We start from the raw sequence: 115343 nt of genomic DNA on the forward strand, positions 1-115343 counted from the left end.
ATCTCTGGTGGTCGAGGCATGGGCAATGGCGATAACTTCAAATTACTGGAGGGTGTTGCTGATAAGCTGGGCGCAGCCATTGGTGCGTCACGTGCCGCTGTTGATGCTGGTTATGTACCAAACGATTTACAAGTAGGTCAAACGGGAAAAACTGTTGCCCCAGATCTTTATATCGCGGTTGGTATTTCTGGCGCCATCCAGCATTTGGCTGGCATGAAAGATTCCAAAGTGATCGTTGCCATCAACAAAGATGAAGACGCGCCAATCTTCCAAGTGGCGGATTATGGTTTGGTTGCTGATTTGTTTGATGCTGTGCCTGAATTGGAAAAGAGTTTGTAGTCTTTTTTAGAAACTAATTTGTAACAAAACTAACTTATATACCGGGTGACGGACGCTAAAGAGCGGCTGTCATCATAATAAAAATAATTGGAGACCAGCATGATTTTCGAAGGACAAGCAGTCAAGGTTGCAGTCGATGATGCCGGCGTGGCAACCGTCACTCTGGATTTGGTCGGTGAGTCGGTCAATAAATTCAATAGTCTTACCTTGAATGAATTGGCCGAAGCCGTTACTGCGCTAAAACACATTGATGATTTACAAGGCGTTATTTTTGCCAGCGCAAAAGACGTTTTCGTTGTGGGCGCAGACATTACAGAATTTACCTCTTGGTTCAAACTTGAGGACGATGATTTAGCCGATAAATTGCGTCACGCGCACAGTATTTTCAATGACATCTCGAATCTATGTTGTCCAACGGTAGCTGCGATTAATGGGATTGCGCTTGGCGGTGGCATGGAGTTGGCGCTGGCGTGTGATTATCGAGTTATGGCGAGCACAGCGAAAATTGGTTTGCCAGAAACTCAATTGGGTATTTATCCTGGTTGGGGTGGGACGGTTCGTTTGCCTCGCCTTATTGGTGCGGATAATGCTTGTGAGTGGATTTGTGGCGGTGCTCAAAAACGCAGTGAAGATGCCTTTAAAGATGGCGTGGTCGATGCGGTTGTACCTACTGTGAAAGTGAATGAATCTGCTCGTCATCTTGTTCAGCAAGTGCTTGATGGGAAGTTGGATTATCATGCTCGTCGTGATGAGTTACGTGCGCCGATGGAATTTACACCTATCGAAAAAATGATGGTGTTTGAATCGGTTCGCGGTGTCGTTGGTGCGAAAGCCGGTAAACATTACCCTGCGCCAATGGCGGCAATTAAAACCATTGAAAAAGGGATCGGCCAAGAAATGGAAAAGGCCCTTGATACTGAAATCAAAGGCTTTATTAAGCTCGCTAAAGGCCCAGTGGCGAAATCTCTGGTTAACTTGTTCTTAAGTGATCAACAAATTAAGAAAACTGCCGGTAAATATGCGAAAAATGCGACGCCAGTTAAACAGGCTGCAGTATTGGGCGCAGGAATCATGGGCGGCGGTGTTGCTTATCAATCTGCTTCAAAAGGCACTCCTATTATCATGAAAGACATTCGTCCTGAAGCCTTAGAATTAGGTTTGAGTGAAGCGAATAAACTATTCAATGGTCAAGTGGAGCGAGGACGTTTAACAACGGAAAAAGCTTTTAAAGCCATGAATGCGATTGCTCCTGCATTGAGCTATGGTGAATTTGATCATGTTGATTTAGTTGTCGAAGCTGTAGTGGAAAACGTTAAGATCAAAAAGTCTGTGTTGAGTGAAGTAGAAACCAAAATAGCCGACGACGCTATTCTGACATCGAACACATCCACTATCTCTATTACTGAATTGGCAAAAGATCTAAAACGCCCAGAAAATTTCTGTGGCATGCATTTCTTTAATCCTGTGCATCGTATGCCGTTGGTGGAAGTTATTCGCGGCGAAAAAACCAGTGATGCAGCGATCGCCAAAACGGTTGCTTATGCCCAAGCCATGGGTAAAACACCAGTTGTGGTAAATGACTGCCCTGGTTTTCTTGTAAACCGGGTGTTGTTTCCTTACTTCGCTGGTTTCTCTTTAATGATGCAGGAAGGTGCGGATTTCCGAGTCGTTGATAAAACGATGGAGAAATTTGGCTGGCCAATGGGGCCTGCTTATTTGCTTGATGTAGTGGGTATCGACACGGCATATCATGCAGATCAGGTAATGGCAGAAGGCTTCCCTGATCGTATGAAGCATGAAGGTACCAATGCGGTTGATCGTTTATTTGAATTAGAGCGATTCGGTCAGAAAAACGGTAAAGGCTTCTATTCTTATGAGCCAGATCGTAAAGGTAAGCCGAAGAAAATCTTTAACGAAGAAATTGATGTTTTGCTTTCCTCTGTTGTGGTTTCGAAATCTGAATTGAGTGAAGACGATATTGTGGCACGCATGATGATTCCGCTTTGTATTGAGACAGTACGTTGTCTTGAAGAAAACATTGTGGCGTCGGCAGCAGAAGCTGACATGGGATTGATTTACGGTATTGGTTTCCCTCCATACCTTGGCGGTGCTTTGCACTACCTAGACCAAATGGGACTGCAGGCTTTTTGTGACCTTGCAGACAAATACAGCCACTTAGGTAAGTTGTACGAGCCAACCGCGAAAATGCGTGAAATGGCAAAGAACAACGATACTTATTACGGCGCATAATTTCCCATAGGCTAGAGGAGAATTTCTATGAAACTGAATCCAAATGATGTCGTTATTATCGACGCTGTTCGCTCACCAATGGGTAAAACAAAAAATGGCGTATTTCGTAATGTAAGAGCAGAAAATTTATCGGCAGCGCTGGTGAAAGAATTGTTCAAACGTAACCCAAATGTAGATCAAAAAGACGTTGAAGATTTGATCTGGGGGTGTGTTAACCAAACTCTTGAGCAAGGTTTTAACATGGCGCGTGCTGTGTCTTTGTTAGCTGGTTTGCCAATTACAGCCGCTGCACAAACCGTGAACCGTCTCTGCGGTTCATCTATGTCAGCCATTCATACGGCCGCTCAAGCTATTATGACAGGTCAAGGTGATGTGTTTGTTGTAGGTGGTGTCGAGCACATGGGGCACGTTGGTATGATGCACGGCGTAGATGTTAACCCTGCATTGTCTAAACATATGGCGAAAGCCTCCATGATGATGGGGGTTACAGCGGAAATGCTAGGAAAAATGCATGGTGTGAGCCGTGAAGACCAAGATGCCTTTGCGGTACGTTCACATCGTCTTGCTCATGAAGCGACTTTGCAAGGGCGTTTTGATAATGAAATCGTGTCTATTGAAGGTCATGACTCTGATGGGAATAAGATACTTGTGGAAGTGGATGAAGTCATTCGACCAGAAACCACTATGGAATCTTTGGCTGGACTAAAACCTGTGTTTATGCCGAAAGTGGGTACTGTAACGGCTGGTACGTCTTCTGCTTTGTCTGACGGCGCATCTGCTATGTTGATGATGTCTGCGCAAAAGGCTGAAGAGCTTGGCTTAACACCTATTGCTAAAGTGCGCAGCATGGCTGTAGCGGGTTGTGATCCTGCGATTATGGGTTACGGTCCAGTACCGGCAACGAAGAAAGCGCTAAAACGTGCAGGTTTGACGATTGCCGATATCGATATTGTTGAGCTAAACGAGGCGTTCGCTGCTCAATCTATACCTGTACTTAAAGATCTTGGCTTGTTAGATCTTGTCGACGATAAAGTGAACTTGAACGGCGGTGCGATTGCTCTTGGTCATCCACTTGGTTGCTCTGGTACCCGTATTTCAACGACTTTGCTAAACGTTATGCGTGAAAAAGATGCCACTGTTGGCCTGGCAACCATGTGTATTGGTATGGGGCAAGGTATAGCGACGGTATTTGAGCGCGTGTGAATACACGACTACTGTGATGGTGACCTCGTGAATAGGGTTCAATTAAGCACATGAAGTTGTGTGCCTCTTTGCTTTAGAACAGCAAATTGTAATCTCTGTCTTTAGCCCCGCTTTTGCGGGGCTTTTTTTGCTCTGGTGTTTTGTACTATCTTGGTCGATGATACGTATCATTAACCAAGCGATATCAGATAAGTAAACGAGGATTGTTTCGTGAAAATAGCAATATTAGATGACTATCAAAATAGTGTAAAAGGTCTCGCGTGCTTTGGTCTTTTACAAGACCATAATGTGCGTGTATTTAATGAGACTTTTAAAAATACCGAGGACTTAGTCGCTCACCTAAAAGATTTTGATGTGCTTGTTTTGATTCGCGAACGTACGTGTATTTCGGAAGAATTACTGGCTAACTTGCCCAATTTAAAACTGATTAGCCAAACAGGAAAAATTAGTAATCACATTGATGCCAAGCTTTGCCATAAATATGGTGTGGCTGTGGCGGAAGGTGTTGGCTCTCCTGTTGCACCTTCAGAATTGTGTTGGGGACTGATAATGGCGGCAAGTCGACATATTCCAGAGTACGTTGAGAAGTTTTCTCAAGGCCATTGGCAGCAATCAGGCTCCTTAGGATTAGGTCGAGTATTAAATGGATCTGTGTTGGGTATTTGGGGCTACGGCAAAATTGGTCAACGCATCGCGCAATACGCGAAAGCTTTTGGTATGAAAGTAATGGTTTGGGGGAGCGAGAACTCCAGAGCATTGGCACAAGATCACGGGTTTTCAGCCGCATCCTCGAAGGCAGAGTTTTTTCAAACCGCCGATATTATTACTTTGCATTTACGACTTAATGGCGCAACTAAAGCTATTGTTACGCAGGCGGACTTGAGTTCGATGAAGCCTGACTCTTTGTTAGTAAATACCAGTCGTGCTGAGCTAATTGAAAGCGATGCCTTGTACCGCGAAATGTCAGCGAATCCGACTAAACGTGCAGCCATTGATGTATTCGAAACAGAACCTGCGAATGTCAATAATGAGCCTCTGTTGTCTCTGCCAAATGTGCTTTGTACGCCGCATATTGGTTATGTTGAAAAGTCCAGCTATGAGCTTTATTTCAAGATTGCTTTTGAAAATGTGGTGGCCTTTGCTAAGGGGGAAGCGCAAAATTTAGTGGTTAATCCATAAAAAAAGAGCCGAATTAACATTTATTATTCAATGTATTAATTGATGTTACCATTTCTTGGCTAAAGCCTTTAACTAATCCGCGTAGTGACGTCTCATTACGCCAATGGATATATTTTAATCACATAGGATGTTTATTATGAAAACTCTTTTGTCTGCGTTATGTGTTGCAATACCGGCCGTACTTTCCTCTAGTTTGCTCACTGCAGAAGAAGCCACAGAGGCGCCAGTCTGCGAAATTAAAGATATAACGTCTTTTTCTTACATGGAAAACCTTCCGCCCAATAGTGACATAGATGTTGGAGCGATATATAAAGCAAAAACAGACGAGCTTATTGCTTTTGGCAAAAAGAACAATTTGGAAGATTTTCAAGTCATTAGCCAAGATGCGTCTTTTAGCCCTAACTGCTGTGGCAATTATGGTTCGCAAGTTAATATGAATTATACCGTGAGTTATAAGCCTAGCTATGATGCATTTAATGCTTTCCGTAAATTGGCGGGGATGGGAGCCGTGTCAACGTATCGTGTTGGTATGGAAAACTGTCCTATAGAGAATAAATAATTTGATGTAGTTTCAGGGGCGCGATTTAAGGCGCCGCTGAAATCCAAGGTTGAGTGATTACTTTAGATGGTTGACGTTGCATGATGATTTCGCCATGGCGTACAGACAGTAATACTTCTCCTTGCTGACGCAGTACGCTGTAGTCGTCATGTCCTTCCAGCAGAATAAAGTTCGCCGCGTTGCCCACTTCAATACCGTAGCCTTGCAAACACATGGTGCGAGCGCTGCTGTCTGTGATCATATCAAGTGCGTGGGCGTAGTCTTGATAGCCCATCATTTGGCAAATATGCATGGCGTAATCTAATGTACGTAGTAATTTGCCATTCCCGAGTGAATACCAAGGATCGAAAATAGAGTCTTGTCCTAGACAGACATTGATATTGGCCTCTCGAAGCTCTTTGACTCTCGTCACTCCGCGACGCTTAGGGTAATTGTCAAAGCGACCTTGTAAGTGAATGCTTTCCGTTGGACAAGATATAAAGTTAATGCCAGAGTTCTTCAGTAAACGAAACAGCTTCGAGCAATAGGCGTTGTCATAAGAATGCATGGCGGTGGTGTGGCTTGCAGTCACTTTAGATCCCATGTCATGAAACAAAGCTTCACAGGCAAGAAATTCTAAGAAACGAGAGTTTGGATCATCGATTTCGTCACAATGAACATCCACTAATCGGTCGTATTTTTTTGCTAGCTCTATTATTAATTTGACGGATTTTTCACCCAGTTCACGGGTGTATTCAAAGTGTGGAATTCCGCCGACCACATCAGCGCCAATTTTTAAAGCTTCTTCCATCAGTTTTAAGCCATTTGGATAAGACAGCATACCGTCTTGGGGAAAGGCAACCACTTGTAAATCGATTTTGTCTTTTAGCTCATCACGAAGCGCACAAAGGGTGCGAACGCCGATTAACGTCGGATCTGTGGTGTCTGCATGAGTTCGAATCGCTTGCACGCCGTTTTGCACCAGCAGTTCTATTGTCGATAACGCACGGCGGCGTATATCTGCTTCATTTAGCATCGGCTTGCGCTGGCTCCAGCGTTCTATGCCTTCGAATAAAGTACCGCTTTGATTCCACTCTGGTTCGCCTGCCGTTAAGGCAGCATCTAGGTGGATATGTGGCTCGACAAAAGGCGCGCAAACTAATTTGCCGTTGGCATCAATGGCATTGTCGGTTACTGCTAGCGTGCTTTCTTGTGCTTCAATTTTACTGAAACGGCCAGCGTCAATGTGGATGGAAAATAGCTCTGGACGTTGGCGTAAACGGGCGTTGATAACATGCATAATAAACCTCAATCATGTCGTAGGCAGCTCTATGATGATTTTTAATATTAGCCATTTTTTGACCTGTTGTTATGAATAATATTTACACTTCAACTATATATACATATTCGGTAACGGGATTACCTATTATGTTCTTAGTTTTTATTTATTAGTTAACCTTTTTATTTAAGGTTATAACTATAGCTAATGAAATGTTACTGAAAAATAAAGTGTTTAAGCAGCAAGCAGGAGAGATCTTTATGTCTAACGAAGGTAAGTGTCCATTTAATCATGGTGCCGCAGGTGCAAATCAATCATCTGGTCGTGGCACGTCTAACAAAGACTGGTGGCCTAATCAGTTGAATCTAAACATTCTTCATCAGCATTCACCAAAATCTAACCCAATGGGCGAAGATTTTGATTATGCCAAAGAATTTAATAGCTTGGATCTTGAAGCGCTTCGCCAAGATTTATTTGCTTTGATGACCGACTCACAAGATTGGTGGCCTGCCGATTACGGCCATTATGGTCCATTCTTTATTCGTATGGCGTGGCACAGTGCAGGTACGTATCGTACGGCTGATGGTCGTGGCGGCTCAACATCTGGTACTCAGCGTTTTGCACCTTTAAACAGTTGGCCAGATAACGTTAACTTGGACAAAGCGCGTCGTTTGCTTTGGCCTATTAAACAAAAATACGGCCGTAAGATCTCTTGGGCAGACTTGATGATCTTAGCTGGTAACTGTGCATTGGAATCAATGGGATTCAAAACTTTTGGTTTTGCGGGTGGCCGCGTTGATGTATGGCAACCAGAAGAAGATATTTACTGGGGAACGGAAAAAACGTGGCTGGATGACGAGCGTTATACTGGTGATCGTGATCTTGAAAATCCATTAGCCGCCGTACAAATGGGTCTTATTTATGTCAACCCAGAAGGCCCTGATGGTAAGCCGGATACTTTAGCCTCTGCTCGTGATATTCGTGACACCTTTGAGCGAATGGCGATGAACGATGAAGAGACCGTTGCTTTGATTGCTGGTGGCCACACTTTTGGTAAAGCACATGGTGCTGGTGATGCGGCTCAAGTCGGTGCAGATCCTGAAGCGGCAGGTCTTGCTGAGCAGGGTTTTGGTTGGAGTAATAGCATGGGCACAGGTAAGGGTGTCGATACTATTTCTAGTGGTCTGGAAGGTGCTTGGACGAAAAATCCAATAACATGGGATAACGGTTTCTTTGAAAACTTATTTGACTATGATTGGGTTCTTACTAAAAGCCCTGCAGGTGCTTGGCAATGGGTTCCAAAAGGTAGTGCGGGAAGTAATAGTGTTCCAGATGCTCATGATTCATCAAAGCGTCATGCGCCGATGATGTTTACATCGGATTTGGCATTACGCGATGATCCAATTTATGCGCCTATCTCTAGACGCTTTTATGAAAACCCAGACCAATTAGCGGATGCGTTTGCTCGTGCTTGGTACAAGTTGACCCACCGTGATATGGGGCCAGCGGCTCGTTATCTTGGGCCTTTAGTGCCACAGGAAGAGTTAGTGTGGCAAGATCCGATTCCAGCAGTGACTTATGCAACCGCTAATGAACAAGATATTATGGATCTTAAAGCGAAAATTCAGGCCTCAGGTTTGACTGTTTCTCAGCTTGTATCAACTGCTTGGGCTTCTGCGTCGACTTACCGTGGTTCAGACATGCGTGGTGGTGCAAATGGTGCTCGTATTCGTTTAGCGCCACAAAAAGACTGGGAGGTAAATCAGCCAAAACAGCTTGCTAAAGTGTTGTCTGTTTTAGAAGGTATTCAAGCTGAATTTAATGGCAAAGATTCAAGTAAACAGGTTTCTCTTGCTGACTTGATCGTTTTAGGTGGTTCTGTTGGCGTTGAACAAGCAGCAAAAGCGGCGGGCCATGAGGTGACTGTGCCATTTACCGCAGGGCGCGCTGATGCATCTCAAGAGCAAACAGACGTAGAGTCATTTGCTTTCCTTGAACCAGCAGCGGATGGTTTCCGTAACTACTTGAAAGGCAAGTACACGGTATCTGCCGAGGAAATGTTGGTGGATAAAGCGCAGTTGTTAACGCTTTCAGCACCAGAGATGACGGTATTGTTAGGTGGTCTGCGAGTATTAAATGCTAATGTTGAGCAATCTCAACAGGGTGTTCTGACAGCGCAACCGGAGACGCTAACCAATGATTTCTTTGTGAACTTATTGGATATGGGAACCAAATGGTTTGCTACTTCAGAAGAAGAGGTAGAGTTTCAGGGCCGTGATCGTTTAACAGGTAAAATCAAATGGACAGCAACACGAGCGGATTTGGTATTTGGTTCTAACTCTCAACTCCGTGCGCTTGCAGAAGTATATGCATGCTCTGATTCGCAAGAAGGTTTTGTGAAAGACTTTGTTGCTGCATGGACTAAGGTAATGGAATTAGATCGTTTTGATCTAGCGTGATTTCCTAGCGTTGCCAACAACACCAACCCCGCTTCTGAAAGGATTGCGGGGTTTTTGTTGGAATGTAAAAAACTGTATATCCAATATTTTCTGTGTTTTAAAAACGTTAAATTTACATCATATAATTATTGGAATGTATTGTGAAAAATAAATCCTCTGTAGTTAACCAGCAAATCTCACGTCGAAAAATATTAAAACTAGCAACAGGTGGCTTATTGGGCATTCCTCTTCTAGGATTAATTGGGTGTCAGTCTTTACGGTCTGGGATGCCTCCGCCTCCGCCACATGGTTTTGATGGGGCGTTTCCCAAAGGTGGACCTGGAATGCCAGCCCCTCATGGGAAAGGTGGAAAACCACCTATACGAAAGCCTGTTGTTGGTAAGGCGACAGATAAAGCTCGTTGGGCTACTGGAGGTACTCATGCAATGGATAAAACCATTTTGTATCAAAATCCACTGCTTAAAGATGATTTGGGCTCAATTTGTCAGGTGACGAATCGAACAACGGAAGGTCCATGCTATTCGTCGACTCGAGTTCGTCAAGATATTTCAGAAGGGCGTGAGGGGTTACCTGTCCGTTTGTGGTTTAAAATAGTGGATGTTAACTGTCATCCAATACAAGGTGTAAAAGTGGATATCTGGCACTGTGATCCGTTCGGCATATACAGCGGAAAAGACATGGAAATGGTGGATTTTTGTACTAATAGTGACAAAGAGTATCAGTCTAATGATTGGTTTCGAGGAATCCAAACGACTGATGAAAATGGCTTAGTTTATTTTGAAACTTGTTTTCCTGGTTGGTATGTCAGTCGAGCCGTTCATATTCACCTTTCTATTAGTAAAGGAAGTGATACGTTAACCACTCAAGTAGGGTTTGATGACGATTTAGCTGATTCCATTTTGCTCAATGAGGCGGTTTACTCTGGACATGGAAAACCGGATACGAATAATTCTTCCGATACGGTTTTCCCCAATGTTGGGTATGAAGCTTTTTTGATGCAAACAAAAGCGTTAGTAGATAATTCAATGTTGGCTTGGAAGGCTCTTTCTGTCGACTTTTAGAGTGATTTTGAATAGGTTTAGCCAATGGGTTTTGTTACTACAAAAAGCAACGGTTTAAAGCTGGTATTTTATAAGTTGGTACTATAAATTCACTGCAATTCATTTAGTTGAAATAATTAAATGTCATTTTTATAAGTGCTGGAATTTCATGGAAGCAATTAGCATTTTTTTTAGTTAGGTTTTGTAGGGGCGTTTAATCATGAAGGTATCCCATAAGGTTGTTGTATGTGCATCCATTGTTGTTGTACTAGCATTTTCAGTGTATTCCTGGTTGCAATATAGCAGCCTTAAAAGTGCATTATTTGAAAAGACGACAACCAGTACTCAAGAAAGTAGTAAGGCATTGGCCTTGCAGATTAATAATTGGCTTAAAAATAAGATGGATCTTATCGAAGTTATGTCTCAAAACCTTGATGCTGATTTTAGTTCGGACTCCATCCAAAAATCATTTGACGCGCCTATTTATAAGAATGAATTCATTTTGTTGTTTGGCGGCCTAGATACTGACGGCGCTCGAATTACTAATGATCCAAGTTGGGACCCTGATGGGTGGGATGCTCGTAAACGTCCTTGGTATTCTTTGGCGCAACAACACAAACAAACAATATTAACAGACCCTTATCCTGATTCAGTAACAGGAGAAATTTTAATATCAGCGGTCGCTGCGTTTCGTGATAAAGGCGTATTTAAAGGGGCTTTTGGGGGAGATCTTAGCCTTAAAACCGTATCAGATGCGGTGAACGCGCTCAGTTTCAATAATACGGGTTATGCATTTTTATTGGATAAATCCGGAAAAATCATCAGTCATCCCAATGCTGGTTTGAACGGTAAATCTGTCTCTAATTTATTGCAAGGTGGTGTGCCTGAACTGAGTAAAGATTTAGTTGAAAAACAACTGACTAACGGTACTCCAGTGTATGTGTCTTTTAGTCCATTACCTAATTTATATGGCTCAGATTGGTATGTTGGTGTGGTGTTGGATGAGCATAAGCTGTTCGCCAGTGTCCGAGAGTTTGGTTGGGTCGCTTTTTGGGGAACGCTAATTGCAGCCTTACTTGTTTCTCTCGTGCTGTATTTTGTTGTGACTGCTTTACTGCAACCACTTCGCGCTTTGCACGAATCATTAAAAGATATTAATGGCGGAGAAGGTGATTTAACCAAACGCCTTGCGATTACCAGTGATGATGAATTCGGTCATGTCTCGGGAGAGTTTAATAAATTTATTGACTATTTGCAGCGCTTAATTAGTGAAGTAAAAAGCCAATCTCGTCATATCCGTGAAAATACAGACAAGACGGCAGTGTCTTCTGTAGAGTCTTCTAAACAGCTGTATACGCAGCTTAATGAATTGGATCAACTGGCGACGGCTATGCACGAAATGTCGGCGACTGCGCACGATGTGGCAGACAATGCTCAAACAGCAGCAAGCCGTGCGAATCAAGCAGATGCTTCAGCAAAAGAGGGGGAAGTTATTGTTGATCGTACTACCACTTCGATTACTGAGCTTACCCATAAAATGGGTGATGTCGTAACTACCATTAATGATTTGGTGAAATACAGCGATAATATTGAATCGATTCTTACGGTTATTACAGATATAGCAGATCAAACGAACCTGTTAGCCTTGAACGCGGCGATTGAAGCGGCACGAGCTGGTGAGCAAGGTCGAGGTTTTGCGGTAGTGGCTGACGAAGTTCGAACATTAGCATCGAAAACTCAAGAATCAACTGAGCAAATCCAAAAAATGATTCAGCAGTTGCAAACAGGTGTAAGAGGAGCAGAGAAAGCGATTCTTGAAAGCAGAGAAAATGCTAATTCTACTCAAAAAATTGCTGATCAGGCTAAGTTGTCGTTAGAAGCGATTCGTACAAGTATTAACGAAATAAACGACATGACAGTGCAAATTGCGGCGGCGGCAGAAGAGCAAAGTGCGACATCAAACGAAATCAACCGCAATACCACGAATATTCGTGATATTAGCCAGTTGGTTTCTGATGCCGCACAAGGTCAGTCTGTACTTTGTGAAACCATGGTTGAGATTACCGTTGAACAAGCGAGATCTTTAGATAAATTTAAAGTGTAGTTTTTCTATGTTCTCTTTTAAGGCGAGTTGGGTGTTTGATCCTACTCGCCTTTTTTATTGGCTTTGCAAAGTGATTGGCATCATCATTTGTCATTCAATTGATGTATCTTGATTTTTTTAAGAAGTGGTGCCTATGAAGTTTGAAGGGCTAAAAGCCATTGCTGTTATTGATGGCGTAAAAGGTGTGCTAGCTTTGTGCTTGGCGCTGAGTGTCAATGCAATTGCTCAGCAAGACCTCCATCAGCTTGCTGAGCAAATTATGGAAGATTGGCTCATCTCGCCAAACAATTATTATGTAACTTTACTATTAACCTTTATTGAAAAACTGACTCAGCAAGATCCGCTGTTAGTTATTTCTATTTCCCTTATGTATGCCTGCTTTCGCTTCGTCATAGCTTATGGGCTGTGGCACAAACTGCGCTGGACGGAATGGTTCGCCTTTATCAGTGGTTCACTTTATATTCCCTTTGAACTCTATGCTATTTATCAAACTCCCAATCTACTAAATTTTTCAGTCTTGCTGTTTAATTTGGCGGTTGTTGCCTATTTGTATTGGGTGCTAAAGCGTAGTGAAAAAGCGCTAGCAATGGCCGCTAAATAGATGCGTTTTAAGTCTATGGGAGTTCGGTCATGTGATGTAAAGACAGGGATGCTGTGATCGTAGTGTGATGGGTGACGGTGACGATCGAGTGGTTAGTGTAGAAAAACGTCCAAAATTCGATGGCTAGTGCTTCCATTCTATTGGCTTGGTATTAGCCTTCAGTGTAAAAGGGTTTGTAGATTTTTGGCGCATATCCTATCTGTTTAAGATGCAAGTAACAGTTAATTGGAATGTAAATTCCATGTTTTTTTGACTGAGAACAATACCTTTAGATTAACTATCTCTTTGTTATATATGAGTTTATCTTGTTTTTTCTGTTGTTTTTGCCTTTACGAGGGAGAGATAAAAAACATTTTTTACCTATTGAAACAAATGAAATAAATATTCTATTATGTTGTTCTTGTTGGAATAAAAATATGAAGTTGGTGAGTTAATAGTTGACTCAGTTTGATGGAATTAATACGGCAGTACTCAAGGTAATGAGGATAGAGTAAATGCGTATTGAATAGGCCGACTAAGGCCACAGTGAAAGCGCATACGATTACCTACTGAAATGCGATGAAGGTTTTATCTATTCCATTGAGCCAACTGCATTAAGAGGTGTTAGCAGAGACAGCGCTTTAACAAGTAGAAATAAAAGTATTGGAATTAGGCTTCAATTGTTCTGGAGGCGATTGGTAGCGCTGAGCTAAGGCTTGCAAAAGCAGTTTAGGGTAATGGAAGTGTTGAACTATTTAGCTTCTCAAATTATAGGTTTTACGACTTATTTGGTTACCCCCATCAGGTTACTGTGGTCCGATCTTAAAGGGTTCATCATCAGCGCTCTTTAATCAAATTCTAATATTAATGTTGAATGAGTTGAAAATGACGACCAAGCCCATAGGCTGGTGCGCTACTGCTAATAGCCAAGGAAGGTGTTAGGAGGTGTGTATCATATTGAAGAAAATGTGTTGTTATTTGAAATAACGGATCTATGAAGGCAATCCATAAATCCAAGGTTTTAAACGTATTTTGGTGGAGCCTACACATACTGCTTATCAAGCATTATATGTGTGTTATTAGGTCTTAGCTTGATTTTCAATTATATGAAAACGGTTGAGATTCTAGACAGCGTAGTGGAATTCAATAAAAACGAAAATAGATCAAGGTAGAGCAATATGGTGCCAGTCGATATCGCTTTAGTAGACTGGAAATATGCTCGATAAAATAATAATGATTGAGGTTTGTATGTCACATTTATTAAGTAAGAAACTCCAGCGTAATGGCACAACAGTTACGCAAGATGTCACACCAGAAAGTGCTAATTGGAAGTATGTTGGCTTTGAGGCGCATCAACTCAAAGAGGGCGAATCAGTAGTGGTTCAAACTGGAACAGATGAAGTGTGTGCGGTGATTTTGTCGGGTAAAGCGAACGCAAATACCAAATGCGAAGCATGGGACAATATTGGTGACCGCATGAGTGTGTTTGATCAAAAAGCACCATATGCGGTGTATTCTCCAGCACAAGATGAAATTCGTATTGAAGCCATTACCGATGTGGAAGTGGCATTTTGTAAGGCACCAGGCAAAGGTGGATTTCAAGCAAAACTGATAACGCCTGAGCAATGTCAATATGAGACGCGCGGTGTTACCAGTAATACTCGTCATGTGTGTAATATCTTATTTGGCAACGAACCCGCCGACAGTTTGTTGGTCTGTGAAGTCATTACACCAAGCGGTGGCTGGTCAAGCTATCCACCGCATAAGCATGATACCGATGCGGCACCTGCGGAAACACAGTTGGAAGAAACGTATTATCACAAAATTGATCCTCCACAAGGCTTTGCTTTTCAGCGAGTCTATACGGATGACAGAAGTATTGATGAGACCATGGCTGTTGAAGATGGCGATCTAGTCATGGTGCCAGAGGGTTACCATCCGGTAGGCGTCCCACATGGATATCAATCTTATTATTTGAATGTCATGGCGGGGCCGAGTCGGAATTGGATTTTTCATAATGACCCAGATCATGAATGGATTATTGAACGAGACAAAAAAATGTAAAAGTTTTAGTTTTTGGGCGACAACTGTGCTCGTAATATCGCTTGCCTGAAACTTGTTTTGATTTGCCTAACAATATTTACAAGTGCTGTCGTCGCCTTGTATAAAAACAATAAAATCAAGGATAAAAAATGTTGAACTTTGCTTTGTTTGGCGCTGGCCGAATTGGAAAAATGCACGCTCAAAATATTCAGGCGTTTGGTCAATCTAACCTTAAATATGTGTTTGATGTCTATGCGCCAGCGGCAGAAGCCGTAGCGGAAGCAACAGGTGCGAAAGTCGTTGCTAGTGTAGATGAAGCCTTAGCAGACCCTGAAGTGGATGCGGTTTTAATTGCCACTAGTACGGACACGCATGTTGATCTCATCATTAAAGCGGCTAAAGCAGGCAAAGCAATTTTGTGCGAGAAGCCAATTGATTTAGATACAGCAACGGTGAACGCGTGTTTAGAAGAAATTCAAGGTTGCAATGTACCGATTCAAATTGGTTTTAACCGCCGTTATGACCCAAGTCACGCCGCGGTTGCAAAAGCAGCACAAGATGGCAGCATTGGTAAACTTGAACAAATCATTATTACCAGTCGTGATCCTGGCATGGCGCCAGTAGAATACCTTAAATCGTCTGGTGGTATTTTTCGTGACATGGTTATTCATGACTTCGACATGGCGCGTTTTGTTCTGAATGAAGAAGTTGTCGAGCTGCAAGCTTTTGGCGGCGCTATGGTAGATGAAAAAATTACTGAAATTGGCGATGTAGACAGTGTGATGCTGATTATGAAAAGCCAGTCTGGTCGCTTGATTCATATTAATGGATCACGCCGCGCGATTTACGGATACGACCAACGAGTAGAAGCCTTTGGTTCAGAGGGCATGGTGATTTCAAACAACCAAACACCAACCTCGGTAACACGTTTTACTAAAGAAACGACACAAGTGCAAGATCCACTTTATAACTTCTTTATTGATCGTTATGTGGAGGCTTACAACTTGCAGTTAACTTCTTTCATTGAAAATGTTTTAGCTAAGAAGCCTGTATCACCAAGTTTCGAAGACGGACGTCGTGCGCAAATGCTCGCAGATGCCGCACAGAAATCTCTGGAAACAGGGCAAAAAGTGACATTGAGCTGGTAACAGATTTGGTTTAGGCTAATGCAATAAAAAAAAGGGCGAAAGCCTTTTTTTTATTGCATAAATTTTATGGCGTATCATCACTGTTCGTTTTTACTTTTAAGCCCTTCGAACTTATTATCGAACGCTTCGATAAACGCATTTTTTAAAGCTTCTAAAATAGCATCAAATGCACTTATTTCAGGGTCTTTTAGTGAACCTGTAATTTCGATTATTGTGGCGGCTTTGTCTGTATCGCTGTTGGTAAATAGTCCTGTTAGCCCGCCGCTCAACCCTTCCCAGGACAATTGAAAGAGTCCATCATCATCTTCTACTGCATCTTGTTGCCAATCTAAAATATCGACTTTTTTGAATAAGGGTTTTATGTAACCGTTTAACTCGCCATCCGCGGCCTTTAGTTCGCTGATAACTTCGCCAGTACCCGCTCGAAAATCAAACCCAGCATAGGCTTGTGCAAAATCATTGAGTAAAGGCAGTGAAACAGATTCTGTTTTTAAGGCAATGCTAAAATCGTTAGAGACAAAAGGATCGAATTCAGCGTTCATTTCCAAGGAAGCTGAATTAAGAAGCTTTGCATCTAAGTTTAAACTTGCGACGCGCTTGCCATCTTGTCCTGCAATGTTTGTGAGGTTGACCACGTCAGCGCGAAGCTCGGTGAGTTGTACATTAACTGGCGGCTTTGACTCAAAATTACGAAAGGCAATACTGCCGTTGTTTGCACTGATTTTACTGATGGTAATGGGAATAAGTCCTTCGACGACCCCTTGCCAGTCGCCACCTTTACCTGATTGCGCATTATCTGCTTTATCACTGTCGACGAAGTTGACTTGAGGGGAATCAAGAGAAATGTCCGCAAGTATCTGGCCTTTAAATAAAGCTCGCCAGCTTAATGCGATATCTATGTTATCAGCGCGAATAAAGGGCACCTTGTGTGTGCCTTTTATCTTTGAAACGGATAATTCCTGAAGTTGATATGCCCCTCGATAAAGGTCAATGTCGACATCCTCTATATGTCCCGAATAATCCCCCATATTGGATAGTTTTTGATTCACTGTATAAAGCGCCCAATTAGGGAGGTATAGCCTTAATATGATGAGAATACTTAACACCATCAATAGAAAGATAATGATATTTTTGAGTGGTACCGCCTTCATGCTCATTCCTCCTTGTTTGCATTTAGATTAGAGTGCCAGGCGATTTTTCTCAATGGAAATCAAGATTTTCCATAATCCATACACGCTGTTGCCATGTTACATACATTTTGCTCAGACAAAGAGAATGACGAATAAATAATTATTCAAAGGTAGCGATAGACAGCTCAACTCTTTGTCTGAAATCGTTCGGGAAGGGGATGGCGGATTTTGCCGCTTTGGAGAAGCATACATAGGTGACATCGGCTTCAACAACTATGTCATTGGTTTGTACATTAATAATGGTTTGTTTCATGGTGATACTGCGGTTGCCGATCTTTGCATAGCGGGTTTGCACTTCGAGAAGGTCACCGAAATTGGCTTCGGACTTGAAATTGATATTAATGTTGACCACGGGCCAGACAAGGTCTTGCTGCATCCAGTCGTCTTTATCGAAGAATTCATCAAAGAATGCCCAACGGCCTTCTTCAATAAACTCTAAATAACGGGCGTTGTTAACGTGTTGAAAGAGATCTAAATGATAACCGCGTACTTTTATTTGTGTTTTATTGAGCATGTTGCCTCCTTTTTGAAATATAACGCAAAAGGTTACGACGCTTTCATTAGGAAGCAAATAACAAAATCGCTCAAGTTAACTAACAGAGAGTTTAAGTAATTATGGGTCACTTGGGCGTACGGAGTGTCGCCATACTGGCGGCGCATGAAATGTTAGATGCTGTTTTTTGCATTCTTTGTCAGAAGCGTTTTCCAGTAATGTTGAAATAGCATCGGCCATTGCGCCAAGGGGTTGTGCAAATGTGGTGAGTTGATAGCCGAGCCAGCTGGCTTGTTCTATGTCATCGAATCCGACAATACAAAGATCTTCTGGAATACGTAAACCAAATTCATTTTTTGCCACATCCATAAAACCACAAGCAATTAGGTCAGTGACGCAAAAAACACCATCCGGCCTGTCACGTGAGGCCAATAAACGTCGCGCTGCGTCTACACCGGTTTGGTAGCTAGTTGGGCCTATTCGCACTAAGGTACAAGTTTGCTTGGCGTCTTCGGCGGCTTGAATAAACAGGGTTTCACGAGTCAATATACTTGGGGATTGAATCGTTGACGAGACAATCGCAAGCTTCTGACAGCCCGCTCGAAGCAGCATGTGGTGGGCATCGGCCATGGCGGATTGGTAATCAATGCTGATGTGATCTGTGCCTTCAAATTGTCCGGCACGGTTCACAAGGATGACTTGTTGTCCACTTTGTACGCAAGTTTCAATTAAGGTGGTTTGCGGAGTCCCTGATAATACAATAGTGGCCGAGGCGCGATAATTTAATGTTTGGCGTAACGCCGCATCGGCACTGGCTTCGCCTCCAGACGTGTTGATCACCATCACGGCTCGACCAGCCAATTGCAGGCGCTGTGTTAGAGCGTCGAGCAAGCTGGCTTGGTAAGGTGCATTAAGATTAGCGCCTAATATACAAACAGGTCGGCTTTTTTCACTGGATAAACCACGGGCAAGGTGATTAACGTGGTAATTCAGTTCTGCAGCCGCCGCCAATACTCGCTCTCGAGTGTCTTTGGAAACGCTTGCTCCTTGGGTAAAGGTTCGAGAAACAGCAGACCGCGAAACGCCAGCGAGTCTGGCTACTTCTGCGGCGCTGGCAATATTTTTTGCTCTTTGCTGCGTCATGTCTTTTTCATGTCCTTGCCAAAGCCCGCTTCTCGCAACATTTTTTCCATACTCGCTGCGCGCTCTGCTAAGTGAATCAAAGCTGGTTTTGGGGTTTCAAACCATTCATCTGGATGAAGTTCGCGGGTTTGGCGAATATGTGCGATGGCAGAATCAAGTGTTGGGTAGCGGTCAGGAAATTCAAGGTGAAGAAACAAGGCGACAATTGTTACTGAGCGGCTACGTCCACCGCGGCAATTCACTAGGATGTTGCCTTTTTCACGAACCTTATAAGACGCTTTTTCAGGAAGCTCTTGGTCTAGTGCTGAACGCATTAAATGGTAACCTGCCAATACCATAGATTCTGGATTACCTGGGCCATCAATAAGACCAATTTTATAATAGCGAACACAAGCTGAGCCGTGCTTTAGTAAGTGTTTAGGTAAATTAGGTTCTTCAGAATGCACAAGGTCAATGTCTAAGTTCACGGCGCAGTTAAGTACTACCTTGATATTATGCCTTTCGAGTAGTTCAGCGTCCGCCATGCCAGTGGAGCCGCCAATATAGATGTCGACGCCCCAGCCTGGAATGTTGCTTTCTATTAAGCTAATCGGTGGACGTGGATAATGCTTTATTACTTTTTCAGATGTCATGATGTTCTGTTCTCTTTTTTGCTCTTGTCTTGAGTAAAGTTCAAACGAGTCGAAATGTTAGACAGTAAGTTCAAGTTTTGTTGCGCTTTGGTTGTTCGTTTCTTTTTGATCATTATCTTTAGCTGCAAGCAATATCATGGTGTCATTAGAAAACTGTTCGGCTACACCGGGTGCAACAGCGAGAATCGGTCCACCGTGCGCTATTTCTTGGTGAGTGTTAGGGTAAACCCCCGTTCGTCCACCGGCCTCTCGAACCATGAGCAACCCTGCTAAGCAATCCCATGCATTCATATGCGATTCAGCATAGCCATCGGTTCGGCCTTCTGCCACCCAGGCTAATGCCAAAGCGCCAGAAGCACCGCGTCGAATATTAGTGCCGCTTACCAATAGAGAAGAAACGGTTGCCAAGTAGGTTTCTTGGGAAACTCGTGTAGACCATCCTAATTCAAAGGATGAACTATGGGTATCTGTTATATTGGAAACACGCAATGCTTGACCATTTTTGGTGACGTATTGGCCTTTTCGTGCCAAATACATTTCATTCGTTGCTGGGTTATAAATAGCGCCGAGCAATGTTTCACCTTGATAAACAAAGGCAATAGCAATACAGAAATGGTCTATGCCACGAGCAAAATTGGCCGTGCCGTCAATCGGGTCAACTACCCAAAGTGAGGTGCTAGATATAGACCCTCCGGTTTCTTCCCCAAGTAATCCATCTTCTGGGAAGCGGTTATTAATAGCATGACGAATGTGTTTTTCGACCAGTGTATCGGCTTCAGTTAAAAAGTCTTGCTGGCCTTTCATGGTAAAATCGCCGGGTTGTCTAGCACGATAGCTTTCTAGTGCTAATGCGCCTGCTGTTAACGTAATAGAGTGCAGGGCAGCTTCGCGTTTTTCTAATTCGCTTGTTTTGATGTTGTTGGGTGTCAAGGATTGATCCTTTTCTAAAATGTTGGATTGAGATCAGTTAGATATTGTTTTGTCCTAACTGATCTCCTTCTTGTTGTTACTGACGCTATATTTAGCTTATTTTTTAAAGCTTAGGCTCCATAAATCTTGCCAATCTTGACGGCTCTCCCAGTCTGATTTTGCTGTGGACGCCTCATACCCCATTATTTGGTCACGGACTTTATCTATGCCAGCGGGTTCGTTAGCAGGTAATTTTACGGTTTGGTTGGTGGACATTTTTCCGTCAGCACCCTGTGGTGCAATGCCTTCGGCTGTCATCATGTAACGAATAAAGAGTTTGGCTGCGTTAGGGCTTTTGCTTCCTGTGGTAATGAACCCTAAACCAGGGTAACTCCAACCACTAAATGGCACCATGTCGGCACAAAGGCCTAATTTCATACCATTTTTATTGTTACGAAACTTTGCCGCGCTGACCATACCAACAAAACTGTCTTTCACATCTGGTGCACCAACGGCGTTGGCTGCTTCTGTGTCTGAGCTAGTGACTAATGGATGGTTTTCAGCGAGCGCTTTTATAAAAGCGGCGGTGGCGCTGCTTTCACTGGTTTTCAGTGGTTTGCCAAATTCGGCTTGATAAGCATCTGCCATGGCTTTGTCATGATGGGTTGCTAATTGGTTAAACCAATCCGTATAAGATGGTTTTCCTAGAGGGTCCTGCATAGCGACTTTACCACGCCATTTCGATTCGGTAAGTTGCCAAATATTAGTGACAGGGCAGGTGTCATAAAGACCTGTATTGTAGGCCCAAATGTTAGGCGCCAATACTACAGTAAGTGGGCTTTGGTATGTTGCTGGAATGTACTCTGCTAAATCGGTTGGCACCCAGCTGCTTACGTAATCTTTTGACAATAGTTGTTCCATTCCAGCTGGTGCATCAGCAAGAATGACAACATCGGCTTTTACATTACCCGCTCTGGCTTCGCGGCTCACAATCTCTAGAATTTGTGACGCTTTGGCTTTGATGCCTGTTGCTTGAACACCGTATTTTTTACTAAATGATTCTGCTTGTTTGACGATTTTTCCTGTGGAATCGTAAACCGTCAACGGCGCTTCTTGTTTAGCCGCAGCAATTAAGGCTTGGAGATCAAACGAGTCTGCTGCTGAAGCAGAAATGGAGCCAAGAGTCGTCAGGCTAACACTCAGTGCAAGAAGGCTTTTTTTCATCGGGAAGTTCATAAAGGTTTCCTTTTTAAGATTAGCTTATGCTTGTTTAGCGTAGGGTTGATTGGTGTGTTTTTGGTTGGCGTATTTATGGCTAGGTAGTGCTGAGCTGAGCAGTAAATTGTCGAGTTCTTTATCGTTATCAGTGAGAGCAAGCCTGTTGCCGTCGTGATCAAAAAAATGCAGTGATGGTGTCGGCAAATTCGCATTTATTTGATCGCCTTCACGCCATTTCGGACGAGACTGTGTTGAGTGAAACAATCGGTCTTCACCGAAACTCAGTTCAATTACCCAGCTACCACCAGTAGGCATGATGTTTTCAATGGTCATGGGTAAGGTATGAGAGGTAGCGTTGTCAGTCAGAATGATTTCTTCAGGTCGAATGGCGCATACTTCGGCGAGCCTGCTTTCTGCTTGTGACTGTCTGGCTAAAATATGGCTGGCAACATTGATGGGTTTATCATTGGATTCTTTTAGCTTGATCAAATTGATTTTTGGATTGCCAATAAATTCTGCCACAAAGCGATTACTTGGTTCGGCATAAATTTCATCAGGTGTGCCGATTTGTTGCAGCTGTCCTTTGTTCATGACAGCAATGGTATTGGCAAGGGTCATGGCTTCCCATTGATCGTGGCTGACAAAAATAATGGTCGTGCCAAAGGTTTGGTGTAGGCGGCGTAATTCGGCACGCATTTCAAGGCGAAGAGTCGCATCAAGGTTTGATAAGGGTTCGTCTAATAGCAAAACACCAGGGTTAACCGCCAGCATACGCGCTAAGGCAACGCGTTGTTGTTGGCCGCCAGATAACTGAGATGGATAACGGTCTGCGTATTCAAGAATACGTAGCTTACCCATTACATCTAAGCAACGTTCTTTGCGCTCCTGAGCAGGGACTTTCTGTAGGCGCAAGCCAAAATCTACATTACGCTCCACCGTCATGTGTGGCCACAGAGCGTAGTTCTGAAACACCAATCCAATACGGCGTTGTTCTGGTGGAATAAAGCAGGATTGATGGACCGAATCGACGACTAGGTTGTCCACGGCAATTTCCCCGCTGGTGGAATGTTCGATACCAGCAATCATGCGCAGAATGGTGGTTTTTCCGCAGCCAGATGGACCAAGCAAACACATAAATTCGCCATCTTCCACCGTCAGAGAGACCTGATTGACGGAAGGCTCTGTATTACCGTCGTAGCATTTTGTGAGGTTAGTTAATGTGATAGTAGGCATATTAATTCTCCAGACCTTGAGCCAAACCTGTACCAGAGATCTTTTGGATCAATACGGTGCCAAGCCAAGCGATAAGCGCAATCATTAAGACCACCGCATTGGCGGCTTGGTCATAGTTATAATCGAGTAAACGCAGTGAATAGGTGGTGAGAACATCCGTAGATGGAATCGCCAAGATAATGAACAGGCTGACGCCTTTAATACCGGAAATAAAAGGCAAAAGAATACCTGTTGCCAACGGCCCTGCTTGAATGGGAATAACAATTTTTCCCATACGGCTAAACCAATTTGCGCCGGCAATACGCGCCGCTTCCTCGGGTTCTTTGCCAAGTTGCGTCATGGCTGCGATACCAGACCGGCTTGCAAAGGGCATTTTTTCTGCGACAAGGGCAATGATGAGAATAAAAGGGGTTCCGTATAAGGCTGGAATCGGGCCGCGAGCCACAGCGAATAAAGATAAAAACGCCGCCGCAAAGGCAATGCCGGGAACCAAATAAGGCAAGAAGGTAATTTGGCGTAAGAATGAACCCACGCCTTTGAATGAGCAGCGTAATACGGCATAACCGACCAGTAAACCTAGCACACCAGAAATCATTGAAGACGAGCCGACAATCACAATGGTGTTCCACGCGGCTTGCCAAAATTCTGGTGTCAGCAAGATTCCCTTGCTAAGGGCAACCGTGTCTAAATTGCTGCCGATCCAATAGTCAAAGGTGAAGTTTTCCAGTGTAAATCGACCAGGCAAAATCATGATGGTGGATAAGAACAGTGTCAGTAATGGCAGCACCACTCCAATCAACACGAAGGCACCGACAAATCCAGAAGCAGGTAAGCGCATACGGCCCAGTTTGCGAAGCCTGTCCATGTTGCCTTTGCCGCCAACGGTGACAAAGCGTCGAGCTTCTTTCATCATTCGCACATCAATTAGCAAGGTAATCACACCAATGATCATAATCACGGCAGCAATGACGGCCGCGACACCATTTTGACGAGTGTCTAAGGCTCGGTATAAACCTGTTGCTAATGTATCGTATCGCACTGGTAAGCCTAAAATATAAGGTACTGCGAATTCGCCAATACAATCGGCAAATATTAATAAAGCGGCAGACATCAAGGCTGGGCGAATTAACGGCAACACAATAGAGAAGGCGATGGTTCGAGATGGCGCACCGAGTACTCGGGCGCTGTCTTCCATTTGTGTATCAAGGCGACGTAATGCATTGCCCACAATCAGAATGACCAATGGCGTATAATGTAAAACCAAGATAAACACGATAGGAAAATAACCGTAAGCCACACTATTTGAAGTGGTGATGCCTAAGGATTCTAGCCAGCCAGGTTGTCCGCCAACCGTGCGGTTTTTAAAAATCGTTGTCCAAGCGAGGGCGAAGGTCCACGTCGGTAACATAAAGGGCACGATAAGCGCTGTGGCGAACCAAGCGCGTCCCGCCATGTTGGTACGATTCACTAACCATGCCAGTACCACGCCGATACTCATTGAAAATACCACGGTGCCAGCGGCAATGGCTAAGGTGTTGTACAGTGGTTGCCATAATAAGATTTCAGAAATGCGTGAATACAGAGTGCGAACAATATAGTAAAGAGTAAAACTGCCTTCGTCTTGATGGGTTCTTGCTTCGTCTCCAGATTGCACAATAAAGGAATCCACTAGAATGGAGAGCACAGGTGCAAGAATCAAATAGGCAAAGAAAATAGCCAGAACCAGACCGATTAAATTGGCAGGTTCGTGTCGGGCAACAGCAAATAAATGCCTTGCGCGTTGCCAAAGGGTTGGCTTCTTTTGCTCTGCTGCGGTGAGCATAAATGGTTCCTCTCAAATACATCGAATTTTCTACACAATAATCTTCCTCTATGACAAAGCGATGACACTTTGCACGTATGTGCAAAAAAAATTGTATTCATGATGAGATTAAATAGCATGATTCGATTGAGCACTCTGACATCTCTTGTTACCTTAGTTTTTCTAGTGACGGGAGAATGTAATGGAACATGTATTGCCGAGCGATGAGGCTTTTTATGGCAAGACTTTTATGGATTTGTCCATGGAGCAGGGCAAGGTAAGCCGTAAGCTATTTGAGTCTTGTGTGTTTGAGTCGTGTGATTTCACCGAGGCATTTTTTGATGCCTGTACCTTTAAAGGTTGCCAGTTCCGTAAGTGCAAATTAACGGCGGTAAATGTCAGAAACAGTAAATTCTCTGATGTGCAGTTTTATGAATCAAAAATTTTGGGCGTGGATTGGACAAAGGCCTATTGGCGAGGCTTGGAGCTAGGTGCACCGTTATTTTTTAAAGAATGTCTGCTCAATGCGTCGTCGTTTTATGATTTAAAAGTATCAGGTATCGTGTTTGAAGATTGCCGAGCACATGATGTGGATTTTAGGGAGGCGACGCTTTCCCGCGCACGTTTTACTGGAACGGATTTAAGCAATAGCCTGTTTGTGAATACTAATCTAACGGGCGCCGATTTTAATGGCGCGACCAACTACGAGATTGATGTGAAGAAAAACATCATTAACAATGCCACCTTTTGTCGATATGAAGCGGTGAGTTTACTGACGTCTTTAGGTATTAAATTGGTTTAGAGTGGCTAAGAAAAATAATGAGGGATGGATATGCTAAGAAAAGACCAAACTGGTTTGGTGGTGATCGATGTTCAAGGAAAGCTGGCTACTATTGTTCATGATAGCGAGGCCTTTATCTCGAATCTCGTCAAGTTGGTCAAAGCCGCAAAATTATTGGGCTTGCCGATTCTTTGGCTAGAGCAAAACCCAGAGAAGTTGGGTGAAACCGTACCAGAACTACAAGAAGCGTTGGATATGGTTGAGCCGATTACGAAGTATTCGTTTAGTGCCTGCGGTGAACCAACTTTTGTTGATGCGGTTAAAAACACCAAGGTGAAGACTTGGCTTATTAGTGGCATTGAAGCGCATATTTGTGTGTATCAAACAGCGTTGGGTTTACTGGATTTAGGTTATGAAGTGGAACTAGTGAGCGATTGTGTGTCGTCACGCGCTATACAGAATAAAGAAATGGCATTTGCCAAGTTAGTTCGCAAAGGGACAGAAGTGACTAGCCTTGAAATGTGCTTGTTTGAATTGATTGGGGACTGTCGAGCGGATGAGTTTAGAGAGGCGCTTAGTTTAATTAAATGATTCACCCATCCAACCTCCCCTTTGGCAGGTAGGAGCTTAGAGCTTTTTATTCCCTCCTCTTATGTCTTCCAAGGGGGCTAGGGTGAGGTTATTTTGTGTTTAATTTCCCTTGATTAGTCTGCTTTGTGGTTTAATTCAGCAATAGTTTTTTATTGGAATTCTCTTTTTCTCTAGGCAGGCAGCATGAACATAGATAAATCAAAAAAACGTATCGCGAAAAAAGTAAAAATGGGTTTCAAAGGCTATCCGCAACTGTCCATTGCTTACTTTGGTGATACAAAAGACATCGCTACAGAAGTGATTGTAACTTTTACCGCAGAAGAAGGCGCTGAGCCACAAAATCAGCGTTTTGCTAGTCAAAGTGATGTACGAGAAGATGAAGTAATTCAATCTGCTTTAGTGAAAATTATGGAACGCACCGACGCCAAAACGGTATTAGAGGTAGAAGGTGTTGCAATTAAGAGCTAAGGCTCATTTTTATTTCTAAATACTAGGAAGAGCATGCTTGACCTTGGACAGTACTCCAAGGTCTATACTCCTGTTTAAGCATTTACACAGGAGGTTTTATGAATAATCCCAACCCACAGCGTACTCCGCTTCAAGATTGCTGTTCCGCAACAAGTAATACCTCAAAAAGTAAAACCTCAACGAGTTGCACTAGCAACGCGAATCAAGACCAAAGCGATCAGAATACAGGACAGTGTTGCGCTTCTGATGAGATCGCTACTCATTCCTCTTCCATAGGGCTGCAATTTAGCTGGCGCGTTAGCGGTATGGATTGCGCCAGTTGTGCGCGGTCGATCGAAAAGGCGGTTTCTTCTGTGGATGGCGTGATGAGCGCTAATGTGGTTTTTTCTACTGAAAAACTACGAGTGTCTGCAAATATTGATGTATCTGACAAAATCCAAGACGCCGTAAAAGGGATTGGTTTTGATTTGCAGCCTTTGACCGCGACAATAGATTCTTCTTCATCAACCTTGTCTCTTTATAACTGGCGAGAATACGTGTCGATTGTCGGCTTGGCGTTATTGATGCTAATTAGCTGGGGAATAGCACAATTTAATCCATTATTTGGGCAAACAGCTTTCGTTGTAACTACCTTGGTTGGTTTAGTGCCTATCATGAAAAAATCGTGGCGTATGATGTGCAGCGGTTCCCCATTTTCTATAGAAACCTTGATGAGCGTTGCGGCGATAGGTGCGCTTTTTATTGGCGCTACTGCAGAAGCCGCCATGGTGCTGTTGCTCTTCATGCTTGGTGAATGTTTGGAATCCTTTGCGGCGAATCGAGCGCGCAAAGGGGTGAGTGCGTTGATGGCTTTGTTGCCAGAAGAGGCCTTGATCATTAAAAACGGCGTGCGTCAAAAAATCGCCATCGCCGATTTGCGTCCAGGGGATGAAATTGAAGTCTCACCAGGCGAACGTTTGCCTGCCGATGCAGAGCTTATATCCGAGATGGCCAGTTTCGATGAAAGTGCATTAACAGGAGAGTCGGTTCCGGTTGAACGGTTACGTGATGATAAAGTGGCTGCTGGGAGCTTATTAGCCGATCGAGTGGTGCGACTTAAAGTCGTGTCGAAACCGGGAAATAATGCCATTGATCGAATTTTACAGCTCATCGAAGAAGCGGAAGAACGCCGAGCACCACTTGAGCGTTTCCTAGATAAATTCAGTCGTGTTTATACACCAGTGATTATGCTGATGTCTGTCTTGGTGATATTGATTCCACCTTTGGCCTTTGCTCAGCCTTGGGATATGTGGATTTATCGCGGTTTGACCTTGTTATTGATTGGTTGTCCTTGTGCCTTGGTTATTTCAACACCTGCAGCTATCACTTCAGGCTTGGCTGCGGCGACTCGTCGAGGTGCATTAATTAAAGGCGGATTAGCGTTAGAGCAACTTGGTCGGGTGAAAACCATCGCCTTTGATAAAACAGGCACGCTGACAGAAGGCAAACCAAGCGTGACAAATGTAGTTACTTTTAATGGCTCTGAGGTTGATGATTTATTGGCTGCTGCCGCGTCCGTTGAAATGGGCTCCCATCATCCGTTGGCGAAAGCCATTGTCGATTACACCGAACAGCAAGGTATTGCCTTAGAGCATGCTAGTAATCGCAAAACGTTGGTGGGTGTTGGTGTGGAAGGAAATTTCGCGGGTAAGAAAATCAGCATAAGCGCGCCAAGTAAGCTTATACGAACTTTAGACAATTCTATTCAGCAGCAGGTGACGGTTCTTGAGCAAGAAGGTAAAACCGTCGTTGTTGTGTTAGAAGACGGTGAATCTTCGGGTCTTATTGCATTACGAGATAAGCTGCGTGACGATGCTAAAGTAGCACTTAAAGATTTAGCGGCTTTGGGAATTAATAGCGTGATGCTAACTGGTGATAATGCTCGTGCTGCTGGGGTAATTGCGGCCGAATTGAACATAGATTATAGAGCAAGTTTGTTACCGGAAGATAAGGTCTCTGCTGTTGTTGAATTGAATCAACAGCAAGCCACGGCTATGGTGGGCGATGGCATCAATGACACGCCAGCGATGAAAGCATCCACTATTGGAATTGCTATGGGAAGTGGCACCGACGTTGCGTTAGAAACCGCAGATGCGGCACTGACACATAATCGCTTAATAGGTTTGGTTGAGATGGTTCGCTTATCTCGTGCGACTAATGCCAATATTCGTCAGAATATCACTATTGCCTTAGGTTTAAAGGCTGTGTTTTTGGTAACTACCTTGTTGGGCCTAACTGGGCTTTGGCTTGCTGTATTGGCGGATTCTGGTGCGACCGCGTTGGTGACGGCGAATGCTTTGCGACTACTTTCGAAGAGGTCTTGAGCAAAAAAGGTGTTGCTAAAAAGTGAACCGTCAGTCATGAATATTTCATTTATGTTAATGAAATGGGTAAGAAAAGAATAATCCACTTGTAAAGCGCTAAGTTTTATTCTGCAAGCGCATTTTTATAGAAAGTTGGTGGTAGGATCTCGCACCTTGTGTTTGATGTTGGTCGTAGAAAGGACGATTTTGGTGGTTCTAAATTACCCAAAATAATGTCTAAACTGTGGTTAGCCTATATCAATGTCTGATGGTGGTGAGATGCTTTTAAGCTGTCTTTTTAAGGACAGCGAGCATGTCCTATCATCCAACTATAAAATAAATAGATGTTGCTTGCTTTATGAAAAATCAAAATACAGCTCCTGAAAAATCCTTATCCGCTCCGTTCGTTTATCCGAACATGAAAATCGCGTTTATCTTATTGATTACCTGTTTTGCGGCATGGGGCGTCGCCGCCAACATGACCGATCCCTTGGTAAAAGTGTTTAGTAAAATTTTCACCATGAGTACGTTAGAATCAGCCTTAGTGCAGTTTGCGTATTATGGTGCGTATTTCTGTTTGGCGATTCCTGCCGCTTTTATCAATGCTCGTTATTCTTATAAAGCGGGCGTGTTAACGGGATTAGGTTTGGCTATTTTAGGTGCCTTGGCTTTTTATCCTGCTAGTGTGTCGATGACGTATGGTTTCTTTCTGGCTGCTTTGTTTATTTTGGCGGCTGGCTTGTCTATTTTGGAAACCTCAGCAAATCCTTTTGTGATGACCATGGGGCCAGAAGGTAGCGCAGCGCGTCGCTTGAATTTAGCTCAGGCGTTTAATCCAGTGGGTACTAACATCGGCGTATTTCTTGCGGCGACATTGATCCTTCCAAATTTAAACACCGCATCAGCTGAAGAAAGAGCCAGCATGGCACCAGAAATGCTGCTTAGCATTCGAGCTGATGAATTAAACAGCGTAATGACGCCTTATGTCGGCATGGCATTTGTTTTGATGATTATCTGGATTTTGATTTATTTAATGCGTGTGCCTAAATCAGCTAACAAGGTTAACGTTGATGAAGTTCAAACGATCGACTTTATGGCAACACTGGGCCGATTGTTCGCTAGAAAACAATACCGTTGGGGTGTCGTTGCGCAGTTTTTTAATGTTGCTGCGCAAACTTGTACTTGGACCTTTACTATTCAATATGTACAAGAAACACTGGGTGGTACCGAAGCCAGTGCGTCTGATTACTTGCAGTACAGTCTGATTATTTTCTTGGTGTCACGTTTTGTTATGACTTGGTTGATGGGTTTTTTCCGTCCTGCTGTCTTGCTAAGCATCTTGGCTCTAGTTGGTACTGTTTTATGCCTCTATGCTGTGATGGTGCCAGGTATAACTGGTGTTTGGGCGATCGTGTCTATTTCAGCTTGTTTATCTTTGATGTTCCCAACGATTTACAGTATCGCATTGGATGGTCTTGGAAGCGATACGAAATTCGGCTCTGCGGGTTTGGTAATGGCTATTTTAGGTGGTGCGGTAATGCCATTGATTCAAGGTGCGACCATTGATGAATATGGCGCTATTATTTCTTACTTTGTGCCTGCTGCGTGTTTTCTTGTTGTAGCCGGTTATGGTTTATTTGCCATAAAGCGTACTTAATCATTTATGGATTGAATCGAAGCCTCGCAGTAGCGGGGCTTTTTTCGTTGTGACATTTGTTAATAACTTGCTTATGATTCTTGGCAGAAGAGTGATGTCGTAAATTAGGAAATTAACCTTGCCATGTATTTGTCTAATCGAGCAGAGATATTGGAGCAAGATGCCCGCATTTTTGCCCATAGTGTGACCCAATGTGAGCTACATCATCATGATGCTCATGAATGTTTATGGGTGGTGAAAGGGCGTATTCGGGTTCAAGTGATGGATGAAATACTGCTTTTGCAGGAAGGCGACGTCTTATTTATCAACAAAGGATTACCTCATGCCACTCAAGCCACTGAAGAAGATAATTTAGTCCTTTGCCTACAGCATAACTTTGTTGGAGTCGCTTTAGATACGTGCCCAATGAAAACATGGAGTGCAGTCCAGAAAAATACATTGCCAACGATTAAGCGACTGATGGCGCATCTGTGGTGGGAGCAATACTATAAAGCGGATTATTGGCAACAGGCTCAAACCAGTTTACTTTCTCAACTAGGGGTGCTGTTTGCTCGTTATTTTCCTTCGATCAAAACTATGAAAGCAGACTCTCTGGAATCTACTTTATTGATGAATGATTTATTAAGTCAGATCACATTGCGCTATCAAGAGCATCTTTCTTTGTCCATGTTAGCTGAGGAGCGAGGGCTATCGGAAGCCTATTTGAGCCGATATTTTAAAGCCAAAGTAGGTGAGACTTTTTTACGCTATTTGACTCTTTATCGATTAGAAAAAAGTTTGTCAGACTTGGCGCAGAAACCTAAGAAATCTGTATCAGACATCGCCTTTGATCATGGTTTTCCTTCTGTAAAAGCCTTTAATATGGCGTTTCGTCGAGAGTATGACAGCACGCCAACGGAGTTTCGTCTTAAGCGGGAGTCTATAAGTTTGGTGAGTGTGGGCCAAGCTTATGCCGGTGTAGATTTAGTGCTTTTAAAGCAGCGGATTATGCCGTGGCTGGATAGACAATTTTTGTACCTTTAAAGGTCTTTCGGATGAAAACTTAGTTTGAGATAATTTTTCAGGTCAAAAAATGGCTAATGAGTAGGTCAAAAATCGGATAGCGCAATTGAGATTAATTCCCATAATGAAGCGAAACAATAAATAAAAGAAAAGGTTTCATTATGAAAAAATTGTCTTTTTTCGATAAAGTTAGTTATGGCTTTGGCGACTTAGCCAGTAATGTGGTGTTTACTGCGGTTGGCACCTATTTGATGTTTTTCTATACTGATGTTTTTGGTATTTCTGCAGCTCTCGTTGGTACATTGTTTTTTGTTACTCGAATGTGGGATGCCATTTCAGATCCAATTATGGGGATGATCGGAGATAGAACTCAAACTCGATTCGGTAAGTTTCGCCCCTATTTGCTTTATGTTCCTATTCCTCTGGCGATTGTTGCTGTGCTCACTTTTACTACGCCTGATATGGATGATTCCGGTAAGATCATTTGGGCATTTGTGACCTACATTTTATTGATGACACTTTACACTGCTATCAATATTCCTTATTCCTCTCTACCAGCAACCATATCGGATAGCCCAGTTGAGCGTGGCCAGATGGCTTCATTTCGTATGGTGTTGGCGTTTACTGGTGCATTATTGGTAAATGCAAGTACGTTACCACTGGTTGAGTTTTTTGGTGGTGGCAACAAGCAGCAAGGCTTTCAATACACCATGATGTTGCTAAGTGTCATTATGATAGTGATGTTTTGGCTATGTTTTTCTCGCGTCAAAGAGCGTGTCCCCATGATCAAACAGCGCACTTCGCTGAAAGACGATTTTACCGTGGTGATCAACAATCGTGCATGGTGGATCACCATCTTAATGGGCATTCCTCTGTTTACTTTTACTATCATGCCATTTGCTGTGGGTATGTATTATTTTACTTATATCGTGGGCGACGCTAGTAAAGCGGGTGTGTTTTTTACCATGGCCAGCCTGGGTATGATCGTAGGTTCAGCTCTGATGTCTCAGTTAGTTAAACGTTATTCAAAGCGAAACCTAGTGATAGTGGGGGCGCTGTTGAGTATGTGTTTGATTAGTAATTTGTACTGGGTTGATCCATCTGACGTTTATGTGATCTACGCCATTATCTTTTTTAATCAGTTGTCGAAAGGGATTGCTGCTTCTTCATTGTGGGGATTGGTTGCTGATACTGCAGATTATGTCGAGTGGAAGTCTGGTCGTCGTGTGGTGGGGTTGTCTACCAGTTCAGCGACCTTCTCCCATAAATTTGGTATGGGCTTAAGCGGCGCTTTAGTGGGTATTGGACTGAGTATTGCTGGTTATCAAGCTGGCGTTGAGCAGACTGCTGAGTCAGCTCAGATGATTTTACTTTTCATGAGTTTGATCCCTGCTTTTGGTGCAGGCTGTATTGCTGTTATCGCTTACTTTTATCCTATTACGCAAGAAATTGAAGATACCATGCAATCTGAATTGCGTGTGACCCGTGCAGCAAACCGAGCTAACTAAGGAATACTGAGGTTTTATTATGAATGAGTTATTCCGGAACGCACCGTTTTTTCTAGGTGATGATGAGCTTGATTGGGTGGATGAAACATATTCAAAGCTAACGTTAGAGCAAAAAGTAGGGCAGCTGTTTAATCTTATTGTGAGAGCAAATTCTGCGGAAGAGTTGTCTCTTATTGATACGATTCAACCTGGCGCGGTAACCAAGTTTGTTGGGCAAGACCTTGATGCTGAGGTGGGTATGATGAATCAGCTACGCAGCCATTCTGTTATTCCACTTTTAGTTAGTGGTGATCTTGAGGGTGGCGGTATGAGTTTTCCGTTTGGCGCTCAAGTCCCAAATCAGCTTGGTCTTGCAGGGTTAAAAGATGAGCGTGCGGTGACGTATTGTACTCAAGTGATTGCGCAAGAAGCGGCCTTGCTTGGCATTAATTGGTCATTCACTCCGGTTGTCGACATTAATACTAAGTTTCGCAGTGCAGTGGTAGGAACTCGATCTTATGGTAGTGATGTTGATGTTATCGAAAGTATGAGTAAGTCAAATATTACTGCATTTCAAAATTACGGTATTGCAGCAACGGCAAAGCATTGGCCGGGAGAAGGTTTCGACGACCGAGACCAGCACTTAGTGACAACGGTAAATCCATTAAATATGACCGAATGGGAAGAGGGCTACGGGCGACTTTATCGTAGTGCCATTGACGGCAATGTGATGTCGATCATGTCGGCTCACATCGCTCTGCCTGAATATTCCAAAGCTCATGAAAATAATCCAGAAGAGTGGTGGCGTCCAGCCAGTGTGAGTAAGTTGCTCAACGAGAAACTTTTGCGTGGTGAACTGGGTTTTAATGGCTTAATTGTCTCAGATGCTACGGTTATGGCCGGGCTAAGCAGTTGGGCGAAACGGGAAGATGTTGTTGCCCAGATCATTGAAAACGGTTGCGATATGTTGCTGTTTTGCAAGGATCCAGTCGAAGATTACGCTTACATGTTCAAAGCTGTGCGGGAAGGTCGAGTATCTGAGTTGCGCTTAGAACAATCCGTGCGGCGTATTTTGGCAATGAAAGCGGCTTTGGGATTGCATAAAGTGCAAGATGACATTAGCGCTAATAAATTTAAGGATCTATTGGCCTCAGACTACGCGGAACGAATCCCTGAGCTGAATCGTCGTACGGTTCACTTAGTAAAAAATCGTGATAACATTTTGCCAATTAGTTTAGAGCGTCATCAGCGTGTACTTATTATATCTACTGGAATTCGGCATGTTTTTAGCCCTGAGCCTGCGCCATTAAATGTGGCTAATATGCTCAGAAATGAAGGCTTTGAAGTGACAGAGTTTCAAGCAGGTATGGCCTTAAATATGAAGGATTATGATTTGTTGCTTTATCTTAATGCTGATGAATCTATGTTGGTGAAGTCACATATTTATATTGATTGGATGGCATTACACGATGGTTTTGGTAATGCGATGTATCGTCCTTGGGTCGATATTCCGACTGTGATGGTCTCATTTGGCCACCCATATCTTTTGTATGATGCACCTAAAGTACCTGTTTATATTAATGCTTATAGCCCTTTATTGGAGGTCCAAAAGGCTGTCGTGGATGGTTTGTTGGGACGAATGAGTTTTAATACGGATGCTGCGATTGATCCGTTCTGTGGATTAGAGCAACTGCATTATTGATCTATGATTGATTTGATAAGGGGAGCTTGTGTGCTTGATGCATACAGGCTCTTTTTTTGTTTACTGACTTTGCTCTTTGACTCGATTATGATGATCTATTGTGGTGCAAAACCACCACTCTAATTGGAAAGAACGAGTGTTATAAAACAAGGAAGGTTTCTTGCCAGAGCCAATTTTCCTTCCATTATGCTGTTTAAACACACTAGAAAATTTTTGAATTAAGTCGTAGGTAACACGTTTACTTACGGCTTTTTTCTGTTTCAAGTAATAGGTTAGACCAAGAGAAAAAGGTAGATTATGATGCAAAGACCACAAATAACCATTTCATCATTAGATGCTGTGAGACTTGAGAAGATACTGGATTCATTAAGTTATTCCCAATTCCCCAACAAGGATGATTTACAGGAGGAGATTAATCGTGCCGACATTGTTGAGCCAAGAGAGATGCCAGACAATATTGTGACGATGAATTCGACGGTGAGATTTAAAGTCTTGTCTTCAGGAAAAGAGTTTTCGAAAACCTTGGTTTATCCAAAAGATGCCAATGGTGCTGAAGATACTGTTTCAGTTTTAGCGCCTGTTGGTAGTGCCTTACTTGGCCTTCAAGAAGGTGATCAAATTGATTGGCCTAAGCCAAATGGTGATGTGTTGTCTGTGACTATTATTCAAGTGGATTATCAGCCTGAACGCGCAGGCGAGTTTCAACTTTAAATGATCTTTAACTACAGACGGTTTTTAACTGCGGAGGCGCTGCTTTAGTCGCTGCTTTTGTTTTGAAAAATAACCCCTTGCACCACTGCTCGGGGTTATTTTTACACGATATTTTCAGTCTTCTAAGGCCGTATTCTGGTTTTTTAAATGACTGGTCACTTGAAGAAAAAGTAGTAGGCCTGAGAGCATGCCAAAGCTGGCTAAACCAAACCAGACCCAGCTGTGAGACAGGTTGGTAGAACTAAGTAGCCAGCCTGTTGAAATGTTTCCAATAAAGGCATAAATACCGCCAATACAGGAATATAGCCCATAATGACTGCCCAATTCTTTTGCCTGACAAAAGGTTGGCACATGCGCTCCGAGTAATGGAAAAACCAGCATAGAGCCCAAACTAAAAAACAGGGCGCAGATTATGAAGGGAAGCGCTGGGACAGCTGAAATGGTTAAGTTGAGCCATAAATAGCTGGCACCCATGATGGTCATGCCAAGCCCCATGCCTGTCGCCGTTCCAAGATGCTTTGCTACGAAGCGACTCACGGGCATTTGCATGAGAACTCCGGTAATGGATGAGGTGGCGAATACCCAAGTAATGATGGTAACGTCCTGAGTGACTACGCGAACTTCATGAGGGGTTGCAATATACAGCTGGTGGAACAATAAGTGATAGACCGAGGAGCAGAGGACAAACAGCATAAAGGCTTTATGAGTCAGCATGCTGCCCCATTGTTGCCAAAAAACTGGCCGGTTTTTAGCCGTTTTTTGCTGTGATTCAAGCTCTGGTAAATAGCGCCATTGAATGATGAGGAGTACGCTGAATAAGCTAGCGGATAGAATGCCCACAAGCGAAAAATCTAAGCTTAGTAACGCCAACCCAAGCAATGGACCGAGTAGCATGCCTGCTTCTGATGTCAGGTTCTGTAAGGCAAAGACTTTTTGTCTTTGATTTTGATGAGGGTATTCAGAGGCCAAATAAGCTTGGCTGCTAGGGGTAAATAATGCCCCAGCAAAGCCAGAGCAAAATGCCCCCAACAACAGAGCAGGCAAACTTTGTCCTAATCCTAATAGTGCAAAGCCTAAGATCCGAACGGCGCACCCCATTAAAATTAAGCGTTTATAGCCAAATCGGTCACCTAGTGTGCCACCGACCAAAAACAGACCTTGTTGACTCAGTACTCGTAAGCCAATAATGGCGCCTACATACCAACCAGTTAGGCCGATATCTTGTTCAAGATGATCTGCCAAATAAGGCAGTAGCATATAAAAGCCAAGATTGAAGGTGAAACCATTAATGACCAACACGCGACCTGCTGGAGACAGCAAGTGAAAATCGTTAATAAAGTGCTTAAATAGCATGTGGCTCTTATAAAATTAAGGTACTTGAATGTTGGCTAGTAGGGCATCGATGCGTTCGGGCTTTAACGCCATTTTGGCTCGTAATCTAGGCGCTTTTTTCTCAACTAGACTCAGGTTTTTGGCTTCGCCAACTTGAATGACTCCGACCATCCCCATCATTAAATGAGGCGGGCAATAATAAAGATGGATGCCTTCTTGATCAAGCGCCACAGTGTACTCTTTATCCAAGGGTGTTTTCCATTGTTTCGCGTCTTTTGGCACCACATAGGACTGCGCATTGTGTCCCGAGTGAGTTGGTATAAAGGTGACGGTATCACCTAAACTGGCATGAATGTAGGCAGGTTGGAAAATCATCCCACCGTCCTTACCTGATCCATAATTTAACATCTGTACCTGCCAATTTTTTGCTAATGAAGTACTGCTTAACATGATCAAAAATATGGAAAAAAGACATTTAGAGAGCACGTTCAACTCCTTTGGACGAATTGGAAGAGGTGTGTTGTTGGCTTTCGGCTGATAGGGGCTGCGCTTGTTTGCCTTGTCGAATCGTGCGAACAAATGGAATGCCTTGTGAATCCTTTGATATCTCCGCTTTTACACCGTACACCTGCTCGACAAGTTGCGGGGTAAGAATGTCGCTAGGGTGGCCACTTTCAACCACATGACCCTCTTTTAGAACCAATAAGTTATCGGCATATTGGGCGGCTAGGTTTAGGTCATGGAGTACCATTAAGGTGACCCAGCCTTGTTGTTTAGTCTGCTGATCCAAATGATCTAAAAGTACATGTTGGAAATGCAAATCTAAGGCGCTTACTGGCTCATCTAACATGAGAATTTTAGGGTTCCTCATCAGAGCTTGTGCAAATAAGATCATCTGACATTGTCCACCACTGAGCTTATTGACGGAGCGATTTGCTAAATGCAATAGCCCAATGGTTTCCAACGCGCTAAGCGCTTGTTCGATGAGTGAGTCGTCCAGTCGCAAACTCAAGGCATCCAATTGCCCAAGTAAGACCACCTCCAACACACTTAACTCAACATCAAGGCGAATGTCTTGAGGCATGTAGCCAAATTGCTTACGCCAATGGGACAGTTGCTTTGGATGAAGTGTTTCATCAAAAAACGAGATGTCACCAGACTTGGCTTGAATATCGCCAAACAGGGTTTTCAAGAGCGTACTTTTTCCTGTGCCATTCGGACCAATAATCACATTAACTTTGCCCGGTTGGAGAGAGAACGACATGTTCTTGGCGAGTATCAAGGTGTCCAAAGACACATTGAGATTGTTCACTTGCAGCATAATTTAGCGCCTTTTTCCTAAAATTAGCCAAAAGAAGAAAGGCACACCTATGATCGCGGTGACGATCCCGATCGGGAATAAAGCGCCAGGGACAATGACCTTAGAAAGAACGGATGCACTGGATAATAAAAAAGCACCGATTAAAAAAGATAGAGGCAGAAAGAAGCGTTGGTCTTCGCCTACCAGAATTTTGGCGATGTTGGGGGCGACAATACCAATAAAGCCGATGATACCCACAAAACTGGTCACAGTAGCGGTCATCAAAGCCACAATGAAAAGCGTTTTTAACCTTAAGCGACTGACGTTTACGCCTAGGCTTTTTGCTCGTTCCTCGCCCAATCTTAGGGCGGTTAGCTGCCAAGCATCTCTCATTAGAAACACCATGCACACGAATGTGATGCTGCCGACAATGGCGAGGTTGCTCCATGACGCTTTTGATAAACTGCCGAACAACCAAAATAAAATTTGCTGGCTGAGTTCGGGAGAAGAGATGAATTGCACTAATGACAGCAATGACTGGAATAGGAAAAGTAAGGCAATCCCGGCCAAGATCAGTTGTCCCGAACTAATGTGTCGCATAGTGGCGAGAGCAAATAGGAAGGCCGCAGCCAACATACAGCAAATAAAAGCACCAAGCGGTACGGCCACATTGGCATTTAATCCCAGTGAACCGACATAAAGCGTTAATGCTGCGCCAAAACCTGCAGCCGCGGCCATTCCTAAGGTATACGGGCTGGCCATAGGATTGTTTAACAGAGTTTGCATCTCGGCACCGCCAACCCCTAATACACCACCGACAATGACCGCCATGATTGCAATGGGTAATCTGAGGTTGGTAACGATGACCTTGGTGGTTGGGTCTACTTCTGTATTAAAGCCAATTAAGTGAAGCAGGGCATTTGCAACGTCTTTGACGTTTAAAAGAGATGGGCCAGTGGCCACATCCAAAATGAAAGAGGTCAATAAAACCACGGATAGGATACTAATAACAAACCAGCGACGTTGCTCAGAACGTCGCTGGTTTGAAATAGCATCAGAAAGTAAACCTGATGACTGCATAGTTAGAATACCGACTTTAACTGTGTAAGCGGTATATTACTCCGAAATTTGAACGGTAAAAGTACCTGTTGGGGTAACTGGTAAGTATTTTTTATAGAAATCCAAGTACGCTTGTTCTGGATTGATGTCCTTAAAGACGCTGGGGTACATGGCTTTGGCCATAAACTGAGCCATAGATGCGTCTAGGATAGTACGTGATGCACCTTGATAGATGCCGTACACTTGGCCTTTTTCAACGGCTGGCATTTGTGCCCAACCTGGACGATTGGTAAAGCCTTTTAGGCGTTCCTCTGCAAGAGTGCGTTTAATGCCTTGTCCCATTGGCATAGCGTCGCCTTTGACACCGGATTCAGTACCTGCAATGAACACAACCTGCGGCTTAGATGCCAGCACCTGTTCTGGATTCATCGGTCCCCACCATTCAACAAAGGGTGCGGCGATGTTATCTCCTTGCAGCATGGTGACCATTGCGCCCCACATGTTTTTACCGTAAGTGAAACTGTACTGACTCGGCCCTTTATTGCCAAATTCGACGTAAGTACGAGGCTGCGGAAGGTTCGCAGCTTGAATGCGAGATAACGTTGCTTCAATGGTCGCTTGGTATTCATTCGCAATTTGATTCGCACGTTCTTCTTGGCCGGTTAAAGTGCCGATGATATGCGTGCTTTTTAAATGACGTTGTAAGGTCTGCGCATTGTAATCCACAACCACAATAGGAATGCCGGCGTCTTCTAGACGGTCAACGTCCATGCCTAAACCTTTGTATTGCCAATCTGAAAGTAGGACCACGCTCGGTTTAAGGCTCAGTACTTTTTCAATGGAAAAGGTTTGAGCTTCAACTTCTCCTACATCGGGAATGTCTTTTAGAGAGGGGCGGTATTGAGTGTATAGGTTCCAGCTTGCAGGGCGCCAGCCTTCCCATGTATCACGGGATAAGCCAACGACATGGTCAAAGGCTTTCTCCGTGCCTATCGCCATATAATCTTCGGCATAAAATCCGAGAACAACACGTTTAGCCGGCACGTCGACTTCGACTTGTCGCCCTAATACGTCATCTATAACGGTTACTTTTGCTTGGACTGCACCAGTTAATATGGACATTCCAAGAGCCATGGCAAGAAGGGAACCTAGCTTCATCAATGCGATCCTTTTTTGAGAATGATTTTCGTTTGCGAATCTTACGGATCGAGAGGGATTAATCAAGCGTTTTATTAAGATTTAAGGTGTATTTGAGAGTTATTTTTATATGAAATAAGAGAGAAAGCTTTATTTTTTAAAAAGGAGCTCCTACGAAGTTAAGAAACTTCAACAGAGTGCTTACGGATAATTTACAAGTAAGTATTTTTCATTTTAATTGAAAATAATTCTCATTAAGTCTATATTGTTTTTTGATAATGGTTATCATTACATGGAGTTTGTTATGGACGCTACCCTTCCAAAATATACTGATGCTTTAGCATTAGATAGATCTCAAAATGATGTGTTTTTATTCAATTCAAACTTTAATCTTGTGCGCACTAATGGTATTCGTCAACGTATTACTGTTCCTCTGCTTAGTGGTGCTTTTCATCAAGAAGTCCAAACGGTATTTAAAAAAGAGAAAATTCAAGGACGGTGTAATCCTATTTTAGTTGGGGCCATTCCATTTGATATGAATCAGCCCGCTCAACTGGTGATACCGGAGTGGTATGAAAGGGCGAAACCTTTCAGCTGTACTTTTTCACCATTCATCGATAAAGACTTTATTCATCATGCAAGTCAGCATAGCTTTACTCCAAACTATGTAGATTTTATAGACATGATAGAACAAGCGCTGTCAATTCTTAAGAATAGTTCTCTGAAAAAAGTGGTGTTATCTAAAATACTTAAATTAACTTTAGATAGAAACGTTGATATACCTCGTTTATTGGCCAATATAATGGCGCAAAACCCAAGTGCTTATCATTTTAGTGTGCCGCTTGAAAATAGTGTTTTAATTGGTGCTAGTCCTGAATTACTTGTCAGAAAACAAGGCAATAACATATTCTCCAATCCACTAGCGGGGTCTGCTAAACGTTTTAGAGATGTTGATGCTGATCGAGAGGCTGCACAAACTCTATCTAATTCCGTTAAAGACCAATATGAACACCGACTTGTTGTTGATGCGATTCATGCGGCTTTATTACCTCTTGTTGAAAGCTTTAGAGCGCAAGAGAAGCCTCGTTTGATTTCAACACCCACGATGTGGCATTTATCAACCGATATTGAGGCGACACTTCCAACCATTAATACGCCTTCAATTTTTGATCTTATAAAGCATATCCATCCTACACCCGCAATGTGCGGTACTCCGACAGTGCAAGCACAGCATCGTATTGAAGCACTAGAACCTCATCAACGGGGTTTTTTCAGCGGCTTAGTTGGTTGGTGTGACGCAGAAGGTAATGGCGAGTGGGCTATTGCAATACGTTGTGCAGAAGTATCAGACAATAAAGTGACCTTATTCGCTGGAGCTGGAATCGTGCCAGATTCAAATCCCGAGAGTGAATGGTTAGAAACCAGTGCAAAAATGCGCACTATGCTGAATGCATTTGGAATAAAGGAAGATGTAATATGAGCATTACTTATACGCCATGGCCTGGATCGTTTGCCAAGAAATACCGAGAAAGGGGCTATTGGACCGATCGTCCATTGCTGGATTTAATTGAGAATGCGCCACAAGAAAATATTGCTGTTATTTGTGGTGAAAGATCGCTGAGCTATCAAAATTTGTGCTCTCAATCTAAGCGGTTAGCGGTTTACTTTCAGGACCTTGGTTTATGTACTGGAGATACAGCATTAGTTCAGCTTCCTAATGTCGCTGAGTTTTATGTGGTGTTCTTTGCGCTTATACGTCTGGGTGTCGCACCTGTTAATGCACTGTTTAGTCATAATAAAAATGAATTAACCGCTTATGCTAAACAAATCGAACCTAAGATTATCATAGCCAGTAATGAGCATGCCTTATTTCATGATAGTGCCTTTTTCAGCACGCTGAGTGTATCGTCAAAAGAATTGCCGCATGTTTTGCTTGTAGGTAAATCAGAATGGGCTGAATCTCTTGAAAATGTGCTTAGTTCATCGACGAGTACGTTATTAACTGCATTACCAAGTAAGGCGCATGATGTGGCGTTTTTTCAGCTTTCTGGTGGCAGTACCGGTACACCAAAACTTATCCCAAGAACGCATAATGATTACTTTTTTAGTGTGCGTCGTAGTACAGAAATTTGTCATTTTACGGCAGCTACAAAGTATTTATGTGCCTTACCTTGCGCACATAATTTTCCAATGAGCTCTCCTGGTGCTTTCGGTGTTTTTCATGTTGGTGGCTGTGTGGTTATGTCGCCAAGCCCTGATCCGAATACGTGTTTTGAGTTAATTGAACGTTATCGAGTTACGGTTGCTGCGTTGGTTCCTCCTGCTTTGACTTTATGGCTACAAGCGGCGCAGTTGAATAAAGCTGCTTTGTCTTCATTGCAGCTAATGCAGGTTGGTGGGGCGAAATTGAGTGAAAGTCTTGCTCGACAAGTTCCAATTGTATTGGGTTGTCAGTTGCAACAGATTCTTGGTATGGCTGAAGGCTTGGTGAATTACACTAGGTTGGATGATGATTTTGAGACAATAGTTACAACGCAAGGCCGTCCTATGTGTTCGCTTGATGAAGTGAAAATCATTAATAATGCTGGTGAAGACGTTGCAGCAGGAGAAATTGGTGAATTAATAACTCGAGGCCCTTATACCATCCGTGGTTATTATAAGGCACCAGATCATAACGCTAAAGTATTTGATTCTGAGGGGTTTTATCATTCGGGCGATTTAGTGCGTCGTAATGATAATGGCTATTTAACGGTTGTTGGGCGGGATAAAGATCAAATAAATCGTGGCGGTGAAAAGATTGCTGCAGAAGAAATAGAAAACCTCCTATTGAAGCATGAGCAGATTATGCACAGTGCGCTCGTCTCTATGCCAGATAGTATGATGGGAGAAAAGAGCTGTGCTTTTATTGTCCCTAAAGCTGCTGGTCATGGAATGAAAAGTATCATGTTGCGTAAATATTTAAGGGGGCTTGGTGTGGCGGATTATAAAGTGCCTGATAGATTTGAATTTATTGACTCTCTTCCCCTTACGCCAGTTGGTAAGCCTAATAAAGTTGTATTGCGCGAAGAGATACGCCAACGCTTACAGTCTAATTCTGAATTAGACAAAACGCTATAAAAAAAGGACTATTATGAGCATCCCAACAATACCTTCTTACCCTATGCCAACACCTGATACTTTTCCTAACCAAAAAGTGAATTGGGTATTGGAACCGAAGCGTGCCGTGTTTTTGATTCATGATATGCAGGCGTATTTTTTACGTTTTTACAGTCCTGAATCTGAGTTAATTAAAACCCTAAAACAAAATCTGGCTGCGATCAAAGCGTACTGTCGAGCGAATGGTATTCCTATTGTTTATACCGCACAGCCCAATGATCAAAAGCCCGAAGATAGGGCTTTGCTTAATGATATGTGGGGGAGTGGGTTGAATAATTTCCCTGAGTTGCAAAACATTGTCGAAGAACTGGCCCCGGATGAAAAAGATACTGTGTTGGTGAAGTGGCGCTATAGCGCTTATCATCGCTCTAATTTACAAGAGCTTATGCAGGGCTGGGGGCGTGATCAATTATTAATTGGTGGTGTTTATGCTCACATTGGCTGCATGATTACTGCCGTAGATGCCTTTATGCGCGATATTCAACCGTTTTTGATCGGAGATGCTTTGGCAGACTTTAGTGAGGAAGAGCATCGTCAAGCTCTAGCATTTACTGGAGGGCGAACAGGGCGTGTCGTATCAACCAAAGAGGTGCTTATCGCAACAGATGTTGCTGGTGTGGCTTTTCATTATGAGCAACTGAAAGCGCAGATTTTTGCATGCCTTGACGACGATATTCAAGAATTTAGTGCCGATAAGGATCTTATAGAATATGGGCTTGATGCGATTCAAGTTATGTCGTTGGTGGCAAAATGGAAGGTTAAGGGAATTGAGGTTTCTTTTCAGGAATTAGCGGCTGCCGCAACGCTTAATGGCTGGTGGAGCCTTATTCAAAGTAAAAGAGAGTGTGCAGTATGATCAATTCTCTCGATTTCTCTGGGAAAACTGTATGGGTGACTGGCGCCGGAAGAGGAATAGGATTAGAAGTGGCTAATCAATTTACTGAGCTGGGCGCGAACGTTATTGGTTTTGATCTGTCATTTGATAATGAGTTTTACGGTTTTAATTGTGTAGTGCTGGATATTAGCGATGAAGATGCTGTCTCTCATGCTGTGCAAAAAGTACTGAGTGGTTTTCCACGATTAGATGTCTTGGTTAATGGTGCAGGTATATTACGCCTAGGAAGTGTAGAGGAAACAGGCTTTGATGATTTCAAACGCTGCTTTAATGTCAATGCTGGTGGTGCTTTTTTAATGGTTAAGCATACGATTCCAACCTTTAAGCGTCAGAGGGGTGGGGCGATTGTCACGATTAGCTCGAACGCGGCAAAGGTTCCACGTCAAAATATGGCTGCTTACTGTGCTTCCAAAGCTGCTTTGAGTTCGCTTAGTCATACGGCTGGATTAGAGTTGGCACCTTATGGTGTGCGTTGTAACTTGGTGTGCCCTGGCTCAACAGATACACCAATGCAGCGAATGTTGTGGACAAATAATGAAGCAGAGCAGAGCACTATCAAAGGCTTTCCAGAACAATATAAACTCGGTATACCTTTAGGGAAAATTGCCCAACCGAACGATGTTGCCCAAGTGGTCTTGTTCTTTGCTTCCGCAATGTCGAACCATATCACTATGCAAGATGTAGTGGTGGACGGTGGTGCAACCTTGAATGCTTAATGAGTTTCTTTTGAAACAGATTGAATGCTCAATATAGTTGTTATGTTGGGCATTTTTTATTAGCTGTAACTAAATGGTATGTGTCTTAACTTGATTTTTAAAATGGCGAGTGTTCGTTTGTTTATTGAAAATGGAATTTTGGATGAAGTGCTTTACCCTATTGCAATAATAAAAGACAGTGCATAAAAAAAGACGAACCATTGCTGATTCGTCTTTTTTTCTTCAGCGCTTAGTGAACTACATGCGGTAAGTCGCGCTTAGACCGATAGTTCGAGTTTGGCCAACGGAGGCACGAGTCCCTCTGTTAATCAGGTAAACAACGTCTTCATTGGTCAGGTTTTTAATGTAACCATCTATCATGAGGTCGCCCATTTCATATTTAACTCTAGCGTTTGTGGTAATATAGTCGCCTGCTTTGTAGTCTTCGGTATTGGCTAAGTCTGAGTAATACTCTCCAACGTAAGTGGCATCCGCTCCAAATGACCAGTTATCGCCGATATACTGAGTAAAGCCTAGCCCTAAGTTCAAGTCAGGAGAATAGGTGATTTCGTTACCATTCCAAGAAGATGTGTCAGCATCGGTAGAGTCGACTTTCGTTTGAAGTGTACCGATAGAGCCACGTATTTCTAAATTCTCATTAATAAATGTGACAGCCTCAAGTTCGGCGCCATATGTATGTGCAGATTTTACATTTTCCAAACGATCTGATGTGTAAGCTTGGTAATCACTGTAATCATTGAAAAATACACTTGCATTGATATTGAAGTCTTGGAATTGGCTTTTGCTGCTGAATTCGTAAGCGGTTACTTCTTCTTTATCATAAGTGTAGTAACTGTAGTCGCTCCAATCCAATGCTGCGCCGCCGCCATTGTATCCACGGCTTACAGAAGCACCTAACGTAGTGCTTTGGTTTAATGCATAAGTTGCTGATAGTTTTGGAAGAAATACTGTTGTATTTTCATCCTGATTAAGAGTTTGAGTGCTCCATCTAACTAGTGTGCGATCTTGGTTTTCATTTTCAAGTCTACCGCCAATATTTAAGGTGGTCTTATCCGAAAGTGAATATGCAGTATCGCCGTATAAGGCTAAGGTTGTTTTTGTGCCATCGGCCACATAGAAATTATTAGCGAAAGTGGTGAAGTCAACATCCAGTGTTGTATCTGCCTGAGATGCATACGCCCCAATAAATCCAGAGAGGTTAGAGTCGCTTGGAGAATAAATAATACGGTTTTCGACCGTTATACTTTTTTCCGTTTTCTTGGCAATGGTATCACCTGGATATTCATCAAAATAAGCGGTGTAATCATTGTAACTAACCTGTAGGATATTTTTTGTTTGATTGGAAATATCATAACTAATTTCAGTTGAAATTGTGTCAACTGTGGAGTCTTGAAGTCGAGTATTTTCATTGTTATTCGAATCAAGAGTCATGGTTTGGTTTGAAAAGTTGTTATCTGAATCGTTGGCCCATGACAAATATTCCCCAGTATTTTTTCTATGAACAAGAGTAAGTTTTGCTTCTAACCCATTAATGTTTTTAGGCTTCCATAAGAGTTTGCCTCGGAAGTTTTGTGATTCAGAATCGTTCACATCGGGACCATCATTTAACTCTGAATTCTCTTGTTCGTAGTTTAGAAACCCCTCGCCCTTAGTGCCATCGAATGTTATACGGTAGGCTAATTCATCTTCTACTAGTACGCCATTATTCATGATGGCTAAATTGTAATTAAGGTTGTTATTTTCATATTGCTCTAAGCCAATACGAACAGCACTTTCAGAGGTAAAAGCTGGATCATTAGTGTTAATGATGACAGCGCCACCGATGGCGTTTGTTCCTTGAGTTGTAGATTGTGGGCCTCTTAAAACTTCTACTTGTTGCGTGTCCCATAACTGCGCAGGAGTGAAGTTATATCCGCCCCAAGATTCTGTTACGCCATCAACAGATGTCGAAATTCTTGGGCGTCCACCAGTCATGAATGCATTACCACCGACAGCAGCACCGGCACCATTGACCCCACGAATATTAATTGTACCAAAACCCGCTGATGTCACATTTGGAGCGACTGTCACTACATCGTTCACTTCTTTTGATTCACCGCTGTCATAGGTCTCTTCGCGAATCACCGTAACGGCAGTGGTAGTTTCCTTGATGTTCTTATCAATTTTCTCACCCGTTACTACCAATGTTGGTATTGAATTGACCTCTTCCGCGAATGCAGTTGAGGAAACACTCACGGCATTTATGCTGATAACGGCAAGAGCAACAGCAGATAGATTGCTTGGGAACTGAACCGATGAGTTGTTTTTTAAGAGCGACATATTCTTCCTTTTTAAATGAACATTGTTTATAAAGTATTGTAAATTTTATTGATAATGAAAATAATTCGCAATAGCATTCGATTGTTTTTTTATATCCCTACAAAAATAGATAGGAGTGAAATAAGTTTATGTTCGCTAAGAAACAGTTATTTGTCAGTATGTTAGCCGCGGCTCCCATGATGGCATTCGCAGTAAGTGATGATAATGAAATTAGTTTGTCTGAAGACACAGAGCAGTTAGATACCTTAGTTGTGACAGCAACTATGGAAGCTAAGAAAATTGAAGATATTCCTGCTTTTGCGACCGTGGTGACGAAGGATGATATTGCTAAATCAACAGTGAGTAGTGTATCGGACCTACTTCGTGAAACGGTTGGAGTTAATAATCTTAGTGATGCAACGGGTCGTGATGAGATTCAAATTCGCGGTTTAGATGGAGAATATACAGTCATACTTGTTAATGGTAAGCGTGTTTCAGCGGGGAGTGCATTTGATAAAGGCAGTGACACAGACTTAAACAGTGTGCCATTGAACTCTATCGAGCGCGTTGAAATTATTCGTGGGCCTATGTCTGTGCTTTACGGTGCGGATGCTATCGGTGGAGTGGTAAATATTATCACGAAAAAACCACAAGCTGACGCTGGTTGGACGGGAACTGCTAATGCTGAAGTGCGTAAAATTGAGTCTGGAGAAGGTGGTGACCAGTATCGTTTAGGCGTATCTGGCATGGGAGCAATCAATGACAAGCTTGCACTATCTGTCAGTGTTGAGGATTTAAGTCAAAAAGCTTGGTATGCGGATGATGATGCCGTCGGCCCTTTGCGCGAAAAGAAAAATGCTCAGAACTTGACTTCTACTTTGACTTGGCAAGCCGCTGAAAATCAGGAAGTGGAAGTTGATTTCGGCTACAACCATGATGAGCGTCCTTATCAAGCTTATAGTGACACAGCTTATCGAGAGCAAGAAATAACAAGAACCGATTTGGCTATTACCCACAAGGGAGAATGGGATTGGGCGAATACCACTGCCTACATTAAACGTGAGGAAAGTGATGTTTATGATTACAACTCACAATATGATGAACCAAAGGCCCACTCTAACCTAGAGGCAAACAATACCTACGCTAAAGGCTACGCTAATAAAGTAGTAGGAATGCATGCGCTGCTGGCAGGTGCTGATTATAAAAATGAGCAATTAAAAAACAGCTACACACTGCTAGATACAGGTGAATACAATGTAGATCAATATGGTGTTTTTGCCCAAGATGAAATGTCATTAACAGATAAACTTGTTTTTACCTTGGGTGGACGTGTTGATAACCATGAAATATATGGCAATAATTTCTCTCCTAAAGCTTACCTTGTTTATAACGCTACAAATGCATTAACTTTTAAAGGTGGTGTTACCAAAGCCTTTAAGGCGCCAGAGGTCAGTAAGTTAAGCGAAGAATATCGTACGGTAAGTTGTGGTAGCGCTTGTACATTGTCGGGTAACCCTGATTTGGAAGCGGAAACCAGCGTGAGTTATGAGTTTGGTATGGATTATCATACTAAAGGTCTGAGTGCGACAGCGGCTGTTTTTCGTAATGATATTGATAATTTGATAGAGCGTGAAGTTGGTTATGATAATAGCGGCAATGCTAATTCTGCAAAGTGGATTAACGTTGCGACGGCGATGACGCAAGGTTTTGAGTTTAGTGCTTCAACACCTTTAACCGATGACCTTTTATTGAAAGCAAATTACACTTATTTAGACACGGAAGCAGAAGACTCAGATGGAGTGAAAACTGTTTTAACTGGGCGCCCAGAACATCAGGCAAGCGTATCATTTGATTACCAAGCGACAGATATTGTGGCAACTTACCTGTCTGTTAATTATATATCAGGTATGCAGTATTCAAGTTGGGTGAGTGGTGTAGGGTCAGTGTATAGCACTTTACCTTCTTATTACCGTACTGATATAGGTATGACTGCCGATGTTACCGAAAATTTAACACTTCGAGCTGGCGTTAAAAATATTGGTGATGTGCGCCTAGACGAAGAAGATACTGGTTATACAACGTATGAATTAGGTCGTAATTACTTTGTAAGCGCAGCTTATAATTTTTAAAGTATGATTAGCTGATTGAAAGAGCGTACATTTTTCACATGTACGCTCTTTTTTAATTAGAGGGCTTAGGAGTATTAAGGCGATAATACTATTTAATTTTTTCGGTTAGGTTGGGATTGTTTAATGGGCTGTTTCTTAATGTTTTCAAGCACGCTAATAAGGTTAATCCTATGCTCATGGCAACGGCGCCAAAGACAAAAACACTTGCCAGAGAAGACAGTAGTTTGCCTAGAAGACCGATTGAAAGTGTCCCCAGCGAGTCGCCTGACGCATCTTGTGCTGTCCATATGCCGTTAATGCGTCCCAAATAATGGTCAGGTGTATGGCCTTGTACGAAGCTGTATTGAAGCAATGATGCAATAGAGACAAGGTAACCAAACCCTACAAGAAGAATGAGGGTAATGGGAAAAAACGTTGTTGATCCAATACCCATTAAACAGAGAAATGCCGCAAGGCTGCTTAGCATCATAGCCAATCCAGGCTTTTCAACATGATTTGCCCAACCGCTAACGATCGCCCCCAATGTGGCTCCTAAAGGGACGGCGGAATACATCAATCCCACCACCCAAGCACCGCCACCGTATACGGTGTCAGCAAGCGCCGGAAATAACACGCGAATGGCCGTTGTTAAGGTGACTAAGGTACCCATGATGACAACGCCTGCTAAAATTTTATTGGTGAAAATATACGCAAATCCATCCCATAATGAGGACAGGGGGTTATGGGCTTTTACTTCTTTTGGTCGCATGTTTGGTAAAGAGAGCAGCGCAAGTAAGGTGATGCCAGTTCCAATGGCGGCAATCAGGTAATTCCAAGCGACATCGGAGGCGGCAATAATGATGCCTCCGATGGCTGGCGAGATGACAGTTGCTAAGCGTACACTTACCATGCTGATTGCTCGGGCTTGCATGAGATTTTCTCGACCTACTAGAAAAGGCATGCAAGCCATTAAGGCTGTGATGCCTAGTGCGCCAAAAAAACCATCCCAAATGGACAACAGATAAATGGCCCATAATGAGGGATCAGGTAACCAAGCGTTAATCGCCATGGCAAGAAAGCCCAATCCACAAGTGGAACGTGCAAACAGAATGATGCGTTTTCGCTCATACATATCCGCTAGAACCCCTCCTAGCAGCAGACCAATAAATAGCCCTATCCCTTCTAATGCCATGACAATGCCAACTTGCAAGCTATCACTGGTTAAAGCATAGACCTGAACTGGTATCGATACCGAAAGCATCCCCAGACCAAGTATTGATATGGTGCGCGCAATAAAAACAGTGCGAAAATTTTTGTGTGTTGCTAATAAGTTGAAATCCACAAGCATGGATTTTTTCTTGGTGTCACTCACGTTTTACTCTCTTTTAATTGGTAAGGGTTAGTTCTGACGAAAGGTTTGATTATTTTTTTGGCCATCGATTCTTGTGATGTCTGATGAATAAGTTGATCAAATAAAGGTCCTATTGTTTTATAGCAATAGCAAAAATATCACTTGGGCTTATGGCCTGAATGTGAAGAGTATGTGTGAAAGCTTGAGGTTGTTGGTATATTTCTCGATAGTTTTGATGCAGCGCCTCAGAAAAACATAAAGTATTTGGGGCTTGGCTAGGTTTGATTGTTTTTTCTATTTTTTTAATGCTTCTACTTCACATATCATCATCGCCCCACGGTTTTCGATCAGAAAGGCGATTTTGTCATCAGGAGTGATTCGTAATTAGGCCACAAGCTGTATTGCCCCTGATCATTTTTAAGTACGAGAAAGCGATGAAATTCATTATCAAATGGATTTAGGTATTGGGAGTTATCCATGCTATATGGTCCTTATATTGTCTTAGATAGAGTAAATTCAGTATTAAATGCTTTAATCAAGCTTCGAATAAGACTTTGTTGCCAGCACAACCAGTCATGCCCCCCTCTAAATTCATTGAACTGAACATAGTGGCCATTCGCTTGCAGTGCTTTTGCCATGAGCTGGCTGACTTTGAGCATATCCTTTTCATAGCAACCGGCTTCCATAACAACCTTTAACGGCGTTGAGGCAATGGGGGCATGCTTAACGCTCTGAATGAACTCGCCTTCGCCAGGCATTGAGTCCACATCAGGCCACCAGAAAGAACCAGATAGACTGATGGCTGTTGCAAAATATTCTGGCCAATTTAAGGCACTATAAATGGCACTAAGGCCACCCAAGCTTTGCCCTGCCACAATGTTTTGATAAGGGGGCGTCAGAGCATATTGCTCTTGAATCCTAGGGATTAACTCTTGTTGTATGGCGTTCCAAAAGTCAGGGTTACAGGCGAGCTCAGTATTGCGATGTGAGGCATCGATGGAATCTATGAAAACATATAGGGCTTCAGGCAAATGTCCAGTTAACGTTAGCTCGTCTAGTTGATGGTAAATAGGAAGGTTGTTTGCCCAATGTTGTCCATCCAATAACAAAATAACAGGTCGTTTTTGATTGGTGTTGTTACCTGTCTGGTATAGCCAGATGTTGCGTTCGTTCTTAAGCTTTTCACTGGTCCATGTGGTTGTGTGTAATTGTCCGTGTTGGGGCGTGTTTTGATTTTTGAATATAAAAAGACTGCTTTTATCAAGGCAAACACGAGACAGCTTAATGCCGCTGCCATGACTGTGTGGTGCGATTAGGTTGAGTGGATCGTGTTGCGCGTTACTTTGCATCAGCTGGATCCACCAACGTCGCATCGTCGCTCGATCATTTTTAACGGGTGGTTTTTGGTTATGAGTTGCTGGCATCAGAAAGTAACTGCCAAGCCAATCACTGGGTAGCTCGGTTTCCCAGAACCAAACATCGCTATTGTCGATGCAAGCAAATCGAGTGAGTTCTTGTGTTGGGTGAGGGGTTTTCGAATACAAGTCAATATACACCGCCTCAATATCCGAGTTCGCTTCTTTCTCATCCCGCCAAATAAAACTAACGAGCGTTTTGTCTGTATTAAGGGGTAGTGTTAGCGGGGTTCCCATCGCTTGAATCCGGTCCCACCAATCAAGGGAGCCAACATTTTCACGACATAATTCGGGGTGGATTGGGGCTACTTTTGTCACGCCGTTTACCTGAAAAATAGATCATTCTTATTTTGGTCGTTTTAACCATTAAGCTGTTTTAAAGCTTGGTTGCTTGTATTGACCTTCAGTATGTAGAGCAATGTACTAAACATTGCCTGAGTCATTTATTGATTGCTGCTCAACCTATCTGGCGATGTTGTAAATAAAGTTTCGAGCCGTTTGATCATGTTGCTTGAACTAAAATAGTCGAGTCGAAATGTGTCATTACCCACACTGTAGATAGAGTCGTTTAGCACTGCTGGTATGGCGGCCAGATAGGAATTGGCTTTTACGGCTTCTTCTTGTGGCGGTTCTGTTGCAAATAAAAGTAGAGTGTTCCCTGTTAATGCGTCAGGAAAGCGTTCTCCACTGGCGATGACAATGTCATTTCGTTTCCCCATGCTTAAGTCACCACGAACTGAATCTGGGATATCGGATAAAGTAAAACCAAGTTGAGTGAGCAGTTGTCCTTGCGCTGACTCAGGTGTCCAGACATTGCCACCAGTGCCGTCTTGGTAATAGACCAAGGCCGTCGTTGGTTGCGGAGGGAGTGAGGTGGTATTTTTGAATTCCGTTATTTGCTGATTGAATGAGTCAATTAGATTGGCTGCATTGTTTTCTAATCCGAGAAACTCACCTAAAACCTGAGCAAGTTGCATCCAGCTTTTGTTGCTGTAATTAATCACAACGGTTGGAGCGATGTCTTTTAATTGGTCATATAGCTTAAGAGCAGAGTCACCGCCGGTTTGAGAAATGATAATGAGGTCTGGATTGGCTTTAACAACCGCTTCTGCATTGTGTTCGGTTTGATACAAAGCTTTGAGTTTCTTTTTAGTCGCGAGTTCGCTCCATTGAGTGAAAAAGCCACGATCATCTGAGATGTTTGTGTTTGGAATGGTGGCGCCAGAGCCGATAATTGGAGCGTCTATGGCCAGCAAGGTTCCTGTTATTGTGATGCTGGTTGAGACAATGCGTTTTGGAGGGTGGGTTAGTGTCACTTCGCCATAGCTTGTCATAATGGTTCTTGGCCATCCGGAATTGTCTTTCATTACCTGATCTATTTTAAGGTTTAAGGCGCTTTGCTCGGAAGTGTCTTGGCAGGCCGTGATGAGTAAGCATAATACGCTTGATAGAATGAGTTGAGAGAGGAGTTTTGCCTTCTGCATTATGCCTTACTTCCATTGATCAATGAGTTACCTAGATACAATAACACATATGATAATCGTTATCATATGTGTTATTGTTAATCTGATATCTGATTTACCTTGTTGGAACGATCTATTTTTTAGGGTGTGTTTTTCAGAACGTATATTTGTAGAGTGTATTAAGGGTACTGATTTGATAAACGCAATGGATTTGAATACAAAGCTGGAGTTTTTGGGTTGTCATGGAGAGGTTGGCAGTAGCCTTTGGTGGAGCCTGTTAAAAGCAGAGAGAGCCCCTTTCGTAAAGAATCAATCTTGTGTTCAGTTTATTTGGCGAGATCCTCAAGGCGATAAACATTCATCTGACATTGCTTGTGTAATATTGGACGTTAACTCGATAACGGATCACCATACATGGACCCCTAAGTGCTTACAACGAGTAGATGGTACAGATGTTTGGTTTGCTGAGTTAGACATCAATCCGCAATGGCGAGGCAGTTATTCCTTTATTCCATTAACAGCAGATCAGTTGCCTGAGGTTGTTAAACAACAAGGCGATGGTTCCGTGTCAGCGCAGAGAGCTTGGTGGATCTCTATCGCTGCTCAACAAACTGCCGATCCTTTAAATCCTCTGCCTGTATTGCATTCTGGCTGGGGGGTGTCGTCAGCCTTGCATATGCCTAACGCTCCGAAAGAGATCGGTTGGGAAGCATGGGATAAGGGGGATTTGCCGAGTATTGCGCATGACGTCATCAAGACATTTCACTGGGTGTCGGAAAGCTTGGTAAATAAGCGCCATTGTCAGCTGTATTCAACAGCAAAGGGAGAGGCGCCTTTCGTTATTTTACTCGATGGGCAGAAGTGGGGTGTAGAAAGTGGTTGTTTGTCTGTGTTGGATTTTTTGACTGATCAAAAACAGTTACCACCGGCTCATTACCTTTTGGTGCCATCTATTGATTCGAAAAGCCGTTGGCAAGAATTAAGTTGTCATCGTCCTTTTTGGGACGCGATACACAATGAATTATTGCCAGACGTGGCACAGTATCTCAATCATATTGCTTGCTCCCCATCTGAGTATCTTGTTGCCGGACAAAGTTTGGGGGGGTTGTCCTCTTTGTATGCAGGCTTAACCTTTCCAGAGCAATATCGAAAAATCATTAGTTTATCAGGCTCATATTGGTGGCCTGAAGTAAATCGTATGCATGCTTCTCATCTTGAAGAGGCTCCGTCGAATTGTCCTCCCAAAGGTGGCTTAACGGAAGGGTTAGAAAACAAAACATTGGATGCTGCACACCTATCCGTTTATCAAGCTGTTGGGTCCGGCGAAGCCGACATGTGTTTTTATAACGATCAAATGCTGAATGCTTTAGACAATAGTGGAGCGGATGTGTGTTATCACGTTTTTTGTGGTGGGCATGACTGGTTATCTTGGCGATCAGGCTTGGTGGATGGGTTAAGGTATTTACTGCTAAGTGAAGTCGATTAGTTAGGAAAGATGATGTTGAAGTCTACAGTGTTATTGGATTTTAGTTTACTGAAAACCAACGCCAACTTCCGCGCTATCTTCATTGCTCGTTTGATGTCTGTATTGGGCATTGGCATGTTAAACGTGGCAGTACCAGTGCAAATATACGAATTAACCGGGTCCAGCTTACAAGTCGGTTTTGCAGTGGCGCTAGATGGAATAGGCATGTTTATCGGTCTGATGTTGGGCGGGGTTTTGGCCGACAGGATGGATCGTAAGTGGCTAATATTGTTTTCTCGTTCTATTTGTGGTGTGGGCTTTGTGTTGCTCGCGGCAAACGCTTATTTGTCTGAACCAAGCTTGTGGGCAGTGTATGCGATCTCCCTTTGGGACGGTTTTTTTAGTGCGATTGGTATGACTGCATTAATGGCGTCGATACCGTATTTGGTAGGGCGAGAAAATCTGCCTACGGCCGGTGCACTAAGTATGTTGGTTGTTCGTATCGGTTTGGTGATTTCCCCTGCGGTAGCAGGCGTGGTGATTGTGTCGTTTGGGGTGACGTGGAACTACACTTTGGCTGCAATCGGTACCTTTTGCACCTTGATTACCTTAATCACTTTACCAAACATGAAACCGCAAGAAGGCGCGCCTGAAGAACATCCTATCCGTTCCTTGTTGGATGGCTTTCAATTTGTGTTCACTCATAAAATCATTCGCGCCGTGGTGGCGTTAGGCACACTGGAAGCGGTCACTAAATCCATCCGCATTTTATTTCCAGCATTGGCAGCAACGGCATTTGGCGGGGGGGCGTTTGAAGTTGGCCTGATGTATGCGGCGATGCCGGTCGGGTCGACATTAGGCGCGCTGACCAGTGGTTGGGTTCGACATGCAACACGGCCGGGAGTGGTGATGTTGGTCACGGCGTTCTTGTCATTTCTCTGTGTTGCCGCATTAGGTTTTATGGGGCATCTAGTCTTGATGTTGCTAGCGTTAGCGATATTTGGCTACCTCGGTTCGATCGGAGGTTTATTGCAATATACGATTGTTCAAGGGCATACCCCAGATCATATGTTAGGTCGTATTGGTAGTTTTTGGACCGCACAAGATGTGGTTGGCGATTCGGCTGGTGCGTTAGGTATTGGTGTCATTGTAAAAGTGTTATCGCCGGTAATGGGATTAGCGGCGCTGGGTTTAGGCTGTGCTGCGGCCACCCTTTTGTTAGGGGCGGGTGTTCGTTCGTTGCGAAACACGGCATTAATTGATACCAACTTATTTCCGACAGAAGACTCGACAGCGAACTCGTCAAAGAGTGTGGCTGCGTAATCTATCTTGGGACTAAGTTAGCGAAAAGTGGCGAGTTTGTTTGACCTCGCCACGTTACCGATCTGTTTTAACCTTGACGGCCTTTTGGGATCACCAAAGGTGTACCAGAAATAGGGTCTTCTATAATCAGGCAAGGTAAACCAAATACCGATTCAATTAAGTCTTCAGTGACAATGTCGGAAGGTTTGCCCGTAGCAACGACATGACCATCCTTCATTGCAATGAGGTTATCGGCGTAACGGCAGGCGTGGTTCAGATCATGTAATACGGCCACCATGGTATGACCATTCTTTTGGTTAAGATCCTGAAACAAATCCAGCAACTCAATTTGATGAGCGATGTCTAGGTAGGTCGTGGGTTCGTCTAACAAGAGTACAGGCGTTTGTTGTGCTAAGGCCATGGCTACCCAAACACGTTGTCTTTGTCCACCGGAGAGTTGGTCTACATGCTGATGGGCGAAGTCGGTAATGTGAGTCGCTGCCATGGCCTTGTCGACCGCATCTTGGTCTTCTTCACGCCAAGGTTGGAACCATTTTTGATGAGGGAAGCGACCGCGCGAGACCAAATCCATCACTTTAATACCGTCAGGGGCAATCGCACTTTGTGGCAATAGCCCTAATTGCTTGGCAACGTCTTTTGTCGTTTGTTCGTGGATGTTTCTGCCGTTTAGTAGTACTTTTCCAGATTCTGGTACCAACAGACGACTCATGGCACGCAGCAGAGTGGATTTGCCGCAGCCATTGGGTCCAACAATCACACTGAATTTCTCTGGTGGAATTTGCACCGATAAATTTTTTGCGATGACGGTTTGATCGTAACTAAGGGTGACGGACTCGGCCGCTAATAAAGAGGGTGAATTCGAGTTCATAATCTGCCTTCTCGTACAATTAAATAAACCAAATAGAGGCCGCCTAAACTGATGGTAACGAGACCAACAGGAAGGGTGATGCCTTGCCATGCGTGTTGCGCTAAGAAGTCCGCGGCCAGTAATAACATAGCGCCAACCAATGCCGAGGCCGTGAGTGAAATGGACGCATTGTTTTCTAAACGTCTGGCAATTTGTGGTGCGGCCAGAGAGATGAACGCAATAGGGCCGGTGATGGCGGTCGCCACAGCGGTTAATGACACACCGACAAACATCAGTGCCAAGCGGCTTTTGTTGACTGAAACCCCGAGAGCTGCGGCTGTATCATCGCCCATTTCAAGTAACTTCATACGACTGTTCATTGCTAAGGCGATGAGCATCAGCAATATCAGTAATATGGCGGCGGGCAAGACTTTTGACCAGGTCATGCCATTTAGAGAGCCTGCACTCCAAAGTGCCGCAGTCATGGCGGTTTCAAGGGATACGGATAAAGATAACCATTGATTAAAAGCGGTTAGGGTAGCGCTAATGGCAATCCCAACAATGATTAGACGAAAGCCAGAATGTCCCTCACGATAAGCAAACAGGTAGACTAAAAGAGCGGCACAGAGTCCGCCCAGAATGGCCCCCAATACGCTCATCCAATACAGATTTCCAAACCAAGCAATGGAAAGTAGAACGCCGGTAAACGCACCAACATTGAAGCCCGTAATATCAGGACTGCCCAATGGGTTTCGGACTAATGATTGGAAGACGGCACCGCTGACGCCTAGACCAGCGCCAATGATTAAAGCCCCCAATGCTCGGGAAGCACGCCATTGCCAGACGACAATAGATTGGTATTGGCTGGCGTCTCCCGTGAGTAATTGCCAGATGCCTTTCGTGCCTTGAGCAACTTGTTGCCCTGTAAACAGCGTTGCGAATAGAACCACAAGAGTCAAAATAAAGGCGATTAGGACGAGGGAAGGGTTGCGCGGGCGTGATGTCATAATGAGTAGGCTCCTTTTCGTCTTACCAGATAGATGAGAATAGGCGCGCCAATAAAAGCCGTGACGATAGAGACTCTCAGTTCACCGACAATCAAAACTCGGCCGACGATATCCGCAAAGAGCAGTAAACATGGGGTTAAAATAATGCAAAATGGCATGATCCAGCGTTGATCTGGGCCAACCATCCAACGGGCAATGTGAGGAATCATTAAACTCACGAAGCCAATCGGGCCGGCTGCTGCCGTTGCAGCACCACACAATAAGGTGATGGCGATCAGTGCAAAAACTTGTGCCCGTGCCGGTTGACTACCCAGCGCCGTCGCGAGTGAATCGCCCAGACCGAAAGCATTCAGCGCTGGCGTAATTGCAAGAGCAATAACACAGCCTAATATAACGACGGGGGCAATAAACAACGGCACAGCCAGATTACGAATGTCTAAGCTACCGACCGACCAAAAGCGGATTTGATCAAAGGCGCTAGGGTTAAAAAGCGTTAGTGCTGAGCTTAAACCGCCAAATACGGCACCAATGGCTACACCAGCAAGGGTCAGTTTTAGCGGATCAACTCGACCTCCACCTAAGCGGCCGACATAGTAAACCAGCAGGCTGGCCAGTAAGGCACCTATGGCCGCGTAGAAGAAAAATTCACTGAGTTGTGTTGCGCCAAGAAAGACAATGCTGATAGCGATGGCCAAGCTGGCGCCTAGGTTCACCCCTAAAATACCTGGGTCAGCCAACGGGTTGCGGGTAATGGCTTGAATCAGTGCCCCCGAGGTGCCTAATGCCATACCAACAAACAATCCATTGAGTGTTCTAGGCAATCGCCCTTCGTAAATAATGGTTTTCGCCAGCCCAGTTTCCTCGCCAGATGCGATCTGCCAAAGTTGATGGATGGGGATGGCCTTGGCACCAAAACATAAGCTAGCCAGCATAATAACGCATAACGTCATGAGCGCGATGGTTAACCAAATGAGCCTTTGCTTAGTTTGCATGGTTTGGGTGTCCAAAAAGCGTTTGTAAACGGTGTAAAAGGTTGGTGGCGCTGTAGTAGTCTAACCGAAAGGTGTCATTGCCGACGGCGTAAACTTGGCGGTTTTTAACCGCTTGTGTGGTTTGTAGATAAGGGGTGTGAATGAAATCGTTTTCTCTTTCACTGGCCGCCGCGAAAAGCAAAACGCTTTGACCCGTAATGGCATCCGGAAAGCGTTCCCCTGTGGCAATGATGATGTCATTACGTTGGCCCATACTGTTATCGCCTTTGACAGAGTCTGGCACCTTAGCGAGTTGAAAGCCTAACTCAGAGAGCAGTCGACCTTGAGCCGATTCATGGGTCCAGATATTTCCACCTGTGTTGTCTTGGTAGTACACCATGGCCGTTGTTGGCTGTGGAGGTAATTGGATCATTTGCTTGGTGTTTTGGACTTCTTGTTCAAACTGGGAAATAACGGCTTGGGCACGCTCTTCTAATCCTAGAAATTGGCCAAAGATGTTCGCTAGTTGCATCCAACTTTTGTCGTCGTATCCAATAATAAGCGTCGGGGCGATGTCTTTTAACTGTGCATACAATTTGCGGGCAGAATCACCGCCAGTCGCGGAGATAATAATCAGGTCAGGTCTGGCTGCCACAATGGCTTCTGCATTGGCTTCTGTCTGATAAAGAGATACTAGGTTTCGCTGTTTAGCGACGGTTTCCCATTGGCGCATGAAGCCGTCTTCCCCTGCAACACCGGTATTTGCCATGGTGCCACCAGAAGCGACAATGGGAGCATTAATGGCGAGCAGCGTGCCGGTTAATGTGACACTGGTGGAGACGATTCGCTTAGGGGGGTGCGTTAATGTCAGTAGACCTTGCTCAGTTTGAATGCTTCTTGGCCAGCCACTTTTTGCTTGAGAAACCTGCCAAAGAGCTAGGTGAGGTTCGGCGTCACGATTCTGCTCGCAGCCTGTGACGATGGTAAGAAAAACAGCCGATAGCAGCATACAACGAACCAATCCAGTTATACCGACCATGATAAACCTCTTCCATTAAGACAAAGGCGGCATTATAACGAGGTAGGTTGGGATTTTATAGTATTGATAATTGTTTTTATTTGCGTTTGTGGCCTAAACCGTAAAACATCAGAAATTAATGCTGTAAGGGCTGATTAAATTGGTCTTTAACATTTCTGAAAAGTCTTCTATGTTTTTGGCTTGGCCATTTCTGAGTTTATATATCATTTAGATCTTCCTTGTAGTGAGTGTGTTTGACGTGATTTAAGGATAGTTTTTTTTAGGGTAGGACCCCTCCCTTAGGTAGTGGAATATCTAGCTAATTACCATGTATAAAAAAGGCCAATATGAATCTCATATTGGCCAAATGAAAGTCGCCAGTACCTTTGATGACGACACAGTTATTGCATTTTAGGGGAGAATGATTTGTTTACATTAAAAATCCATGCTTGCTGACAGTGTCAATGAGCGACCTTCAACAAGGCCTAGGTCATTGTAGCTTGCAGTTGTCCAAGCATCTTTATCCATTAGGTTGTTGATATTGGCCCTGATCGTGAGAGGTCGTTGATTAACCGAAGTCACGTAGCGTGCCCCTAATCCAAATATAGTGTAACCAGGAATAGAGCGTTCATTATCATTTTCAAGATACTGTTTGGATAAGCTGTTGGCATTAACTATTAATGTTAGATTTTCTACAAACGGGGTGTCCCATTCAGCTCCCAATTTGGCTTGCCACTTTGGAACGCCTGCAGACTGATTGTCGTCGTTATCTCCGTCTTCTGTAGATGTTAAGTCTGCCTCAACATGTGCTAGACCACCCATTAAGCGTATATTTTCAACAGGTGTGCCAAAAAAGCTCCATTCAACACCTCGGTTACGCTGTTCACCATAGTAACCAAAAATGTTGGTGTCAGCATCGGTATAGCTGCTAGGCTTTTCAATTTCATAAATACTAACAGTGTGTGTGAAGGTGCCTCTATCAAGTTTTAGACCCACTTCTTTTTGCTTGGTTTTATAAGGAGAAAATATTTCTCCGCTGTTATCTGCAGTGGTTGGGGCTGTGTCGCCCTCGCTTAACCCTTCTATGTAATTAGTATAGACAGAGAGGTTATCGGTCAATTTAACCAGTAGAGCTGCAGATGGCGTGATGGCACTCTTGTCGTACTTATCGTTTACGAGTAGAGTTCTTGAGCCTCGCGACATATAGCCAGTACTTTTTGTTTTCACCTGTTGATACCGTGCTCCTAAAGTAAGCTGATACTTATCCTCGGCAAACGACAACGTATCTGCAAGCCCATAACTTGATAAGGTGGTTTTTGTTGTTGTCTCTGAAATGGCAGTGACAGCTTGGGCGTCAAAATCAGGCCTTGACCCCCACACTGTGTTATAGATATTTGTACTATATGTACCTGAGAGCCTTTTTGCGTGAAGATTATACTCTTCTTCATAACGAGTAATATTTGTAGCTATTTGATGGTTCACGGTGCCTGTTTGGAAGTGGCCATTTAAACCCATTTCTAGGGATGTTCTTTGGTTGTCATCATCAACACCACCAAGTGTTGTATCTATGTCTCCAGCAGAGTTGGTTACTTCAGCCTTGTCTGCACTGATACCAATGTAATTCCATTTGGTTATACCAGCCGCGGCGTAAGCTGTCACCTGGTCATTAATATCAAATTCGCCACGCACCATGGCTCCCTTAGTTTCGTTTTCATAAAAATTCCAGCTAGGGTTTAGTAGGGTGTCGTTAGAAGGCGGACTTGGGATATCCAGCCCAGTCGCAATGGTTATCCCCCTTGTTGGAGCATCAACATTTTCTTTAGTGTGATAAATGTCAGCGGATAAGCGAACTCTATCTGAGCGCCAATCTAACGCAATAGCGCCTAATTGAGTCTCGTTTTCTTGGTTGTCGATTGTACCATCACCGGATAAATATGCTCCGTTCACTCGAACGCCAAATTGTTTGTCTTGACCATAGCGACGACTTATATCGACACTACCGCCTACTTGAGAATCGGATACGTATTTGGTTGTTAATCGAGTTAGAGGTTCTTCCCCTGCACGTTTGGTGACTAAATTTACGGACCCACTTATTGATCCACTAGGAGACATTCCATTAAGCATTGCAGAGGGACCTTTTTGCACATCAACACTTTCATACATCTCAGTCGCGCTGCGATAGTACGGTGCCATCCCTACTAAGCCGTTAACCGTTGCATCATTACTATTAAAACTGAATCCTCGGATAGAATAGCTTTCTCTGCTTTCTCCACTTGTGTTAGTGCTATTGACTGAAGGGTCTGTTGCGCTGATAACATCAGAAATATCACTCGATTGTTGGTCCTGAATGTATTTGTCTGTATAGCTGATGGCGCTAAATGGGTTGTCTAGGGTGTCTTTGTCCCCCAAGAAACCTGCATGGTTTGTTTCGAGAACTTGTCCATCACTGCCAGAATAGACAGGTTTTTTTTCACGAGAATCTTCTACCGTAATTTCTGGAAGAGCAACCGTTGAAACTGTGCTGTTGTCTTCTGTCTCTGTATTGGTTTCTGCATACATGGACGGGCTATATAAGAATACCGTTCCTGCAGTTATACCAGCATAGATTGCATTCTTTGCTGCGTGTCGAGTAAAGAATAACTTATCCTGACCGTTTTTTTCAGCCTTCCTTTCATTGCTTAAATATAGAGAGGAGCACATATAAACATCCTATTGTTTTGATTAAAAACCCAATCCAAATTTAATAATATCAAAATTGATATTATTAATGCAAATGATAATCGATATTATTTAAAAATAATAAAACTGTTCTAATTTTCTTTATAGCCCTTGGCTATATCATTAAGCATGATATTTATTGCGGTAGGGCTTGCTGCCGCAATATACCAAGCGTCGGCATCGACAAAAATCACATGCCCATTTTTCCAAGCTTTGGTTTGACGAAGTAGCGGATTGCTGATGTTGTCAGCTGTTATTATTGCACGACGTTCCATAACCGCTGTGCGGTCTACTATATAGATGATGTCTGGATCTGCTTGTTTAATGAACTCGCTAGAAATAGGCTGACCGTGAAGTCCTGTCTCTTCGGTGCTATTTGCTGGCTGAACACCTAACTCATTAAAGATGAAACCATAGCGTGACTGCTTTCCAAAGCTACTAAAAGAGCCATTGTTGTGTAGGACAACAAGTGCTTTTTCTGGTCGGTTTCGTGTTAGTTGTCGCAGTTCTTTGACTTTGCTGTCTAGCTCTGCAGACTTTTCTTTCGCTAATTTTTCTTTGCCGAAAATTTTTCCTAAAGTTAGCAAATGGTCTTTTATTTTTGATATGTGGTTATTGGCGGTTGTGTTGAAATATATTGTTGGAGCAAACCCTGATAGCTCCTGATAATTCTTTGCATGCAGAGGTGTCATCAAAATTAAATCAGGCTTTAGGCCATGTACGCGCTCCATATTGGGTTGAACGATAGCACCTAAATCTTCTATCTTTGAATCGCTTTTATATGCGGCAAGATAATGAGGTATAAAATCTTTTGCCATTCCTGCGACAGGAATATTAAGTTGATCCAAAAAATCGACTTCATTCATATCGAGAGCAGCAACTCGTTTCGGACGATGATCTATAACCGCGGTGCCAAGTTCGTGTTTAATGGTTATTGGTGGAGTTAGTTTGTGCGACACTTCTGTCACTTCAGCTGTTTTTTCTTCACATCCCTGTAATGAAATAACCAGCAATGCGCTAAGTCCTAAAATCCATTTTCTATTTTTCATTTTCATATTTATCTCCTTAGAGGTTGAAATAGTTGCAAAGGCAACCGTGCTTACTTCGAATGATCTCAAAATCAAGTTCGTACAAACTTTTGAGATTAGTTTCTGTTATTACTTGTTCTGAGGTTCCGTTAAATTTAAGAGTGCCATTTTTTAAAGCAATAATATGGTCAGAGTAATTTGCGGCAAAATTGATATCGTGTATGACAAGTAATACAGTTCGGCCTTGTTCATCACATAGGCGACGTAGAGCTTGCATTATTTGCACGGCGTGCCTCATGTCTAGATTGTTTAAAGGTTCATCGAGCAACAAAACGTCTGTTTTCTGGGCTATAGTCATGGCTAAAAAGGCCATTTGTCGCTGTCCGCCACTTAACTCATCTAAATAAGAGTTTCTTAGATGTTGTAGGTCTAAAAACTCGATCGATTCTTCGATAATTTTTTTGTCGTCTTGAGTTAGGTGTCCCCTGCTGTAGGGGAAGCGGCCAAATGAAATTAGTTCTTCTACGGTTAAGCGTAAGTTGAAGCCTGGTGATTGGCGTAGGGTAGCAACTCGGTGAGCGTACTCTGCCGTCTTTATGTCGCTGATTTGGCGGCTATTAAAGGAAACGTGGCCGCTGCTTGGTTCCAGCAGTTTCGCTATTATCATTAGAAGAGTCGACTTTCCTGCTCCATTTGGCCCAATCAACGAGGTGATGCCCGCCGTCGGGAATGTTAGGCTAATGTCTGTTAGTACTGATTTTGTCCCATATACTTTATTAAGGTTCTGAACAGTGATCATGCGGTGCCTCTGGTGCGAACAATTAGTGCAAGAAAGTAGATGCCACATACAAGGTTGACAAGAATACTGACGCTGGTTTTATAGTTGAATATGTGCTCAACGAAGAGCTGGGCGACTAAAAATATAATAAGAGAAACCGCAAAAGCGATGGGGATGACAGCTTTGTGTTTGTTACTTCCAGCAAGGGCGTAAGCTATATTTGCAATGAATATGCCCATGAAGCCAGTGGGGCCTATTAGGCTTGTTGATACTGCAACGAGAACAGCAATTAAAGCTAAATACAATCGGATGTATTTAGGATGATCGACTCCAAGAGACATGGATTGTTCTCGACCAAGCGACATCACATCTAACACTGGCAATGTTTTTCTTCCCATCCATAAACAAATGGTTACTACTACCCCCCCAGAGATAAGCGTTTCAGGTTTAGAGCGGTTAAATGAGGTGTAGCTTAAGCCCTGAAATATAGAAAATTCACCTGGGCTAATGCTGAGCTGAATGAATTGCGTGAAGGTTGCTAATACGGTTGTTAATACTAGACCGAATAGTAACAACATATAGATATTATTTTTACATCTAGGTAAAAGCCAATAATGCAGAGCCCATGAATATATCAGCATAATGGCAATCGATATGATGAAGTTTCCGCTAATATTCAATATTGTCAGTCCATGGGCGCCTAGCATAAATAGTAAGAGTGCTTGCCACAGTAAATAAACGGACTCATAACCCATTATAGATGGAGATAAAATACGATTACCTACAATAGTTTGGAATAATATGGCTGATACTGCTAAGCAAATACTTCCAAGGATAATGGTCGAGAGGCGTAGTAAACGGTTAGGAATTAGATAATCAAAGTCGAAGCTTGAGCCTATAAAAGTAAAAAAGCACATCAGCAAAAGGATGAATATAAAAGAGCCCCATATTTTCATAGTTGTACTCATTTAATTCCCCTTAATATTAATATAAGGAACATTACGCCACCTACGCCACCTGCGGTTAGGCCAATAGGTACTTCAAATGGGTAAATAACTAAGCGCCCTAAAATATCGCAAAGGATAAGCAGGCAAGCGCCTCCTAAGGCAACAATGGGTAACGTTCTCGATAAATTTTCTCCATATTTTAGGGCGACTAAATTTGGAATGACCAGACCTACAAATGGAATCGTTCCAACCGTGATTACTGATGCTGAGACAGTTATCGCGACAAGTATTAGGCCTATGGCTGCTGTGCTGGCATACCCCAGTCCTAAGCTAGAGGACATCTCTTCCCCCATCCCTAGTACAGTAAAGCGGTGGGCGTAAAGGTAGGCCAAAATGATGACGGGTAAGATGATATAAATAAGCTCGTAATGCTCTTGGACTACTCTTGAAAAGTCTCCTAGTAACCATCCTTGCATGCTTTGTAGAATATTATTCTTATAAGCATAAAACTCAGCTATTGAACTTAATACACTTCCGTACATTAGCCCTAATACGGGGATAAGTACGGTGTTTTTGAACTCAATGCGATTAATGATGGCAATAAAAATGAGACTGGCAGCCAAGCAAAAAAGCATAGCAAATATCATTTTAGTACTGGTGTTAGCTTCAGGTAGCATGGTCAGTGAAATTAATAGCCCAAGTTTTGCTGCATCCAACCCCCCTGAAGTAGCTGGCTCAACAAACTTATTGCGCACAATATGCTGTAAAATAACACCACTAATAGATAGTCCTATGCCTGTCAGTATAAGGGCAATTAACCTTGGTATACGACTTGCCGTGAGAGTGAGCCAAGCATCTTTTGAGCCATCTAATAAATCAGACCACGCCAGTTGTTGTACTCCAATGGTAAGCGATGCTATGCAAAGCACCATAAATAAAATGGATAACCGTAATATCATTTGAAATATGCTTTATTTGAAAGTGGAGTTATTGAGCATAATTATGAAACCACTTTATTATGACAAAGTGGTCCACCTAATTTAGTTTTTGATTAAGTGATCTTCATACGTAAGTTTAGATTTTATGAGTCAAGGATTGCTCCTTCAGGGATTCCATATTGCTGAAATGACGTGTTTTTTTGAAGGCGATATATTTCCCGTTTAGCTAATTGGTTAATAATTGCTCCGTTGCGGGAAGCTCCAACACCGAGATCTGGAGAAGCAACGCTTTGCTGGAAAATTTCTGCGTTTTGTATGAAAATTTTACCTAAACCTTTGTCGCATCGTTGGGCGGTAAAGTCTTTTTGAACAATAAAGTCATTGTTGCTATCGACCGCTAGAACGGAGCCTTTCAACTGTTCTAGCCACTTTGGCCATTTGTGAACATATCCGACGGCGGCAATGACAGCATTGGTTTCTATTGTAAAATTTTGATCCAGCTGAGTATGCCTACATTTTATGTTCAATTTACTAGATTGACTGGTGTCTTCAATCGAATTGACTTGGCAGTTGGGGTTTAAATAAAGTCCTGAATGTCGCCCACCAATAGAGCGTTCGTATAGAAGGTCATAAATATCAGCGATTGTAGAGCAACTGATGCCTTTAAATAGCAAACCTTGCCCTGCTGCAATTTTACGTCGTTGTTCTCTTGATAGGTCTTGGAAGTAACTCATGTAGGAAGGAGTAAAACACTCTTGCCCAAGTTTTGAATATTCCATTGGGTGGTAGCCTGCAGATTGCGTTATCCAGCGGATAGATGCCCCGTTTTCTACTTGTTCAGGAGTCAGCAGCCTAAATAAGGCTAATACACACTCGGCAGCACTTTGTCCTGACCCAATAATAGTCACATTTTGGCATTGAGTTAGTTTTTCTTGCAGTTGAGCAAATTCTGAAGCATGTTTAACCAAAGGGTGGTGGCAACTCTCCAGCCATTTAGGAATATTTGGTGTAGTGCCTATGCCAATAGCAATGTTGGGGCTGGTGTATTGTTTTATTTGCCCCGACGCAAGCTCGCTATGGATATTAAAGGAGTCCTTTTCTTCATCATAAATGACCTGAGTAACGTTCTCTCCAAAATGGCAGTTTTGTAACTGATTAGCCGCCCATCGACAGTAATGGTTGTATTCTATTCGCGGAATTTGGAAGTCTTCATAATAGTAAAACTGATATAAACGATTATGTTGATGCAAGTAACTTAAATAGCTCAGTTTATGACTAGGGTCGGCCATAGTGACTAAATCGGCAAAGAATGGCACTTGCAGAGTTGTGCCGGGCAGCAAAAGGCCATGGTGCCAGTGGAATTCAGGTTTTTTCTCTAAGAAAACTGACTGTATGTCTCTCACTGTTGAAAGTAAGGCAGCTAAACCTAAGTTGAAAGGTCCAATACCAATACCAATAATGTTTGTTTTCCCTGCCATGTTAAATAAACCTCCAATGTAAAATATATATCGTTAAATAGAATGAACTGGCTGTGTTTTTTGATCAGCTGCTTTATCTGCCACCTTGGTTGCTTTTAATAACTTTTCTACGTTCTCTATGTTGCGACATTGAAAAACGTCATTAGCTGATAGTGAGGTTGAAAAATCTGCATTCAGACGCTTTAAGATGGTCTTAAGGTGGTGAGGCCTAAGTCCCATATTGATAAAGCTTGTTTCTTTAGGTGGGGCGTCTTTTGGGGCTATGCCAATCACTTCAGTGTAAATAGAAAATAATTGCGCTTGAAGGGAGAGACTGGCGCTGTTTGTGTAGAAGTTACAATTTTTATTACGAAAATCCTGATTTTGGGGAAAGCATTGCTTAGCAACAAAAGAGAACTCGTTTAAATGGATTATTTGACTTAAAGCTGTGTCAATGGCAGTAAGAAGATTGTCTATTGCGGTGACGTCTATAGCGTCACAAGCGTAATCAATGCTGAATACCAACGCTCCATCTTGCTGCGTTGTAAAGCGAATATCCATTGCGACTTGCGGTGTTTGTGTTAGACCAGATTTTAGATGCATTGGGTGTGCATCAGATAGTGAAGGCCAAGATAGTCCGTTGGTTATTACGATAGGGAGTACTGGTCCTGAACCGCACTTTTCAAACAAGGTACGAGCCAAGTCTACCCCCGAAAATGAAAGGTGTTGCAGGCCCTCTAGAATATCAGATTGAAGCTTTTTAGCTTGCGAGCTTACATTATTCACATTGGCTTGCCATGCAAGGGCAATGAACGTTGAATGATTAGACAAAGCCCCAGAATACATAGGTAACACTGGTATCGCTACGTGTATTGAGCGATTTTCGGACCAATAGGCCAATAGTTCTAAGACGACAGACATTATGGATGAGTTTTTGAACAGGCCTTGTTTGGCTCCAATCTTAATGAGTTGGCGATATTCGATAGGATTGATGATTACACTTTTTCGGGCAAATTTTGAAACTCCAACAGTGTCTAATGGCACCATCCAAGGAATTTGAGGTGTTGTGTCAATCGAAGAAAGTTTATTTGTCCAATATGTTATGTCGGATTTACGCTGTGCCGAGTCGTGATCGTTTAAGGGCTCAAGTGTTTGTTTCTTGTCAGGGGTTGGTGGTTCAATAGGTCCTGTTTCAAATAATTCGACCATTAGAGCAGCGATAGACCGACCATCTAAAATCAATGCGTCGAAGCGAGTAAACACTGTCAATAGTTGGTCTGTTAAGTAAAAAATAGTGACATTCCAAGGTGAAAAATTAAGATCAAATAGGCTGTGACTATAAATGTTTCGGTAGTTTTCGATATAAGTTGTAGCTGCTTGAGATGATTGTTGGCTTAAGTCAATCTCTTTTAGGTTGATTGTCACGTTGTCAGTGACTACTTGCATTAATTTGTTGGTGTCAATATAAGTGCGAAGGCTTTTGTGACGTTGAACCATGGAGGCAAGTCGTTTTTTAAGTACTGTTGCGTCAAAGTGGCCGTGGTATTCGCGAAACTCCTGCATGGCAACACCGCCTAAAGGAAGTTGTGTTGTGCGGCCTAATAAGTATGCTTTTTGTATGGCAGATAAGGGAGTTGCTGTATGGGCTTCAGAGTCAAGGGAGTTGTAAGCTATTTTGCTTTCAGGCTCATTGTTGTTTGATGTGAAAGCTCCTAAGCGATCAAAGCTTTTATTTAATAGCTCAGGTGTTGTGCATAGTTTTTTCAGTAGTTTGGTAAAGTTTTCAAAAATCGTGTTAACCCAATCTAAAGGCAGTGCATCTAATCGAATATCCCAATTTATTAATAGGCCCCCATCGAGACGAACGGCTTGGGCATCAAGTGCCACTTGCGGGCCTTGTGACACACTCCAGTTCATTGCTCCAAAAGTGTTATGTACAGATTCTGAAAATAACTCGCCCTCTGCCATATCCAATGCCGCAGTAAAAACGATGGGGGCATTTTGTGCTGTGCCATGATAGCGAGAGAGGTCTCTCATAACATTGACCCCAGGGTAGTGAGAGTGCTCTAGCAACTCGATCATTTGCGTTGCAATACTGCGAACTAGTGACGATAGATTTTTGTGCTGAGTAATATTTACGTTGAGCAATACAAAATTGGCAAAATCACCAACACATCGATTCGTCTCTGGTAATAAGGGTTCTCGCCAAAAAGTGGGGATATTAAGTCTAAAGCATTTATCGTTTGTTGCTTTACTTAAGCTGAATGCAAAAATCCCTAATAGAAGATTTGATAGTGTGACCTTATTGTGTCGTCCGAGTCGCTGTAGGTGCTTTAATTCTTCAGGTGCGATTATGGCGCGTAAGCAATGACTTTTAATTTGCTGTGAGTTTATGTTGCTTATTGGCAGTGATGGAGTTGGGGCAATATATGGAAGACGAGATTGCCACCATTTTCGATCTCTGCTGTTTAATTTTTTAAGGTCCGTATTAGATCTTATGGTGTTATGCCACTCAAAGAAGGAAGGGGCTGGAGTAAAAATTGCCTTGCTGTCTAGATAGAATAGTGTGAGGTCCTCCATTACACGGCGAAAACTGGAAGGGTCTATCGCAATCATATCTGTATCAATGTGTAGGCGGAAATTATTATCGCCAAGTAGGCTTACAGAAAATCTTGCTGTCTGTCCGTTACTTAGATCTAGTTGTTGGTGTGTCCATTGCTCTCTTTTGTGTAACAGATATTTCTGCTGCTCCTCGGAAGATAAGTGAGTCAGATCATCGACTTCTAAAAGAGAATGGGTTGAGTGTGTTTTTATCTCCGCAATACCGTCTAAACTCAAAGAGAGTCTTAATATAGGGTGTTCTAGATAGACTCGCTGAAGCGCTGACTCTAGATTGCTTGGGTGAATTCTTTGACCATCAAATTCCGTATAAAGGTGAGCTGCTACACCGCCTAAATAATCTGAGTCGGTTATGCGTCCAAACCAGCATGCTGCTTGCATAGGGGTTAATTCATTCATTATGCGCTTACTCGGTTGACAAAATAAAACAGATACGTAATCTTACATTCAAATGATAATGATTCCTAGTAAGTTTTTGATAATTGTTATTATTTGTTGTGTTTTGTTAATTTTGAGTGTCTAAGGGTATTTGTAAGATCTACGCTTGGGTTGCTTAACTGATGTTTCAGAGGATTGAAATATATGGCCAAAAAACTTATTGGATACCATTGTTGGCCTGAAAGTAAGTCTCATCAATGCTGTGAAAAGGATTACTGGATTGGCCTTTCCTTGATTCGTATCTTATCTAGGCAATCTGAATTCATTCTTCTGTTCTGCGTCCTTTCGTTAGTCCATATCTTTATGTTGAGTTTTCAAGGTGTTCTTGGTGTTCCTGAAAGTGATGTAGGAATTATCTTTCGCGCAGCTCTTGTTGTCATCGACGACACTCCTCTTAGGAAAAACTGATAGAAAAGTATTACTTAGCCTATAAATACGTTAAATAAATTAAAATTTTAAGTGAGTAGATGTGACTATTAAACAGATCTCTGATTACCCGATGCCTAGTATTTCAAACTATCCAACCAATAAGGTTGACTGGCAAATTGACGCAGAGCGGGCAGTTTTGCTTATTCATGATATGCAAGCGTACTTTTTAAGCTTCTATGATCCAAAAGGACCGTTAATAGCGACAGTAATACAAAACTTGAAGCGATTACGTGAATGGGCCTATGCGAATAATGTACCTGTAGTCTATACCGCTCAACCTTATGAGCAGTCAGATGAAGATCGTGCTCTCCTTAATGCAATGTGGGGGCAGGGGTTGTCAGCATCTACCGCTGATCAGCAGCTTATTATTGATCAATTAACGCCAAATGAAAATGATGTCATTTTGACTAAATGGAGATACAGCGCGTTTTCTCGCTCTGACTTGCGTGAACGTATGCAGGGGTGGAATCGTGATCAGCTTATTGTTGGAGGGGTGTATGCTCATATTGGGTGTATGATTACATCTGTAGATGCCTTTATGAATGATATACAGCCTTTTCTAGTTGGCGATGCTGTGGCAGATTTTTCTGAAGAAGAACATCATATGGCTTTAAAGTACGTTTCATCTCGTTGTGGCAAAGTAGTTGACGTTGATTCTTTGGTTCATGCTGACGATCAGGGAATTACTCAAGAATGGCTATATGCGAAGGTCCAGCAACTGATTGAGGAGGATGAGGAGCTGGATCCGGATGAAAGCCTTATTGTGTATGGTTTGGACTCGCTGAAAATTATGCAGTTTGCTTCAGACCTTAAGGCTAACGGTATTGCGATCAGCTTTGAAGAGATTGCTCGTAATCCGACCTTATCAAATTGGTGGGCTATGGTTCAGGATCGTCAAATAAACACTTCTGCTGCAAAAGAGGCGCCAGTTTCTGTGCTGGATTTATAGTGCTTACGCCTTGGTCGTGTTGATGGGTGTGCTGAAAATATATTTGGAGTCAAGGATATGAGAGAGGCAGGGCAAGAGATTGCAGGATGCAAGTATAATAAAGATGACCTAATAAAGGACTTTCTTTATCAAATTAGGAGTAACTTATTCATAGACTGCCCTAATAAAAATGCGCTGGTGTTTGATAAAAAAAATATTAGTTATCAATGTGTTGGTAATAATGTAGCAAAAATCATAGCGGCGTTTAGGCAAGAAGGTTTGGGGCCTGGTTCTGTTGTAGCAATTTGTTTGCGAAAGGGGCCTGAATATGTTTATAGCGTATTGGCGTGTGCGCTGACAGGTGTCATTTGGCTTCCCATAGACTCAGATTCACCGCCAATAAGACAGAGCTATTTATTGTCTAATAGTCATGTAGATAAAACTTTGAGTGATGGGTTTGGGTCGCTAGAATCCCCCCTAAATATTTATAACATTCTTGAAGAGTGCGGTGACTTAGAAATTGGTGAGGATTGTTTCAAGTATACGCTTGATAGTTCACCTGCTTATTACCTGTATACCTCGGGAAGTACTGGGACGCCTAAGTGTGTAGTGCTGAATAATAAAGCCACAGCTAATGTCTTATTACAAACCATAGAGCGTTGGAATATTAGTGCTGGCGACTCTTTCATGGCAATTACTCCTTTTCATCATGACATGTCTGTTTTTGACATTTTTGCTGCTATGTCTGTTGGGGCTACGCTTGTGATACCAACTTATGAGCAGCAGAAGAATGCTTTAGATTGGGCTAAGTTAGTGGCTGACAATGCCATTACTGTCTGGGTGAGTGTGCCGGCTATTGTTGATATGTTATTTATGGTGGGAAAAACAGAGCAATTGACATCTTTGCGTTTAATCGCACAAGGAGGGGATTATATTAAGCCCTCGCTAATAGCTCGACTTAAGAGGCTGTTGCCTGATGCAGACTTATTCTCGCTAGGAGGGCCTACAGAAACAACCATTTGGAGTATTTGGCACGAGATTAGCGACCGTGATCAAGATGTTATTCCATATGGTCAGCCGTTGGAAAATAATCAATATTATATTCTAAATGAGCAGCATCAGGCATGTGCGGTTGGTGAAGTTGGCAGAATGTATATGTCAGGGACTAACCTATCGAATGGTTACTTACTGGATGGAAAAATCATACAAAAAGATTTTATTCAGATTCAGACCGCAGCGAATGAGGTGGAAAAAGCTTTTCAGATGAGTGATTTGGGATACTTTAGAGAAGATCAGGTCATTATATTTACCGGACGAGAAGAGGGATATTTAAAAGTTAAGGGTGTCAGAATTTCGGCAGCTGAGGTTGAGAATGTTCTGTCTCAGCATCCGCTAGTCCATGATGTAGTCGTAGTTTGTTGTACGCATCTTGAGGCTGATGTGACAGAGCTGGTTGCTATTTATACGCAGGGTGCTAAAGAGCAGGTTAAGCCGTTAAGTATTACTGAATTAAGATGTTACTTGCAGCGTTATTTACCAAGCTCGCATATTCCCTCTAGGTACTTGTTGATTGAGGCGCTACCGTTAACAGTAAATGGTAAAGTCGACCGTAAAGTCCTATTAAATATGGCTCAAAAGCAGCTTTATAGTCGGTTGGTCACCTGCTCTCCTAAATTGTCGGAAGATGCCGGTGAGACTGAGGGAAGGCATATTCAGAGGTTAGTTTTTGAGGCTTTTGAGCATGTAGCTGTAGACGATGAAATGCAGATGGCTACAGTGAGTACTCAGCTATCCTCACTTCATTTACGACCAAAAAAATTAATGATTGTTGTTAAATATTTAGCGAAGCACGGCGGAGTAGAATTAGATTTTTATGCATTAGCTAGATGTCGAACTATGGGAGATGTAATTAGCCTTATGCAGCAGTCCTTAAGTGCTGCCTAGGCTCCAAAGTGAGGACTTTGTTAAATGAAAAAAGCAGAGAGATTAAGTTCTCCCTGCTTTTTTGCTAGGGCTAGCGTTAGCTATCACAACTTAGCTGTTTGATAAGTCTATTGTCTGGCTTGGGTGCCAAGGTGTGGCGTCCCTATGTGTGACAAAAATAACTGTTGAAGCAAGATAGTTAAGGGTTGTAATAATATCTTGCTCAGTTTTTTCGTCTAAGGCTGATGTAGCCTCATCTAAGATTAAAATGGGTGCCTTTTTCATTAGTGCTCGAGCGATAGTGACTCGTTGGCGCTCACCACCGGATAAAGCGTTACCTTGCTGGCCGACTGATTGATGTATGCCTTCAGGAGATCGATCAATGATAGTGTCCAGTGCCGCTTGTCTCGCCGCTGCCTCTATGTCTTGATCGCTGGCCTCTGGGTCGCCTATGCGTATGTTGTCTGCGAGAGATCCTGTAAAGATGATTGGGTCCTGAGGGACATAGGCAATCAGGGATGCAAGTGTCTCATAGGGCATGTCACTGAGTTTAACGTCGCCAATCGAAATTACCCCGACTTCGGGGTCATCAAAGCGCATCAATAACTCTAGTAATGTGCTCTTTCCGCTTCCGCTAGGGCCTGAAATATTAACTCTGCTACCGGCCGGTATAGTTGCTTTAATATTTTCTAATACGGGTGTTTGGCTGACTTGATTAATGAAAATGTCATACTCTGTTGGTGCTGCTTTAGGTTGAGTGGGTTCGGCTAACTGTGGTGTATTTGTTACTTGCTGGAAATTGTCTAAAGACGCTTTTATATCATTAATCCCAAGACCTGCCGTTGCCAATTCACTTAGTGGTGCAGCCGCGCGACCGGTTAATACCAGTACCGCCAGTAGCGTGGGAATGTGGTCGCTTTCTGATAGGATCATAAATACAGCGATCCCTGTCATGGGTAAGACACTTGCAAGCGTTGAGATGAAAATAGCTAAAGCGGAGGCTAAATTGGTTTTTGTCAGTGCTTGCTCTTGCGTTTCCCAGCGCTGTTCAAGACGTTCTATTGCTCGCACCGGGCCAGCGGCGGTGCGTAAGAGTTCGATGTGGTCAACGAATTCAAGGGTGGCGGCAGAGGTATTGCTTTGGGCGGTATGACGTTGAGCGTCAGCCCGTTTCAGTGCTCGTTGTGATAGAAATTGTACCACCAAAGATATGGCTAGTAACACACAGGCTATTAGGGCAACATTTAGTCCAGCGACTGCGCCTATGCCAATGACTAAGCACAGCGGTAGGCAAGGTGCGTGGAGAAAACTTTGCAGCTGATGGGCCGGGATGCTCATAAATCCAGGGATACCTTGACCGGCCATGCTGGCTATTTTTGAGCGATGATCATTAGTAAACCATGACAGTTTCGTTTGCGCTAAAGCATGGCCTAATGCTGTGTATAAATCCCCCGCGAGTCGCACACCTGTTAGGTATCCCGATCGATTAACTAAAACCGTGGCTAAAATGGCTAGACTGGCGCTGGTTAAAACCCATAGAGGGGGCCAATGATTGGCAATTCCAAGTGCGAGTACGGTATAGGCAAAGGCTTCTAATCCAGCCACAAGAATCCAACCTAAACTAACATTGAGCAAGCGATGGCGGGCGGAAGCGGGTAGGGCTAAGAGTGGCGAATTGTTTACATGATCCATGTTGTGTTTCATAACCGATCCTCCGTTGTAGTCGGTCGTGTTAATTTTAGCTGTGTTGCGGCATTTGAGGCTAAGGTTTTATCATGGGTCACCATGACGATGGTTTTTTCCTGCTCACGAGCTAAGCGCTCTAATTCGGTGATTAATCGTGTTGTCTTCTCTGCATCTAAAGCGCTGGTGGGTTCATCGAGCAGTATAACGCTAGCGCTGGACAAGAATGCCCTTGCGATGCTTAGGCGTTGACGTTCACCACCAGAGAGTGTCTTAGCTTGAGCATCTAGATCAACGTTTAATTGAGCAGATAGAAGAGCAGTTGTAAGCTGTGCTGTACTGGCTTCTGGAGCGATTAGATGTAGATTTTCCGCTACAGTCGCAGATAGCACATCTCCGCCTTGAGGTATGAGTAGTACCGATTGATAGCGTGTTAGTTCGCTTAGCTGGGTGATGTCCGTTTGCGCTAAAAGCACTTGCCCAGCTTGCAATCGTTCCAATCCTGCTAAAGTTCGAAGCACAGTTGTTTTTCCTATGCCACTTGGTCCCGTTATGGCATGTAATGCGCTAGGCTGGAATGTATAATTCAATTCATTCAGCAGTTGCGCACCGTCGATGGCAATATGGGCGTTGTTAAGTGCTAGAGTGGGTGTATCTTGTTGTCGCGTGATTGTCCCAGTAGGTAATGTGGGCTGCTGTAACAATGTGATAATCCTCCCCAGTGCGGCTCGCCCAGTACTTACATAATCAAGACCATGACCGAGTCGTAGAGCTGGTGTTACAATAGCAAGACTAAAAAATAAGGTGGCAGCGAGTGTTGTTGTGCTGGTGTCATAAGCAACCAGATAAGCAATGGCAAAGGTTGCTACAGCTTGCAGTAAAGCAACGGCCATGCCAGCTAAAGTAGCTACTTTGCCAACCCACATAACCATGCTGCTGGTAAAGCGTTGAGTGGAGTCATCATAAGCTGCTAGCGCACCGGATTGTCGACCATATATCCTATTGACTCGAATGCCGCGAGCGTAATCATCGACTGCGGATATGACTTCTCCCATGACTTTCATGCGTGCCTCGCCATCCCGTGCATTGATGCGCGGCACAATGATTAAATAGTACAAAGAAGCGAAAATACCGGGCAATAATACCCACAAGGCTGAAAGGCCGACCATATTGACTAATAGCAAGATGGAGGTGATGGGTAAGACGACAAAGTTTGTGATTTCTGATGGGAGATGAGCCACCATGTGATGTAGTTTTTCGATGTCGCTGGAGACTAGGCTTCGTAAGCTCTGATCGCTTTGTTGTGCGAGGGTGGTTGCAGGTAGTCGCACTAAATGATTGGCGACTTTACGTCGTAACCTAGCAGAAAAAGCGGCCTCGCCATCGTGAGCTAGCCACGAAGCGGACGCTGAGAATGTTGCGCCTAATATCCAGAATAGGACGGCTGAAAGTACCCAGCTGGACGAAAGGTCATCAAGTAATTGAATTAGGCACCACAGCGCGGCAAGCATGGCTAAGCCAGACAGTGATGAGCAGAGTGCTCCTGCAGTAAGTTTGGGGAGTGCTGGTCGTAAAGCGTTGGCAGTATCGTGGTTTGTTACAAGGCTGCGTAAAGTGGGCCTATTCATATGGCGAACCTCCATTGTCCATAATTTAAACTGTTCATGTAATTTCCAATTTTTATGTTGTGATTAATAGGTCGATAATTCGAGAAGTTCTTTCTGGTCTATGATGACGGCCTCGATAAGTTCATCAATTTTCTGAGTGGTTTTGTGATGGGGCATTGTTATTAAATGCGCCAAGGACCCAGATACTGCTAAGTGGTAACGTCTCCAAACTTCTTCTGATGGGCGGGGGAAAACGACTGTAATTGAATTAGGGTTCCGCCAAGCGCTAATTCCAGCCCTCTGGAGTTTGTCTACAGCGTATTGCGCCATTTTTAAACAGGTCTGTATACGCTGTTGCCACTCGCTATGTGAATATGAGTGAATTGCGCACCACATCATTAATACTGAGTGAGCGTTGCGTGAACCACTAATCGTTTGGTCTCTGGCTGAAATATAGTCCACATCGACAGAAATACGATCGACATTTTCACATCTAGCAACAACGATCCCGCAAGGAATAGGGCTTCCTATCATTTTGTGGCCTGACACGCTGATAGAATCAATACCATCAGCAAAGGTGAAGGGTTGAGGAGTATCGACAAAGGGGAGAATCATGCCACTTAATGCTGCATCAGCATGTAAGTAGTAATTGTGCCGCTTGATATTCATCTGCCTGAGGCGTAATTGAATATCAGATATATTATCTACTGCTCCAGACATGGTTGTGCCGACATTAGCAAATATAATTGGCTGCTTATCTTTGTTGGATATAATTTTTAGTATCAAGTCGTCAGTATTGATTTCACCGTTATCCAAAGAATCGACGATGCAAGATTTCATGCGAAGTAATTTAGCTATTTTAGTGACTGAATAGTGCGTTTCTTTGGAGTAATACAGAGTCGAGTTTGGGAAGAGTTCTCTTGCTAGGTAGCAGCCAAACATGTTGCCTTCAGTGCCGCCATTCGTTACATAGCCCCAGCTATCTTGAAAGGGAATCTTAAATAAATTGGAAAAATAATGCATGACGTCTTCTTCAAACTCAAAAGAGTTTAAGGCGTAATTGCTCAATTCTCGCCAGTCGCCGCAATTATTCAAAGAAAAATTAAAAAAACGATATAAAGAAGAGTAGTCAAAATCTGCAGACTCTGGATAGCCAATATTAAAATGCTGGTGCTGTAAGCAATAGCTCCAAAAGGAATTTAGACGTTCTTTATTTGCAATAGATAGGTTCATAATCAGCTCCATTTATTTGATTGGCAATACTTGGCCTATGAAAACCTGTAGTTACTAGATTTGCTGTCCGTTAAGTCCTTAACTTTTTGTAGTATAAGATTTTTAATTCATTTTGGCTTTAATGAAGACTTTCGTAAACAGCTCGATACTTGACAACAGATTTTATGGTATCGATAATGAGAATGATAATCAACAGTGTGTATTGTAAGGTTTTTCTATTCCATTAACTGCAGTAAGTTGATTGAGGGGAAATCAAGGGCTAAAACGTTTCAGCACTTTGGTAAGCACTTTTAGTTGATTTGGCAAACCGTAAAAAGAAGGGTGGGAGAGGCTGTGCAAGCGGTTATTTGATGGCGCTCGTAAAAACGAAAGTTGCTGTCGTTTTATTTATTTTTATTAGGTTTCGAACAGGGAGTACTATGTTTACACAGGTTTCTAATTTCAGCGATACAGGTATGTTTCAGGTTAGTGATTACGAAGAAAACATTTGGATGTTACAGTTACAGCAACCTGAACAAGTTCCTAGAAATATTCATGCTTGGAAGTTAAATAGTCATGCCGATCTTGTATTGCTGAGACAAGCCATACTAGATGTGATCAAAGAGAACCCAAATTTAAATGCCAGATACAGCTTTAGTGATGACGGAGAGGTCGTTAAATATCACTCACAAGACTACGGCGCGTGCCTTACTGACGTTACGCTGCAAGGCGATGTCTTTAGCTACCTAGAAGCGCGTCAAGGTTTAGCTTGGGACGCTGCCAATACTCCTCCTTTTAGTGCCGTTGTGGTGCATGCCCAGCCAGAGGATATTCTTGTTGTAGATATTCACCCTATGCTTGATCAAAGTTATAAATTTGAAGAGTTAATAGCTTGTATACAGCATAATTACCAGCAACTCTCATTATCTGGACCTGCTCTCTTATTAACTCCCCTTGACTCGTGTTCAATTCAGCGACGAAATAATGCTAAGCAGATAATCGAACCCAGTAAGTCACAGCTTACTAAAGGGCAGGTAGCGAACATTATTCTTAATGAATTTCGTGTAGCGCTAGTTGAACCAGATATGACGCTAGAAGATGATTTTTTTGATCATGGAGGGCATTCGTTATTGGCCACTCGTGTTATTGGTAAGCTTTTGCAGTCTCATGGTATTGAGGTTAACTTTAATGACTTTTTTAAATCCTCTACAGCGCTAACGCTCGCCGAACGGGCAATCACTAATGGGCAAGCGTATCAACAAGATGCTTCTGAAAGCCCGTCGAAAGAATGCACAGCGCCGCTTACCCTAGCACAAAATTTTTTGTGGCAAGCTTATTCTGCTTACGATTTTAGTCCGATTTATAATTTACCATTTGTTATATCGTTTGAGGACAGGGTTGATGAAGCGGTATTATCTAGGGCGTTTAACGATGTTTTAGTACGTCATGCTAGCTTGCGAACAATGTTTAATTCGCAAAATGGGCAGGTCACTCAGCATATCATTCCCACTTCAGAATTAGATCAATATAAATGGTTTTGGAGAAGTGATGAAAGTAAAGGTATTACGCCTTCTGATGAGGCCAGCTATCAGTTTGATTTGACTTGTGAGCTTCCGTTAAGAGTGCGTTGTATACATGATTCTGTAAGCGAACCGCAAATTCTATCTTTGTTAGTTCATCATATGGTGATTGATGAATGGTCTTTGAATACGATGATGGCTGATTTATCTTACGCGTATATGGCTCGTGCAAATACCCATGAACCGATTTGGGAGCAGCCTGCGCGTACTATTAATGATTTTGCTTTACTGCAATCAAAGCAAGGATTAAATCGACAACATGTTGATTACTGGGTTCATAGATTGCATGGAGCCACAAAAGGCTTAAGTTTTTCTGAGTCGAACTATCAAGCTGATGTGACGGGAGATATGTCTACTAAAGCCCAATGGACGGAGCTCGATCTTGGTAAAGATGCATTTCAAAAATTGTCTACTTTTGCTAGACAGCATGAATCGTCTCTTTTTAGTGTTTTGTATACAGCGATTGCATTATCCCTGCATATAGAAGGAAAGTTGGAAGAAGTTGTAATAGGAACTTCTGCATCAGGTAGAACAGATCCTGACTTTTTTGATACGGTCGGTTACTTCACTACTATGGTTGCCCATCGTGTGCAGTTTGATCATCACGAGCTTATCAATGGGCTACTTGCAAGTATTACTGAGCAGATAAATGAGTCGATGAGTTATGCAGATATTCCGATAAATTTGATTCAGCAAGAATTGGGTATGCCAATTGATGATGGGCTGCTGTTTGATGTTTATATACATATACATTCGAATAATGCGCTAAATGGTTCATTACAATCGCCGACAGGAGATATCTTTTATCAGCAAGTTCCTCCAGAGAAGAAGGATTCCATGTTTGGTTTACATTTTGAAGTCATGGATGATGTTTTAGCTGGTGGACTGCATGCTTTACGTATCGTCACTACATTCCAAGAAGCTCGTTTTTCTAAGGTTCAAGTCGACAGTATTCTGAAAAAAGTGAGTGAAATATTAACAATGTTTTGTTCTGCTACTGACTGCAGTAAACCAATCGATCAAATTCAATTGTAACACCTTAGTATGTCTATTTAGTTGTCTAGGAGGTTCTAGTAATTCATTTTTAATAGCTTCTCATTACTGAAATACGATAGATAGTGGGAGGCTTATTTTTTGGACTATTTTAGGGGGGGATTAGATACTTTCATACCTTAAAACACCAAAAATTAATGCTATAAGGGCTGACAATATTGAGTTTAGAAAGCTTGGGAAAGTCACTGAGTTTAACTTTGCCATTTTTAAATTTGGGTTTGAGGCCGTTGATACGGATTTTTTTGGAGGTTAAGGAGTCCGCGGTAATTTCAAAGCGTTTCTTTTTCGATCCAAAGCCGTTGCAATGAAGGATTTTGGGGCTGGCTGACATATTGATAATAAGCAGAGTACATTTTCCTTCTTGTTTCGCGCTATGGCAATAAATCTGTACATAGGGGTCGTTGCTTTGCACGTCAAAAACGTACTTTCCCATTAGCTTTTTCCATAGCCAACTCACCCAATAATCTGGGTTGGGTTTCAGTGTTTGTTGATTAATAAGGGCATAATCTCCGCCGATTAAGCTTTGTCTTATCATCACTTTTTGACCAATTTTCGCACCTCGACCGAGTTGATCTGCCCACCAAAAGCATGACACAAAGCGGTCAGAGAGTCGGGCTTGTCCGCCGCATTGCGCTGATCCAGTCTCTCCTGTCCAAAGTTGAGCGTTGGGCTGATATAGGTCGCGAAACTTTTTTAGTTGCTTTGAATATTTTTCGTAATCCATCAGAGAGCTTGGCGAAAGGATATTTTTGATCGTTGCCGCGCGGGTTTTTATTGGTGAGCGGCTGCTTTGAAATGGGTAATAATGCCAATCAACAATATCGAGAGGCTCTTCTAAACAGTTTAAAAATGACGCTGAAATATTGCTCAGTGGTTTGACGGCTTCGCCGATTTTGGGCCAAAAAGCACTGCCAGGTCCTGCAATTTTGCTTTTGGGGCTGTATTGACGAACACAGCGAATGAAAGTGTCATAATCTTTGGCTAAGTTTTTCGCGCTGGGTTGAGAGGTTAAACCATGAAAGGCCCAGTAGGCGTTGAGTTCATTGCCCAGTTCACAAATATCGATAATTTGGCTATGAGCTTGGCAATACTCCAACAAGCTTTTAACGTCAGTTGCTTGCCACGCGCCTTGTTGGCGTCGATCAAATAGGCCGTATTTCATGGTGAACATAAGAGCTAATTGATTACGCTGACAAAATTCATGAAGCTGATGCCACATGTTTTGAGTGATAAGAAGAGCATCAGAATGGCCACTAGTCGGTGCGTTAGTGCACGTAAAGTAGCGGACGTTATCAGCTTCTGATCCCCCGACGCGAACATAAGCGGGGCCAAGTGCTTGAACTAACAAGTCGAGTTGTTCTTGTTGTAAATTCAGGGGTTTAACTCGCTCTGTACCAAGTCCTCGCTGTGTTCCTTTGCTGCCTTCCCACCAGAAACCACCAGCGAGTACTGAAATATCAATCGAGAAAGATAAATATTTAGGGTCTATGGTTGTAACAGGTGTCGTGCTGTTAAGATTAACGACAAGCGATTTATTTTGGCGAATGTTGTGTCGTCTTTGATTCCATGGACGTATTAGTCTAGTGCTAAACAAGAGGCATCTTCCCTCACAATAGTTTTTACTAGACTGCAATAAAAGTGTGACATTTGTATGATGCTTTGAATGCATTGGTTTTTTTATAAAGGACACTAAAATGAAAATAACGAATGGGATAAAGGCGATTTTTCTTGCAGGCTGCGCTTTATTAATGGGTTGTACCAGTGCCCCTAAAAATATTGATCCTGTGACCGAGTTCCAAGTTAAGCGTTATTTGGGGACTTGGTATGAAATCGTCCGCCAAGATCATGCTTTTGAAGAAGGTTTGTCAGAGGTGACGGCGACTTACTCTATGCGTGACGATGGCGGTGTGGCTGTGGTGAATCGTGGTTATTCTGCAGAAGATAAAAAATGGCGGGAAGCCGAAGGCCGTGCTTATTTTGTAAACTCTTCAGATGTCGGTCACCTAAAAGTATCGTTTTTCGGACCATTTTATGGTGCTTATGTGATTTTCGAATTGGATAAAAAAGATTACCAATATGCCATGATATCTGGGCCGAGTCGTGATTACTTCTGGTTACTGTCTCGTACACCAAGAATGCCAGAAGAGGTTAAACGTCGATTATTAGCAAAAGCGAAAGCCCTAGGTTTCCCGATGGATAAGCTAGTTAACGTAGTGCAAAGTAGTAAAGTGCCTGCAAGTTAGTTTTTCTTTTCTTTATATAAATGATTAGAACAGGGTGCAAGTTATGGACTCTTTTGCTGTTGGGTTTGAGCAAACCTCAGCGTAAGCCGTTGGATTTCTCACCAACGAGTAGTGTGTATTTGAGTCTCGGCATAAGGCTAGAAAATCGTCATAGTGTTGATTGAAGTTTGCTCTTGTTATTTCGTAATTAATGCTTGCGTCATTATCACCAAAATTGTTATCTATAGCTTCTGTTTTGACTCGCTGAATTAGATAGGTTAACTCGTTGTATCTGCGTCTAACTTGATGGCAATAAGCACTATTAGGTGTAGTGTTGATGCATTCTGTCATTTCTGTTTCTAAATCTGCTAGTTCTGTTTGATAGCGCTCTAAATAGTTTATCGCTTGGCTATTTTTCCTGTGCGTCCTTTCTGACCGAAGCGATAACTCTTCTAATCTAGTCTCAGCTTTCTTTAAGAGCTCTTCCTTTACCAAGCAACTTTTTCCAAAAGCGATTAAGTCGTTGCCATGTACTAAGCTGATAAAAGTACATCCTAATATAAAAATGCTGGATTTAGTGGTCGAAATACTCATAAAGTTATTAACCCTGCTGTTTTTTTTGGCACGTTCATTGTATATGTCGTCAAGTATACACTGTGTTTTTCTGGAGGAAGTATGGATAAGTCGTTATCGGTAAAAAATGAAAAAAAAGGGATTGTTATTTCTCTTGATCGGGGGCCTTATCAGAATAATGGTGCATCACCTTGGTATGCGTATGTTGGACTTGGTACGACTGCACAAGCGTTAAAGTTTTCCTTTGATACTGGCAGCAATTTTATTTGGGTGACTTCTAGTTTATGTGGATCGGATACTTGTCATCATTATGGAGATACAGAGTTTGTTTATGACAAATCAACGAGCTTTTCATGGATAAGTACGAAGCCAATTAATGTCGATTTTGGTCCATGGGGAAGTATGCAGGTACAAACGGGTAAGGATATTTTCACCTTAACGCCAGAGGCACTAGAAAAAATGGAGAATGGCTTAGTGTCTGTGTCTTCGGATGTATATTTAGCACAATCTTATGAAGGTTCTCAGTTCAGGGAGCTTGATTGGGATGGCGGTATTGGTATTCCAAGCACAATGGATTTACCCGATTTCTCTTCCGTTTATCGATCTTACCGAGGTTTGACTCCGGGAAAAGAGCCAGAAACGACGTCATTTCATTTCTTTCAAAGTTTAGTTGATCAAGGGGTGGTCAATGCGAAAGATCCTTATGTCACTTTTCTAACTGATAACGATCGCAAGGTCGGTCAAGCCGCATTTGGGCAGCTGAATCAAGATTACCGAGAGAGTAGGGAGTATTTGTTTTTGCCTTGGGAACCTTATTCCATTGCGTCCGTGGCTTATATTTGGACAAGTCCACTAACTAGTTTTTCTGTGGGTGATGAGCAACTAATCAAAAAAGGTGACTCTTCAGTACCTACTTGTTTCTTCTCCTTAGACTCTGGTTCCTCTCAATTTAAAGGAGACCCGGCGTTAATGGATGACGCTTTTAAACTGACTTCTTTATATGGTAAAGATGTAACGATTGAGCTTGGAGAAACAGATAAAAATGAGACGGGTAAATTAGTTATTCCGTCTTCAATTTACGATGTTTTTATTGAGGAGGGTGAGGGCAAAGGTAAAACTATTTCTCAATTTGCTCCTTTGGATGGAATGAACAATCTCGTTTTAGTCGGTTCCGTGCTCATGGACTATTTATATACTGTATATGAATACAAAATTGTTTCCGATGGTTCTCAACGTTTTATAACACCTGTTGGGATGTGGATTTTTAATAAGCTTGATGGGGTAAAAGTTATTACAACTGAACAAGATTCGGTAGCACGTATTTTTCACTCATAAATAGGAGGGGTTATGTCTCAGAATTTAAATGGTTCTTGGGTGAATAGTTATGGCTCAAAAATGGATCTTCTCGTTGTCGAGGGTGGTGCCATCGTCGGTCAATACTCCTCGACAACAGGTTCTACAGGAATTTATAGCGTTATCGGACAATGTTCACCAAAGACACCACAAGAAGGTAAAGGCCTGGCCGTAGTTTTATCAATTTATTGGCACCCTATAAATGCAGAAACACCTGATGAAAGCTGGCACTGGGTATCCACTTATTGTGGTCAGCTTTTAGGTGCTGGTGAGCTGAGTGTTACTAATTCACTTGTTGCTACATGTGACTTTAATGGCTTTTCGTCGGGGGATTACATTGATAAGTTGGCTTTCCAAAAAGTGTCAAACGTATCTGATACATTCGTATCTTTGGTGCACTTTGAGTCCGAAGGCGTTGTGTTTGATAACCCTATTAATGGTGAATGGGTCGGCGTTAACCCTGAAGTTCAATTAAGCTTAACAGTAACAAATAATCATTATGGTTTGGTGCAAGGTGTTGCTAAGTATCAGGATACGATGATTACCTTGAAAGGGTTTACGGATACAGGGGTTAATGATTTAGGTCGTCAAAGTATTAGTGTTTGTGGATATATGCGCGGTAGGAATGTCCCTGTTTCATTAAGCGGATGGTTAGACATAAGTAACAATTCTTTACAGCTATCTAGGTGGATTGCTAACGCCACAAGCCCTGAAAATGTTTACTATCAGTCTGATGTTGAAAGTTGGCTACTCAGAAAAAGTAACCGCAAGGATTATTAAATTGATGGAGCATAGTAGTATGAATTTGATTAATACATTTGATCAAACCGAACATGATCAAATAATTATTGATTGCTTTTTGAAACTGTGGAGCTACTCTGCAGACCTAATGTTTATTATGTCCGTAGAGTCTAACGGCGAGTTTACTTTGTTTGATAATAATCCCGCATCAAGAGAAATAATGGGGTTATCAAGAGAAGCGAAAATTCATCGCATGAATATTAGGGATACATGGGGCGATGATATTGTAGAGGGTCTTTATAGTTCTTATCGGAAAGCTATCGCGGCACGAGAACCTATTTCAGTTGCCCAATACGCTACTTATGATGGTAAAGATGTCTATGTTGATACTTTGCTTGTGCCTATTTTTGATGCATCGGGTAACCCCATTTTTGTTTGTGGCGTAAGCCGTGATATTACAAAAATAAAAGAAGCTGAAATTGTTGCATTAAAAGCTAATGAAAAGCTGCTTGAGTACAGCGCAGCACTCGAAACGATCAATCAAGACCTGGATCACAAGGTACAAGAGCGAACCAAAGAGTTAGAAAGTGCAAAATGTACGGTAGAAGAAGCATTGGAAGCGAAATCTTCATTTGTTGCCAAGATGAGTCATGAAATACGCACGCCCATTAATGCTGTGATTGGATTAAGCCATTTAAGTTTAAAAACCGCTTTAAGTATTGAACAGAAAGATTACATCAATACTATTTTATCTTCAGGGGAGACCCTACTTAGCCTTGTAAATGATGTACTCGATTTTTCGAAGATCGAGGCAGGTAAAATGAGTATAGAGGCGGTGCCTTTTTCGCCCAGATTAATTGTTCAGCATGCGATCAATATGAACGCAATTAAAGCCGAAGAAAAAAAACTAGCGGTAACGGCTGACATTTCTCCATCACTCCCTCCCATGCTTTTGGGTGACCCACTACGTATACAGCAAGTATTGATTAACCTTGTGACGAATGCTGTTAAATTTACCGAGTGCGGTGGTATATGTGTACGCATGTATACAGATGAAAAAAACGATAAAGATGTTTTGTTGAGATGCGACGTCATTGATACTGGCATAGGTATCTCGAAAACATATATAGATCAACTATTTCAATCTTTTCAGCAAGCTGATGACAGTATTACTCGTCAGTTTGGTGGGACTGGTTTAGGCTTAACTATTTCGCGTCAACTTTGTGAGCTGATGGGGGGGGAGATTTGGGTTCATAGTGAATTAGGGCAAGGTTCTACGTTTAGTTTTACTCTACCTCTTAATATCGCATCGCATGCATCTGTATATACAGAGGACATGTCTAGCAATGAAATGGTTGACCTAGCCACGGTTAATGAAAAGGTGGAAGGGGCTTTTAGTGATAAGTTACTTTATGAGGATGGGGACGTTCCGGACTTTTCGCAATATCATGTCTTATTGGCGGAAGATAACTTAATAAATCAGAAGGTCATTTTAGGCTATTTGGGCGATACCTCTATCAATGTGGATGTGGCTGGTAATGGTGAAGAAGCTATTTATAAACTAAATAGTAAAAAATATGATTTGGTATTGATGGATATTCAAATGCCCATTATGGATGGTCTGGCAGCGGCTAGATACATTAGACGGTCTTCGGTATATGGTAATATTCCTATCATTGCTATGACAGCTCATGTCTCTGATGAGGCAAAAGAGCAGTCTGCACAAGCTGGTATGAATGCACATTTAGATAAACCAATTCAAAAATCAGAGTTATACAAAACATTACAAAAACATTTTGAAGTAAAAGATACTCATAAGTCTATACAAAAGCATGATTTTTTTGCTCCTAGTCATGATTCTTCCTACGATGAACTATTGTTTCAGCTCTCATCAATAGATACATTATCTGTTGATGATGCTATTGAGCATCTGAACGGGAAGAAAAGCTTATATCTTGATATTGCCACGGCTTTTTATAATAAATACAAGGTATTTTCGTTGCATGGATTTTTAGGTGATGATTTGGCGATTGTTCTTCATTCATTGAAATCAAATTCAGCGTATATAGGTGCATTTGAATTGTCATCTTATTGTGCTGAGCTAGAAAGTAATATTAAGGAAGATGTACCAGATTTACATTTGTTAAGTCGTCTTGAAATGATGGTGAGCGATCTTAATGACTCACTTGAAAAGATATTAACGCCTTACTCTTCTCTGCTTGAATATAGTGAAGAAGCTAAGAGTTTTAATGAAAAGGATTTGCTGATTAAGCTGCAAGCTATTGTTCCATTATTAAAAAAATCAGATTTTTTTGTAGAAAACTACTTTAGTTTATTGCGCAAAACGGTCAGGGGAACAAGGTATACATTGGACGTCGAAAATATCATTTTCGATATAAAAAATATTGAGTTTGAGACGGCAACTGTAAAAGCATCTCAACTTATTTTGGCGCTTCGAGGCGATAAAAGACGATGACAGAAGAACAAAGTGTTTTAGTCATTGACGACGAAAAAATCAACCTGAAAATAATCAGTGATATGCTTAACGATGAAGTTGTCGTTATGCTTGCAAAAAGTGGTGAGCAAGGCATTAGAAAAGCCATGGAATATAAGCCAGATTTGATTTTATTGGATGTGGTGATGCCTGAAATGGATGGCTTTGAAACCATGTCCCTTCTTCGTCATGATGTGCGTACAAGTGCTATCCCTGTTATTTTTATTACTGCATTAAATGATTCGAGCCATGAAGAAAAAGCGTTATTAATGGGGGCTAGTGATTACATTCAAAAGCCATTGCATACGAACATTGTTCAGGCTCGTGTACGTCTTCATTTACAGCTTGTAAAACAACGCAAGATGCTAGAGAAGTTGGCCAATATTGACCCTTTAACATCACTTGCCAACCGTCGTAAATACCAAAACGTTATTGAACAAGAATGGCAAAACGCAATCGCCAACCAAGCGAGTCTTTCTTTATTGGTAATTGATATCGACAACTTCAAACAATATAACGATTGCTATGGACACGCCACAGGCGATAAGGTTCTACAGCAAGTGGCCACCGTATTGGCCAAGCAAGTATTAGACAAAGGACTTGTCGCAAGATATGGTGGTGAAGAGTTCGTCATTTTATTGCCTAGTCACTCTCAAGAAGAGTCAATTGAAGTGGCTCGTCGCTGTATGCAAGGTGTTGGATCGTTGAACTTAGCTTACACTCATCAAAACTGTAGCGGCAAAGTAACAGTGAGTGTTGGTGGTGCTACAAAGTCTCCTAGTCCACATTGTCGCAGTGAAGACTTTTTTAATGCGGCTGATGGCATGCTTGGGCTTGCTAAAAAGAGTGGTAAAAATAAAATATTATGGCACTCACCGAGTAACCTACACGCAGTTGTAGAGTGATATTTTCTAAATCACTCTAATAGAAGGTTTGACAGATAACACAATGAATCAGGTTAATAACTCATACGGATTAAAGACGCACCCATTACGAGATGCATTGTATGCAGAGTTGCATTCACGTCCATTTCAGGTTTTGCCCAGTCCAGCTAGAATCAGTTACCTCGCTGTTATTGTTGGGGCAGATCAAAAGCAAGCAGAATTTGAACATTTCTGTTCACTGTACAATCATTTTAACGGTACACCTCCAGAAAATGACAGTGTGTGTTTTGAAGTAGATTTTGGCTCTTTTAAGCTGCGTCGGGATAAGCACCTTGAGTTTATTTCTTACATGATAATCCACACTCAAGTTGATACAGGGTTAGGTGTTTTTGCTCAAAACGCCTTGTCTTATTTGCCGCTTGAGTGGTTGTCAAATATGCCAGGTAATACTATTGCTGCCTTTCATGTAGCCGTTGAGGATGCTCGAACCATTCCTGAACCAGACTTAGCCCTCGTTAAGAGTCATTTTGAAGGAATGCGTTTAGTTGGCAGCCGCCCTCAAAATGGTGATGCTCAGGTCTGGACAACTTTTCAGCTGCACAGCGATGGTTGTGGCCGCTTTCTTATTTACAATAAGCGAATGAGCGATAGTCAATTGGGTCGTATGGTCCAGCGCGTAGTCGAAATAGAAACCTACCGTTTGATGGCCTTATTAGCACTACCCATGGCGCGTAAATACAACGCAGAATTGGTTGCCATGGACGAAGAGTTAGCGCAAACCACGGCTAATTTGTCTGACGCGACAGCAGCACTTGATGAGCAGGCTTTATTGAGTGAACTAATTGATATGGCTGCTTGGGTCGAAGCGACTCGGTCAAAAACCTCATTTCGGTTCAGTGCCACAAGGGCATATCACGAGTTGGTTTTAAAGCGTTTAAATGAGTTAAAAGAAGACGAAGTATCAGGCCATTTAACCATTACCGAATTTATGACTCGTCGATTAACACCAGCAGTACGAACCTGTAATACAGCGGGTAATCATTTAGAAAGCCTTTCTACGCGTATCGACAGGGTATCAGATATGATGCGTACCCAAGTAGAAATGTCGATTCAATCTCAGAACCAACAACTGCTCACCTCTATGGATCGGCGCTCGAAAATTCAACTTGCCATGCAACACACAGTTGAGGGCCTGTCGGTAGCTGCAATCAGTTATTACAGTGTGGGACTGTTGAAGTTCTTGATCGAAGCGGTTTATGACAAAGGTGTCCATTTTGATAAAAGCCTAGTGATAGGTTTGTCGGTGCCTCTTGTGGTTGGTGGTGTGTGGTTAGCGACGCGAAAAATCCATAAGAGGTTTTTGTTGTTAGCTAAAGCAAAAGAAGAGAAATAGTGATGATCCTTTTGTTTCGTTTCTCTGCTCTATCTAATTTCAAATTATAAAGAATAAAGCTATCTATCTAACATATATCTCTATATTATGGCGGCACAAGCTAGAAAGAAGTCTAAAATTATTAACTCTGCAATACGTTGTTTTATTCATAAAATCCTCGTCCTGAAAGTTTTTAAGTACAAGTCTATTTTTTTGCAAAATCGGCCCCTAAAGGGCTATTTAAAACTCAGGTGATTATTTATGTCTAATACAGTGAAAGGAACCGTTAAGTGGTTCAACGAAACGAAAGGTTTTGGTTTTATTGAGCAAGAGTCTGGTCCAGATGTGTTCGCACATTTCAGCGCAATTGTAAGCGATGGCTTCAAAACATTGGCTGAAGGTCAACAAGTAGAATTCGTTGTTACTGCTGGCCAAAAAGGTCCTCAAGCAGAAAATATTACAGTAGTTTAATTCGCTACTCAGAATATTTAAGAAAGGGTAAGTTCTTCGGAACTTACCCTTTTTTTTGCGTTTTAAAAAATCAAACCTTTTTGCAGAAGGACTAGTGCCACCTAGTTGGGCTTCTCATTGCGCTTTTTACCTAGCAAATTGAAACTTTATTTTAGGTTTTTACGTACTTATTGGTATCTATTGCGTTTTGACTATAAAGCAACAGCCTAATTCTAATAAGGAGAAATACTATGAATCGTCGGAATTTTCTCGTAACAACCGCTTGTGTTATTGGTGGTTCTCATTCGTTTAGTACACCTGTTATGGCTATCTCTTCCACCTCTGGTGAAAATTTTGAGGTGGTTCGAAGTAAGAAACAATGGCAAGCAAAGTTAAGTGATTTTGAATACCAAGTAATGAGAGAAGAGAAAACAGAGCGTCCAGGTAGTAGTCCTTTGCTGAATGAAAAGCGAGAGGGCACTTATTTCTGTAAAGGTTGCGATCTTCCTCTATATCCTAGTAATACGAAATATGAAAGTGGCACAGGTTGGCCAATACCTGATGCCGTTGGTACGAAAGAAGATAATGGCTTCTTTATGAAGCGCACAGAAGTTCATTGTCGTCGATGTGGTAGTCACTTGGGGCATATTTTTGATGATGGCCCGCAACCAACAGGATTGCGCCATTGTTTAAATGGGATTTCTTTGGTTTTTAAGCCTGCTTAGAAATTTTTTAAAGTTATTTTGGAAAAGCTTGAAACCTTTTTTAATTCGCAGCGTATTTCTTAATAACCATGGCGAATTGTTATGGAAAAACAAACTGGAGAATAACAATGAAATTACTAAGTCTTGTTTCTGCTGCAACAATTTTAACACTTGCTGGCTGTTCTGCTGGTGGTATGAAAACTACTGATGATAATGCAAATCCAATGGTGGGTGGCGCTCCAATGTATGCGAGCAAAAACATCATTGAAAATGCGGTCAACTCTAAAGACCATACGACATTAGTGGCTGCCGTTAAAGCAGCTGGTTTAGTTGAAACATTACAAGGACCTGGCCCATTTACTGTATTTGCGCCAACCAATGCGGCGTTTGATAAATTACCAGAGGGGGCGGTAGCTGGTTTGTTGAAACCAGAAAACAAAGCCGCTTTAACTAAAGTGTTAGCTTGTCATGTGGTAAAAGCCGATGCCTTGTCTGGCGCGATTAAAACCATGATCGATGATGACATGGGCAAACACCCAGTACCTACCATTGGTGGCTGTACATTAATGGCTACTTATATGGGCGATAAAATCATGCTTGAAGATGAAAATGGTCGTGTTGCTCACGTAACTATTGCTGATGTTAAGCAATCTAACGGTGTGATTCATGTAATCGATACTGTGCTTTTGCCTAAGCAATAAGCGAGTACTAAAAAACAGATCTAGCCCAAAAACCTGTATCTAACTAATAAGGTTGGCAGGCTAAACGAAGAAGTCAGTATCTTACCCCTTTAGATACTGGCTTCTTCGTTTCTTAAGGTCAGTACTTCATAACCCGTTTCTGTGACCAAGATGGTGTGCTCCCATTGCGCCGATAATTTTTTATCAGAAGTTACAACCGTCCAGCCGTCTTTTTTTGTCTTAGTTTTTGATTTTCCTTGGTTGATCATGGGTTCGATGGTGAAAGTCATGCCTGCTGCCAATGTCATGCCTGTTCCCGCTTTTCCGTAATGCAGTACTTGCGGTTCTTCGTGCATTTCTCGACCAATACCATGGCCGCAGTATTCTTTTACAACAGAATAACCTTTACTTTCCGCTAGGGTTTGGATGGCTGCGCCAATATCACCTAAGGTTGCACCAGGCTTTACTTTTTTGATCCCAGCCCACATTGCCTCGTAGGTAGTTTTTACTAAGCGTTTGGCAATAGGGTTGGCGTCACTCATGACATACATTTTGCTGGAATCGGCGATAAAACCATTCTTTTCTAGGGTGATGTCTAAGTTGATGATGTCTTTTGTTTTGAGTTTTTGATTATCACTTGGCACGCCGTGGCAGACTACTTCGTTGATAGAGGAGTTTAGGACAAATTCATAGTCGTATTGTCCTAAGCTTGCTGGTCTTGCGTTCAGTTCATTGCGAATGAAGTCTTCAACTCTATTGTTGATTTCTAAAGTCGACACGCCTTCTTTGACGAAGTCATCGAGCATATGAAATACGCTGGCCAGTAATTTGCCAGACTCACGCATGAAGTCAATTTCTGCGGGTGTTTTAATATGAACTTGCATGCTACTTCACCGCTTTGAGTGGTGTTTCAGCATTTGCACTGGCCAGTTCGTTGGCAATCAACTCGGAAAAGGTGAGGCTGGGGTTGAGCTCGGCTAAGCGTCCCATTTTCATCCAGAATTCGGCTTGTGCATTGATAGAGCGCGACATGACATGGCAGCTTTTGCGGATGTCGTCGTGAAGGTCGTCGGAGATTTTAATAATACCCATGAGATATGATCCATATATAAAATGTATATGGATCATATATTCACGGTTTGATCTTTTCAAGTGCTATTTATAGAATGATCTTTAGCAAAGTAGGTCTTCTGAATAAGTAAAAAAGGTAGTATAGGGTTAGTTCAAAAGTTCATTTGAGTAGCCATAGGATGACATTCTTCTAACTCCGGTTTCTGTAACCAGAACTTGCTCTTCTAGCTTCACACCTTCTTCACCGTACTCACGGCCAATGTATGACTCAACGCATAGTGTCATGCCGGGTTGAATGATGCCGTCATAACCTACTTCATCCCAGTCCATATTGTGGGAAATGATTGGCCATTCTCCTGTCATTCCACAGCCATGCACCACCGCCAGATATCGGTTTTTTTGATATTCTTTTGGAATTCTCCATGCTTTTTGTGAGTACTCTTTAAAACTCATTCCTGGTTTCATTAGCGCAATATTAGTTTCTAGTTCTTCACAAGATAACTGATACAGTGCCTTTTGAGTCGGCGTGGCTTCTTTACCAGGAATGACGAATGTCCGCGAAAAGTCAGTATAGTAGCCAAAAATACCAACTGTATCGGTATCAAAAGCAACCAGTTCACCCGCGTTCATTATTTTATCTGAACACTCTTGGAACCATGGATTAGTGCGGTTACCTGAGGAAAATAATCGAGTTTCTGCATACTCGCCACCTGTAGCGAGGACTTCTTTGTTAAATACGGCCCATGCTTCGTTTTCTGTAATGCCAGGCTTAAGGTAACCCTCCAGAACAGACATGGCTCTCTCTGTTAAGGTAACAGAGCGAGCGATAAGTGTAAGTTCATCTAAGCTTTTGACGGACTTAGCCACTTCAATAGGGCGAGAAGCATCTATCACGTCAAATCCAGCTTTAATAGTATCGGCTAATAATTCTGTTGGTGCTGATTCAATACCAATGCGACCGAAGTTCTGTGTAGATCGGCTAAGAATATCTTTCAACGAGGTAATAAAGCTTTGTACATGGCGATGAGAATGATCTCCGCTGTGAAGTGGCATGATAGGGCTGGCTGGATGAACCTCGTCCAGTGTCACAACACCTTCTGTTAAATGGGCGCATGAGCGATACTCAAAAAGAGCAACTGGGCCTTCTGCAGGTACAATTAAGTATCGAGCTGGGTTGCGTTGAGAATAAACCTGCATGTTGCGAACACCACAAGCATAGCGAATATTAATTGGTTCAAATAACACCACGGCATCGAGTTTAAAGTTAATGATTTGTTCTCTTAGTCGATTCAGCCTGTATATAGCGACACGGTCTTCTAAGTCTTTATCGATTACTTGATTGAAAAAATCAAAAGTTGAATAGTTCATTTTTTAGGTATGCCTTTTGAATTACAGTAGTTTAAAGTATTACCCGTCTTGTATTAGGCTGAATTTAGCCTGCTAAACCGTCTTCCCTTGTTTCTTGTTCAGCCTTGATATGAGCCTCAGTCACCCGTCCATAAACGTCTTTCGTCCGTTTAATTTTTCCTATCATTCCTGGCTTTTCGGCATAGCCAAAGAGGGCGCATAATCTAGTGCCTTTGCATGATGCAACGCGGTGCATAGAGAAGCGGCCTTTAAACATTTGTAGGTCGCCTGTGTTAAGTGTTAGTGATTTCACTTTTGTAAGATCACCATCGAGAATGTTTTGCACTTCAGAATAGTTTTCGTTACCAGGCTGACGAAGCCCAGGAGAATACTGAAATTCGCCGCCTTCTTCTGGACGTCTAGTCATCAAGCTGACAATAAATTCATTCGTATCATAGTGCCAAGGAAGTGATGTATTCTCTGGCATTGCATTAATCACTAGGCCTGCGATGGGATCTGCATATTCATAAATCTTATCCTTCCCTAAACATTCAGCAATGAACTCTTGGAAAATAGTATTCCTATAGAGTTGTTTGATAATCATCTGTTCTGGCAGTAGATCTTTTGCAACAAAGCCATTGCTAAACTGTTGGTATCGGTTAACCGGATGGTTTTCGCCTAATTCAGGGTTGCCTTCGGTGGCATAAGGTGTCACTTTATTCTCGTGATAGTGAGCCAAATGGGAGACATTTTCGCTCTGCTCTCTAATTAATTCGATTTTATCTTCACGAATAAAGTTGGGTAAGTGAGCACAGCCATCACTTTCAAGCTGCTTCTGACAAGCAAGTACTGCTTGTTTATAGGCCGCCGACTCTTTTTTATTTAAAGGGTAGTCAGACATATTTATCATCAGAGCAAGGCTGTCTAATTCAGATAGCATATTCAGATTTTGATTGTTTGTGAGGTTCATAATGAAAAATCCTTCAATTTCATTTAGATGCCATTTTAAATGGCATCTTATTCATGTGGTCTTAGTCAAATAGTTGTGAATATTTAAGGAAAAACTTATTTGTATTTTCCTTAAATCGTCACTTTGTTTTTTTCCCGTTTTAGAAAACACAAACGTAATAAGAAAATTTGCGCACACATGGCAATAATCATGCCCAAGAAACCACCGATGGTTGATACCAATTTCAGACCATCCAAGCCGCTATTGATTGTCATAATGCAGGCTAATAAAGCAATGATTCCGCCCCATACTAATTTAATAAATAGTGGTGATTTGGGTTCTTCGTCCTGTTCATGAAAAGACTCAACACATGTCCCAGCGATGGCATCAATAGCCGAATCTGATGCGGTTACATAAGACATGAAAGACATAATTAGGAAAAATGCAATGAAGAAAATAGAACCTGGAAGATCTTGCATTAGCTCCCAAATGATTGCACCAGGACCTTTTTGGCTTAGCGTATCAGACAATACATTATTGGCTGTTAGCTCAAGGTAAATAGAGTAGCCTCCAAAAATAGAACACCAGAACAGCACAAAAATGGAAGGCATTGCGACATTGAAAATTAGGAATTCTTTGACTGTATAGCCGCGTGAAATTTTACCCAGAAAAATCGCGACTATTGGTGCCCATGCGTACCAAGCAGCCCAGAAAAAGACAGTCCAATCTTTTGGCCAAGAATCTTCTACGACAACGCCTGTATCTAGGCTCCAGTTAACAAAGTTGGAAAGGTACATGGAAAGGCTATCTAGCCCTGCATGAGCGATGAAGCTAGTAGGACCAAAAATTAAAACGAGTAATGAGAAAGCGATAAATGCTTTTGCATTCCAACTGGATAAGAAGGCAATCCCTTTGTGTAGGCCAGATGCAGCAGACAAAGCGGAAGCCACCATAACTAAAGCGGCAATCAGAGCGAGTGCTGTCGTACCGATTTCAGTGGTAAAAAGAGCATTGATACCGCCTTCAAGCATTAAAATACTTGACCCTAAAGAGGTGATCATCCCCGCCACTAAGGCAATAAGGGCGAAAGCATCAATCAACTGTTTTGTTGTCGATTTTAATTCAATATTACTGCCAACAAACATGGCTGAAGAAATACTGAAGTCGCGTTTAAAATTATAATAAGCAAGTGCGAATGCCAAAGCTGGAATGCTATAGAGAGCGTATGTGGTTAGCGACCAATGCATGAATACGGCGGCTAAACCAAAGACGGCGGATTCTCTTGAAAGTGGTTCTGCTCCTAAAAACTTAGGAGGATATGCCATATCGATAATAGGTTCGGATGAGGCAAAAAAGAGTAACCCGATAGCAACAGAGCTACATAACGTAATGGAGGCCCACTGCCACTTTGTTAAAAGCGGTTTTGCCTCTTTCCCTCCTATTCTCATATTACCTATTGGCGAAAAGAAAACCACAAAGCAAGTTATGACCAATGAAAAAGCGGAAAGTAGATACATCCAGCCAAAATTATCTAACAACCAGTGATGTATTTGTGACGTTATGGCTAAAAAATTTTCATTATCAAAAAGTGCTAAGTAACTGAGTATCCCTAAGATAGTAAGTGAGGGATAAAATGTATAAGGTCTAATTCTTAAATTTTTTCTCATCGCAATCGTCTCTGGTATTTATTGTGTTCTATTAGCCTAAATAATAAATAGAGGAAAAAAAAATAAAGTTATGATCGAGTAAGTCATCATTTTTTTATATATAAAAACATTGGCCTCTAAAATAAGCTGTAAAAAACCATATTTATCATTGGTTTATGTTTTTTTTTGGGTGTGTTTGTAAAATTTTTTTGATGAGAATTTTTGCTTTTTATGTCGTAATTAGATTATATATTTTCCTATAACGGTTTTTTATGGACAAAAAAGTGTGCCATAACTTGTGATAAACCTAGAAATAACCGTCATATAAAGACGGATGAACTGTTTTATTTCGATCATTTTATTGAGGTTTCTAATGCTAGATATAAAACACTATGAGCTGATATGTGCAATTGATGAACACCGCTCACTAAAAGACGCAGCCTCGGCGCTTGGGTTGACTCAGCCGGCAGCGACTTATCGTTTGCGTGAAATAGAAAAGCGATTAACAGTAAATATCTATGATAAAAGAGGGCGCAAGCTAGTCCTTTCTCCTTCAGGTGAGAGGTTGTTAAAGGCAGGTAAGTTGTTACTGCCGTTTGTACGTAAGGCAGAAGCGGAAGCGGTAATGTTGGGGCGATCAGATAGCTATATTAGATGGGGAGTTAGCGCTTACGATACCTTTGATACTATTCTACAATACCTTCCTGAAGCCTCTTTTGATAAGCTGGATATCAACAGGTACAACACATCCAATCTTGTGAATGCGCTTTTCGAGAGAGAAGTAGATTTTATTATTAATACGACACCGGTAAATACGAAAGACTTCCATTGCGAAAAAATCTTTGATGATGAGCTGTTACTGACTCTGAATCATAAACATCCGCTAAATACTGCCAAAAATTTTAGTATCGAAAAAATTACAGAATACCCATACCTTACCTACAGTCGAGCCTATCAGCCGGATATGGAATTCGACACAATTTTCAGACCTAATAATTGCAGTCCTAATACCATCAGAGAGGCTGACTCTGTTTCATTGATATTAAGAATTCTATCTATGAATAAACAATATGTAACGTTTCTATCTGCCTGGGTAGTCAGAAATTCACCTTTTGAAAATATAACAACCTTAAAAAAGGCCGCATACTCAGTCCCATGCACTTGGTACATTATTTATCATCAATCAGTAGAGAGCCGACCTGAAATAAGAGAGGTTATAAGAGCATTACAAACGATTGCTGAAATTAGATAGCCAAGTCTTCGGGAGTATAAAAGCGTGTCCCCTTCTTGTAAGGTAAGAGGGGAAGCGCTTTTGGTATTTTGAGATTTTTTCTCTAATGTTGAAACAAGTCTTTTATCAGTTTAACACCTGCTTCTTGGCCACCTTTGTTGTACGCATCTAGGAGCGCAGAACCAAGAATCGCGATGTCGGCTTTGCCAATCAGTTGCTCTATTTGAGCTCGTTCACGCAGGCCAAAACCGACGCCCATTGGTGCGCTGGCGTGTTGTTTTATTTGCGTCAAATAGTCATCAAGTGATGTCTGCTTGGTTTTACGTTCATGGCTTTTGTTTTCATGAACAGAGTGACCCGTTACACCAGAGCGAGCCACACAATATAGGAAACCACTAGCTTGACTGGCTAGCATGGCTAGACGATCTGGTGGCGTTACTGGTGTCACTAACCACACTGGATCAATGTTGTTGGCTTTACAAGCGGCTTGGTAGGTCGTGGCTTGTTCAATTGGTAGATCTGGTAAGATCAAGCCTAGAATATTTTCCTCAGCCGCACGCTTGGCGAGCTTGTCTAATCCAAAGCGATACATTGGGTTGAGATAACTCATTAACACAATGCGGCTGTTAGGGAAGTTCTTAGCTAATTTGCCAAGCTGAGACAAACAGGTTTCTACGTCTAACTTTTGCTCTAATGCCTTATGGCAGGCTGCAACAATGCTTGGGCCGTCGGCAACAGGATCGGAAAAAGGAAATTGCACCTCGATAAAATCGACGCCTTCCTGCATTAATCTTTCCATCCAGCTCAAGCTTTGTTCAACACTCGGATAGCCATAAACCACATGGGTCATCGATAAAATCGGCTTTTGCTGACGTTTTTCTGCAATAAAGGTGGCTAACTGGCTCATGCGTTTTCCTCCTCATTGTCGGCGTGATTGGTTGGATATGCCGCAAGGTAATCGGTTAAGAATTGTGGGAAGGTTTCGTCTTGCACCGCTTTCGCTACATTAAAGATGTCCTTGTCGCCACGACCAGACAGGTTGATGACGATCTTAGAATCTTTAGGCAAATTCGGTGCGTCTTTAAAGGCACCCGCTAAAGCATGGGAAGATTCTAGTGCAGGGATTATGCCTTCTTTTTTCAGTAATAACGTACACGCCGCAATCACATCATCGTCCATGGCGTAGGTCATGTTAATACGCCCCGTTTCGGCCAAATGGGCAATGATTGGCGATACGCCAACATAGTCTAAACCGGCTGCAATGGAATGAGTTTCTTGCAGTTGTCCTGCGTCATCTTGTAAAAACATAGTCGCAAAGCCTTGGGCGATACCAGGTTGTCCAAGATTGTGAGACAAACGAATAGAATGCTCGCCAAGTTCCAAACCTTTACCGCCCGCTTCGACACCCACCATTTCCACTTCTATGTCATCAAGGAAAGGTAGGAACAAACCACAAGCGTTCGAACCACCGCCAACACAAGCGTATAAACGATCTGGAAATTGACCGAATTGCGCCACACTTTGTTCACGTACTTCATTGCCAATCACTGATTGAAAGTAGGCCACCATTTCAGGGAAGGGTGCGCAACCACAAGAGGTGCCAATCAGATAATGACTTTCTTCGTGGCTAGAAGACCAGTCACGTAGGGCCTCGTCTAAGGCATCACGTAAAGTTTGTGCGCCAGTGGTAACAGGCACAACGGTTGCGCCAAGCTGTTTCATCCAGAAAACATTTGGGTATTGGCGCTCAATGTCTTTCGCACCCATGTAAATGGTGCATTCTAGCCCTAAACGCGCTGCAACAAGCGCCGTGGCAATACCGTGCTGACCCGCACCTGTTTCGGCAATAACGCGTTTTTTGCCCATACGTTTGACCAATAACCCTTGGCCAATTACGTTGTTCATCTTATGTGCGCCACTGTGATTTAAGTCTTCACGCTTCAGATAAATTTGTGCGCCACCAAAATGCTCAGTCAAGTTCGCACAAAACGTAAGAGGAGTAGGGCGGCCAGAAAACTGCTGCCATTGTTGATTCAGCTCAGCAAGAAACTCAGGGTCGTTTTTGACTTCTTCGAACGCCTGTAAAATTTGCTGTTGGCTCGAATAAAGAATTTCAGGAATATAGCTACCGCCGTATTGCCCGTAGAAACCGTTCTCGCTTTGCATGACTTGCTCCTAAAATTACTTTTGCGCTCTATTAAATTAACTATACCGTTTAGTTAATTTAATAGCGTTTTGATGTCTCGTCAAGTGTATTTTTTGATTTAAAATGCTGATTGACGATTACGCTGGAGAAATATTAAAAAGTCATTTTTCAGAAGGGTCTAGAGCAATAGCACGAGATGTTTTTTGTGCGCTCAAGTAAGCACTTAATTTACACATATTTATTTTACTTAGCTTTACCCGCTATTTTCTTGTTGGTCTCTTCTTCCCTCCTATAGAATTCTGACCACGTTAACTTTAGATGTTTAAAGAGCCATATATGAATCAGTTTGTTTTTAAAAGTGCGCTTGTGTTAATGGTCGGCGCAAGTGTGTTCGCAAGTAAAAGTTACGCACATCACGGTGTAAATGGTCAGTTTGATGAATCTACGACGATTAAAGTGGAAGGCATCGTGACTAAAAGTCGTTTGGTTAATCCTCACGCTTATATCTACTTTAATGTTTTAGATAAAGCCGGACAGACTAATGAATGGCGCTGTGAATTGGGAACTGGAAGTGCGCTGAAGCGTGCCGGATGGACATCGGGGACTTTTGCAAAAGGCACGCAAATTAAGGTAGTAGGTTCTCCGGCTCGCAGTGAAGATAATGCTTGTTATGTCCATACAATTACTTTTGATAGCGGTGTAACTGTAGACCGTGACTCTGTTTTTGATAAAGCAGGTCAATTGGTAAAACAACCACGACAAACGACGCTAGTAGATGGTACGCCAAACATTGGCGGGACTTGGGTGGCCGAACGTCCAGAGCATGATAGAAAGCCTCCCAAAGGGGTTAATGGTGATAGGCCGCCAATGCCACCAGAAGGTATGCCGGAGTTAGCAGAGGGTGAGCATCGCCCGCCTCGTGGTGATCACCCTCCAATGGATGAAGGTCGTCCACAGTTTAAGTTAACCGAAGAAGGTAAAGCCGCCGTAGCGGATTATGCATTTGCTAAGTCACCGCGTATGCATTGTGAGGCCACAAATATTATTGATGATTGGACCTTTGATCAGCTGGTAAACAAGATAGAGCAAACCCAAGACGATATTGTGATTTCTTATGGCTTTATGGATATTGCTCGCACCATTCACCTTGATTTGGACAAGCACCCTGAAAATATTGAAGCTAGCCGAGCAGGGCATTCGATTGGCCACTGGGATGGCAAAGTATTGGTTGTGGATACTGTTGGTTTCAACCCTGGATATCTCCATGCGCCGCCAATGAAACAAGGCGCTGCAATGAACAGTAATCAACTGCATATGGTTGAGCGCTTTTATTTAAGCGAAGATGGTTTAACGCTTTATCGTGAATATGAAGGAGAAGACGCCTTGTATTTGGAGAATAGCTTTTCAGGTAAAGATGAAGTGAAGCTAACCGAGGGGCATTACGAACCTTACAACTGTGCTGATTTAACCAATGAAGTTCGGTAAATAAGGGTGTCGCGTGGACTTTTTGAATTGGGCTGAAATGTCACCTCTTGGTGAGTGGGTATCTACCTCTCTTTGGGGATATCCGATTGCCTTAACTTTACACACAATCGGTATGGGGACCTTGGTTGGGCTTGCCTTAATGATTTGTTTTAGGGTGTTAGGGGTTGGTCGAGGAATACAGACTAGTCGCTTACCTGTTTATTGGAAGCTGGCACTTATTGGCTTTGCCATTAACCTTTTTTCCGGTGTGGCGCTGTTTTTTGGCAGCGCCACTGTCCTCTGGGAGAGTTGGCCTTTTCGAATCAAGATAGTCTTTATTTTGGCAGGTTTGGTGGGGACTCACTTTTTAGTTAGAAGCTGTGCGGTAACGCGTCGTGTTATTTCGGCGAAAAATGTGTCATTGGGGCTTGTTGCACTAGGGCGGATTTCGGCAGGGGGAAGCACTGTAAGGCAAAAAGTACTCGCATTTGCTGTGATCCTAATCTGGATGACGGCCTTAGTGGCTGGACGCTTAATCGCGTATATTTTCTAAGGGATGTTAAATATGCAAATTCAGTCTATTGTTCAATGGATGAGTGAGTCCAACCTTAACCACTACATTATTACTCATAGTTATGTTTGGCCGACGTTAGAAAGCTTGCATTTTATTGGTTTATGCTTGTTGTTTGGGTCCTTGTTGTTTATTGATTTAAGAGCACTAGGCCTTGCTCGGATGATCCCATTTCCAGCCGTTGAGCCATTTATTTTAGTTTCGCTAATAGGTTTTTTCATTAACTTGGCAACTGGCGTAGCTTTTTTGTTCGGCGACCCTAGTCGCTACTTTATAAATCCGTCTTTTCAATTGAAAATGCTATGTATTATTTTGGCATTATTAAATGCTTTATATTTTTCTCTGAGAATGAAAAAACGCCGCAACGCAGACGCTATTGAACAAGGGGGAAATGAAGTGGTAATGCCTTTGGATATGAAACTGGCAGCGGGTGTGTCGCTCGCTTTGTGGATTGCGGTGATTGTCTTTGGTCGCCTTATTCCTTATGTCGAGTGATAGTCGTTTAGCCTATCGTCAATTGTTATTTCTGTTATGGGGCTTGCTCAAGGGTTAGAATAGCCTTTATAGCAGAAAATAGGCATAGAGGTAGAAATGGCAAGAGGAAGACCCAGTAAAAAAGCCCACATAGTTGAGGCGGCGGGTGGTTTATTTACCAAGCAAGGTTATCAAAGCACCAGTATTGATCAGGTAGTGGTGACGGCGGGCGTGTCTAAACCGACGGTTTACAGTAATTTTCCAACTAAGCTGGTGTTATGGGAAATGGTGTTAACTTCGTTAACAGAATTGGCTCAGGATGAAATGCAAAAGACTTTGGTGCGTTTGCAATCGAAAAAAGAACTATCGCTGATTGCGGGTTGGATCTTGCTTTGGGAAGCTTGGGTTAATAAAACTGAACGCCTTGCAGTGTATCGTATTCTGCTTGGTGAACAGCATAAAATGCTGCCGTCGACATTTGCCTTATTTGCCGAGTTTGAAGCCGTTTTAGAATCTGCTTTATTAGCGTGGGCTGCTGAATTTTCAGTATCGCCCATGAATTTTTTTGCCTTAAAAGCAGTTAGTAAAGAGGCACTTTTAACGCCAGCTTTGATGAATCAGGCGATGATGGAAGCGTCTGAACTAGAGAATCAGCTTGATACGCTGTTACTTACTTCCACTGATAACAAACAAGCCAAATAGTTTTGCTATTTGGTTTGTTTGTTTTCTTTTTGGTGTTGTTGAGCAGATAGATTAAACAGCGCTGTGCTCTTCAACGACTTCTTCAACCCGCCCTTTCTCAGCCCAGTACATAATACACACGGCTAGTGAGCCCATAATTATAAAGCCACCGGAAATGGGTAATAAGGTATTGTTGTACATTTGGCCTATCACGGTGCCAATACTCATCGACATGATAGAGGACGCTGAGCCAATAACCGCAGAAGCAATACCTGCAACGTGTCCCATGGGCTCCATTGCTAGGGCGTTGAGATTACCGAATAACAAACCAAAGCAGAAGAACAGCACGGCAGCATAGACCAAGAACATCCATAAGCTGATGGCCACGAAAGCATGTAAAGCAAAAAAGGCAATTGATGCGATAACAACCAGGCAAATGGCGCGGAAAGCGATATATTTCGCGCCATGTTTTTCAACAATACGTGAGTTAATCAACGAAGAGAAACCTAATACTAAAGCTAATAAACCAAAGTAGAGTGCGAAGAGGTTACCGGTATTAAATTGCACCTGGAATATTTGTTGTGAAGAGTTCAAATAACCAATAAAGCTGCCGAAAAACAACCCTATGCAGATGGTATAACTCGCGGTAATTCTATTCGTTACGACTTCTCTAAAGCCGTCTAAAAAGCCTTTTTTAGAGAAAGGAATGCGGTTTGATTTTGGTAGCGTTTCTTTTAGACGGAAACCAATCCAAACAATTAGTAAAACGGCATAAGCTAGATAAAGTTCAAAAATACCTCGCCAGTCTGAAACAAGCATGATGGCTTGACCCAATGTTGGGGCAATGGCTGGAACCAAGACGAAAATCATCATGACCAAAGACATTATGCGTGCCATTTGGGCGCCGTGATACAGATCGCGAACAAGAGAAATGGCGGAAATGTATGGCCCTGCAACGCCTAAGCCTTGAATAAAACGACCCAGCATGAGTATTTCTAAACTGTCTGCCCGATAACAGACAATCGTACCAACCAAGTAGAGAGCAAAGCCGCCAAATAAAATTGGGCGACGACCTAGCGCATCTGATAACGGCCCGCAAATTAACTGTCCCATCGCCAAACCGAGAAATAACATACTAATAAGTAGTTGTGGTTGGTTTGCTGTTACTGCGCCCAATTCGTTACCGATAATACCAAGCGCTGGCAGTAATGCATCAATCGAAATGGCTGTTATCGACATGAGCAGAGCGACTAAAAGTGTGAACTCCTTCGCTCCCATACCGGAAGAAGAGGTGTTGTTGTGAGCATTTTCCATATGTCATCCAAAGAAAATATGAAGTTGTTAAGGGTGCGAACAAACTCGAATCCTAATAATAGTCGAGTATTATACTCAGGCTTTCTAAAGCCCTGTTTGCTAGTTTGTGCATTAAAAAAGGAAGTGGTTGATTCGGGAAATTGAATGCTAAATTTATGTTTCTTGGTGAGTTTAGTCGCATTGCCTGGATGTAGTTTTTGTAGTTTTGCAGTGATTGGTTTGCTTTTTTATTGCACTTTTTTGGTTATTTTTATACGATAACTACATATTTGATAGCAATCGAAATCAAAAATTTTGATACAGGCGATACTAAATTGCACTTGCATGGAATGCGTTTACCAATAATGTTCTTAGCTCCCCTTCGTCTATTTGAAGATGCTTTTAATAGCAGCCAATTTTGTCTTCCTGCTTACCTTCATTTCCCAGTGTTTTCATACTCTCTATGAGGTTTTTTATGGCTTTTTGCCCATTTTTTATCCGGTCTCTAGTTGTCACTTCTTTTGTGGTGCTTAGTTATGGGTGTTCAAGTGTTACATCTGACAATATAAATCTAGACTGTAACGACCGTTATACTCGATGCGCTTCAAAAGTTGATGCTGTTGATATGAAACAGTTTAAAGAGCCGCAAGCCGTTAGTAAGGCGCCAAAAGTGAGCTCGGGAGCTTCCGAGAGTTCGCAAGCTAAGATAGCGGTAAGCCCTGTATTGTTTGGATTTGATGAAGGTGCCGCTGTTGGACTTGACCTTAATGATGTTGTTGTGTTTCTGAACTCATTCCCCAATGCCTCACTAACCTTACATGGTTACACAGACCCTATCGGCAGTGATGACTACAATATGGCCCTTTCGTATAGGCGTGCTGATTATATCCGTGAGCGTTTGCTTATGTCAGGCGTATCAAAACAGCAAATATTTGTGAAACCACATGGTGAAAATAATCTTTTGGTCTCTGCCCCAGAGGAGCCGTTAGCGTCCAGAGATTCGTTGAAAAGTATGTATGCGCGAAATCGACGCGTGGAATTTGAGTTCAAGGTTTCAAACGCCAGTACTCTGTCCAACTAAATTTATTATTCTGTAAAGCGCTTATTCTAAGGAGATGACATGGCGATCTACCCAGTGTTCGGTAAAACCATGCTTGCAATGCTTGTTGCCACTACAATAGTGGGGTGTTCTGTTAGTCCTGTTCGTTTAAGTGACAATGATGTCATGGCGAATGCAAGTGACAACAGTGCGTTGTTAGAAAAAAACGTTGCGCCTATAACAGGGCCAATTGACTTAAATGAAGCCTTTGCCAGGACGATTAAATACAACCGTGATGCGCGACTAAAAGCGTTTGAAGCGGTCGTTTCACAGGGGCAGTTGGCCGTTGATAAATTTGACATGTTACCTGAGTTAGCGGCTAAGGCAGGTTATAACCAACGTAGTAATTATGCGGCTTCAGCATCCGTGACTTTCTCTGGAGATGAGCCTTCTAGCCTAGGCAGTAATCCAAGTTATTCTGTTTCTTCTGATAAAAGTACGGTCAATGCGAGTATTGGAGCAACTTGGGATGTGCTTGATTTTGGGTTGTCCTATTACCGCGCAAAACAACAAGCAGATCGTTTTCTGATTTCCAAAGAGCGTGAGCGTAAAGTGGTTCACTCTATTATGGAGCAATCTCGTAATGCCTATTATCGTGCTGTTTCTGCTGAGCGCCTGCTGTCTAAAATTAATCCCTTAATCATTAAGGCCCGTGCTGCGTTAGTTGACTCCGCCAAGATAGAAAAGCTCCGCGCTCAGTCCCCAATGGAAGCGCTAACCTATCAACGTGCCTTGCTGGAATCTTTAAGAACACTTCAGGATATTCGTAAGGATCTGATGCCTGCCAAAACTGAATTGGCTGTTTTAATGGGATTAAATCCATCAGTGGATTTTGAATTGGCGGATGTTAATAACCCAAATAGTGATATCCCCGTTCTTAATATCGATATGAGTGATATGGAGCGTACTGCGCTAGTGCTTCGCCCAGAGCTTCGTGAGGCGCAATACCAAGAACGTATTACTCAAGAAGAAGTGCATTCTGCCTTTCTGTCTCTTTTCCCAAGTTTAAGCCTGAGTGCAGGCCTGAATTACAACGATTCCGACTACCTTCGTTATAACGATTGGACATCGGCTGGCGTCGGCTTAAATTGGAATCTAATGAACGTGTTTCGATATGGCAAGTTGGATAAGTTAAATGACTTGAAAATCGCGGCAGGCAAGCAGCGTTCTTTAGCAACGTCTATGGCGGTTATTTCTCAGGTTCATATTGCTGATATTCAATTCAAAGAATCGAATGATACCTATGATCTTGCTACTCAATATTATGACGTGGCACAGCGTATTAAAGCCCAAGTGGATTCTAGCCGTACAGCGCAAAGTGTTGGTGATTTAACCGTGATTCGTGAGGATCTTAATGCTTTGTTGGCCGAATTGCGTCGTGATGTGGCTTATGCGGATCTGCAAAATAACTTCGGTAAAGTGCTCGTATCTATGGGGCTTGATCCATTGCCGGAAGGTTTCGGCAGCATGAGCTTGGAGGAATTATCGACAGCCTTCAACAACATGTTCGCTCGTTGGGAGCAAGGTGATATTGAAGTGATTTCAGCAGAAGAAATGCAATCTGCATTAGCGGCAAAAAGCGTGGCTGAGAAGTAAATATTGATGACGTTAACACAGAAAATTGTGGCATGTCTGTTCTCTTGTTCAATCGCGGTGCCTGCGATTGCGCAAGAGACCTTTAAAGCGCGCGGTATATTAACCGCGACCAATAAGGCGACCTTGTCCACTGAGTTATCGGCTAGAGTGATTGCTGTGCCAAAAAAGATGGGGGAATCCTTTGAGCAAGGGGATTCTCTTATTCGTTTAGACTGTCGATTATTTGAAGCTCAGTTGGAAAAAGTGGATGCCGAGACGAAAGTTGCGCAAGCGAGGCTGGATAATACACAACAGCTCAATCGTTTGAACTCTATCGGTACACTGGAAGTAACCATTGCAGATGCTGAATTACAAAAGGTGCAAGCAGAGCGCACAATGGCGCAATTAAATGTGGAGCGTTGTGATATTAAGGCGCCATTTGATGGCGTGGTGGAGCAGCTAGATAGCCATACATTTGAAGTGGTGCAACAGCAGCAAGCCTTGATGAAAATCGTCGGATTGAATCGTTTAGAAGCCGACATTATCGTTCCAGCCCAATGGATGGCATGGCTGACGATAAATAAAGCAATCACATTGCAGGTTGAAGAAACACAACAAACATTACAGGCAGTGGTTAGCCATATCGGGCCAAGCGTTGACCCAACCAGTCAAACAGTACAAATACGTGCCACGATAAAGACTGTGCCAGCAAAGGTTTTGCCGGGCATGAGTGTGGTGGCAGTGTTCCGGTAGATATGGCTCTTAAAAGAAGCATATTGAGCAAATAAGAAAATGTCTGGCAAAAAGCAATTGTGCAGCATTTGAAAAATAGATTGGATGAATTTTAGTGACAAATAATAAGTTACTAAAAATATACCCCTAAGAGGTGGCGATTATGAAAAAGCAGTATTCCAACAAATCAACTAAAAAAACAACCAGCAGTTCGCCAGTAAATAAAAAGCAAGCGCGTAAAGCGCTTATTACGGCTCTGGAGCCGCGGTTATTGTTGGATGGTGCTGCAGTAGCCACCGCTGTGGATGTATTAACCGATTCACAGCTTCATGATGCTTTTCAAATGGACGTGAATCAGCAAGATTCTGATACCTCTTTCGTTATAGCTCCAACCGAAGTACGGGCTGTAGATCCATCACAAAACAATGGCAAAAAAGAAGTTATCTTCATTGAAGACAACGTCAGTGACTATCAAACCCTAATCGACGCGGCCAATACTGGCATAGAAATCGTTATACTAGATTCGACACAAGACGGCCTCGCACAAATGGCATTGTGGGCTGAAACGCATACTGATTTTGATGCTATTCATCTTATTTCTCATGGTGCTGAAGGTTCACTAAATTTAGGTGGCTTGCACTTAGATAGTACCGCCATATCAGGTCGCAGTGCTGATTTAGCCAAACTGGGATCGGCATTGAATAAAGAAGGCGATTTATTACTTTACGGCTGTGAAGTGGCCAGCGGTGAAGGACAAGACTTTATTGTCGCCTTAGCCAAAGCCACTCAAGCTGACGTAGCGGCTTCAGACGATCTGACCGGCTCGGCTGAACTTGGGGGGGATTGGGAGCTGGAAGTCAAAGAAGGTGCTATTGAATCTTCTTCTTTGAGTATTTATGAGTTTAATAAAATATTGCCAACCATCACATTTGATACAGTCACTCAAAATGGCAATTATGCAGTAAATGTTAGTGAGCAAGGAGTTGAGGTCTCAGTTACCACTGAAAATGCAAATAATATATTTGCTCAAGCGAATGCTTCAGTAGGTGGAGCAAGTGGTAACCTTATAGGTGATACTCAAGGGGATGGCTTAACTAAGGTTATTTTTACCTTTGATACAACGGTTGATATCACTTCAATTCAATATATTGAAACTAGTAACTTTTCTTCTGGTACTTATGTATTTACCAATACGACGTCAGGTAGCAGTGAGAGTGTGGCGATTAACGCGTCAGATTCAACTGATATCAATGGAATTCATGGGCAGCTGGCGACGTTAAATTTGACAAATGTGGATACAATGGAGGTGACTTACAGTGGCGGTGTGTTTGCTCCTGCGTTTGATAATTTAATTTTCACGCCTTCTGTTTCCAATACAACACCAACGTTAAGTGGCACACCAACAGACATCACGGTAACCGAAGACACGGCTTCTAATGTAGATTTATCCGCAGTGACGTTTGCTGACAGTGATGGCGATAGCCTAACGGCAACGCTGACAGCCTCGGCGGGTACTTTAGCGGCCAGCAGCGGTGGCAGCGTGACAGTGAGTGGTTCCGGCACAGGCACACTGACTTTGTCTGGTACAGCCGCCAACATTAATACCTATTTAGATACAGCTTCTAATGTTCAGTACACGGGTGCGAGCAACGCCAGTGGTGGTGATGCAGCGACGCTGAGTATAAAAGCGAATGATGGCACAACGGATTCCAGTGTAGCCACTGTTAACATTGACATTACAGCAGTCAATGATATCCCAGTCATTAATAATCTTAGCGATGGAACTCCTAGTACGACACTGAATATTTCTGAATACATTGATGTGCAAGGCGACATTGCTGGTGTAGTTGATGTGGACGGTGGCGATTTTAATGGCGGCTACCTGTTGATTGAACAGACCTCAGGTACAGCCAATGGCTCTTTTTTAAGCGACCTAGATGATATTACTTTTAAGTTTGGTACAACTGAATCGAGTGCTAATGGCACGCCTTCTGGGGGCGACACTGTTTGGTATTCCGATGGTGGCCCTTTCGTCGCCATGGGTACAGTCGATAATAGCTTAACGGGTCAGAATGGTGCTAATTTACGTATTGACCTAAATACAAGTAATGCAAAACCAAATAGCGTAGGAGATTTCTTAGGCTATATAAAATATAGTGCTTCTACCGAAGGTGATCGTTCATTTTCAGTGACAGTGAATGATGGTGATGGCGGTACCTCTACGGCAGCCAGCTTTACGATGCAAGTGATCGATAATATCGCGCCAACTGTAGTCAGTATAGATCGCCAAACACCAAGTAATGAAATTACCAATGCTGACAGTTTAGTGTGGCGAGTGACGTTCAGCGAAGCCGTTGCTAATATTGACAGTGCTGACTTTGCGGTATCCGGTACAACTGGCACGGTAACCAATGTGACGTCAGCAGGTGGAAATGCTTATGATGTCACTGTTTCCGGCGGCAACCTTGTTTCTTACAATGGAAATGTCACTCTTAGCTTTGCAGGGGGGCAAAACATTACCGACAGTGCTAATACGCCCAACGCCCTGACCACGACAACACCAACTGGCACTAATAACGCCAACTACACATTAGACAATACGGTATCAGCCCCAACGATTGACTTGTCGAGTGGCTCCGATTCTGGCTCGTCGAATAGTGACAACATCACTAGCGACACCACACCTACGGTGACAGGAACCGCTGAAGCTGGTGCGACCGTGGCTCTTTATGATACTGACGGAACCACATCACTTGGTTTAGCAACGGCGGATGGTTCAGGCAATTGGAGCATTACCAGCTCAGCGCTTTCTACTGGTAGTCATACCTTAACGACAAAAGCCACCGATGCAGCCGGCAATGTCAGTGTGGCATCCTCTGGCTTAACCATTACTGTCGATGATACCGCTCCGACTTTGTCTTCTAGTAACCCAGCCGATGAGGCTGTTTCAGTTGCCCCTAGCGGTGACATTACTCTGACGTTTAGTGAAGACATTGCCAAAGGTTATGATGAGATTACCCTAATCAATATCACGACCGGCGCTACGGTAGATACCTTCGACGTATTGAACGGCGGTAATTTAACGTATTCTGGCAATACAGTTACCTTGAATCCAACTTCTGATCTAGACGAAGCCACTACTTACGCGATTCGTATAGATGGTAACGCCGTACGCGATACGGCAGGGAATACCTACGCAGGCATCAGTGATAACACGACGTTGAACTTTACGACTGGCGTGACGGATTCTGCTGCGCCGACCTTCTTGTCGATTCAGCGTGCCGATAACAATACCATTACAGGGTCGACTACAAGCTTTACGTTAGCATTCAATGAAGCTGTGAATGTGGAGGCGGGAGACTTTGAACTGAATACCGGCGGTTCGGTAGCAGGCACAATTGGCACAATTACAGGCTCAGGCACTAATACGATTACCGTGAATGTCACGGGGATTTCAGGCATTGGCACGCTTGGATTAAACCTTAAATCTGGGCATGCTGTGACCGATCTGGCAGGCAATGCCTTAGCGACAGCAGAACCTTCGGACGATGAAGTCTACACCGTTGATACCGTCGCGCCGACGTTAATCTCGATTAACTGTGTTGACAGCGAGACGACCAATGCCGACTCCGTGCAGTTTATGGCGGTGTTTAGCGAAAATGTCACCGGATTAAGTGCAGATGATTTTGAATTAACCGGCACAGTCACATCGGGGGCCAGCATTAGCACCGTAACCGGTACAGGGAATGGCTACGTTATCACTGTGTCTGGTGTCAGTGGTGATGGTGCCTTGGGTGTGAAACTTAAATCCGCAGCCACTATGACTGATAGCGCTGGTAACGCCTTAACGGCAACCACGGCCAGTGCGGTGACTGAGCGGTACACGATTGATAATACCGCGCCAATCGCTACGGCGATTATCACTACGAATACTGCATTAAGCACAGCGGATACGGTGACCTTTGATGTCACCTTTGATGAAGCGGTAGCGAACGTCTCCGCCGATGATTTTGAGATTTCAGGCGATGTCACTGGCACTATTACAGGCATTACGGGTTCTGGCTCATCTTATACTGTGACTGTAGACTCTATTAGCGGCGATGGTGCGCTGGGATTGAACTTCAAATCTGGTCAGAATATTACCGATGCCGCTGGTAATGCTTTAGCAGGGACAGAGCCGACAACGGACGAATCTTATACTATCGACAATACCTTGCCGACTGTAACGTCTATCAGTCGTGGCATGGTGAATCAGGTTGAAGCAAATACCGCCACCGATGTCGTTTTCACTGTTGTTATGAGTGAAACCGTTACTGGAATTGAAACCAGTGATTTTGCCGTCACGGGCAATGCTACTAATACGGGCGTCAGTAGCGTTTCCAGCAGCGATGGTAAAGTTTTCAAAGTAACGGTGGCAGGTGTCAATGGCACCATTGGTCAGACCCTTGGCTTGAGTTTTACGGGGTCTGCTGACGATGTGCTTAGTCAGGCGTCCACGGCCCAATTTACCTCAGGTGATAGCTACACCATAGCGGGCACCTTGCTTAATGAAGGCGCAATGACACAGGCGCAGCTCGATGCGCTTGTTGATTTAAACCGCGAAGGTACCTTGCTGGAACAATCGGTTGATGGCGCGAAAGAAGTTGTCATTGTTGATTCGCGTGTTCCGGGTTTAGTTGACTTGACCAAAGAATCCAACCCGAATGCGGATGTCTGGTTGCTCGATGGCTCTCGCTCAGCGACTGAACAGATTACCGAAATTTTATCTAACTACAGCGATTTAGATGCCTTACACATCCTGTCTCACGGCGGTGTAGGCGAAATCTACCTCGGCGCAGAAACCATCAGTGGATCTTCTATTACTGAAAACAGTGATGTGTATGCAGCATGGGGTAATGCTCTAAGCGACAGTGGTGACATCCTACTTTACGGCTGCAACGTCGCCCAAGGCGATACTGGCATAGGCTTCATCAACCAACTTGCCCAAGTCACCGGCGCGGATATTGCTGCATCCGATGATTTAACGGGCTCGGCTGTGCTGGGTGGCGATTGGGTGTTGGAGCGATCAAGTGGTGAGATAACTAATGATACCTTATCTATAGCTGGAGCAGAGCTAGTATTGGCAAATCAGACTATGACGTTTAGCTCTGGCGCTAGTCATGCAGGGTTCACTTTCTCTGGTCTTAGTGGCGGGACCGGTGAGATTTGGTTGCCAAACATGAACACTACCCCAGGCCGCATAACTGTTGACTCAGGAACCTTTTCATTAGTGAGCTTTCAGACAGCTCAGTGGCAGGGGGCTGAGAACTATATCGTAAGCTCAAATTTAGGCCAAAGTCAAAATTACTCAGGTTCAGGTACGGTAACTTTAAATTGGTCAGGGATAAGTTGGATAGAGTTTCGTTCGGCGTCTAACGGAGGAGACGCCGATAGTATAAAAAACCTAGTTTTCAATGTGCCTGCTGCAGACACTACGGCGCCAACATTCGATAGCACTCCTGCGGCCAGTAATATCGCGGATACCACGCTGGATCTCGCCACAGACATTAATGAAGCGGGTAAGGTGTATTATGTAGTTGTTGCAGATGGCGCTCAGGCACCAACTGCAGCACAAGTGAAAGCGGGTGTTTCTTACGGTGATAATAATGGGCGTGGGGCAACGGTGGTTACGTCAGGTAATGCTACGGTCTCTAGCGGTGATTTCTCTAATACCTTTAATGTCACAGGCTTAACGGCTAGCACCTCGTACGACATTTACGTGGTAGCGGAAGACGATGAAGGAACGCCAAATCTGCAATCAAGCGTGACCAAGGTGGATGCGACGACCATTGCTCCAGCAAACCAAGCGCCAATCATTTCCGATGCTGTGG

The 115343-nt window shown here is 42.8% G+C and carries 92 protein-coding genes (2 of these 92 cut by a window edge); 49 read left to right on the plus strand and 43 right to left on the minus strand.

Translation table 11 applies throughout. From position 1 onward, the window contains the following. From DFP80_RS01100 to DFP80_RS01120, 5 genes are all read left to right on the plus strand, one after another. On the plus strand, positions 1-339 hold the 3' portion of the coding sequence (locus DFP80_RS01100) for an electron transfer flavoprotein subunit alpha/FixB family protein (protein ID WP_113914967.1). It extends 591 nt beyond the left edge of the window; 339 of the gene's 930 nt are visible here — the last part of the coding sequence; its start codon lies beyond the left edge, outside the window; it ends in the stop codon at positions 337-339. 99 nt (positions 340-438) lie between these two features. Continuing rightward, positions 439-2589 carry a fatty acid oxidation complex subunit alpha FadB gene (gene fadB / locus DFP80_RS01105; RefSeq protein ID WP_113914968.1) on the plus strand — a complete coding sequence of 717 codons (2151 nt, stop codon included), beginning with the start codon at positions 439-441 and terminating at the stop codon, positions 2587-2589. Between the two features lie 27 nt (positions 2590-2616). Beyond that, positions 2617-3792: an acetyl-CoA C-acyltransferase FadA gene (fadA, locus tag DFP80_RS01110; protein WP_113914969.1), complete on the plus strand. Its 1176-nt coding sequence runs from the start codon at positions 2617-2619 to the stop codon at positions 3790-3792. 210 nt (positions 3793-4002) lie between these two features. Next, positions 4003-4971 (plus strand): D-2-hydroxyacid dehydrogenase family protein, encoded by a 969-nt coding sequence (locus tag DFP80_RS01115; protein WP_113914970.1) that lies wholly within the window; start codon positions 4003-4005, stop codon positions 4969-4971. A 136-nt stretch (positions 4972-5107) separates the two neighbouring features. Beyond that, complete coding sequence (locus DFP80_RS01120) at positions 5108-5530, plus strand: hypothetical protein (RefSeq protein ID WP_113914971.1); 423 nt, start codon at positions 5108-5110, stop codon at positions 5528-5530. 25 nt (positions 5531-5555) lie between these two features. On the opposite strand, the gene codA is transcribed toward DFP80_RS01120, so the two are convergent. Continuing rightward, the gene (gene codA, locus DFP80_RS01125) at positions 5556-6809 is read right to left on the minus strand and encodes a cytosine deaminase (RefSeq protein ID WP_113914972.1); all 1254 of its coding nucleotides are present in this window, start codon (positions 6807-6809) and stop codon (positions 5556-5558) included. 239 nt (positions 6810-7048) lie between these two features. Here codA and katG point away from each other — a divergent pair, with 239 nt between their 5' ends. The 6 genes from katG to iolG all read left to right on the plus strand — a co-directional run bounded on the left by katG (position 7049) and on the right by iolG (position 16162). Further along, complete coding sequence (gene katG, locus DFP80_RS01130) at positions 7049-9247, plus strand: catalase/peroxidase HPI (RefSeq protein ID WP_113915128.1); 2199 nt, start codon at positions 7049-7051, stop codon at positions 9245-9247. 140 nt (positions 9248-9387) lie between these two features. Beyond that, positions 9388-10308: a dioxygenase family protein gene (locus DFP80_RS01135; RefSeq protein WP_113914973.1), complete on the plus strand. Its 921-nt coding sequence runs from the start codon at positions 9388-9390 to the stop codon at positions 10306-10308. 199 nt (positions 10309-10507) lie between these two features. Then, on the plus strand, positions 10508-12391 hold the full coding sequence (locus DFP80_RS01140) for a methyl-accepting chemotaxis protein (protein ID WP_113914974.1): 1884 nt from the start codon (positions 10508-10510) through the stop codon (positions 12389-12391). 133 nt (positions 12392-12524) lie between these two features. Further along, the gene (locus DFP80_RS01145; RefSeq protein WP_113914975.1) at positions 12525-12992 is read left to right on the plus strand and encodes a DUF2127 domain-containing protein; all 468 of its coding nucleotides are present in this window, start codon (positions 12525-12527) and stop codon (positions 12990-12992) included. A 1227-nt stretch (positions 12993-14219) separates the two neighbouring features. Then, a complete protein-coding gene (iolB, locus tag DFP80_RS01150) occupies positions 14220-15035 on the plus strand; it encodes a 5-deoxy-glucuronate isomerase (RefSeq protein ID WP_113914976.1) in 816 nt (271 codons plus the stop codon). Between the two features lie 128 nt (positions 15036-15163). After that, the gene (iolG, locus tag DFP80_RS01155) at positions 15164-16162 is read left to right on the plus strand and encodes an inositol 2-dehydrogenase (protein WP_113914977.1); all 999 of its coding nucleotides are present in this window, start codon (positions 15164-15166) and stop codon (positions 16160-16162) included. 77 nt (positions 16163-16239) lie between these two features. Here the strand turns inward: iolG and DFP80_RS01160 are convergent, their stop codons facing one another. The 8 genes from DFP80_RS01160 to DFP80_RS01195 form a co-directional block, all read right to left on the minus strand. After that, positions 16240-17313: a DUF748 domain-containing protein gene (locus tag DFP80_RS01160; RefSeq protein WP_158601334.1), complete on the minus strand. Its 1074-nt coding sequence runs from the start codon at positions 17311-17313 to the stop codon at positions 16240-16242. A 139-nt stretch (positions 17314-17452) separates the two neighbouring features. Beyond that, positions 17453-17866, minus strand: a complete 414-nt coding sequence (locus tag DFP80_RS01165) for an acyl-CoA thioesterase (protein WP_113914979.1) — start codon at positions 17864-17866, stop codon at positions 17453-17455. 99 nt (positions 17867-17965) lie between these two features. Further along, positions 17966-18988: a LacI family DNA-binding transcriptional regulator gene (locus DFP80_RS01170; protein WP_113914980.1), complete on the minus strand. Its 1023-nt coding sequence runs from the start codon at positions 18986-18988 to the stop codon at positions 17966-17968. Continuing rightward, on the minus strand, positions 18985-19620 hold the full coding sequence (locus DFP80_RS01175) for a dual specificity protein phosphatase family protein (protein ID WP_113914981.1): 636 nt from the start codon (positions 19618-19620) through the stop codon (positions 18985-18987). Before DFP80_RS01175 ends, DFP80_RS01170 begins: the two co-directional genes overlap by 4 nt. 57 nt (positions 19621-19677) lie before the next feature. Beyond that, positions 19678-20550 (minus strand): inositol monophosphatase family protein, encoded by an 873-nt coding sequence (locus DFP80_RS01180; protein ID WP_113914982.1) that lies wholly within the window; start codon positions 20548-20550, stop codon positions 19678-19680. Between the two features lie 96 nt (positions 20551-20646). Further along, the gene (locus DFP80_RS01185) at positions 20647-21765 is read right to left on the minus strand and encodes an ABC transporter substrate-binding protein (RefSeq protein WP_113914983.1); all 1119 of its coding nucleotides are present in this window, start codon (positions 21763-21765) and stop codon (positions 20647-20649) included. A 24-nt stretch (positions 21766-21789) separates the two neighbouring features. Continuing rightward, positions 21790-22980, minus strand: a complete 1191-nt coding sequence (locus tag DFP80_RS01190) for an ABC transporter ATP-binding protein (protein WP_113914984.1) — start codon at positions 22978-22980, stop codon at positions 21790-21792. Position 22981: 1 nt separating this feature from the next. After that, positions 22982-24802 carry an ABC transporter permease gene (locus DFP80_RS01195; RefSeq protein WP_113914985.1) on the minus strand — a complete coding sequence of 607 codons (1821 nt, stop codon included), beginning with the start codon at positions 24800-24802 and terminating at the stop codon, positions 22982-22984. Positions 24803-24983: 181 nt separating this feature from the next. Here DFP80_RS01195 and DFP80_RS01200 point away from each other — a divergent pair, with 181 nt between their 5' ends. From DFP80_RS01200 to rnk, 9 genes are all read left to right on the plus strand, one after another. Next, positions 24984-25583 (plus strand): pentapeptide repeat-containing protein, encoded by a 600-nt coding sequence (locus DFP80_RS01200; RefSeq protein ID WP_113914986.1) that lies wholly within the window; start codon positions 24984-24986, stop codon positions 25581-25583. A gap of 30 nt (positions 25584-25613) precedes the next feature. After that, positions 25614-26153, plus strand: a complete 540-nt coding sequence (locus DFP80_RS01205) for a hydrolase (protein ID WP_113914987.1) — start codon at positions 25614-25616, stop codon at positions 26151-26153. 183 nt (positions 26154-26336) lie between these two features. After that, complete coding sequence (locus DFP80_RS01210) at positions 26337-26621, plus strand: hypothetical protein (RefSeq protein WP_113914988.1); 285 nt, start codon at positions 26337-26339, stop codon at positions 26619-26621. A 98-nt stretch (positions 26622-26719) separates the two neighbouring features. Further along, complete coding sequence (locus DFP80_RS01215) at positions 26720-28984, plus strand: zinc/cadmium/mercury/lead-transporting ATPase (RefSeq protein WP_206610551.1); 2265 nt, start codon at positions 26720-26722, stop codon at positions 28982-28984. A 337-nt stretch (positions 28985-29321) separates the two neighbouring features. Further along, positions 29322-30620 (plus strand): L-fucose:H+ symporter permease, encoded by a 1299-nt coding sequence (gene fucP, locus DFP80_RS01220; RefSeq protein WP_113914989.1) that lies wholly within the window; start codon positions 29322-29324, stop codon positions 30618-30620. A 123-nt stretch (positions 30621-30743) separates the two neighbouring features. After that, the gene (locus tag DFP80_RS01225) at positions 30744-31643 is read left to right on the plus strand and encodes a helix-turn-helix transcriptional regulator (RefSeq protein ID WP_113914990.1); all 900 of its coding nucleotides are present in this window, start codon (positions 30744-30746) and stop codon (positions 31641-31643) included. Between the two features lie 140 nt (positions 31644-31783). Beyond that, positions 31784-33130: an MFS transporter gene (locus tag DFP80_RS01230; RefSeq protein WP_113914991.1), complete on the plus strand. Its 1347-nt coding sequence runs from the start codon at positions 31784-31786 to the stop codon at positions 33128-33130. Between the two features lie 19 nt (positions 33131-33149). Next, the gene (locus DFP80_RS01235) at positions 33150-34811 is read left to right on the plus strand and encodes a glycoside hydrolase family 3 protein (protein WP_113914992.1); all 1662 of its coding nucleotides are present in this window, start codon (positions 33150-33152) and stop codon (positions 34809-34811) included. 297 nt (positions 34812-35108) lie between these two features. Further along, positions 35109-35522 carry a nucleoside diphosphate kinase regulator gene (rnk, locus tag DFP80_RS01240; RefSeq protein WP_206610550.1) on the plus strand — a complete coding sequence of 138 codons (414 nt, stop codon included), beginning with the start codon at positions 35109-35111 and terminating at the stop codon, positions 35520-35522. A 114-nt stretch (positions 35523-35636) separates the two neighbouring features. On the opposite strand, the gene DFP80_RS01245 is transcribed toward rnk, so the two are convergent. From DFP80_RS01245 to DFP80_RS01265, 5 genes are read right to left on the minus strand one after another with little or no spacing between them, the layout of a single operon-like run. After that, positions 35637-36875, minus strand: a complete 1239-nt coding sequence (locus DFP80_RS01245; protein WP_113914994.1) for an MFS transporter — start codon at positions 36873-36875, stop codon at positions 35637-35639. 15 nt (positions 36876-36890) lie between these two features. Continuing rightward, entirely contained in the window at positions 36891-37340 is a 450-nt protein-coding gene (locus tag DFP80_RS01250; protein WP_258546970.1) for a pseudoazurin, read from the minus strand. Continuing rightward, positions 37330-38175 (minus strand): ABC transporter ATP-binding protein, encoded by an 846-nt coding sequence (locus DFP80_RS01255; protein WP_113914995.1) that lies wholly within the window; start codon positions 38173-38175, stop codon positions 37330-37332. Before DFP80_RS01255 ends, DFP80_RS01250 begins: the two co-directional genes overlap by 11 nt. A 3-nt stretch (positions 38176-38178) precedes the next feature. Beyond that, entirely contained in the window at positions 38179-39234 is a 1056-nt protein-coding gene (locus tag DFP80_RS01260) for a FecCD family ABC transporter permease (protein ID WP_113914996.1), read from the minus strand. 36 nt (positions 39235-39270) lie between these two features. Beyond that, positions 39271-40371 carry an ABC transporter substrate-binding protein gene (locus DFP80_RS01265; protein WP_113914997.1) on the minus strand — a complete coding sequence of 367 codons (1101 nt, stop codon included), beginning with the start codon at positions 40369-40371 and terminating at the stop codon, positions 39271-39273. 271 nt (positions 40372-40642) lie between these two features. Between DFP80_RS01265 and DFP80_RS01270 the strand changes: the two genes are divergently transcribed. The 4 genes from DFP80_RS01270 to dhbA are packed head-to-tail and all read left to right on the plus strand — an operon-like array spanning position 40643 to position 45117. Next, positions 40643-41830: an isochorismate synthase gene (locus DFP80_RS01270; RefSeq protein ID WP_241560178.1), complete on the plus strand. Its 1188-nt coding sequence runs from the start codon at positions 40643-40645 to the stop codon at positions 41828-41830. Further along, on the plus strand, positions 41827-43467 hold the full coding sequence (locus tag DFP80_RS01275; protein ID WP_113914999.1) for a (2,3-dihydroxybenzoyl)adenylate synthase: 1641 nt from the start codon (positions 41827-41829) through the stop codon (positions 43465-43467). The genes DFP80_RS01270 and DFP80_RS01275 overlap by 4 nt, the downstream gene beginning before the upstream one ends. 13 nt (positions 43468-43480) lie before the next feature. Continuing rightward, entirely contained in the window at positions 43481-44362 is an 882-nt protein-coding gene (locus tag DFP80_RS01280; protein WP_113915000.1) for an isochorismatase family protein, read from the plus strand. Then, positions 44359-45117 carry a 2,3-dihydro-2,3-dihydroxybenzoate dehydrogenase gene (dhbA, locus tag DFP80_RS01285; protein WP_113915001.1) on the plus strand — a complete coding sequence of 253 codons (759 nt, stop codon included), beginning with the start codon at positions 44359-44361 and terminating at the stop codon, positions 45115-45117. The genes DFP80_RS01280 and dhbA overlap by 4 nt, the downstream gene beginning before the upstream one ends. 237 nt (positions 45118-45354) lie before the next feature. On the opposite strand, the gene DFP80_RS01290 is transcribed toward dhbA, so the two are convergent. Then, complete coding sequence (locus DFP80_RS01290; protein WP_113915002.1) at positions 45355-47436, minus strand: TonB-dependent receptor; 2082 nt, start codon at positions 47434-47436, stop codon at positions 45355-45357. 128 nt (positions 47437-47564) lie between these two features. Between DFP80_RS01290 and DFP80_RS01295 the strand changes: the two genes are divergently transcribed. Beyond that, entirely contained in the window at positions 47565-49544 is a 1980-nt protein-coding gene (locus DFP80_RS01295; RefSeq protein WP_113915003.1) for a TonB-dependent receptor plug domain-containing protein, read from the plus strand. Between the two features lie 88 nt (positions 49545-49632). On the opposite strand, the gene entS (DFP80_RS01300) is transcribed toward DFP80_RS01295, so the two are convergent. The 4 genes from entS (DFP80_RS01300) to fepB (DFP80_RS01315) form a co-directional block, all read right to left on the minus strand. Next, positions 49633-50895, minus strand: a complete 1263-nt coding sequence (gene entS / locus DFP80_RS01300) for an enterobactin transporter EntS (RefSeq protein WP_241560177.1) — start codon at positions 50893-50895, stop codon at positions 49633-49635. A gap of 326 nt (positions 50896-51221) precedes the next feature. Next, positions 51222-51353, minus strand: a complete 132-nt coding sequence (locus tag DFP80_RS21030; RefSeq protein ID WP_113915004.1) for an MbtH family NRPS accessory protein — start codon at positions 51351-51353, stop codon at positions 51222-51224. Positions 51354-51365: 12 nt separating this feature from the next. Then, positions 51366-52607 carry an enterochelin esterase gene (fes, locus tag DFP80_RS01310; RefSeq protein ID WP_113915005.1) on the minus strand — a complete coding sequence of 414 codons (1242 nt, stop codon included), beginning with the start codon at positions 52605-52607 and terminating at the stop codon, positions 51366-51368. A 125-nt stretch (positions 52608-52732) separates the two neighbouring features. Next, complete coding sequence (gene fepB, locus DFP80_RS01315; protein ID WP_113915006.1) at positions 52733-53773, minus strand: Fe2+-enterobactin ABC transporter substrate-binding protein; 1041 nt, start codon at positions 53771-53773, stop codon at positions 52733-52735. A gap of 172 nt (positions 53774-53945) precedes the next feature. Here fepB (DFP80_RS01315) and fes (DFP80_RS01320) point away from each other — a divergent pair, with 172 nt between their 5' ends. Together fes (DFP80_RS01320) and entS (DFP80_RS01325) are read left to right on the plus strand one after the other, a co-directional pair. Continuing rightward, entirely contained in the window at positions 53946-55238 is a 1293-nt protein-coding gene (gene fes, locus DFP80_RS01320; RefSeq protein ID WP_158601333.1) for an enterochelin esterase, read from the plus strand. Positions 55239-55250: 12 nt separating this feature from the next. Beyond that, positions 55251-56540 carry an enterobactin transporter EntS gene (gene entS / locus DFP80_RS01325; RefSeq protein ID WP_113915008.1) on the plus strand — a complete coding sequence of 430 codons (1290 nt, stop codon included), beginning with the start codon at positions 55251-55253 and terminating at the stop codon, positions 56538-56540. 67 nt (positions 56541-56607) lie between these two features. Here the strand turns inward: entS (DFP80_RS01325) and DFP80_RS01330 are convergent, their stop codons facing one another. The 11 genes from DFP80_RS01330 to DFP80_RS01380 form a co-directional block, all read right to left on the minus strand. After that, entirely contained in the window at positions 56608-57408 is an 801-nt protein-coding gene (locus tag DFP80_RS01330) for an ABC transporter ATP-binding protein (protein WP_113915009.1), read from the minus strand. Then, entirely contained in the window at positions 57405-58394 is a 990-nt protein-coding gene (locus tag DFP80_RS01335; protein WP_113915010.1) for a FecCD family ABC transporter permease, read from the minus strand. Before DFP80_RS01335 ends, DFP80_RS01330 begins: the two co-directional genes overlap by 4 nt. Continuing rightward, positions 58391-59386, minus strand: a complete 996-nt coding sequence (gene fepD / locus DFP80_RS01340) for a Fe(3+)-siderophore ABC transporter permease (RefSeq protein ID WP_113915011.1) — start codon at positions 59384-59386, stop codon at positions 58391-58393. Before fepD ends, DFP80_RS01335 begins: the two co-directional genes overlap by 4 nt. Beyond that, positions 59376-60404 carry a Fe2+-enterobactin ABC transporter substrate-binding protein gene (fepB, locus tag DFP80_RS01345; RefSeq protein ID WP_113915012.1) on the minus strand — a complete coding sequence of 343 codons (1029 nt, stop codon included), beginning with the start codon at positions 60402-60404 and terminating at the stop codon, positions 59376-59378. Before fepB (DFP80_RS01345) ends, fepD begins: the two co-directional genes overlap by 11 nt. Positions 60405-60818: 414 nt before the next feature. Further along, the gene (locus tag DFP80_RS01350; RefSeq protein WP_113915013.1) at positions 60819-63083 is read right to left on the minus strand and encodes a TonB-dependent receptor; all 2265 of its coding nucleotides are present in this window, start codon (positions 63081-63083) and stop codon (positions 60819-60821) included. Between the two features lie 110 nt (positions 63084-63193). Further along, positions 63194-64156, minus strand: a complete 963-nt coding sequence (locus DFP80_RS01355) for a siderophore ABC transporter substrate-binding protein (RefSeq protein ID WP_113915014.1) — start codon at positions 64154-64156, stop codon at positions 63194-63196. 10 nt (positions 64157-64166) lie between these two features. Continuing rightward, positions 64167-64928 carry an iron ABC transporter ATP-binding protein gene (locus tag DFP80_RS01360; RefSeq protein WP_113915015.1) on the minus strand — a complete coding sequence of 254 codons (762 nt, stop codon included), beginning with the start codon at positions 64926-64928 and terminating at the stop codon, positions 64167-64169. Next, positions 64925-65875: an iron chelate uptake ABC transporter family permease subunit gene (locus tag DFP80_RS01365; RefSeq protein WP_113915016.1), complete on the minus strand. Its 951-nt coding sequence runs from the start codon at positions 65873-65875 to the stop codon at positions 64925-64927. The genes DFP80_RS01360 and DFP80_RS01365 overlap by 4 nt, the downstream gene beginning before the upstream one ends. After that, the gene (locus tag DFP80_RS01370) at positions 65872-66813 is read right to left on the minus strand and encodes an ABC transporter permease (protein ID WP_113915017.1); all 942 of its coding nucleotides are present in this window, start codon (positions 66811-66813) and stop codon (positions 65872-65874) included. Before DFP80_RS01370 ends, DFP80_RS01365 begins: the two co-directional genes overlap by 4 nt. A 122-nt stretch (positions 66814-66935) precedes the next feature. Further along, positions 66936-68270, minus strand: coding sequence for a putative histamine N-monooxygenase (gene basC / locus DFP80_RS01375; RefSeq protein WP_113915018.1), 1335 nt, complete (start codon positions 68268-68270; stop codon positions 66936-66938). 33 nt (positions 68271-68303) lie between these two features. Further along, positions 68304-71267 carry a condensation domain-containing protein gene (locus DFP80_RS01380; protein WP_113915019.1) on the minus strand — a complete coding sequence of 988 codons (2964 nt, stop codon included), beginning with the start codon at positions 71265-71267 and terminating at the stop codon, positions 68304-68306. Between the two features lie 183 nt (positions 71268-71450). Between DFP80_RS01380 and DFP80_RS01385 the strand changes: the two genes are divergently transcribed. From DFP80_RS01385 to DFP80_RS01395, 3 genes are all read left to right on the plus strand, one after another. Beyond that, positions 71451-71714: a hypothetical protein gene (locus DFP80_RS01385; protein ID WP_113915020.1), complete on the plus strand. Its 264-nt coding sequence runs from the start codon at positions 71451-71453 to the stop codon at positions 71712-71714. 61 nt (positions 71715-71775) lie between these two features. Then, positions 71776-72684 carry an isochorismatase gene (locus DFP80_RS01390; RefSeq protein WP_113915021.1) on the plus strand — a complete coding sequence of 303 codons (909 nt, stop codon included), beginning with the start codon at positions 71776-71778 and terminating at the stop codon, positions 72682-72684. A 57-nt stretch (positions 72685-72741) separates the two neighbouring features. Continuing rightward, a complete protein-coding gene (locus DFP80_RS01395; protein WP_113915022.1) occupies positions 72742-74607 on the plus strand; it encodes an AMP-binding protein in 1866 nt (621 codons plus the stop codon). A gap of 90 nt (positions 74608-74697) precedes the next feature. On the opposite strand, the gene DFP80_RS01400 is transcribed toward DFP80_RS01395, so the two are convergent. The 3 genes from DFP80_RS01400 to DFP80_RS01410 form a co-directional block, all read right to left on the minus strand. After that, entirely contained in the window at positions 74698-76290 is a 1593-nt protein-coding gene (locus DFP80_RS01400) for an ABC transporter ATP-binding protein (protein WP_113915023.1), read from the minus strand. Next, a complete protein-coding gene (locus DFP80_RS01405; protein ID WP_113915024.1) occupies positions 76287-77897 on the minus strand; it encodes an ATP-binding cassette domain-containing protein in 1611 nt (536 codons plus the stop codon). The genes DFP80_RS01400 and DFP80_RS01405 overlap by 4 nt, the downstream gene beginning before the upstream one ends. A gap of 63 nt (positions 77898-77960) precedes the next feature. Beyond that, positions 77961-79109, minus strand: a complete 1149-nt coding sequence (locus DFP80_RS01410; RefSeq protein ID WP_113915025.1) for a histidine decarboxylase — start codon at positions 79107-79109, stop codon at positions 77961-77963. A gap of 419 nt (positions 79110-79528) precedes the next feature. On the opposite strand from DFP80_RS01410, the gene DFP80_RS01415 reads away from it, so the two are divergent. Beyond that, a complete protein-coding gene (locus DFP80_RS01415) occupies positions 79529-81703 on the plus strand; it encodes a condensation domain-containing protein (protein ID WP_113915131.1) in 2175 nt (724 codons plus the stop codon). 130 nt (positions 81704-81833) lie between these two features. Here the strand turns inward: DFP80_RS01415 and DFP80_RS01420 are convergent, their stop codons facing one another. Beyond that, entirely contained in the window at positions 81834-83315 is a 1482-nt protein-coding gene (locus DFP80_RS01420) for a glycosyl hydrolase family 79 N-terminal domain-containing protein (RefSeq protein ID WP_241560176.1), read from the minus strand. A 100-nt stretch (positions 83316-83415) separates the two neighbouring features. Between DFP80_RS01420 and DFP80_RS01425 the strand changes: the two genes are divergently transcribed. Next, positions 83416-83964 carry a lipocalin family protein gene (locus DFP80_RS01425; protein ID WP_113915027.1) on the plus strand — a complete coding sequence of 183 codons (549 nt, stop codon included), beginning with the start codon at positions 83416-83418 and terminating at the stop codon, positions 83962-83964. Between the two features lie 24 nt (positions 83965-83988). On the opposite strand, the gene DFP80_RS01430 is transcribed toward DFP80_RS01425, so the two are convergent. After that, the gene (locus DFP80_RS01430; protein ID WP_113915028.1) at positions 83989-84537 is read right to left on the minus strand and encodes a hypothetical protein; all 549 of its coding nucleotides are present in this window, start codon (positions 84535-84537) and stop codon (positions 83989-83991) included. A gap of 81 nt (positions 84538-84618) precedes the next feature. Here DFP80_RS01430 and DFP80_RS01435 point away from each other — a divergent pair, with 81 nt between their 5' ends. The 8 genes from DFP80_RS01435 to DFP80_RS01470 all read left to right on the plus strand — a co-directional run bounded on the left by DFP80_RS01435 (position 84619) and on the right by DFP80_RS01470 (position 93215). Beyond that, the gene (locus tag DFP80_RS01435; RefSeq protein WP_113915029.1) at positions 84619-85851 is read left to right on the plus strand and encodes a pepsin-like aspartic protease; all 1233 of its coding nucleotides are present in this window, start codon (positions 84619-84621) and stop codon (positions 85849-85851) included. A gap of 12 nt (positions 85852-85863) precedes the next feature. Then, entirely contained in the window at positions 85864-86649 is a 786-nt protein-coding gene (locus tag DFP80_RS01440; protein ID WP_113915030.1) for an avidin/streptavidin family protein, read from the plus strand. 19 nt (positions 86650-86668) lie between these two features. Next, a complete protein-coding gene (locus tag DFP80_RS01445; RefSeq protein WP_113915031.1) occupies positions 86669-89086 on the plus strand; it encodes an ATP-binding protein in 2418 nt (805 codons plus the stop codon). Further along, on the plus strand, positions 89083-90009 hold the full coding sequence (locus DFP80_RS01450) for a GGDEF domain-containing response regulator (protein ID WP_113915032.1): 927 nt from the start codon (positions 89083-89085) through the stop codon (positions 90007-90009). The genes DFP80_RS01445 and DFP80_RS01450 overlap by 4 nt, the downstream gene beginning before the upstream one ends. Positions 90010-90052: 43 nt before the next feature. Then, entirely contained in the window at positions 90053-91381 is a 1329-nt protein-coding gene (locus tag DFP80_RS01455) for a DUF3422 family protein (protein ID WP_113915033.1), read from the plus strand. A 240-nt stretch (positions 91382-91621) separates the two neighbouring features. Then, positions 91622-91831, plus strand: a complete 210-nt coding sequence (locus DFP80_RS01460; protein WP_113915034.1) for a cold-shock protein — start codon at positions 91622-91624, stop codon at positions 91829-91831. A 230-nt stretch (positions 91832-92061) separates the two neighbouring features. After that, positions 92062-92535 carry a peptide-methionine (R)-S-oxide reductase MsrB gene (msrB, locus tag DFP80_RS01465; protein ID WP_113915035.1) on the plus strand — a complete coding sequence of 158 codons (474 nt, stop codon included), beginning with the start codon at positions 92062-92064 and terminating at the stop codon, positions 92533-92535. Positions 92536-92642: 107 nt separating this feature from the next. Then, on the plus strand, positions 92643-93215 hold the full coding sequence (locus DFP80_RS01470; protein WP_113915036.1) for a fasciclin domain-containing protein: 573 nt from the start codon (positions 92643-92645) through the stop codon (positions 93213-93215). An 89-nt stretch (positions 93216-93304) separates the two neighbouring features. On the opposite strand, the gene map is transcribed toward DFP80_RS01470, so the two are convergent. The 5 genes from map to DFP80_RS01495 all read right to left on the minus strand — a co-directional run bounded on the left by map (position 93305) and on the right by DFP80_RS01495 (position 98228). After that, on the minus strand, positions 93305-94078 hold the full coding sequence (gene map / locus DFP80_RS01475; RefSeq protein ID WP_113915037.1) for a type I methionyl aminopeptidase: 774 nt from the start codon (positions 94076-94078) through the stop codon (positions 93305-93307). A 1-nt stretch (position 94079) separates the two neighbouring features. Continuing rightward, on the minus strand, positions 94080-94286 hold the full coding sequence (locus DFP80_RS01480) for a ParD-like family protein (protein ID WP_113915038.1): 207 nt from the start codon (positions 94284-94286) through the stop codon (positions 94080-94082). A 126-nt stretch (positions 94287-94412) separates the two neighbouring features. Then, entirely contained in the window at positions 94413-95633 is a 1221-nt protein-coding gene (locus DFP80_RS01485; protein WP_113915039.1) for a M24 family metallopeptidase, read from the minus strand. Between the two features lie 64 nt (positions 95634-95697). Then, positions 95698-96582: a HalD/BesD family halogenase gene (locus DFP80_RS01490; protein WP_113915040.1), complete on the minus strand. Its 885-nt coding sequence runs from the start codon at positions 96580-96582 to the stop codon at positions 95698-95700. A gap of 110 nt (positions 96583-96692) precedes the next feature. Then, complete coding sequence (locus DFP80_RS01495; RefSeq protein WP_113915041.1) at positions 96693-98228, minus strand: BCCT family transporter; 1536 nt, start codon at positions 98226-98228, stop codon at positions 96693-96695. Between the two features lie 352 nt (positions 98229-98580). Between DFP80_RS01495 and DFP80_RS01500 the strand changes: the two genes are divergently transcribed. After that, positions 98581-99459: a LysR family transcriptional regulator gene (locus DFP80_RS01500; RefSeq protein ID WP_158601332.1), complete on the plus strand. Its 879-nt coding sequence runs from the start codon at positions 98581-98583 to the stop codon at positions 99457-99459. Between the two features lie 82 nt (positions 99460-99541). On the opposite strand, the gene trpA is transcribed toward DFP80_RS01500, so the two are convergent. Both trpA and trpB read right to left on the minus strand, forming a co-directional pair. Then, positions 99542-100345 (minus strand): tryptophan synthase subunit alpha, encoded by an 804-nt coding sequence (trpA, locus tag DFP80_RS01505; protein ID WP_113915043.1) that lies wholly within the window; start codon positions 100343-100345, stop codon positions 99542-99544. Beyond that, positions 100342-101604: a tryptophan synthase subunit beta gene (gene trpB / locus DFP80_RS01510; protein WP_113915044.1), complete on the minus strand. Its 1263-nt coding sequence runs from the start codon at positions 101602-101604 to the stop codon at positions 100342-100344. Before trpB ends, trpA begins: the two co-directional genes overlap by 4 nt. A gap of 316 nt (positions 101605-101920) precedes the next feature. Here trpB and DFP80_RS01515 point away from each other — a divergent pair, with 316 nt between their 5' ends. The 4 genes from DFP80_RS01515 to DFP80_RS01530 all read left to right on the plus strand — a co-directional run bounded on the left by DFP80_RS01515 (position 101921) and on the right by DFP80_RS01530 (position 104795). Next, entirely contained in the window at positions 101921-103069 is a 1149-nt protein-coding gene (locus DFP80_RS01515) for a DUF6152 family protein (RefSeq protein ID WP_113915045.1), read from the plus strand. Between the two features lie 13 nt (positions 103070-103082). Further along, positions 103083-103601: a hypothetical protein gene (locus tag DFP80_RS01520; RefSeq protein WP_113915046.1), complete on the plus strand. Its 519-nt coding sequence runs from the start codon at positions 103083-103085 to the stop codon at positions 103599-103601. Positions 103602-103613: 12 nt separating this feature from the next. Further along, a complete protein-coding gene (locus tag DFP80_RS01525) occupies positions 103614-104114 on the plus strand; it encodes a hypothetical protein (RefSeq protein WP_113915047.1) in 501 nt (166 codons plus the stop codon). 96 nt (positions 104115-104210) lie between these two features. Beyond that, positions 104211-104795 (plus strand): TetR/AcrR family transcriptional regulator, encoded by a 585-nt coding sequence (locus DFP80_RS01530; RefSeq protein ID WP_113915048.1) that lies wholly within the window; start codon positions 104211-104213, stop codon positions 104793-104795. 51 nt (positions 104796-104846) lie between these two features. Here DFP80_RS01530 and DFP80_RS01535 read toward each other — a convergent pair whose 3' ends face one another. Next, the gene (locus tag DFP80_RS01535; RefSeq protein ID WP_113915049.1) at positions 104847-106088 is read right to left on the minus strand and encodes a multidrug effflux MFS transporter; all 1242 of its coding nucleotides are present in this window, start codon (positions 106086-106088) and stop codon (positions 104847-104849) included. Positions 106089-106692: 604 nt separating this feature from the next. On the opposite strand from DFP80_RS01535, the gene DFP80_RS01540 reads away from it, so the two are divergent. From DFP80_RS01540 to DFP80_RS01555, 4 genes are all read left to right on the plus strand, one after another. After that, positions 106693-107148 (plus strand): OmpA family protein, encoded by a 456-nt coding sequence (locus DFP80_RS01540; RefSeq protein WP_158601331.1) that lies wholly within the window; start codon positions 106693-106695, stop codon positions 107146-107148. Between the two features lie 39 nt (positions 107149-107187). Further along, positions 107188-108762 carry a TolC family protein gene (locus DFP80_RS01545; protein WP_113915051.1) on the plus strand — a complete coding sequence of 525 codons (1575 nt, stop codon included), beginning with the start codon at positions 107188-107190 and terminating at the stop codon, positions 108760-108762. 6 nt (positions 108763-108768) lie between these two features. Further along, positions 108769-109494: an efflux RND transporter periplasmic adaptor subunit gene (locus DFP80_RS01550; RefSeq protein WP_113915052.1), complete on the plus strand. Its 726-nt coding sequence runs from the start codon at positions 108769-108771 to the stop codon at positions 109492-109494. Positions 109495-109636: 142 nt separating this feature from the next. Beyond that, positions 109637-115343, plus strand: partial view of a cadherin domain-containing protein gene (locus tag DFP80_RS01555; protein ID WP_113915053.1) — the beginning only. 6629 nt of this gene lie beyond the right edge of the window; the window shows 5707 of its 12336 coding nt (coding positions 1-5707); its start codon is at positions 109637-109639; its stop codon lies beyond the right edge, outside the window.

The organism is Marinomonas rhizomae, from assembly GCF_003315485.1.
Classification (GTDB): Bacteria; Pseudomonadota; Gammaproteobacteria; order Pseudomonadales; family Marinomonadaceae; genus Marinomonas; species Marinomonas rhizomae.

Bases quoted from the DNA above. Each gene is read 5' to 3' on its own strand.
- DFP80_RS01185 (WP_113914983.1), bottom strand. From the start codon at position 21,765: ATGAACTTCCCGATGAAAAAAAGCCTTCTTGCACTGAGTGTTAGCCTG.
- msrB (WP_113915035.1), top strand. From the start codon at position 92,062: ATGAATCGTCGGAATTTTCTCGTAACAACCGCTTGTGTTATTGGTGGT.
- DFP80_RS01140 (WP_113914974.1), top strand. From the start codon at position 10,508: ATGAAGGTATCCCATAAGGTTGTTGTATGTGCATCCATTGTTGTTGTA.
- katG (WP_113915128.1), top strand. From the start codon at position 7,049: ATGTCTAACGAAGGTAAGTGTCCATTTAATCATGGTGCCGCAGGTGCA.
- DFP80_RS01360 (WP_113915015.1), bottom strand. From the start codon at position 64,928: ATGATCACTGTTCAGAACCTTAATAAAGTATATGGGACAAAATCAGTA.
- DFP80_RS01405 (WP_113915024.1), bottom strand. From the start codon at position 77,897: ATGAATAGGCCCACTTTACGCAGCCTTGTAACAAACCACGATACTGCC.
- fepB (WP_113915006.1), bottom strand. From the start codon at position 53,773: ATGCAGAAGGCAAAACTCCTCTCTCAACTCATTCTATCAAGCGTATTA.
- basC (WP_113915018.1), bottom strand. From the start codon at position 68,270: ATGGCAGGGAAAACAAACATTATTGGTATTGGTATTGGACCTTTCAAC.
- DFP80_RS01545 (WP_113915051.1), top strand. From the start codon at position 107,188: ATGGCGATCTACCCAGTGTTCGGTAAAACCATGCTTGCAATGCTTGTT.
- DFP80_RS01540 (WP_158601331.1), top strand. From the start codon at position 106,693: ATGAAACAGTTTAAAGAGCCGCAAGCCGTTAGTAAGGCGCCAAAAGTG.
- DFP80_RS01235 (WP_113914992.1), top strand. From the start codon at position 33,150: ATGAATGAGTTATTCCGGAACGCACCGTTTTTTCTAGGTGATGATGAG.
- DFP80_RS01165 (WP_113914979.1), bottom strand. From the start codon at position 17,866: ATGCTCAATAAAACACAAATAAAAGTACGCGGTTATCATTTAGATCTC.
- DFP80_RS01425 (WP_113915027.1), top strand. From the start codon at position 83,416: ATGAAAATAACGAATGGGATAAAGGCGATTTTTCTTGCAGGCTGCGCT.
- DFP80_RS01295 (WP_113915003.1), top strand. From the start codon at position 47,565: ATGTTCGCTAAGAAACAGTTATTTGTCAGTATGTTAGCCGCGGCTCCC.
- DFP80_RS01525 (WP_113915047.1), top strand. From the start codon at position 103,614: ATGCAAATTCAGTCTATTGTTCAATGGATGAGTGAGTCCAACCTTAAC.
- DFP80_RS01245 (WP_113914994.1), bottom strand. From the start codon at position 36,875: ATGCTATTTAAGCACTTTATTAACGATTTTCACTTGCTGTCTCCAGCA.
- DFP80_RS01380 (WP_113915019.1), bottom strand. From the start codon at position 71,267: ATGAATGAATTAACCCCTATGCAAGCAGCATGCTGGTTTGGACGCATA.
- DFP80_RS01195 (WP_113914985.1), bottom strand. From the start codon at position 24,802: ATGCTCACCGCAGCAGAGCAAAAGAAGCCAACCCTTTGGCAACGCGCA.
- DFP80_RS01260 (WP_113914996.1), bottom strand. From the start codon at position 39,234: ATGCAGTCATCAGGTTTACTTTCTGATGCTATTTCAAACCAGCGACGT.
- fadB (WP_113914968.1), top strand. From the start codon at position 439: ATGATTTTCGAAGGACAAGCAGTCAAGGTTGCAGTCGATGATGCCGGC.
- DFP80_RS01255 (WP_113914995.1), bottom strand. From the start codon at position 38,175: ATGCTGCAAGTGAACAATCTCAATGTGTCTTTGGACACCTTGATACTC.
- fepD (WP_113915011.1), bottom strand. From the start codon at position 59,386: ATGCAAACTAAGCAAAGGCTCATTTGGTTAACCATCGCGCTCATGACG.
- DFP80_RS01160 (WP_158601334.1), bottom strand. From the start codon at position 17,313: ATGAAGGCGGTACCACTCAAAAATATCATTATCTTTCTATTGATGGTG.
- DFP80_RS01145 (WP_113914975.1), top strand. From the start codon at position 12,525: ATGAAGTTTGAAGGGCTAAAAGCCATTGCTGTTATTGATGGCGTAAAA.
- DFP80_RS01215 (WP_206610551.1), top strand. From the start codon at position 26,720: ATGAATAATCCCAACCCACAGCGTACTCCGCTTCAAGATTGCTGTTCC.
- trpA (WP_113915043.1), bottom strand. From the start codon at position 100,345: ATGAGCCAGTTAGCCACCTTTATTGCAGAAAAACGTCAGCAAAAGCCG.
- map (WP_113915037.1), bottom strand. From the start codon at position 94,078: ATGCAAGTTCATATTAAAACACCCGCAGAAATTGACTTCATGCGTGAG.
- DFP80_RS01365 (WP_113915016.1), bottom strand. From the start codon at position 65,875: ATGAGTACAACTATGAAAATATGGGGCTCTTTTATATTCATCCTTTTG.
- DFP80_RS01515 (WP_113915045.1), top strand. From the start codon at position 101,921: ATGAATCAGTTTGTTTTTAAAAGTGCGCTTGTGTTAATGGTCGGCGCA.
- dhbA (WP_113915001.1), top strand. From the start codon at position 44,359: ATGATCAATTCTCTCGATTTCTCTGGGAAAACTGTATGGGTGACTGGC.
- iolG (WP_113914977.1), top strand. From the start codon at position 15,164: ATGTTGAACTTTGCTTTGTTTGGCGCTGGCCGAATTGGAAAAATGCAC.
- DFP80_RS01495 (WP_113915041.1), bottom strand. From the start codon at position 98,228: ATGAGAAAAAATTTAAGAATTAGACCTTATACATTTTATCCCTCACTT.
- DFP80_RS01535 (WP_113915049.1), bottom strand. From the start codon at position 106,088: ATGGAAAATGCTCACAACAACACCTCTTCTTCCGGTATGGGAGCGAAG.
- DFP80_RS01200 (WP_113914986.1), top strand. From the start codon at position 24,984: ATGGAACATGTATTGCCGAGCGATGAGGCTTTTTATGGCAAGACTTTT.
- DFP80_RS01280 (WP_113915000.1), top strand. From the start codon at position 43,481: ATGAGCATCCCAACAATACCTTCTTACCCTATGCCAACACCTGATACT.
- DFP80_RS01170 (WP_113914980.1), bottom strand. From the start codon at position 18,988: ATGACGCAGCAAAGAGCAAAAAATATTGCCAGCGCCGCAGAAGTAGCC.
- entS (WP_113915008.1), top strand. From the start codon at position 55,251: ATGTTGAAGTCTACAGTGTTATTGGATTTTAGTTTACTGAAAACCAAC.
- DFP80_RS01500 (WP_158601332.1), top strand. From the start codon at position 98,581: ATGCTAGATATAAAACACTATGAGCTGATATGTGCAATTGATGAACAC.
- fepB (WP_113915012.1), bottom strand. From the start codon at position 60,404: ATGGTCGGTATAACTGGATTGGTTCGTTGTATGCTGCTATCGGCTGTT.
- DFP80_RS01470 (WP_113915036.1), top strand. From the start codon at position 92,643: ATGAAATTACTAAGTCTTGTTTCTGCTGCAACAATTTTAACACTTGCT.
- DFP80_RS01455 (WP_113915033.1), top strand. From the start codon at position 90,053: ATGAATCAGGTTAATAACTCATACGGATTAAAGACGCACCCATTACGA.
- DFP80_RS01430 (WP_113915028.1), bottom strand. From the start codon at position 84,537: ATGAGTATTTCGACCACTAAATCCAGCATTTTTATATTAGGATGTACT.
- DFP80_RS01330 (WP_113915009.1), bottom strand. From the start codon at position 57,408: ATGAACTCGAATTCACCCTCTTTATTAGCGGCCGAGTCCGTCACCCTT.
- DFP80_RS01270 (WP_241560178.1), top strand. From the start codon at position 40,643: ATGGAGTTTGTTATGGACGCTACCCTTCCAAAATATACTGATGCTTTA.
- codA (WP_113914972.1), bottom strand. From the start codon at position 6,809: ATGCATGTTATCAACGCCCGTTTACGCCAACGTCCAGAGCTATTTTCC.
- fadA (WP_113914969.1), top strand. From the start codon at position 2,617: ATGAAACTGAATCCAAATGATGTCGTTATTATCGACGCTGTTCGCTCA.
- DFP80_RS01480 (WP_113915038.1), bottom strand. From the start codon at position 94,286: ATGGGTATTATTAAAATCTCCGACGACCTTCACGACGACATCCGCAAA.
- DFP80_RS01265 (WP_113914997.1), bottom strand. From the start codon at position 40,371: ATGAAGCTAGGTTCCCTTCTTGCCATGGCTCTTGGAATGTCCATATTA.
- DFP80_RS01415 (WP_113915131.1), top strand. From the start codon at position 79,529: ATGTTTACACAGGTTTCTAATTTCAGCGATACAGGTATGTTTCAGGTT.
- fucP (WP_113914989.1), top strand. From the start codon at position 29,322: ATGAAAAATCAAAATACAGCTCCTGAAAAATCCTTATCCGCTCCGTTC.
- DFP80_RS01490 (WP_113915040.1), bottom strand. From the start codon at position 96,582: ATGAACCTCACAAACAATCAAAATCTGAATATGCTATCTGAATTAGAC.
- DFP80_RS01450 (WP_113915032.1), top strand. From the start codon at position 89,083: ATGACAGAAGAACAAAGTGTTTTAGTCATTGACGACGAAAAAATCAAC.
- DFP80_RS01445 (WP_113915031.1), top strand. From the start codon at position 86,669: ATGAATTTGATTAATACATTTGATCAAACCGAACATGATCAAATAATT.
- DFP80_RS01230 (WP_113914991.1), top strand. From the start codon at position 31,784: ATGAAAAAATTGTCTTTTTTCGATAAAGTTAGTTATGGCTTTGGCGAC.
- rnk (WP_206610550.1), top strand. From the start codon at position 35,109: ATGATGCAAAGACCACAAATAACCATTTCATCATTAGATGCTGTGAGA.
- DFP80_RS01275 (WP_113914999.1), top strand. From the start codon at position 41,827: ATGAGCATTACTTATACGCCATGGCCTGGATCGTTTGCCAAGAAATAC.
- DFP80_RS01550 (WP_113915052.1), top strand. From the start codon at position 108,769: ATGACGTTAACACAGAAAATTGTGGCATGTCTGTTCTCTTGTTCAATC.
- iolB (WP_113914976.1), top strand. From the start codon at position 14,220: ATGTCACATTTATTAAGTAAGAAACTCCAGCGTAATGGCACAACAGTT.
- DFP80_RS01335 (WP_113915010.1), bottom strand. From the start codon at position 58,394: ATGACATCACGCCCGCGCAACCCTTCCCTCGTCCTAATCGCCTTTATT.
- DFP80_RS01205 (WP_113914987.1), top strand. From the start codon at position 25,614: ATGCTAAGAAAAGACCAAACTGGTTTGGTGGTGATCGATGTTCAAGGA.
- DFP80_RS01210 (WP_113914988.1), top strand. From the start codon at position 26,337: ATGAACATAGATAAATCAAAAAAACGTATCGCGAAAAAAGTAAAAATG.
- DFP80_RS01355 (WP_113915014.1), bottom strand. From the start codon at position 64,156: ATGAAAATGAAAAATAGAAAATGGATTTTAGGACTTAGCGCATTGCTG.
- trpB (WP_113915044.1), bottom strand. From the start codon at position 101,604: ATGCAAAGCGAGAACGGTTTCTACGGGCAATACGGCGGTAGCTATATT.
- DFP80_RS01370 (WP_113915017.1), bottom strand. From the start codon at position 66,813: ATGATATTACGGTTATCCATTTTATTTATGGTGCTTTGCATAGCATCG.
- DFP80_RS01435 (WP_113915029.1), top strand. From the start codon at position 84,619: ATGGATAAGTCGTTATCGGTAAAAAATGAAAAAAAAGGGATTGTTATT.
- DFP80_RS01175 (WP_113914981.1), bottom strand. From the start codon at position 19,620: ATGACATCTGAAAAAGTAATAAAGCATTATCCACGTCCACCGATTAGC.
- DFP80_RS01350 (WP_113915013.1), bottom strand. From the start codon at position 63,083: ATGTGCTCCTCTCTATATTTAAGCAATGAAAGGAAGGCTGAAAAAAAC.
- DFP80_RS01410 (WP_113915025.1), bottom strand. From the start codon at position 79,109: ATGAACCTATCTATTGCAAATAAAGAACGTCTAAATTCCTTTTGGAGC.
- DFP80_RS01225 (WP_113914990.1), top strand. From the start codon at position 30,744: ATGTATTTGTCTAATCGAGCAGAGATATTGGAGCAAGATGCCCGCATT.
- DFP80_RS01400 (WP_113915023.1), bottom strand. From the start codon at position 76,290: ATGAAACACAACATGGATCATGTAAACAATTCGCCACTCTTAGCCCTA.
- DFP80_RS01290 (WP_113915002.1), bottom strand. From the start codon at position 47,436: ATGTCGCTCTTAAAAAACAACTCATCGGTTCAGTTCCCAAGCAATCTA.
- DFP80_RS01530 (WP_113915048.1), top strand. From the start codon at position 104,211: ATGGCAAGAGGAAGACCCAGTAAAAAAGCCCACATAGTTGAGGCGGCG.
- DFP80_RS21030 (WP_113915004.1), bottom strand. From the start codon at position 51,353: ATGGATAACTCCCAATACCTAAATCCATTTGATAATGAATTTCATCGC.
- DFP80_RS01385 (WP_113915020.1), top strand. From the start codon at position 71,451: ATGGCCAAAAAACTTATTGGATACCATTGTTGGCCTGAAAGTAAGTCT.
- DFP80_RS01460 (WP_113915034.1), top strand. From the start codon at position 91,622: ATGTCTAATACAGTGAAAGGAACCGTTAAGTGGTTCAACGAAACGAAA.
- DFP80_RS01395 (WP_113915022.1), top strand. From the start codon at position 72,742: ATGAGAGAGGCAGGGCAAGAGATTGCAGGATGCAAGTATAATAAAGAT.
- DFP80_RS01120 (WP_113914971.1), top strand. From the start codon at position 5,108: ATGAAAACTCTTTTGTCTGCGTTATGTGTTGCAATACCGGCCGTACTT.
- DFP80_RS01190 (WP_113914984.1), bottom strand. From the start codon at position 22,980: ATGCCTACTATCACATTAACTAACCTCACAAAATGCTACGACGGTAAT.
- DFP80_RS01485 (WP_113915039.1), bottom strand. From the start codon at position 95,633: ATGAACTATTCAACTTTTGATTTTTTCAATCAAGTAATCGATAAAGAC.
- DFP80_RS01440 (WP_113915030.1), top strand. From the start codon at position 85,864: ATGTCTCAGAATTTAAATGGTTCTTGGGTGAATAGTTATGGCTCAAAA.